This window comes from Kitasatospora sp. NPDC034035 (genome assembly GCF_055575755.1).
Genome location: NZ_JBVISA010000005.1, coordinates 1 through 113215, shown reverse-complemented (window position 1 = coordinate 113215; position 113215 = coordinate 1). Strand labels below are relative to the sequence as shown.

Genomic DNA, 113215 nt, shown 5'->3' with positions numbered 1-113215 from the left:
GCACCGAGCCGTGCGGGGCGCCCAGCTTGTCCTTGTACTCCAGCAGCAGCTTGGCCGCCTTCGCCTTGCCGATGCCCGGGACGGCGACCAGCGCCTTCTCGTCGCCGTTCGCGACCGCGGCCCGCAGCGCGTCCGGGCTGTGCACGCCGAGGATCGCCTGCGCCAGCTTGGGGCCGACGCCCGGCGCGGCCTGCAGGATCTCGAAGACCGCGCGCTCGTCGTCGTCCGCGAAGCCGAACAGGGTCAGCGAGTCCTCCCGGACCACCAGGGAGGTCGCCAGCCGGGCCGGCTCGCCCAGGCGCAGGCCGGCCAGCGTGTTCGGGGTGCACTGCACCGCCATGCCCACCCCGCCGACCTCGACCACCGCGAGCCCGGAGGAGATGGCCGCCACGGGCCCTTGCACGAAGGCGATCACCGGAAGGTTCCTTTCACGGGGGTGGAGCGCGTTGTGGCGCGGGCGGCCCGGACGGCGGCCTCCAGGCGGTTGGTCGCCCCGCCGCGCCAGATGTGGCAGATCGCGAGCGCCAGCGCGTCGGCGGCGTCCGCGGGCTTGGGCGGGGCGTCCAGCCGCAGCAGGCGCTGCACCATGGCCGTGACCTGGGCCTTGTCGGCCCGGCCGGAGCCGGTGACGGCCGCCTTGACCTCGCTGGGGGTGTGCAGGGTGACGGGGATGCCGCGGCGTGTGGCGCAGAGCATCGCGACCGCGCTGGCCTGGGCGGTGCCCATCACGGTGCGCACGTTGTGCTGGGCGAAGACCCGCTCGACCGCGACCAGATCGGGCCGGTGCTCGTCCAGCCAGGCCTCGATGCCCTCCTCGATCCGGAGCAGCCGCTGCCCGATCTCGGCCTCGGCGGGGGTGCGAACCACCCCGACCCCGACCATCCGCAGGGGCCGGCCCGGCGCGCCCTCGACCACGCCGACCCCGCACCTGGTCAGCCCCGGGTCCACACCCAGTACCCGCACCACTCGCCCCGCCTTCCGTCTCCGACCTGCGAAGGCTACCGTCCGGGTCCGACAACCCGACCGACGACACCGGCCCGGCGGTCCTGGGACCACCGGGCCGGGCAGTGAGAACGATCACTCAGCGAGGATCAGCCGCCGAGGATCACTCGGCGTCGAGCTCCGCACCGACCTCGTCGGAGATGTCGAAGTTGGCGAAGACGTTCTGCACGTCGTCGCTGTCCTCGAGGGCGTCGATCAGCTTGAGGATCTTGCGGGCGCCGTCGACGTCCAGCTCGACCTGCATGCTCGGGAGGAAGTTGGCCTCGGCCGAGTCGTAGTCGACGCCGGCGTCCACCAGCGCGGTGCGCACGGCGACCATCTTGGAGGCCTCGGAGACGATCTCGAACGAGTCGCCGAGGTCGTTGATCTCCTCGGGCTCCTGGTCGAGGACGACCTCGAACAGCTTGTCCTCGTCCACGCCGTCGGCCTTGGGGACGATGACGACACCCTTACGGGTGAACAGGTACGACACCGAGCCCGGGTCGGCCATCGAGCCGCCGTTGCGGGTCATCGCGACGCGCACGTCGGAGGCGGCGCGGTTGCGGTTGTCGGTGAGGCACTCGATCAGGACGGCGACACCGTTCGGGCCGTAGCCCTCGTACATGATGGTCTGGTAGTCGGCGCCGCCGGCCTCCAGACCGCCACCGCGCTTGACGGCGCGGTTGATGTTGTCGATCGGGACCGAGCTCTTCTTCGCCTTCTGGATGGCGTCGTAGAGGGTCGGGTTGCCCGCCGGGTCGGGTCCGCCGGTGCGCGCCGCCACCTCGATGTTCTTGATCATCTTGGCGAAGAGCTTGCCGCGCTTGGCGTCGATCACGGCCTTCTTGTGCTTGGTGGTAGCCCACTTAGAGTGGCCGGACATCGCCAGCTCCTTTACGTCGCCAAAGGGAAATGAACAGATGAGATCTTACCGGTGTCGTCACCGGTAAGGCGCACACGGTCAGCACGCTGTCAGGACGCGCTCAGCGCGCGGCCGCCGCGAGGTGCTCCTCGACCATCTTGACGAAGTACGCGTGCACCCGGTGATCACCGGTCAGCTCCGGGTGGAACGAGGTGGCCAGCAGGTTGCCCTGGCGCACGGCCACGATCCGGCTGTCCGGACCGTCCGCGGCGGGCAGTTCGGCCAGCACCTCGACGCCCGCGCCGACCGCCTCGACCCAGGGGGCGCGGATGAAGACGCCGTGCACCGGCGCGTCGTCCAGGCCCTTGAAGGCGATCCCGGACTCGAAGGACTCGTTCTGGCGGCCGAAGGCGTTGCGACGCACCGTCATGTCGATGCCGCCGACGCTCTCCTGGTCCTCGCGGCCGTCCAGGATCTTGTCCGCCAGCATGATCATGCCCGCGCAGGTGCCGTACACCGGCATGCCGGCGGCGACCCGCTCGCGCACCGGGTCCATCACGCCGAACAGCAGCGCCAGCTTGGACATGGTGGTGGACTCCCCGCCGGGGATCACCAGCGCGTCGACCTCGGCCAGTTCCTCCGCACGGCGCACCGGACGGGCGAGCGCGTCGGCCTCGGCCAGCGCCACCAGGTGCTCGCGGACGTCGCCCTGCAGGGCGAGGACACCGATGACTGGAGTGCTCACGGTCTTCAACCTCAATCGATCGTTACTACGGAAGTACGTGGCACGGCCCGCCGCAGCGCCGAAGCGCTGGGGCGGGCCCGGGCCCTCGGAACCTGCGGGGCGACTACCAGCCGCGGTTGGCGTAGCGCTCGGTCTCCGGCAGGGTGTCGCAGTTGATGCCGACCATGGCCTCGCCGAGGTTGCGGGAGGCGTCCGCGATGATCTTCGGGTCGTCGAAGAAGGTGGTGGCCTTCACGATGGCGGCGGCGCGCTTGGCCGGGTCGCCCGACTTGAAGATGCCGGAGCCGACGAAGACGCCCTCGGCGCCCAGCTGGCGCATCAGCGCGGCGTCGGCCGGGGTGGCCACGCCACCGGCGGAGAACAGCACGACCGGCAGCTTGCCGAGCTCGGCGACCTCCTTGACCAGCTCGTACGGGGCGCGCAGCTCCTTGGCGGCGGCGTACAGCTCGTTGTTGTCGAAGCCGCGCAGCTTGGCGATCTCGTTCTTGATCTGGCGCAGGTGGCGGACGGCCTCGACGACGTTGCCGGTGCCGGCCTCACCCTTCGAGCGGATCATGGCCGCGCCCTCGGCGATGCGGCGCAGGGCCTCGCCCAGGTTGGTGGCGCCGCAGACGAAGGGGGTGGTGAAGGCGAACTTGTCCGAGTGGTTGACCTCGTCGGCCGGGGTGAGCACCTCGGACTCGTCGATGTAGTCGACACCGAGCGACTGCAGGACCTGGGCCTCGACGAAGTGGCCGATGCGGGACTTGGCCATCACCGGGATGGAGACCGCGGCGATGATCTCCTCGATCATGTTCGGGTCGGACATGCGGGCCACGCCGCCGTCCTTGCGGATGTCGGCCGGAACCCGCTCGAGCGCCATGACGGCCACCGCGCCGGCGTCCTCGGCGATCTTGGCCTGCTCGGCGTTGACCACGTCCATGATCACACCGCCCTTGAGCTGCTCGGCCATGCCCCGCTTGACCCGGGCGGTGCCGATCTGGGGCTGGTCTGCGGTGGTGGGGGTGGTGGACACGTGAGACCTCACTCGAAGATGAACCAGTGCTATCGCCCTATGGTAGGCGGAACGGGTGGCCCCTCCATGCGCCACCGAGTCCAGCCAGGGCGAAGGGATACGACAAACGGGCCGTATCCGTGGACACCCTAAGCAGGCGCCCCTTCCGGCGTGAGAGCGGGCGGCGGGGCGTCGTCCATTTCGAACGCCATCGGGAACGGGGCCTTCCCGGCCAGCCGGAAGTACCGCACCAGCCGGTGCTCGCGCACCGCGCGCGCCGCCCGCACCGCGTCGTTGTGGAACCGGCGGGCCATCGGCACCCGGCGCACCGCGGCCGTCAGGTCACGAACCGCGTCATCGCCGCCCGGCTCGGCCACCAGCGCCGCCACCTGCTCCGGCTCCTCGAGCACCGCCCGCAGCGCCAGGCTCAGCTGGCTCTCCGCCACCTCGCGATGCTCGTCCTCGGCCTGCCGGGCCGCGTGCGCCGCGTCCAGCAGCAGCAGCGAGGCCGCCGGATCCAGCAGCGAGGACGTCGCCAGCTCGATGGCCACCGAGGCCCGGCGGACCAGCTGCGCGTCCAACGCCGCCCGCGCGGCGTCGATCCGGGCGTGCAGCCGGTCCAAGCGACCGGCCGTCCAACTCAGGTACATGCCGAAGAGCACCACGGCCACGGCGGCCCAGATCCAGGTAGTCACGGGCCGCTACGTTACCGGGTGTCACCGGCCGGCCCGACCGGCGTCAGCCGGCCACGACCGCGTTCCGGTAGCTCTCCCGCTCGATGTCCGCCAGGTTGACGGCGGTGAACAGCCGGGCGCCCGGCGCCGGCTTCACGTGCTCGGCCAGCAGCGCCAGGACACCCGCGCCCAGCGCCGCCTTCGCCTCCGGCGTGCGGCCCGGGAACATCTGGACCTCGACGTACACCTGGACGTCGGACGGGGTCCCGCTCGTGCCGACCACGAGCTCCTCGCTCTGCCGGAACAGCGTCTTGCAGGACTCCGGCTTCGCGTCGATCGTCTCCTCGGCGAGCCGGTTGATCGCCAGGCCCAGCGCCCGGCGGTCGAAGCCGCCGGCCAGGCCGGCCGAATAGTCGACGGAGATGTGCGGCATCGGTTTCCCCCATGCAGTGAAGCGATACGGTCGCCCGACCCTAACCCCACCCACACCGGGGCCGACCACGCCCCCGCCGCGGCCCCGGATCAGTCCCTGGCCAGCCCGAACCGGCCGCGCCGCCCGCTGCGCTCGTCCTCCTCGACCACCGCCGCGGCCCCCGCCGTCACCGTCTCGTACACCGACAGGATGTCCGCGCCCACGGTCGACCAGTCGAACCGCCGCACATGCCGCGACGCCGCCACCCGCAGCTCCTCCAGCCGCGCCGGATCGCCCAGCAGCCGCAGCGCCGTACGGGCCAGCGCCTCCGCGTTCTCCACCGGGAACAGCTCGCCGGCGTCCCCGCCGTCCAGCACCTGCTTGAACGCGTCCAGGTCGCTCGCCAGCACCGGGGCACCCGCCGACATCGCCTCGACCAGGATGATCCCGAAGCTCTCGCCACCGGTGTTCGGCGCCACGTACAGGTCCACGCTGCGCAGCAGCCGGGCCTTCTCCGCGTCGCTCACCATGCCGAGGAACTCCACCTGCCGACGCACCTCCGGCGCCAGGCCCGCCACGGCCTCCTCCTCGTCGCCCTTACCCGCCACCAGCAGCCGCACCCCCGGCCGCTGCGCCAGGATCCCCGGCAGCGCCGCCAGCAGCGTCGGCAGGCCCTTGCGCGGCTCGTTGATCCGGCCGATGAAGCCGATCGTGCCCGGCTCCCCCTTCGCCGCGTGGCCCATCCAGCGCTCGTCCGGCTCTGCGTCCGCGAAGAAGCCCACGTCCACGCCGTTCGGGATCACCACCGCGTCCCCGCCCAGGTGCTCCACCAGGGTCCGCCGGGCGTACTCCGACACCGCGATCCGGGCCCGCATCTTCTCCAGGCCCGGCTGCAGGATCGGCGAGGCCGCGATCATCGCCCGCGAGCGCGGGTTGGAGGTGTGGAACGTCCCCACCATCGGCCCGGTCGCCGACCAGGCCGCCAGCATCGACAGGCTCGGCGAGGCCGGCTCGTGCACGTGCAGGATGTCGAAACGCCCGTCGTGCAGCCACCGCCGCACCCGCGCCGCCGACAGGATCCCGAAACTCAGCCGCGCCACCGACCCGTTGTACGGCACCGCCACCGCCCGCCCGGCCGAGACCACGTACGGCGGCAGCGCCTCGTCGTCCTCGGCCGGCGCCAGCACCGACACTTCGTGCCCCAGGCCGATCAGGTGCTCGGCCAGGTCCCGGATGTGGAACTGCACCCCACCGGGGACGTCCCAGTCGTACGGGCAGACGATGCCGATCTTCACGGATTCCTCAAGCTCCTTCGGACAGTCGTACGGGCCGGACTCAGGACCCGGAGGCCTCGGCCGCGGGCTCGGGGGCCGCCTCCGCGCGCACCGCGGAGGGCTCCTTCACCGTCTCACGGACCGCAAGGTCGGCCAGCCAGAACTTCTGCAGCATGTGCCAGTCCTGCGGGTGCTCGCGGACGCCCTGCTCCCACACGGCCGCCATCGCCTGGGTCATCGCCCGCGTCCCCTCCTTGCGGTCGCCCTCCTCGGGCACCGCCACCTCGGGGTGGATCCGCGCCCGCAGCACCGGGCCGTCGTACCAGAGCGTCACCGGCAGCAGCGCCGCCCCGGTCCGCCGGCACAGCGCCGCCGGACCGGCCGGCATCCGGGTCGCCTCACCGAAGAACGACACCTCGATGCCCGCCTCCGACAGGTCCCGGTCCCCCACCAGGCACACCAGCCGGCCCTCGCGCAGCCGCCGCGCCAGCGTGCCGATCACGTTCACCGAACCGCCGGTCAACGCCAGGACCTCCATGCCCAGGCCCTCCCGGAACGCCACGAACCGGTCGAACAGCCGCTCCGGCTTCAACCGCTCCGCGACCGTGGTGAACGGATAGCCCTGCTGCGCCACCCAGGCGCCCGCCAGGTCCCAGTTGCCCATGTGCGGCAGCGTTATCACCGCGCCCCGACCGGCCTCCAGCGGCGCCCGCAGGTGCTCGAAGCCCTCCACCTGGACGTCCCGCGCCACCCGCTCCCGGCTCCACACCGGCAGCCGGAACGACTCCATCCAGTACCGCAGGTACGAGCGCATCCCGGCCCGCGACAACGACCGCAGCGCGGCCTCGTCCAGCCCCGGACGGACCCGGCGCAGGTTCGCCTCCAGCTGCCGCACCCGCTTGCCGCGCTTGCGCCACGCGTAGTCCGCCAGCCGGTCGAACAGCCCCCGCGCCCACGACTCCGGCAGGTGCTTCAGCAGCCCCCACCCCAGCGCGTACGCCCAGTACACCAATCGGTCGGTCACCTCAGGACGCCCCCCATCAGCTCCCGGCCGCCGCTCGGTCGGCCTCGAACGCCTCCCGGCGCACGGTCAGCATCCGCTGGAACACCGTCACCAGGCTGCCCACCGCCACCAGCCACAACGCCACCGGCAGCAGCCACTCCACGTACGGCACGCCGAACGTGTGCAGACCCGCGACCCCGGCCGCCACCAGGCTGGCCACCAGCCGCTCGGCCCGCTCCACCAGCCCCGACACGTCACACGGCAGGCCCTGGCTCTCCGCCCGCGCCTTGGTGTACGACACCACCAGACCGCTCGCCAGGCAGAAGATCGCCACCGCGCACAGCAGGTTGTCGTCCCCCTTGCCCGCGTACCACATCGCCAGGCCGCCGAAGATCGCCGCGTCCGCGACCCGGTCCAGCGTGGAGTCCAGGAACGCCCCCCACTTGCTGGTCCGGCCCAGCTGACGGGCCATGTTCCCGTCCACCAGGTCCGAGAAGATGAACAGCGTGATCGTGATGGTGCCCCAGAAGAACTCCCCACGCGGGAAGAACACCAGCGCACCGGCCACCGAACCGGCGGTACCGACCAGCGTCACGGCGTCCGGGCTCACGCCCAGCCGGATCAGGAACGCGGCGAACGGGGTCAGAACACGTGTGAAGAAGGCACGCGCGTATTTGTTGAGCATGGCCTTCCCAGCCGCTCCGATCTCCCAGATACCCGCCTGGCGCAACACACGCGGCAGACGGCCGAACGAATCAGCCCGTCCGGCGCACCCATCGTAGCCACGCCGACGACACGCTCCGCCGCACGCACCGCCGAACGACGCGCCCGCGACCGCACGCACACGTACGGTCACCGACCGGCCGTACGACACGCGCCACCGCGACACCCGACCCTAGACTGCGATGGACAGCCTCGGCGCCACGGGAGGAGACCCCGATGCCCGACCGCAGCACGGTACGAGCCGGCCAGGCACCCGCCGTCACCGGCCCCCGGGACCTGCGTAACGTCGTCCTCATCGGCCCCAGCGGTGTGGGCAAGACCACCCTCGCCGAATCCCTCGCCCACGCCGCCGGAGCCACCGGCCGGGCCGGCCGCGTCACCGACGGCACCACCGTCTCCGACCACGAGGACATCGAGCACCAGCAGCAGCGCTCCGTCCAGCTCTCCGTGCTGCCGCTCGAGTGGAAGGGCGTCAAGATCAACCTGATCGACCCGCCCGGCCACCCCGACTTCACCGCCGACCTGCGCGCCGCCCTGCACGCCGCCGACGCCGCCGTCTTCGTCGTCTCCGCCACCGACCCGGTCACCGCCCCCACCCGCGCCCTGTGGCGCGAATGCGCCGCCGAGGGCATCCCCCGCGCCATCGCCGTCGCCAAACTCGACGTCGCCCGCACCGGCTTCGACGACATCCTCACCGCCTGCCACGACGCCTTCGACCTGGGCCCGGACACCCTCCGCCCGCTCTTCCTGCCCGTCCTCCACGACGGCCGGCCCGACGGCAGCGTCGACCTGCTCACCGGCGACACCTACGGCGACGCCACCCCGCTCCCCGACACCGGCCCCGCCCACGACAGCCTCGTCGAGGCCATCTCCGGCCAGGACGACACCCTGATGGAGCGCTACCTCGCCGGCGACACCCTCGACGCCGACGCCCTCGAAGCCGGCCTGCGCCGCGAAGTCCTCGACTGCACCCTCCACCCCGCCGTCCCCACCAGCGAGAACGGCCTCGGCGCCGCCGAACTCCTCGACCTCATCGCGCACACCTTCCCCGACCCCACCGAACGCACCCGCCCCGGCCCGGCCTGCGACCCCGACGCCCCGCTCGCCGCCCAGGTCGTCCGCGTCACCGGCGACGCCTACGTCGGCCGGATCAGCCTGCTGCGCGTGTACGCCGGCACCCTGCGCCCCGACACCAAGATCCATCTCGTCGGCCCCGCCCACACCGCCGACCAGAACGGCGACGAACGCGTCACCGCCCTCACCAGCCCGTTCGGCAAACTCCAGCGCCCCGTCCCGCACGCCGTCGCCGGAGACCTCGTCTGCGCCGCCAAACTCACCACCGCCCGCGCCGGCGACACCGTCCACGACCCCGGCCACCCCGTCGAACTCGACGGCTGGACCCTCCCCGAACCCCTGCTCCCGATCGCCGTCGAAGCCCACAGCAAGGCCGACGACGACAAGCTCTCCCAGGCCCTCAACCGCCTCACCGCCGAGGACCCTGCCCTACGCCTCGAACAGAACCCGGACACCCACCAGCTCGTCCTCTGGTGCACCGGCGAGGCCCACGCCGAAGTCGTCCTCGACCGCCTGCGCAGCCGCCACAACGTCCACGTCGACACCGTCGAACCCAAGGTCGCCCTGCGCGAGACCTTCGGCACCGCCGCCGCCGGCCACGGCCGCCTCGTCAAGCAGTCCGGCGGCCACGGCCAGTACGCCATCTGCGACCTCGAAGTCGAACCCCTCCCGGCCGGCTCCGGCTTCGAGTTCCAGGAACACGTCGTCGGCGGCGCCGTCCCCAAGCACTTCATCCCCTCCGTCGAGAAGGGCGTCCGCGCCCAGCTCGCCAAGGGCGTCTCCACCGGATACCCGCTCATCGACGTCCGGGTCACCCTCACCGACGGCAAGGCCCACTCCGTCGACTCCTCCGACGCGGCCTTCCAGAACGCCGCCGCCCTCGCCCTGCGCGACGCCGCCGAGCACGCCGTCATCCGCCTGCTCGAACCCGTCGCCGCCGTCAGCATCCTGCTGCCCGACGACTACCTCGGCGCCGTCCTCGGCGACCTCTCCGCCCGCCGCGGCCGGGTCCTCGGCACCGAGACCGGCGGATCCGGCCTCACCCTGCTGCGCGCCGAGGTCCCCGAACTCGAACTCGTCCGCTACCCGGTCGACCTGCGCTCCCTCACCCACGGCACCGCCGAGTTCACCCGCGCCTACCTGCGCCACGAACCCATGCCGACCGCCCTCGCCGAGCGCCACACCGGCTGAACAGCCCTACCACCGGGCGGACTTACGGCCGACCGGGCTCACGGCCGGGAGGACCGACGGCCGGACGGACCTACGGCTGGACGGCCTTGCGGTTCGGCAGCGCGCACGCCGCCGTACCCCCCGGCATCCGGTGCCGGTTACGCGCCACCCACCGGTACGCCAGAGCCGCCACCGGCCGCACCGGCGGCGCCGTCAACACCGCGCCCAGGTACGCCCACACCCCACCGGAGCGCATCAGCAACCGCGCAACCGCCTGCGCGCCCCCGTACACCCGCCCGGTCGGCGTCACCCACAACACCTCGCGCTCCGCCCGCTCGGCCGACACCTCGCCCCGGCCGCCCGCGTGTTCGTCCCACGCCCCGAGGTCCGCGAACTGGAACGCCACCGCCTCCCAGCCCCCCGAGGCCAGTGTCTGCCGCAGGTAACGCTCCGCCCACCGCACGCAGGACGAACAGAACGCGCAGTCCCCATCGAAGACCAGCACCGGATCCTTCACAGCGGCTCCCCTTTCCTCGCTTCTCCCACCATCCTCCTCCGCCCCACCCCGGCCCGCTCCGCCGGGTATCGACCTGCCCGAACCTGGGCATCATGCCTCTCAGGACCGGTACGGCCGGATCGTGACGGTACTTCAGACGATCATCCGCGCCGGGGTGCCACGGCACGGTAACCTGCCGCTGACAAGGGGAGGAGGGGACGCCACCGTGACCACACTCGACATGACCCCGGGTGCGCAGATACCCCGGACCGACGCCGGCCCGCAGACCGCCGTCACCCAGGCGCTCTCCTCGGCCGCCTACCGCGACGGCGAGATCGGCGGCTTCGTCGCGGCCGTCACCGACGCCAAGGAGAAGAAGGGCCGCTTCGCCCTCTTCCGCCCCAACGTCGGCGAGGCCTTCAGCAAGGCGCTGGTCTCCCGCGCCCTCGGCGGCGACCGCAAACCCATCGTCCCGTCCTTCGGTGTCGACACCCGCCAGGTCGTCGAACACTGCCTGGCCGCCGAGGAACTGCGCACCACCCGTGACCGGCAGCTCACCACCGTCACCCTGATCACCGGCGGACTCTTCCTCCCCGGCACCCTGCTCTGGCTCGCCGCCTTCCAGGTGCGCGCCTGGCTCAAACGGGACAACCCGAAGAACGCCGCCGCCTACGGCGGCATCACCCTCGCCCTGGCCGCCGCCCTCGCCGTCTTCCTCGTGCTGCGCCCGCAGGCCGCCGGCCTCCTCGGCATCTACCTGCGCGTCACGATGCTGGCCCCGGTTCTCGGTTGGTACCTCGCCCGCCAGATCGTCGAGCGCTTCGCCAAGGACCTGCGCGGCCGCTGGCAGTCCCTGGTCGAGGGCTCCGCCGTCGCCGCCACCGTCGCCAAGGCCGTCCCCCGCGACGACCTCGACAAGAAGGCCACCGACCTGCGCGACAAGCTCGGCCGCCTGGACGCCGAGCAGGAGACCAACGTCCACCACTACGCCGGCCCCAAGGGCATCCTCGGCGCCGGCCGACGCTGGGGCGAGTGGCGCCTCGCCGACACCCTCCACCCCGCCGAGGGCCACGTCGACTTCCGCGCCTTCCACCCCTGGGACCTGGTCCGCCGGATCTCCTCCCACCTCAAGGGCCTCGGCATCAGCCACGTCGCCAACAGCGGCATGCCCAACGTCACCATCAAGCAGTGGGTGGTCTTCGACATCGGCGAGGGCGCCGACGAGATCAGCCGCCCCGGCAACGCCGACATGGACGGCGACCGGATGCGCGACTTCGCCGTGCAGACCATCGCCGACAAGCAGACCTTCTCCGGCGGCCCCCGGCACTACCTCGCCACCCAGTTCATCACCCACGACGGCAAGCTGGTCCTCACCTTCACCATCACGGTGACCCTGCTCGCCGACGTCCTGACCATCGCGGTGGCCGGCTACGCGCTCGGCCCCGTCAAGGGCGTCTTCTTCGACAAGCCCAAGGACAAGGAGAAGACGGTCGCCAAGACCGTGAAGTTCTGGGAGGAGCGCACCGTCAAGCTCCCCCTGATCGACAACGACGAGGTCGTCCGCCAGGCCGTCCGCGCCCCCTTCTACCGGATGCCCGGCCTGCTCGGCTGGCTCGGCGGCGGACTCGGCCTGCCCGAACCCTTCGGCCTGCGGCACGTCTGGGTCGGCCGCGCCTGGGACAACCGCTCCATGGTCGACAACGCGATGAACGCCTCCGTCCCGGTGCTCAACGCGGTCCACAGCGCCACCCTGGAGTTCCTGCGGGAGCACGACCTCGACGCCGACCGGTTCTTCAAGAACCGCACCTCGATCATCAAGTCCGAGGCGCAGAGCCCCCGGCCGTACGACGTCGACACGTTCAACGCCGGCTGAGCCGGCCGCGCACGACGAAGGGGCCCGCCACCGATCGCCTCGGTGTCGGGCCCCTTCTCGCGTCCGCTCCGGGTCAGCCCTGCGGCCAGACCTCGGCCAGCATCTTGCGGGTGTCCGCCAGCAACTGCGGCAGCACCTTGGTGTGGCCGACCACCGGCATGAAGTTCGTGTCCCCGCCCCAGCGCGGCACCACGTGCTGGTGCAGGTGCGCCGCGATCCCGGCACCGGCCGCCGCACCCTGGTTCATCCCGATGTTGAACCCGTGCGCCCCGGAGGCCGCCCGCAGCGCGGTCATCGCCTTCTTGGTGAAGTCCGCCAGCTCGGCCGTCTCCGCCTCGTCCAGGTCCGTGTAGTCGGCCACGTGCCGGTACGGGACCACCATCAGGTGCCCGCCGTTGTACGGGTACAGGTTCAGCACCGCGAACACGGCGTTCCCCCGGGCGACGACCAGCCCGTCCTCGTCGTTCAGCGACGGGATCGAGCAGAACGGACAACCGTCGTCCGGAGCCGGGCCGGTGGGCTTGTTCTCACCCTGGATGTACGCCATCCGATGGGGGGTCCACAGGCGGCGGAAGCCGTCCGGCTCCCCGACGCCCCGCTGCAGTTCCGGCTCAGTCGTCATGCTGATCAGCATATTCGCCCGACGGTGCTTGCAAAGCCGCGCGGGGCAGACTCGTTTCAGAGCCTGCCCCGCGCGTGACGGTACTGCTACCGGATCACACCTGGATGCGGTTCTTCACCGCGTCCACGATCTCGGCGACGGCGTCCGCCACCGGCACGCCGTTCTTCTGCTCGCCGTTGCGGTAGCGGAACGACACCGCGCCCGCCTCGACGTCGTCGTTGCCGGCGATCAGCATGAACGGCACCTTGGTCTTCTGGGCGTTCCTGATCTTCTTCTGCATGCGGTCGTCCGAGGTGTCCACCTCGACCCGGATCCCGTGCTTCTTGAGCTCGGCCGCGACCTCCAGCAGGTACGGCACGTGCTCGTCGGTGATCGGGATGCCGGTCACGGTGACCGGGGCCAGCCACGGCGGCATGGCGCCGGCGTAGTGCTCCAGCAACACCGCGAAGAACCGCTCGATCGAGCCGAACAGCGCGCGGTGGATCATGACCGGCCGCTGACGCGAGCCGTCCGCCGCGGTGTACTCGAGGTCGAAGCGCTCGGGCAGGTTGAAGTCCAGCTGGATGGTCGACATCTGCCAGGTACGACCGATGGCGTCCTTGGCCTGCACCGAGATCTTCGGGCCGTAGAAGGCCGCGCCACCCGGGTCCGGCACCAGCGGCAGGCCCTGCTTCTCGGCCACGGCCGCCAGGACGCGGGTGGCCTCCTCCCAGGTCTCGTCCGAACCGACGTACTTGACCGGGTCCTTGGTCGACAGCTCCAGGTAGAAGTCGGTCAGACCGTAGTCACGGAGGAGGTTGAGCACGAAGGTCAGCGTGGAGTCGAGCTCCTCCGCCATCTGCTCGCGGGTGCAGTAGATGTGGGCGTCGTCCTGCGTGAAGCCGCGGGCACGGGTCAGACCGTGCACCACACCCGACTTCTCGTACCGGTACACCGTCCCGAACTCGAAGAGGCGCAGCGGCAGTTCACGGTACGAGCGGCCGCGCGCGTCGAAGATCAGGTTGTGCATCGGGCAGTTCATCGGCTTGAGGTAGTAGTCCACGCCCTCGTCGAGCTGCATGGGCGGGTACATACCGTCCGCGTACCAGTCGAGGTGGCCGCTCTTCTCGAAGAGCTTCCCCTTGGTGGCGTGCGGGGTGTAGACGAACTCGTAGCCCTCTTCCTCGTGCCGCTTGCGCGAGTAGTCCTCCATCGCGCGGCGGATGATGCCGCCCTTGGGGTGGAAGACGGCGAGGCCGGAGCCGATCTCCTCGGGGATGGAGAAGAGGTCGAGCTCGTTGCCGAGCTTGCGGTGGTCGCGCTTCTCGGCCTCGACGAGGAAGTCCAGGTGGGCCTTGAGCTCGTCCTTGGTCGGCCAGGCGGTGCCGTAGATGCGCTGGAGCATCGGGTTGCGCTCGCTGCCGCGCCAGTAGGCGGCCGCGTTGCGCATCAGCTTGAACGCCGGGATGTGCCGGGTGCTGGGCAGGTGCGGGCCGCGGCAGAGGTCGCCCCAGCACTGCTCGCCGCTCTTGGCGTCCAGGTTGTCGTAGATGGTGAGTTCGCCGGCGCCGACCTCGACGTCGGCGCCCTCGCCGGCGGTGGCGGCGGAGCCCTTGAGGCCGATCAGCTCGAGCTTGTACGGCTCGGCGGCCAGCTCCTCGCGGGCGGACTCGTCGGTGACCACGCGGCGGGAGAACTTCTGCCCGCGCTTGATGATCTCCTGCATGCGCTTCTCGATGGCCTTGAGGTCATCGGGGTGGAAGGGCTTCTCGACGTCGAAGTCGTAGTAGAAGCCGTCCTTGACCGGCGGGCCGATGCCGAGCTTGGCCTCGGGGTAGAGCTGCTGCACGGCCTGGGCCATGACGTGCGCGGTGGAGTGGCGCAGGATGTCGAGGCCGTCCTTGCTGCCGATCGCGACCGGCTCGGCCTCGTCGCCGTCCTGGAGGACGTAGGCGAGGTCCTTGAGCTGGCCGCCGACGCGGGCGGCGATGATCGAGCGGTCGTCGGCGAAGAGCTCGGCGGCCGTAGTGCCCGTGGTCACCACGCGCTCTTCCCGATCGGGTTCGCGGTTGATGATTACCCGGACGTCCGTCACCGGTCTCTCCTGACGTGCTGGATTTCAGAGGACGCAACACTGCGCTGCGCGTGACGATGGTACCGAGAGCGCCGCCCCCGCCGTCCACCTACGTCCCTTCTCCCCCTTCCTCCGTCCCCTCTCCGAGCGACTTCAGCAGCCGCTCGCGGTCCTCTTCCTCCCAGCCGCACAGTTCCAGTCCGTGCGGGCGGGTCAGCCGGCGGAAGCCGCCGTGCCGCTCGAGCCGGCCGGAGATCCGGACCGGCAGCCCGGCGAGGTGGGCCTCGGCGGCGAGCCGGTAGTCGGGGTCGGGCAGTCGGAGCTTGAGTTCGCGGACCTCGGCGCCGCCGAGGACGCGCAGCCGTACCGAGCCCGGGCCGGCCGGGTCGGCGCGCTTGAGCCGGGTGACCACGCCGACCACGGTGACGGCGACGGCGGGCTCGATCCGTTCCAGCAGTTCGGCGGCCTCGGCCAGGGCGGGCAGGTCGCCGGGTGAGAAGTCGAGGACGACCCGGCGGTCCCCGAAGCCGCCCGGGGTGCCGGCGGCGGGCGACCAGGCGACGGTGAGCCGGGCCGCGGTCGCGCCGCGTACGAGTTCCTCGACGGATTGGACGAGTTCCCGGCTGACCCCGGCCTGGACGGCGTTCTCGAAGGCCTCGGGCCCGCCGCTGACCCGGCGGTAGTCGACCGCGTCGCGCAGCGCCTCCAGGGCGCGGACGAGGGTGGTGACGGCGGCGCGGCCTTCGGGGGCGGGGGTGTGGGCGGTGAGGGCGGTGCCTTGTTCGACCACCAGGACGCGGTCCAGGAAGTCCCCGGCGGGGCCGTCCAGCCGGGCTCCGAAGTAGGCGGCCCTGGTCCGGGCGGCCTTGGCTCCGGCGGCGAGCATCCCGCGTGCCGCCTGCCGGAGCCGCTCGGCGTCGTCCCAGGGGGTGGCCTCGGCGGAGCCGGGCGGTTCGCGGCGCCAGCGCAGTTCGTCGCCGGGGACGGCGAGGGCGAGCAGGATCGATCGGGCCGAGGGGGTGCGGGACCGGGAGAGCGCGGTGACGGCGTCGGCGAGGAGTTCGACGGCGTCGTCGAAGCCGTCTCCGGTGGGGACGAGGAGGCTGGTGCCGGGTTCGTCGTCGGGCGGGGTCCAGCGGCCGTAGCGGGCGGCCGGTCCGCCGCGGCGGACCCAGCCGTGCCGGGCGAGCAGGGTGGCCAGCACCGCGGGGTCGACGGTGGCCGGGTCGGGCAGGGCCTGGGCCGGCTCACCCGGTCCGTACGGCGGTGTCATGGGGTCGGCTCCTCGCTGCCGGGGCCGGGCGGTCACGGGCTGCCACCCGCGCCGACCCGGGCCATGATGTCGCAGAGCGCGCGGTCGTCGAAGACCTTGTCGGTGGGCACCCGGACGTTGGTGCGCCGCTGTCCGGTGACCGGGTGGCCGGCCAGGTTGACCCAGTAGCAGCAGTGCCGCAGCTCCAGGGCGTCCGGGCGGGCCCGCAGCCAGTGGTCGACCCGGCTCGGCAGCAGCATCACGACCAGGATCCGGGGCACGGCGACCCGGGCCCGGGCGAGTTTGCGCAGGTGGTCGTTGTCCAGCGTGAAGCTGAAGAACCGCCCGGCCGGGTCGGGCGCGATCTGCTGGGTGGCCTTGAGCTGGATCTTGATGGTGACCTCGTCGTCCACCTCGTGCGCCCGGGACCCGTGGTTGACCTGCCAGTCGATGCCGTTGTCCGGGAACGGCTGGGAGAGCGAGCAGCCGGCCGCGGCGGCGACCGCGTGCAGATAGCCGACCTGCAGCGTCTCCATGCAGGCGGTGACCGCGAGGTTCCCGCGCAGGACGGCCGCCGCTTCTTCGGGCTGCGGCTGTGTCAGTGCCATCGCCCGTGGCCTCCCCCGGCTCCGGGCCCGTCCGGATTCGAACGGGACAGTCGATTCGAACGGGACGGTCATGGGCAGGATCCCCGGTCCGGCCTGGGCCAAACGGGTTGAAGGGCCGTCAGTCCCGGGTATCAACCGGGCGCGGAACGCTTGCCTGAGGGGCAGTCATGCAGCAGCACTGGTACACCGGCCCACTCGCCTCCTTCGACACCGAGACCACCGGCGTGGACGTGGAGCACGATCGGATCGTCTCCGCCGCCCTGGTCGTCCAACTCGCCCCGGGCACACCGGTGCGGACCACCACCTGGCTCGCCGATCCGGGCGTTCCGATCCCGGACGGCGCCCGCGCGGTGCACGGCATCACCGACGAGCACGTCCGGTTGCACGGCCGGCCGGCCCGCTCGGTGGTGGCGGAGGTCACCCGCGCGCTGGCGGCCGAGGCCCGGGCCGGGCACCCGGTGGTGGTGATGAACGCGCCCTACGACCTGACGCTGCTGGACCGGGAGTTGCGCCGCCATCACGGGCTGACGCTGGTCGGCGGTCTGGCGGCGGCCGGGCTGCAGGTGCTGGATCCGCGGGTGCTGGACAAGCACGTGGACCGCTACCGCAAGGGCCGCCGGACCCTGACCGACCTGTGTGCCCACTACGGCGTGGAGCTGGCCGGGGCGCACGACGCGGGGGCGGACGCGACGGCGGCGCTGGCGCTGACCCGGCGAATAGGCGCCCGCTACCCGGCGGCGCTCGGCGGGCTGACGGCGGCTGAGCTGCACCTGCGACAGGGGGTCTGGCACGCGGCGCAGGCACGCGGGCTGCAGAGCTGGTTCGACCGCTCGGGGGTGGCGGAGCGGGTGGACCTCTCGTGGCCGCTGCGGCCGGCCCGGTGCGGCTGCGGGCGCCGGTTGGAACCGGAGCACGGCTGCGAGGCGGCGGCGTAGCGGGCGGCCCCGGAAGCTCGGGCCCGGAACGCGCCGCAGGCCCTGACCGGTTTCCTGGTCAGGGCCTGCGTGCTGTCCGGTGGGCGATACTGGGATCGAACCAGTGACCCCTTCGGTGTGAACGAAGTGCTCTCCCGCTGAGCTAATCGCCCGGGCAACGAGAAGAACTGTAGCACCATTCGGGGGGTGTCGTACAACTCGCCCGTTCCGGGGTACCGCCGACACATCCACAGAACTCGCGCTCCACGCGGAAGGTGACTGTGCTTCAGCCGATTACCGACGGCCCTTCAGGCGGATTCCGGAAATACATGTAAGGCCCAGCCGATAATCGGCCGGGCCTCACATATCACAATGCATTCCGGTGGGCGATACTGGGATCGAACCAGTGACCCCTTCGGTGTGAACGAAGTGCTCTCCCGCTGAGCTAATCGCCCGGGTGCAGGGAAAACATTACCGCATCCCGGAGGGTGGTCCGAACACCCTCCCTGGTCGCCGGCCCGGGCCCGGGCCGCTCAGCTCTCGTCCAGCCGCCAGGGGACGACCAGGCCGTAGCGGGCGAGGTACCAGGCCCCCACCGCGACGACGGCGGCCAGCCCGATCGCGGTGACCGTCAGGTTGCGGCGGCGCACCCGCGGGTCCAGGGCCCGCCGGGCGGCCTCGGCGACCTTGTGGCGGGTCCAGCGCAGGGCCAGCCGGGCCCAGACGAACTCGGTGGCCCAGATCCCCATGCCCAGGAAGATCACCACCCAGCCGGGGCCGGGCAGCGGCAGCATCACCACGCCGAGCCCGACCACGGCGAGGCCGACCAGGAAGACCGCCACCTGCCAGGCCCGGTGCAGAGCGCGGGAACGGCGCACGAAGGCCGGAGCCCGGGAGCCGACCGCCCGGGAGCCGCCGACCGCCGTGTCATCCGGCGTGACGGCTTCACCCGTTCTCGTGTTCCCGCCCGTCTTGTCGTTTCGCACAGTCATGCCAGGAAACTAACCAAGAAGTGGCTCGGTAATGCCCGGCCCGGCCGCTCCGCGACGATTCCGCAATGCGCCGTAAGGGGTACGACTCGCGCCCGAATCGGGACAGAGGGGTTTACATCGGTCTTGGGGGTGGGATGGTCCGTTCGCCGACGTGCGATTCCCCGAGCGCACACTGAGCGAAAGGCCATGGCGCTTATGAACACCACGGTCAGCTGCGAGCTGCACCTGCGCCTCATCGTGTCCAGCGAGTCCTCACTGCCCGTCCCCGCGGGCCTGCGCTACGACACTGCCGACCCCTACGCCGTGCACGCGACGTTCCACACGGGCGCCGACGAGACCGTGGAGTGGGTGTTCGCCCGAGATCTCCTCGCGGAGGGGCTGCATCGACCCACCGGTACCGGCGACGTCCGGGTGTGGCCGTCGCGCAGTCACGGGCAAGGGGTGGTCTGCATCGCGCTGAGCTCTCCGGAAGGAGAAGCCCTGCTGGAGGCCCCTGCCCGGGCGCTTGAGTCGTTCCTCAAGCGGACGGACGCCGCGGTGCCGCCCGGCACCGAACACCGCCACTTCGACCTCGACCGGGAGCTGTCCCACATCCTCGCCGAAAGCTGACCCCGACCGGAGGCGGTCACGCCCCGCCGACGGCGGAGCAGCACCCCCTGCCGTCATCGCAGCCGTCCTACTCGGGGGCACGGCAGCGGACTGAGCCGCGCACGACGCGGTCTCGGGGCCGGCGGATGGCCCGCTCCCACCGGAGCGGGCCCACAGCACCGCAGGCGCCCGGCACCGGAGCCGGCCATCCGAACGGGTGGCCGGCCTCGGTGCCGGGCGCCGACGTCTGTCCGGGGTCGCGCCCAGCCGCGGTCTCCGTACGCCGATCCGGGGGCGCAGCGGCGGGACGGCGCCCGGTTTCGGATGCTCTGACGGGATCCGTACACGCATTCGAAAGGACGCGCCGCCCTTCTGGCACAAGGCCCGGTATGGTCTGGGGGTAACCGTGGACGCGGGGTATCGGAGTCCCCCTGCGCGAGGAGCCCCCAACGTGCTGATCACCCATGACACCGAGTGCGCGCTGAGCATCCTCGTGGAGCTGCTCAACACCGCACCCGAGGTGTGCGGCGCCGAGCGGCTGCCGGACGTCGCCGCGCTCGACGCCTTCGTGGTCCGCCAGGAGATCAGCGAGATCGACTCGCTGACGGAGGGCGACCTGCGCCGGGTGCACGAGCTGCGCACCCGGCTGCGCGAGGTGTTCGGGACGGAATCCACCGCAGAGGCCGCCGAGCTGGTCAACGCGATCGTCGCGGCCGCCGGGACGACGCCCCGGCTGACCAACCATGACGACCACGACTGGCACATCCACTACTTCGCGCCGCACGCCGCGCTCGGCGACCACCTGGCGGCCGAGCTGGGCATGGCGCTGGCCTTCATCCTCATGGCGGGCGAGCGGGAGCGGCTGCGCCGGTGCGAGGCGCCGGACTGCGCGCGGGTCTTCGTGGACCTCTCCCGGAACCGCTCCCGGCGCTACTGCGACAGCCGCACCTGCGGCAACCGGCTGCACGTCGCCGCGTACCGGGCTCGCCAGCGCTCGGCCGAGGCCGTCCCCTCCGCCTGAGCGGGATCCCGCGTTCGGGATCCCGCCCTCGGATCGGCGGTCGGATGCGGCGGTCAGATCCCGCGCTTGCGGAGGATCTCCTCGATGTCGTCGAAGTCGCCGAGGCCGTCGTCGCGCTTGCCGCCACCCTGCTTCTTCGCCGCCTTGGGCGCCGGTGCCACCGCCGGGCGCTCGGGCGCCGGTCCGGCGGCCGCGGGGCGCTCCGGCGAGGCCTCGACGGCGCTGCGGCGGCCCACCCAGCGGGTGGTGACCAGCAGGACGGCGGAGACCCCGAGCAGCACGATGCCGGCCCACACCCGGGGGTCGAAGACCAGGTTCGCCGCCCAGTCGGCGAACGCCCGGCCGATCGTGCTCGCCAGCGGGAACAGCCCGGTCAGGTAGAGCCCGGCGGGCAGCAGGGCGACCGCGAACCAGCGGGTCGCCGACAGGAAGCGCCGCTTGTAGGCCCGCAGGCCCGCGACGGCCACCCCGCCCGCGGTGAGGATGAAGCTGATCGCCGCGCTCAGCACGGGGCCACCCCTTCGCGTCCGGTCGTCCTGGTCATCGGTGCCTCCCTGTCGGTCCGCCCTCGGGCGCACCACCGGCCGGAGCGGGCGCCCACTAGTGGAACACTGGGGGAATGATCGATGGTTCCCTCCCCCGCCTTGAGTTCTGGTGCGACCTGCAGTGCCCGGACTGCCGTACCGCGCTGGACGACGTCCGGGCGCTCCGCGCGCAGTACGGCGACGCGCTCCCCGTGGAGCTGCGGCACTTCCCGTTGGAGAAGCACAAGCACGCCTACGCCGCCGCGGAGGCGGCCGAGGAGGCGTTCGCCCAGGGGCTCGGCTGGCCGTTCGTGGAGGCGCTGCTGGCCCGGGTCGAGGAGCTGGACGCGCGGGGGCAGCAGGTGCTGCTGGACGTCGCCCGCGAGGTCGGAGTGGACGTCGAGGAGGTCGACACCGCGCTGATCGACGGCCGGCACATGCTGACCGTCGACTCCGACCAGGCCGAGGGGAAGGCGATCGGGGTCACAGGCACGCCGACGTACGTGATCGGCGGCGAGCGCCTGGACGGCGGGCAGAGCCAGGACGGTCTGCGGGAGCGGATCACGGCCGTCATCGAGGCGTCGAGGGCTTCCTGACGGCACGTCAGAGCGCCTTGCCGTAGAGGCGCTCGGTGGCCGAGTAGCCGAGCGAGTCGTAGAGCCGGATGGCGATCTCGTTGTCGGCAAAGACGTTGAGGCCGAGGTTGCGCACGCCGGCGGCGAGGCACTCCCGCTCGGCGAGCAGCATCAGGGCGCGGCCGTGTCCGCGGCCCCGGTGGGCCGGGAACACCTCCACCACCATCACCCAGGCGAGCGGTTCGCCGTCCGGCAGGTCGCGCAGGTGGAGGGCCACCCAGATCGAGCCGCACGGCTCCGGCCCGCCGGCGGCGTCGTACAGACTGCTCAGGACGGCGCCGGGGGTCTCGGCGCCCTGCGGGAGCAGGTTCCGCCGATCGCCGCCCGACTTGGCGCGCGCCTGCTCCTCGGTGAGGCCGGAGGCCACGAGCGAGTGGGCGAAGCGCTCCGCGCCCCCGTCGAGCCAGGCCTGAAGTGCCGCGGGGTCGATCGGGCGCGCGGTCAGTCCGGCGGGCAGGGCGGGGGCGTCGGTCAGGCGCTTGTTCAGGGTCCGCATCCGCTCGGTGTAGCCGAGGGTGGCGGCGAGGGCGCGGGCGATCGGCGCCGATTCGGGGATCCTGGCGTCCACCCGGACGCAGCCCCAGTGGCGCAGCACCTCCTCCGCGGCCAGCGCGCCGAACGTGCCGCGGCCCCGGCCGCGCCCTTCGGTGACTTCCAACTCCGATATATCACCCCAGAGTTGGCCGCCGTACGGGGTGGAGGTGGTGCGCAGTGTGCCGACCGGGTGGCCGTTCGACAGGATCCGCCAGCGTCTGGTGCGGCCACCGGCCGCGGTGGGTGTCTCCGGGCCCTCGGGGCGCAGCGTGGTGGTCATGTGGTGGTCCCTTCCCCTTGCTCGGGAGGTTATCCACGAGGCCGTCCACGCGGCCGGTTCCGTCTCCCGGAGGCGGGCATCACGGGTCGAGGTCGTCGCCGCTGCGCTCGGTGAAGACGGCCATGGCCTTCGCGGTCACGGGGCCGATGCCGGGCAGTTCGCGGTCGTCGACGCGGGTGACGGCCTGGACGTCGCGGGTGGTGGAGGTCAGGAAGACCTCCTCGGCGTCCTGGAGGGCGTCGAGCGGGAGGTCGGCCTCCTCGGCGCCGCACCAGTCGATGACGAGCCGCCGGGTGATGCCGGCCAGGCAGCCGGAGGCGAGGGCCGGGGTGAGCAGGCGGCCGCCGATGACCACGAAGACGTTGGAGCCGGTGCCCTCGCAGAGTCGGCCGGCGGTGTTGGCGAACAGGGCCTCGGAGGCGCCGGCGCGATGGGCGGCGGCCAGGGCGACGACGTTCTCGGCGTACGAGGTGGTCTTGAGGCCCGCGACGGCGCTGTGCTCGTTGCGGCGCCAGGGGACGACGGCGACGGCGGTCTCGTCGGGGCGGCGGTTGATGGCGCCGAGGGCGACGACGAGGGTGGGGCCGGTGGTGCCGCGCTCCGAGCCGAGCGGGGCCTGCCCGCCGGTGTAGGTCACGCGCAGGCGGCCGAGCGGCGCGGGGTTGGCGGCGAGGACCTGGGCGCAGGCCTCGCGGACCAGGTCGTGGTCGGGGTCGGGCAGGCCGAGGCCGCGGGCGGAGCGGGTGAGCCGGTCGAGGTGGCGGGTGACCGCGAAGGCCTTGCCGTCGACGGTCTTCATGGTCTCGAAGACGCCGTCGCCGGTGGTGAGGCCGTGGTCGAGGACCGAGACGGCGGCGTCGGCGGAGTCGACGAGGGTGCCGTTGACCCAGCTCGTGGTGCGGTTGTGCATCGAGGTCTGCTCCTCAGCGGTGGGCGCGGTGAGCGGTGCGGCTCATTCCCCGGTCTGGTCGGGTTCGCGGCCCGACGCTATCGCGACCAGTCGGGCGGCCTTCAGTTCGGTTTCCGCCCACTCGCGGTCGGGGTCGGAGCCCCAGGTGATGCCGGCGCCGGTGCCGAAGCGCAGGACGGGCGTGCCGGGGTCGGTCCGGTCGAGCCAGAAGGTGCGGATGCCGACGGCGAGTTCGCCCTCGCCGCGGTCGGCGTCGACCCAGCCGACGCCGCCGCAGTAGGGGCCGCGCGGGGCGGTCTCCAGGGCGTCGATGATCCGCAGCGCGCTGGATTTGGGGGCGCCGGTGACGGAGCCGGGCGGGAAGGTGGCGGTGAGGAGTCCGGGCCAGCCGACGTCCTCGCGCAGGGTGCCCTCGACGGTGGAGACCAGGTGGACCAGGCCGGGGTGCTTCTCGACGGCGCAGAGGTCGGGGACGGTGACGCTGCCGGTGTCGCAGACGCGGCCGAGGTCGTTGCGGACCAGGTCCACGATCATCACGTTCTCGGCGTGGTCCTTGTCGAGGAGGTCGTCCTCGGTGCGGCCGGTGCCCTTGATCGGGCCGGAGGAGACGGTGCGGCCGGTGCGGCGCAGGTAGAGCTCGGGTGAGGCAGTGGCGATCTCGACGCCGTGCCCGGGCAGTCGGATGGTGCCGGCGTAGGGGGCGGGGTTGCCGTGGGCGAGGAGGCCGGTGAGGGCGTCGATGTCGCTGAGGTCCGGGTCGGGCAGCGGCGCGGACAGCACCCGGCAGAGGTTGGCCTGGTAGACCTCGCCGGCGGCTATGTGCTCGCGGATGCGGCGTACGCCCGCGGTGTAGGCGGTGCGGTCCAGGGAGCTGTGCCAGCTGCCGGCGTCCGGGCCGCGCCAGCCGGCGCCGGAGGGCGGGGCGGGGGCGGGGCGGACCTCGTCGAAGCGGGCGCAGGTCAGTCGGCCCTCGAAGTCGTAGGCGACGGCCCAGTAGCCGGAGGAGTCGAGGGCGGCCGGGTCCGAGGTGACGTCGCGCAGTCCGGTGGCCAGGCGGCCGCCGAAGCGGGCGAGCGGGGTGCTGGGGTCGGGGTGGCCGGACACGGTTCTCCTGCGCGGTGTGCTGGGCGGCGGTGCCTGAAGTGTAGGTCGGGGGCACGGGCCCGGCCCTGGTGAGCCGCCGTGCGACGGCGCGCGAGCCGGGGCGTGAGCCTGGAGGTGGCCTCCGGCCCCTGGTGCGGGTCCGGAGACGGGCCCGCGGACGAGCGGCCTCGGGCGTCGCGCAGGTGTGCGTCGGGTGGCGTGCGGATGATCGTCCGGGAGCGCCGCAGGTAGCGGCCGTGGCCGCCCGTGAGGGCTGACGGAACGGCACGCGGGGGGCATCCCCTCGGCACGCTGCGGGAACGGATTTTTAGCTGGCCCAGGAATCCGCTAGAGTTCAACACGTCGCCAGGGAGCGCAGCCGAGAAAAACGGTGAAGATCCCGGGAGACAGGCGGACGTGGCTCAGTTGGTAGAGCATCACCTTGCCAAGGTGAGGGTCGCGAGTTCGAATCTCGTCGTCCGCTCGATGGAGAACAGTGTAAGATCGTTCTTCGTGTGTTGCCTGGTGGAGTGGCCGAGAGGCGAGGCAACGGCCTGCAAAGCCGTGTACACGGGTTCAAATCCCGTCTCCACCTCCAAGAGGTTCACCCGGTTCCACCGGGAGACCTCCCCGCGCGATTAGCTCAGCGGGAGAGCACTACCTTGACACGGTAGGGGTCACTGGTTCAATCCCAGTATCGCGCACGTCGGGCCCTTCGGGGTCTGCTGCAGGACCGCCACACCAGGCGCGATTAGCTCAGCGGGAGAGCACTACCTTGACACGGTAGGGGTCACTGGTTCAATCCCAGTATCGCGCACGTCGGATCCTTCGGGGTCTGCTGCAGGACCGCCACACCAGGCGCGATTAGCTCAGCGGGAGAGCACTACCTTGACACGGTAGGGGTCACTGGTTCAATCCCAGTATCGCGCACAGTAACGGCCGGGGTCGCAATCCGTAAGGGTTGCGGCCCCGGCCTTTTGCATGCACCGGTCGTGGTGAGGATCGGCCGGTCGTCATGAACCGGTCGTCATGAAGGAGAAGAGCCGCGTACGGACGCCCTCACCGACGTCCGTACGCGGCGTCTCCGCCTGCCGGGGCGCTCTGCGCACCGCTCACGCCCGTCCGCGTGTCAGCGCGGCCGCGGCCCTCCCCGGCGGCACCGCTCCCCGTCCCCAGGGGACCGGTGCCCGTTCTGTGGCCGCCCGCAGGGGGCGGCGTCCTTTCTCAGGTGGCGCCTGAGACCTCAGCGGCCGATCAGATCGGCGACTGCCTGGGCCTGGTTCGCCATCTGGTCCCATCCACCGAAGAGCAGGACCAGGAGCACGGCGCACGGCAGGGCCATGGCCAACGCCACCGCGGGGTGCCGGGTGGGCTGCTCCGTGGTGGACCGGGACTGGACGGAGGCCGGCCGACGGCGGCGGGGGGTTCCCGTGAGCTGCGGTGCCATGCCCTGACTCCTGATCCGGTCGAGTTGGCGCGGTGGACGGCTTACCTCGGGGGACGAGCTCCCCGTCCACCGCTGGGCACAACGCTATTGGTCAGGGGGCCCTGCGGACGTCATGCCGTCGTACTGTTCCTCGGACGTCCCGGAGGATGACGCCCGGACTTGAGGCCTACTACCGCAGGGGGAGGGAAGGCTGATCCGACCCCCGAGGGAACCCTGAGGGCCAACCCCGAGAGGCGATCCGGCACCCCTGTGACCTGCAGGTCAACGCAAGATCAGACAATCGCACGGCGGCTTCAGGTGTTGCGTATCAGCACACCGCAGCGGGCAGTCCGTAAGCTGTGCCAGGCAGGAACTGACGATGGCCCAACCGACGGGGCCTCACCCACAGGCTGACGGAGAACGGAACATGGCGATGATGCGGCTGAGGCGTGAGGACCCCCGCATCGTCGGGCCGTACCGCCTGCACCGGCGACTGGGCGCCGGCGGCATGGGTGTGGTCTACCTCGGGTCCGACCGCCGCGGGCAGCGCGTCGCGCTCAAGCTGATCCGCGCCGAACTCGCCGAGGACCAGGAGTTCCGCACCCGCTTCGCCCGCGAGATCGCCGCCGCCTCCCGGATCCGGGGCGGCTGCACCGCCCGCGTGGTCGGCTCGGACATCGAGGCCGACCGGCCCTGGCTGGCCACCGCCTACGTGCCCGGGCCCTCGCTGTACAAGCAGGTCGGCGACGAGGGGCCGATGAGCTGGCCCGAGGCGGCCCGGATCGGGGCCGCGCTCGCCGACGGGCTGGTCAAGGTGCACGAGGCCGGGGTGGTCCACCGCGACCTCAAACCCTCCAACATCCTGCTCTCACCGCGTGGCCCGCGGATCATCGACTTCGGCATCGCGTGGTCGCGCGGCGCCAGCACGCTCACCCACGTCGGCACGGCGGTCGGCTCCCCCGGCTTCCTCGCCCCCGAGCAGGTACGCGGGGTCGCCGTCACGCCCGCCACCGACGTCTTCGCCTTCGGGGCCACCCTCGCGTACGCGCTCACCGGGGACACCCCGTTCGGGTCGGGGGCGTCGTCCGAGGTGATGCTGTACCGGGTCGTCCACGAGGAACCCGACCTGTCCACGGTGCCGCCCCAGCTCGCTCCACTGATCCGGGCCTGCCTGGCCAAGGAACCCGCCGAACGGCCCGGCGCGGCCGCGCTGCACGAGCGGCTCAGCGAACTGGCGGCGCGCGCCACGGCGGCCGGGGCCTCCGGCGGCGGTGCGCGCGCGGCCCGGCCGGGACGGGCGGCGGCCGCACCCGCCCCGCACGACGGTGCCCGGCCGGGCGTTCCGGCGCCCGGACGCTCGCCCGAGCCGCCCGCCGCTGCGCGGGCCCGGGCGGCCGCGGGCCGTGCCGGTGCGCCGGTTTCCGGAACGGCGGGGCGCCGCCCGCACGGGGCGGCCGCGCCGCTCCCCCGGCCCGAGCCGACACCCGTGACCCGTCCGCTGCGCCGGCGTCCCGACCGTCCGCACACTCCGCCCCCGGACCGGCCCGGCCCCCGGGACCGCCAGCACACCCCCGCCCCCGGCGGGCGGCCCGGCACGGCACGGCAGCGGCTGCTGCGGCAGCGGCTCGTGGTCTTCGTCACCGTGACCATCGGGGTGGCGCTGGCCATCGCGGCGGCGCAGGGATGCGAGGACCGGGGCAACCAGGGTCTGAGGCCGCCCACCGGGGTGGTCGCGAGTGTGAGCGGCGGCGGTGCCAGTGGTGGCAGCGGCGGCGGCCAACTGGCGGTGCCGGGGACGTCCGTGGACGTCGCCCCGCAGCCCTCGGCCACGCCCCTCCCGGCAGCGGCGCGCGGCGGCGCGGCGGACGGCTCCCTGGCTGCCCCGCAGGCGCCGGTGCCGGCGGTCGACTGGCCGAACCGCAGCTACCCCGACGGCGCGGGCGGACCGGCCATCGCGCTGAAGGACGGGCACTCGGCCGGGGCCGGGCCGCAGGTCGCCCTGAGCGCGGTGCTGCCGGCCCGGTACAAGGGCCTGCCGGCCGCGGTCGTGGTCCTGCGGCGGGCGGAGGGCTCGGCGCCGGTCGACCTCGTCCAGCTCTACACCTTCGCCGGGGACACGCCTGTCGCCACCACCTCCCGCACCTCGGCGGCGGACCCGCAGGCGACGGCCGCCTGGCGACTGGACGGCAGCACGGTCGTCCGCGAGGAGCGCGTCGCCGCCACCGGCGCCGTCACCTCCACCCGCTACACCGTCCGCGCCGACGGCACCCTCGACGAGTCCTGGCCCGGCGCCCCCGGCGGCCCCACCCCGCCCCCCGCCGCCGCCCCAGCCGCCGCCCCGGCCCCGCCTACGGCCCCGAAGGGCTGACCCGACACGATTCGGCTGGGCGTCCGCGCGGGACGTCGGGCCCGCCGACTCCTGGCGCAAGGCCTGGCTCCGGCGTGGAGAAGGGGCAAGGGGCCCGGCATCCACGGAGGCCGGCACCAGAAGCCGGGCTCGCCGACTTCTGATGACGCGGTGACGGGTCCAGCCGTGACGGTCCCAGGAGCGGGCGAGGCGGCGGGCCCGGGGACGTCAGGGGGTGGTGACGGCGTAGAAGGCCACTGCTGCGGCGGCGCCCACGTTGAGCGAGTCGATGCCGTGCGCCATCGGGATGCGGACGGGGTGGTCGGCGGCGGCGATGGCGCGGGGGGTGAGGCCGTCGCCCTCGGCGCCGAGCAGGAGAGCGGCCTTGGGGAGGCGGTGCGGGGTGAGGCCGGCGAGGTCGACGGCGTTGTCCGCGGGGGTGAGGGCGAGGAGGGTGAAGCCGGCCGCGCGGACCGTGTCGAGGGCGGCGGGCCAGGGGTCCAGGCGGGCGTACGGGACCGCGAAGACGGCACCCATCGAGACCTTGACGGCGCGCCGGTAGAGCGGGTCGGCGCAGTCCGGCGAGAGCAGGACCGCGTCCATGCCGAGGGCGGCGGCGCTGCGGAAGATGGCGCCGAGGTTGGTGTGGTCGACCAGGCCCTCCAGGACGGCGACCCGGCGGGCCCCGGCGAGCAGGTCGGCGGCGTCCGGGAGGGGCTTGCGCTCCATCGAGGCGAGCGCGCCGCGGTGGACGTGGTAGCCGGTGACGGCTTCGGCGAGCGCGGGCTCGACCACGTGGACCGGGGCGTCGGCCTCGGCGATGACGTCGGCCATCACGTCCAGCCACTTGGCGGTGAGCAGCATCGACCGCATCCGGTAGCCGGCGGCGAGGGCGCGGCGGATGACCTTCTCCCCCTCGGCGATGAACAGGCCCTCGGCGGGTTCGCGGCGGCGGCGCAGTTCGACGTCGGTGAGGCCGGTGTAGTCGGCGAGGCGGGGGTCGGCCGGATCGGTGATGGTGCTGGGTTCGGACACCCTGTGATCTTGCCAAGCCGGGACGGGGAAGGCCAAACGGCCGAGGGGACGGGGTGGTCCCCGGCTAGTCGGAGTGCAAATATGACCGTATGGCCCGTTATCCGGGCCGATCCTGGGCTCCGTCGGCCTCTGGCGCCACTGGCTCCGCCGGCTCCTCCGGTGGGCGCCCACACGGTCGGCCACAGCTGCCGCGCGCGAAGCGGGCGTGGCCGGTGTGGCACCGGTCGGTGGCCGGGCAGGTGTTCGCGCTGCAGATCCTGATCGTCCTGCTGCTGGTGGCGGCCGCCGTGGTGGCACTGGTGGTGCAGTCGCACAAGGACGCCGACAACGAGGCCCGCAACCGGTCGGTGGCGGTCGCCCAGACCTTCGCCAACTCGCCGGGCATGGTGGCCGCCCTCCGCTCCCCCGACCCGACCGCGATCCTCCAGCCGAAGGCGCAGTCCGCGCGGATCGCCTCGGGCGTGGACTTCATCGTCGTCCTGAGCAACCAGGGCATCCGCTACACCCACCCGAACCCGGCCCGGATCGGCCAACCGTTCGTCGGCAACTACCAGCCCGCGCTGCACGGCCAGGTGGTGACCGAGCACATCACGGGCACGCTCGGCCCGCTGGTGCAGGCGGTGGTCCCGGTGTACGCACCGGACGGCCAGGTGGTCGGGCTGGTCTCGGCGGGCGTCACGCTGGCGAACGTCAGCACGGCGAGCGAGCGTCAGCTGCCGGTGGTGCTGGGCGCGGCGGCCGGCGCGATCGGGCTGGCCACGCTCGGAACGGCGCTGATCAGCCGTCGGCTGCGGCGGCAGACGCGCGGGCTGGGCCCGATCGAGATGACCCGGATGTACGAGCACCACGCGGCCGTCCTGCACGCGGTGCGCGAGGGCGTCATGATCGTCGGCGGGGACGGCCGGCTGCTGCTCTGCAACGACGAGGCTCGGCGGCTGCTGGACCTGCCGCCGGACGCCGAAGGCCGTCCGGTGGCCGGGCTGGGCCTCGAACAGGCGCCACTGGAGCTGCTGACCGCCAACCGCCAGGTGACCGACGAGGTGGTGCTGGCCGGGGAGCGGCTGCTGGCGGTGAACGTCCGGCTGACCGACCAGGCCCCCGGCGGCCCGCCCGGCTGCGTCGCCACGCTGCGTGACTCCACCGAGCTGCTGGCGCTGTCCGGCCGGGCCGAGCGCGCGCAGCGGCGGCTGCGGCTGCTGTACGACGCCGGGGTGACGGTGGGCAGCACGCTGGACGTGACGCGGACGGCGGAGGAGCTGGCGCAGGTCGCCGTGCCCCGGTTCGCGGACTTCGTGACGGTGGACGTCGCGGAGCAGGTGCTGGTGGGCGAGGAGCCGCCCCCGGGTTCCTCGCTGGGGCGGATGCGGCGGGCGGCGGTGACGGGCGTGCGGGACGACGCGCCGTTCTACCCGGTCGGCACGGTGCTGGACGTGGTGCCCGCGACCCCGCTGGCCGGGGCGCTGCACAGCGGAAAGCCGGGCCTGGAGCCGAACCTGGCGGAGGCCCGGCGGTGGCGCGATCAGGACCCGGAGCGGTCGGCGCAGGTGCTGGAGTACGGGGTGCACTCCCTGGTGCGGGTGCCGCTGCGGGCGCGCGGGGTGCTGCTGGGGGTGGCCCGGTTCTGGCGGGCGCAACGGGAGGAGCCGTTCGAGACGGACGACCTGGCGCTGGCCGAGGAGCTGGTGTCGCACGCGGCGGTGTGCATCGACAACGCCCGCCGCTACACCCGGGAGCACGCGATGGCGGTGACGCTGCAGCACAGCCTGCTGCCGCGCCGGCTGCCGGCCCAGAACGCGCTGGACGTGGCGCACCGCTACCTGCCGGCCCAGGCCGGGGTGGGCGGGGACTGGTTCGACGTGATCCCGCTGCCGGGCGCGCGGGTGGCCCTGGTGGTCGGGGACGTGGTGGGGCACGGGCTGCACGCGGCGGCGACGATGGGCCGGCTGCGCACCGCGATCCACAACTTCTCGACCCTGGACCTGCCGCCGGACGAGCTGCTGGGGCACCTGGACGAGCTGGTGAACCGGATCGACCAGGACGAGGCGGCGAGCGGCGAGAACGCCGGGCTGACCGGGGCGACCTGCTTGTACGCGATCTACGACCCGGTGTCGCGGCGCTGCACGCTGGCCACCGCCGGGCACCCGCCGCCGGCCGTGGTGGACCCGCAGGGCCGGGTGGTGTTCCCGGAGCTGCCGACCGGGCCGCCGCTCGGGCTGGCGGTGCTGCCGTTCGAGACCGCCGAGCTGGACCTGGCCGAGGGCAGTCGGCTGGTGCTCTACACGGACGGGCTGGTGGAGGACCGCGACCGGGACATCGACGAAGGGCTGGAGCTGCTGCGGACGGCGCTGACCGGCCCGCCGCGCACGCCCGAGCAGACCTGCGCGGACGTGCTCGGGGCGATGCTGCCAACGCACCCGCAGGACGACATCGCGCTGCTGGTGGCGCAGACCAGGGTGCTGGCGCCGGACCAGGTGGCGGAGTGGGAGGTGCCGTCCGACCCGGCGGCGGTGGGTGCCGTCCGGGCAGAGGTGGCGCGGCGGCTGGAGGCCTGGGGGCTGGACGAGGCCGCGTTCGTCACCGAGCTGATCCTGAGCGAGCTGGTGACCAACGCGATCCGGTACGGCTCCGGGCCGATCCGGGTGCGGCTGCTGCGGGACCGGGCGCTGATCTGCGAGGTGTCGGACGGCAGCAGCACCTCGCCGCACCTGCGGTACGCGGCGACCGAGGACGAGGGCGGGCGCGGGCTGTTCCTGGTCGCGCAGTTCGCGGACCGCTGGGGGACGCGCTACACGGCGACCGGGAAGGTCATCTGGGCGGAGCAACCGCTGGAGTAGGAAGTCGGCCGGGCCGACTTCCCACTCCGGGAGGGTCCAGTCCGGGAGGGCCCACTCTGGAAGGGTCCGCTCCGGGAAGGCCTACGGCCGGAAGGCGGCGGCCAGGACGTTGACGACGTCCCCGATGACGATGACCGCCGGAGGCTTGACGCCCTCGGCCTCGACCACCGCGGCGACAGTGCCCAGGGTGGCGTCCACCCGGCGCTGGGCGGCGGTGGTGCCCTCCTGGACGATCGCAACCGGCGTGGTCGCCGGGCGGCCGTACTCGACCAGTCGGGCGGCGATCGCGCCGATCTTGTCCACGGCCATCAGCAGCACCAGGGTGCCGCTCATCTTCGCGGCGGCCTCCCAGTTGGTCAGGGAGCGCTCGTCGTCCGGCCCGACGTGGCCGGAGATCACCGTGAACTCGTGCGTCATGCCCCGGTGGGTGACCGGGACGCCGGCCGAGGCCGGGACGCTGATCGAGCTGGAGATCCCGGGCACGACGGTGACCGGAAGACCCGCCTCGGCGCAGGCCAGCAGCTCCTCGCCGCCGCGCCCGAAGACGTACGGGTCGCCGCCCTTGAGCCGGACCACGAACTTGCCGGCCTTGGCGTGCTCGATCAGCGTGCGGTTGATCGCCTCCTGGGCCATGAACCGGCCGTACGGGATCTTGGAGGCGTCGATCACCTCGACGTGCTCGGGCAGCTCGGCGAGCAGCTCGCGCGGGGCGAGGCGGTCGGCGACCACCACGTCGGCGTCGGCGAGCAGGCGGCGGCCGCGCACGGTGATCAGGTCCGGGTCTCCGGGGCCGCCGCCGACCAGGGCGACGCCGGCACCGTGCGAGCGGTACTGGCGGGCGGCCAGCGAGCCGTCCCGCAAGCCGTCCACGATGGCGTCGCGCAGGGCGGCGGAGTGGCGCGGGTCGCCGGTGAGGACGGCGACGGTGGCGCCCGCGTCGCGGCCGCTGGCCGGGGTCCAGGCGGTGGCGGCGGAGGCGTCGTCGCTGCGGGAGCAGAACACCCGCCCGCGCTCGGCCTCGGCACTGACCGCCGCGTTGACGGCCGGGTCGTCGGTGGCGACCAAGGCGTACCAGGCGTCGGCCAGGTCGCCGTCCTGGTACGGACGGGCGTGCCAGGTGAGCTCGCCGGCGTCGGCCATCGCCTGGACGGCCGGGGTGGTGGCCGGGGATATCAGGTGCAGCTCGGCCCCGGCGGCGATCAGGGCGGGCAGCCGCCGCTGGGCGACCTGTCCGCCGCCGACCACGACGACACGGCGGCCTGCCAGCAGCAGGCCGACCGGGTAGGGGGTACGGCCCTCGGTGCTCGGGTGCGGGGTGGGCGCGGTCATCGACGGTGCTCCTGATCGGGGTGAGGGTGGGGGACGGTACGGCGAGACGCCGCTCCGCGGGCCGGCGCCCTCGGGCCGGTCCGCGGAGCGGTGCGAGGTGTGCGTCAGGCCTTCTCGGTGACCCCGGCGGAATCGAAGGTGGCTACATCGTGCATCGCCCGTGCCGCGCTCTGCACCAGCGGCAGGGCCAGCAGGGCACCGGTGCCCTCGCCGAGCCGCAGGTCCAGGTCGATCAGCGGACGCAGACCGAGCTTCGCCAGCGCGGCCTGGTGGCCGGGCTCGGCGGAGCGGTGGCCGGCGATGCAGGCGGCCAGCACCTCGGGGGCGATCGCCTTGGCGGCCAGTGCGGCCGAACCGGCGATGACACCGTCCAGCACCACCGGGGTGCGCAGCGAGGCGGCGCCCAGCAGGAAACCGGCGATGGCCGCGTGCTCCAGGCCGCCGACGGCGGCGAGGACGCCGACCGGGTCGCTCGGGTCGGGCTGGTGCAGGGCCAGCGCGGCGCGGATGACCTCGATCTTGCGGGCGTGGGTCTCGTCGTCGATGCCGGTGCCGCGACCGGTCACCTCGGCCGGGTCGAGACCGGTGAACACCGAGATCAGCGCGGCCGAGGCGGTGGTGTTGGCGATGCCCATGTCGCCGGTGACCAGTGCCTTGTTGCCCGCCGCGACCAGGTCGCGGGCGGTCTCGATGCCGACCTCGATGGCCTTGAGAACCTCCTCGCGGGTCATCGCCGGGCCCTGGGTCATGTCGGCCGTGCCGGGGCGGACCTTGCGCGGCAGCAGACCGGTGGCCCGGCCCTGCTGGACGGCGTCCGGCAGCTCGGCGGCCACACCGACGTCGACCACGCAGACCTCGGTGCCGATCTGCTTGGCGAAGGAGTTGATCACCGCTCCCCCGGCCAGGAAGTTGCCGACCATCTGGGCGGTCACCTCCTGCGGCCAGGGGCTGACGCCCTGGGCGTGCACGCCGTGGTCCGCGGCGAAGATCGCCACGCAGGCGGGCTCCGGGAGCGGCGGCGGGCACTTGCGGGACAGGCCGCACAGCTGGGCGGAGATGATCTCCAGCATGCCGAGCGAGCCGGCCGGCTTCGTCATCCGCTTCTGCCGGTCCCAGGCCTCGCCGAGCGCCTTGGCGTCCAGCGGGCGGATGCCGCGCAGGGTGTCGGCGAGCAGGCTCTGCGGCTCCTCACCGGGCAGCGCGCGGTTGCCGTACTGCTCCTCGTGGACGACCCAGGACAGCGGGCGCTTCTTGGCCCAGCCCTGCTGCTCCAGCTCGGGCTCGTCCGGGAAGGAGTCGACGTAACCGACACACAGGTAGGCGACGACCTCCAGGTGCTCCGGCAGGCCGAGCTCGCGGACCAGCTCCTCGTCGTCGAAGAAACTCACCCAGCCGACGCCCAGGCCCTCGGCGCGGGCGGCCAGCCAGAGGTTCTCGACGGCCAGGGCGGCCGAGTACGGGGCCATCTGCGGCTGGGTGTGCCGGCCCAGGGTGTGCCGGCCGCCGCGGGTGCGGTCGGCGGTCACCACGATGTTGACCGGGGTGTCGAGGATGGCCTCGATCTTGATTTCCTTGAACTGCTTGGCCCGGCCCTTGGGCAGCGAGTCCGCGTACGCCTCGCGCTGGCGCTCGGCCAGGGCGTGCATCCGCTTGCGGGTCTTGCCCGAGCGGATCACCACGAAGTCCCAGGGCTGCGAGTAGCCGACGCTGGGCGCGGTGTGGGCGGCCTCCAGGACGCGGATCAGCACCTCGTGCGGGATCGGGTCCGGGCGGAAGCCCTTGCGGATGTCGCGGCGCTCGCGGAGCACCTGGTGGACAGCCTCGCGGCCGGCCTCGTCGTAGCCGGGGGCGGCCGGGCCGCGCGGCTCGGCGGGCTCCTCGGGCTGCTGCTCCTCCAGCGGCTGCTCCTCGGCGGCCTGCGGGTCGGCGGCGGACACCTCGGTGACGGTCTCCTCGGCGGCCTGCCGGTCGGCGGTGGCCTGCTGGTCGGCGGGCTGCTCGGCCTGCGGCTCCTCGACGACGGGCGACTCGGGGGCCTGCCCGGCGGCCTCGGCGGCGGCAGCCTCGGCAGCGACGGCGACGGCGACGGCGTCGGCCTCGGCAGCGGCGGGAGCCTCGGCCGGGGCCTGGCCCTGCTCACCGACCGGCTCGGCGGCGGCCTCCGCCGGGGTCTCGGCCTCCGGGACGGCGGGCACCTGCTCGGCGACGGCCTCGGCACCACTCTGGGTACCGCTCTCACCGGCGTTCTCGGCAGGGACCTCGGCAGTAGCCTCGGCACCGCTCTCGGCGGGCGCGACGACCGCCTCGGCGACCTCGGCGGCGGGCTGCTGCTCCGCCTCCTGGGCGACGGCTTCGGCGGGCTGCACGGCCTCGGCCGCGACGGCGGGCTCGGCTGCGGGCTCGACCACCGGCTCGGTGACGGCGTCGGCGGGCGCCTCGGCCGGGGCCTGGGCCTGCTCGGCGACCGGCTCGGCAGGAGCCTCCGCCGGGGTCTCGGCCGGCGCAGCCTGCTGCGGCTGCTCGGGCTCGGCGGCGGGCTCGTTGACGGCCTGACCGGACGGCATCTCACCGGTGCCCGCGGCGGTCTCGGCGACCGGCGCGGCGACCGTCTCCGGCGCGACCGCAGCGGCCTCGACAGCCTCGGCGGCCGGGACGGGCTCGGTCGGCTCGGCAGCGGCTGCGGCCTGGACGGGCTCGCCGCCCTCGACGGCCTGCGGGGCGTCGGCGGCCGCTATGGGCGCGGGCTGCTGCGGCGCCGCCTCCTCGGCCGCCGGGGCCTGCCCGGTCGCCTCGACCTTGGGCAGGCCGTGCGGGGTGGGCGCGGCGAGGAAGGCGGAGATCCGGCGCGGCGGACCGGCCTGAGCGGCGGCCTCGGCGTGCTCGGCGGCACCGTCGACAACGACGGACTCCACTGCGACGGATTCGGCTGCGACGGATTCGCCGGCACCGTCGACGACGACGGGCGCGACGGCCACGGCCACAGGCGCGGCAGAAGCCTCGGCCGGGGCCTGCTCGGCGACCTGCTCGACCACGACGGCCTGCGGCGCGACGGCCACGGCCTCCGCGGCAACCTCGGGCGCCGTCATGGCCTGCGCGGCCTGGGCATCCTGGAGGGCCTGGTCACCCTGGACGGCCGGAGTGGCCTCCGGCGTCTCGACGACCTCGATCACCTCGATCGCCCCGACCGTCTCGACGGCGAACACGGCGTCGACCGGCGGCGAAGCCAGCGGCACCTGTACCGCCTGCTGCACGGCCTGGGCGAGCGGCACCTGCTGACCGTCCGCCACCGGAGTACCCGGGACCAGCGGAACGACCGGCGGCACCGGCGCCGTCGGAACGGCCTGCGGCGCGACGGCCGGAGCCGGGGCGGTGGCCTCGGCCATCGGCGGCCGGCCGACGACCGGGATGCCGTGCGCGGGCGTGCCGCCCTGCGACGGGCCGCGGTCGGCCAGCGAGCGGACCGGGACCTGGCCGGTCATCAGCGACGGGTCCGGGATCGGCGGGCCGGCGTGCAGCGGGCGGCGCGGCTGCTGAGCCTGCGTCATCTGCTGCTGCGCGTGCTGCTGCAGCTGGACGGGCTGCTGCTGGACGTGCTCGGCGCCGAGCACCGGCGGGTCCACCGGCGGCCAGGACGGCTCGACCGGGGTGCCGTCGTGCTGCGGTGCGAGTGGCATCTGCTCGGCGGGGACGGACGCCATCGGCTCGCCCCAGGAGCCCTGCGGGCCGGGCATCAGCAGGACGTCGTCCTCGTCGTCCAGGCCGTCCGGCGTGTCGGGCTGGTCGAGGAAGTGGAAGGCCGGGCGCGGGGCGCCCTGGTCGACGGCCCACCCCTCGCCGGGGAGACCGGGCGACGGCACGCCGGGGGCGGCGTAGCCGTGCTGGGCCTGCGGCGGGATGACGCCCGCACCCGGAGGCATGCCGCCAGGCATCCCACCGGGCATGCCGCCGACCGGGGTCGCCGGGTTCGGGATCATTCCGCCGTCCGTCGCGACGCCCTGCAGAGGTGCAACGCCCGCGACGCCCTCCGGTCCGCCGAGCGGGTCCGGCCCGGCGTTCAGGTGCTCCGGCATTCCCTCGCCCGGGACGTGGCCGCCATCGGTCATTGTCAAGCTCCTTCCAGGCCGCTGCCGCGCCCTTGGCGACACGATCACCGATCGCAGCGCCCATCCGCACGGGCCGGGCCTGCACCGACCCGCCCCTCAACCACACGCGGCCGCCGCGCCGTGGCGCTGCGGCCCAAGTCCTTCCGGCGCGCTGCGGCACCCCGGCCCTGCGCACCGCCCACACGGAGCGGCGCGTCGTCTGAAACAACGACAACCCGGAGCAACCGGCACGACCGCACCGGACCCTACGGCATTCTCCAGGTCCGGCACGAGGCTCGTCGAATTGCCCACACTCCGAGCGGAAGCGGGTTGCACCACGTCAAAAAGGTGACAAACCGACCGAATCGGGTGGGTCGCCGACCACTGCAGCCGCCCAGGACGTCACACTACCGGCCCGGCGCGGTCACCTCTCGAATCGGTGTCCGGATGCGACCTGGATCACCGTCCGGGCGGCGCGCGCGCCATGTCCGTGCCACCGCCCGCGCCACCGTACGGCCCCGGCGCGCGCCCGAGGCCTTCACACGATCTGCTCACCCCAGAGCACCAGCGCGCCGGTTGCGCCCGCCCCCAGCTCCAGCCCGCCGCCTTCCCCCGCGGACCGCAGCGGGGTCGACTGGAGCAGCGCGCCGTCCGCCCGGTAGCCGGCCTCGCCGATCGCCCGGCGGACCTCCTCCGCCTCGGCGAAGGTCCGGGCCAGCGCGACGAACCGCTCCGGCTTGCGGGCCAGCACCGCCCGCACCACATCCGGTCCGCCGGACTCCACCACCGCCGCGTCCGGCTCCGGCAGGCCGCCCAGCACCTCGGGGCCGCTCCCGTGGACGGCCTCCACCTCGACGCCGTACCGGCGGGCGTTGACGGTCAGCCGGGCGCAGGCCGAGCGGGAGGCCTCGACCGCGACCACGGCGGCGCCGAACCGGGCCGCCTCCACCGCGAGGGCGCCGCTGCCCGCGCCGACCGACCAGACCAGGTCCCCGGGACGTGCACCCAGACGGGCCAGCACCAGGGCGCGTACGTGCGCGGGAAGCGCGTCCGACGCGCCCGTCTCACCACCCGTGCGCCCGGCGCCCGCGTAGGCGTCACCGGGGAGCGCCCAGCCGCGCTCCGCGCCGGGGTAGCCGATCGGGCGCCCGGCCAGCCAGCCGGCCGCCTGGTCCACCGCGCCGGTCCGGGCGCCGCCGCCGATCACCAGCACCACGTTGGGGTCCCGCCACACGTGGTCGGCGATCCGGTCGGAGGTGAGGACGGTGACGTCCTCCTCCGGCGTGCCGAGAGCCTCGCAGACCACGAAGGTCCGGTGCACCCCGCGCAGCATCAGGGCGAGTTCGGCGGGCCCGGCACCCGGGGCGGTGAGCACCGCCACCTTGGGGTGGGCCCGGCAGATGTTGGCCGCGCGGCGCAGCCGGCCGCCGTGGGCGCTGACGACCTGGGCGTCCTCCCAGGGCATGCCGGCCCGGGCGAACGCGGTGGCGACGGAGGAGACGGCGGGCAGCACCTCGAGTTCGAGGCCGTACTCGGGACGGCGCAGGGTGCGCACCACGCCGAAGAAGCCCGGGTCGCCCTCGGCGACCACGACGGCGGCGCCGCGGTGCTCGGCGATCCGACGGGCGGCCTGCCGGATGTCGCCGAGGGCGATCCGCTCGGCGGCCTCCGGCACCGGGAGGGCGCTCAGTTGGTAGGGGGCTCCGGCCACCAGGGTCGCCGCGGCGAGGGCCGCACCGGCGGCCTCGGTCAGCGGCGTGCCGTCCCACCCGATGACCGTGATCCGGTCAGCCATCTGCGGCCGTTCTCCCTCGACTCGGTGCGCCACTCGCTGCGCCGTCCACGGCGCCGGTCAGAGGCTACCGGGTGTGATCCCCCAGGGGCCGACATCCCGTACACATGTCCGTGACGAGCGGGTGGCCGACGGAAGTGTCGTGCGGATCCGGTCGCGCGGCTTCAGTCCCGCGGGTCCGGACCCGCGGGTTCAGTCCCGCGCCGGTTCAGTCGCGCAGCACGTAGCGGTGGTCGCCTAGCCAGCCGTCCCGGTGCAGCTCGGGCGATTCCAGGTCCTCGGGGAGCAGGCTCCACAGGATGAGGTCGCTGCGGCTCTCCTCGACCACCTCGCCGGACTCGCCCCGCACTATCCAGGCGCTGCGCAGCACGCCCTCGCTGATACCACCGATCTTCTGGGTGACCTGCTGGGCGGCGGTGTTCCCGGCGGCGGTGCGCATCTCCAGACGCAGGAAGCCGCGGTCCTCGAACAGCCACTGGGCGACGCCGAGGACGGCCTCCGGGGCGTAGCCCTCGCCGCGCGCCCAGGCGGCGGTGACGTACGAGATCTCGGTGCTGCGCAGCCGCCAGTCGGTGTTGCGCAGCTCGACCAGGCCGACCAGGCGCTGGGTCAGGTGTTCGGTGACGGCGAGGACGATGCCGCGCCCGGCGGCCCGGTGGGCGGGGGCGAGGGTGCGGGCGAGCTCGGTCGCGTACGCCTCGCTGAAGGGGTGCGGGAGGTCCGTCCAGGCCAGGACGAGGTCGTCGGCCATCATCGCGGCCAGGCCGGGGGCGTCGTCATCCGCAAGGGGTCGCAGCAGCAGCCGTTCGGTGCTGATGGCGGTCTCGGGGAAGCTCGCTGCCATGCCGTCTCTCCTCGCCGGGTCGTGAACACAACACCGTACGCCTCCGTCGCACTCCGGGTACCACGTGGTGCGCCGCGCGCACGACGGTACGTCAGAACACCGTCGCCCGGGGCGTCCCTGGTGCATACTGCCCGACCGGGCCCCCGCCGAGGTGCGGCGGGGGCCCGGTCGGGCGGTGCGGCGTACGGCGGTACGACGGATCAGAAGGCCGGGATGACCGAGCCCTGGAAGGTGTCGTTGATGTACTTCTTGACCTCGTCGGAGTGCAGCAGCTCGGCGAGCTTCTTGACCCGCGGGTCGTTCTCCTTGCCCTTCTTGACGGCGAGGATGTTGGCGTACGGGTTGCCGTCGGCCTTCTCCAGCACCAGCGCGTCGGTGGCCGGCTTCAGGCCGGAGTCGAGGGCGTAGTTGCCGTTGATGACGGCGGCGTCGAGGTCGGCGATGGAGCGGGGCAGCTGGGCCGCCTCCAGCTCCTTCCACTTGAAGTGCTTCGGGTTGCCCGTGATGTCCGCCGGGGTGGCGGCGGTGCCGGCGCCGTCCTTGAGGGTGATCAGCTTGTTGTCGGCGAGCAGCTTGAGCGCGCGGCCCTCGTTGGTGGCGTCGTTCGGCAGGCCGATGGTGGCGCCGTCCGACAGGTCGGCGATCGCCTTGACCTTCTTGGAGTAGACGCCCAGCGGCTCCAGGTGCACCGCCTCGACGGAGACGATGTCGGTGCCGTTCTTCTTGTTGAAGTCCTCCAGGTACGGGACGTGCTGGAAGTAGTTGACGTCGGCCGAACCGTCCTGCACCGCCGTGTTGGGGGTCACGTAGTCGGTGACCTCCTTGATGTCGAGCTTGAGGCCGGCCTTGTCCGCGAGGTTGTCCTTGACGAACTTGAGGATCTGCCCGTGCGGGGTGGGGCTGGCGACGACCTTGAGCGGCGCGTTCGGGTCCGAGGAGGACGAGCCCGAGCTGCTGCAGGCGGCCAGCGACAGGGCGAGGCCGGCGGTGGCGAGGACGCTGGTGAACTTCAGAACGTTGCGCACGAAAAGTGCCTTTCTGCGTGATGCGGGGAGCCGCGTCCGGAGGTCGGACGAGGGAGGTCTAGGAGGCGACGAGGTCCTCGTCGGCGGTGGTGGCGGCACGCGGGCGGAGCAGGCGGGTGCGTCCGCCGCCGCGGCCCCGGTTCGCCAGGCGGCGCACGGCGTAGTCACCGGCCAGCTGGATGATCGTGACGATGATCGCGATCTCGGCCACGATGATCCACATGAAGGCGGTCTCGAAGCGCAGGTAGCCGTAGCGGTAGGCGAGGTCGCCGAGGCCGCCGCCGCCGACCGTGCCGGCCATCGCGGAGTAGCCGATCAACGCGATGACGGTGGTGGTGATCGAGGCGACGATGCCGGGAAGGGCCTCGGGCACCAGCGTCTTGCGGACGAGCGTCCAGGTGCTGCCGCCCATCGCCTGGACGGCCTCGATCAGGCCCCGGTCCACCTCGCGGACGGAGGTCTCGACCAGCCGGGCGAAGAACGGGATCGCTCCGACGGTCAGCGGCACGGTGGCCGCCTGCCAGCCGAGGGAGTTGCCGGTCAGCCATCGGGTGAAGGAGATCAGCGCGATCATCAGGATGATGAACGGCATCGAGCGCGCGAGGTTCACGACCGCGCCGAGCACCTTGTTCACCGGCTGGTTCTGCAGCGCTCCGCCCTTGGAGGTGAGCACCAGCAGGACACCGAGGGGCAGCCCGAGAAGGACGGTGCAGACGGTCGCGACCCCGACCATCTGGAAGGTCTCCTGGGTGGCGGGCCACATCAGCTCCTGCATCTGGTCCCAGGTCATGCCACCGCTCCGTTCGCCGCGCCGATGCCGTCCGAGCCGAGGAGGGCCACCTGCAGGCCCTGCTCGCGCAGGTAGCCGATCGGCACCACGTTGTCCTGGTGGTTGCCGGGCAGCTCGACCCGCATGCGCCCGACCATCCGGCCGGCGACGGTCTCCACGGCGGCGCCGAGGATGTTGATGTCGATCTGGTAGGTGCGGGCCAGCTGGGAGACGAACGGCTGCGCCGGGGTGTCGCCCTGGAAGGTGATCTCCAGCACGGTGGAGCCGGGGTGGCCGGTGCCGAACTCGCTGAGCGGGAACAGCTCGCGGGCCAGCTCGGAGCCGGGCTCGGCCAGCAGGTCGGTGAGCTCGCCGGACTCGACCACCTTGCCGCCGCGCATCAGGGCGGCGGAGTCGCAGACGGACTTGATGACGTCCATCTCGTGGGTGATCAGCAGGACGGTGAGGCCCAGCTGCTGGTTGAGGTCGCGCAGCAGCTTGAGGATCGAGCGGGTGGTCTCCGGGTCGAGCGCCGAGGTGGCCTCGTCGGAGAGCAGCACCTTGGGGTCGCCGGCCAGGGCGCGGGCGATGCCGACGCGCTGCTTCTGGCCGCCGGAGAGCTGGTTGGGGTAGCTGCGGGCCTTGTCGCCGAGGCCGACCAGGTCGAGCAGTTCGGCGGCCTTGCGACGGCGCTGGGTGCGGTCCAGGCCGACGATCTCCAGCGGGAGTTCGACGTTCTGCTGCACCGTCCGCGAGGAGAGCAGGTTGAAGTGCTGGAAGACCATGCCGATCCGGCGGCGCGCCTCGCGCAGGTCCCGTCCGGCGCGGTTCTCGCCGCCGGACAGCGCGGTGAGTTCGACCCCGTCCACGGTGACGGTGCCGGAGGTCGGGCGCTCCAGCATGTTCACGCAGCGGATGAGGGTGGACTTGCCGGCACCGCTGGTGCCGACGACGCCGTAGACCTCGCCCGGGCGGACGTGCAGGTCGACGCCGGCGAGGGCGGTCACCTCGCGGCCTCGGGAGCGGTAGACCTTCGTGAGGTCCGTGGTGGTGATCACAGCAGCTTCCGGGGGGTCGGGGGCGGGCGGCGTGGGTCGACCGCCCGACCGGGTTGCGGTCGACGGCTTCTTACGGCGCTTCGCCGGGGGGATCCGGACCTGCCACCCCTTGATCGTGGCCGCTGGGCGGCCGGGCCGCGCGACGGCGTGGCCCTTAGGAGTCACCGGCGCCCGCACGTGGGCGGGCATGGCGAAGGGAGGGGTCCGGGAGGATGGGCGCGCTCGGACAGGCGGGAGCGGCGCCGGAGTCTCGCTTCGGGGCGCGAGGAGAAGGCACCCGCGGAGGGGTGCCGGGGGCGATGGCCCTCAGCAGTGACACATTCGACGGCACATGGCACGCTCACCTGCCGGCAGCGTGCCGGTGGGGGTCCAGTTCGTCGTCGCAGTCATGTGAGCCAGTAAAACAGATGGTTCGAGGTACGCCCAATTGTTTGACGGCGCTGTCCGCAATGCGGACATCTAACGCTGTGACCAGCGGTGATACGACTCGGCGCCGCCACCGGATCGTCCGGATGGTGGCGGCGCCAAGCGGCGGGGCGAGGTGTGGGGTGCGGCCGTCGGGCTCAGGCCGTCGCGGCCAGCTCCGCGGCGGCGGGCTTCTCCAGGTGGACGAAGCTCAGCCGGGCGTTGACCTGCTCGACCCGGGTCTGCCGGTAGCCCTGGCGGGCGTACAGCCGCAGGTTGCCGAGGCTGCGGTGGCCGGTGAACAGGCGGTAGGCGGAAACCGGGCCCTCCTCGGCGAGCCGGCGCTCCAGCGCGTCCAGCAGGCGGCCGCCGAGGCCGTGGCGCTGCATCCGCGGGTGGACGACCAGACGCCCTATCCGGCCGACGCCGTCGGCCTCGACGCGGCCGCGGACGGTGCCGACCACCTCGTCGCCCAGCCGGGCGACCAGGAAGTGCTGCTCGGCCAGTTCGGCGCGCAGGCTCTCCAGACTCTGCGTCAGGGGCTCGATCGCCCAGTCGCCGTACAGCTCGGCCTCGGACTGGTAGCCGAGGTACTGGAGCTTGAGGATCTGCTCCGCGTCCTCGACCGCCGCGGCCGAGATGATCACGCTCATGCCCATGTGGAGGGGCCTCCCCAGTCGTCGTGCCCGGCGCGCAGAGGGTGGCGCGCTCACGCTCAGTATCCGAGTGATCGCGTCACCGTCAAGAGCTGCGTTCGCCAGCGCTCTACCCGGGTGTCAGCTTCCCTCAACCTTCGGGGGGACAGACGTGAGCAGGGTCACCCCGGTCGGGGAGGGGGTGGTGGAGCGGGGCGCACGGCGGAGAACGCGAGCCGGGGAGTACGGACGGACGCGCACGACGTCACCCCCGCGCCTCACGGGTACCGCTCCGCGTGGAGCAGCGTGCGCAGGCAGGCGAGGCAGCGGGAGCGGGTGGGGCCGATGGAGCCGCGGGGCATGCCGAGGCGCTCGGAGAGTTCGCGGTAGGTGGGCGGCGGGTCCTCGGCGAGGGCGGCGATCAGCTGCGGGCAGCGGCCGGGCAGGGCGGCGACGGTCTCGCGGACCACGCGGCGGCGGCGTTCGGCGAGGTAGACGTCCTCGGCGGAGGGGACGACGGGAAGGGTGGCGCACACACCGTGCATGACGCCCGGCGGCCGGACCGGTTACGCCCGGGCCGTGGCGCGGACGCCGGAGGGGCGCGCCGGTCGGACCGCCGCGCCCCCTGCCTGCCGACCTCCGGTCAGCCCTGGACCCACTCCTGCTGCCGCGCCAGGTCCGCCTTCACCTCGGCGAGCTGGACCGCGACCGCCGAGGGGGCGGTGCCGCCGCGCCCGTTCCGGGACGCGATGGCGCCGTGCACGCTGAGCACCGAGCGCACCTCCGGCGTCAGGTGCTCGGAGATCGCGGCGAACTGCTCGTCCGACAGGTCGGACAGCTCGATGCCTTGGGCCTCGCAGGCCTTGACACAGGCGCCGGCCACCTCGTGCGCGACCCGGAACGGCACGCCCTGCTTGACCAGCCACTCGGCGATGTCGGTGGCGAGCGAGAAGCCGGCCGGGGCGAGCTCCTCCAGCCGCTCCCGGTGCACGGTGAGGGTGGCCATCATCCCGGTGAACGCGGGCAGCAGCACCTCCAGCGTGTCGCAGGAGTCGAAGACCGGCTCCTTGTCCTCCTGCAGGTCCCGGTTGTAGGCCAGCGGCAGTGCCTTGAGGGTGGCCAGCAGGCCGGTCAGGTTGCCGATCAGGCGGCCGGACTTGCCCCGGGCGAGCTCGGCGATGTCCGGGTTCTTCTTCTGCGGCATGATCGAGGAGCCGGTGGAGAAGGCGTCGTGCAGCGTGATGAAGCCGAACTCCTTGGTGTTCCAGATGATCACCTCCTCCGCGATCCGGGAGAGGTTGATCCCGATCATCGCGGTCACGAAGGCGAACTCGGCGACGAAGTCGCGCGAGGCCGTGCCGTCGATGGAGTTGCCGACCGAGCCGCCCTCGAAGCCGAGGTCGGCGGCGACGGCCTGCGGGTCGAGGCCGAGCGAGGAGCCGGCCAGCGCCCCGGAGCCGTACGGCGAGACGGCGGTGCGGGTGTCCCACTGGCGCAGCCGCTCGGCGTCCCGGCCGAGGGCCTGCACGTGCGCGAGGACGTGGTGGGCGAAGAGCACGGGCTGGGCGTGCTGGAGGTGGGTGCGGCCCGGCATGGCGGTGTCCGGGTGCGCCTCGGCGAGGCCGACGAGGGCCTGCTGGAGGTCGAGCAGCAGGCCGCCGATGGTCTTCGCGTGGTCCCGCAGGTACATCCGGAACAGGGTGGCGATCTGGTCGTTGCGCGAGCGCCCGGCCCGCAGCTTGCCGCCGAGCTCGGCGCCGAGGCGCTCCAGCAGGCCGCGCTCCAGGGCGGTGTGGACGTCCTCGTCGGCGACGGTGCCCGTGAAGGTGCCCGCCTGGACGTCGGCGAGCAGCCGGTCGAGGCCGTCCAGCATGGCGGCCAGCTCGTCGTCGGAGAGCAGCCCGGCCTTGTGCAGGACCCGGGCGTGGGCCTTGGAGCCGGCGATGTCGTACGGCGCGAGGCGCCAGTCGAAGTGAACCGAGGCGGACAGCTTGGCCAGCGCCTCGGACGGGCCGTCGGCGAAGCGCGCGCCCCAGAGGCGGACGTCGGAGGACTGCTGGGCGGTCATCGCGTTGGCTCCTTCAGACATGTGCAGCGGATGGCATAAGTATGCACGACAGCGTATGAAACACAAAACCCCTGAAACGCAGAAACCCGGCCGGACGGGATCCGTCGGGCCGGGGTCGCGCCGGGAGTTGCGGCGGGCTTTGCCGGGGTCACGCCCGGGTTGCCGGAGTCCGGGCGCTACTGCGCCTTCGCCTGGGCGAGTTGCATGAGGTGGTCGGCGAGCGCCTGGCCGCCGGCCGGGTCACGACTGATCAGCAGGACGGTGTCGTCGCCGGCGATGGTGCCGATGATCTCGAACACCTCCGCCTGGTCGATCGCCGAGGCGAGGAACTGGGCGGCGCCCGGCGGGGTGCGCAGCACGACCAGGTTGCCGGAGGCCGTCGCGGAGACCATCAGCTCACCGGCCAGCCGGGCCATCCGGCCCTCGCTGGCCGACTCCCCCATCGGCGCGCGCGGCGTGCGGTCGCCGCCCTCGGCCGGGACGGCGTAGATCAGCGCGCCGTCCCGGTTGCGGATCTTGACCGCGCCCAGCTCGTCCAGGTCCCGGGAGAGGGTGGCCTGGGTGACCACGAGTCCGTCGTCGGCGAGCAGCTTGGCGAGCTGGCTCTGCGAACGCACGGGCTGGCGGGTGAGCAGGTCCACGATCCGCCGGTGGCGCGCGGTGCGGGTCTGCGGGACCTGCGGCGTCGGGCCGGTGGCGGAGGGGCCGGAGTGGGAAGCGGTCATGTGATTATTCTCCCGGACGACGGTCAACTCGCATCGGCCGGGGCGTTCTCGCGCACCGTCCGGAGGATGCCCGGCAGGGCCGCGAGGAAGGCGTCCGCCTCCTGCTCGGTCAGCACCAGCGGCGGGGCGAGTCGGACGGCGTCCGCGACGGCCGCGTTGACCAGGTAGCCGGCCTCCTGCGCGACGGCCTGGACCCGGGCCGAGACCGGCGCGGTGAGCACGATGCCGAGCAGCAGACCGGCCCCCCGCACGTGCGAGACCAGCGGGTCGCCGATCGCCTCGACACCGTGCCGCAGCCGCTCGCCGAGCTTGCGGACGTGCTCCAGCAGGCCCTCGGACTCGATGGTGTCCAGCACCGCGAGCCCGGCCGCGGCGGCCACCGGGTTGCCGCCGAAGGTGGTGCCGTGCTGGCCCGGGGTGAGCAGCTCGGCGGCCTCCCCGAAGGCGAGGGTGGCGCCCATCGGCAGGCCGCCGCCGAGCGCCTTGGCCAGGGTGACGACGTCCGGCTCGACGCCCTCGAAGGCCTGGTGGGCGTACCAGTGGCCGGTGCGGCCGACGCCGGTCTGGATCTCGTCCAGCACGAGCAGGGTGCCGGTGGCCCGGGTGATCTCGCGGGCCGCCCTGAGGTAGCCGTCCGGCAGCGGGATCGCGCCGTTCTCGCCCTGGATCGGCTCCAGGAAGACCGCGGCGGTGTCGGTGGTGACGGCCGCGCGCAGCGCCTCGACGTCGCCGAACGGGACGTGGGTGACGTCGCCGGGCAGCGGGCGGAACGGGTCCTGCTTGGCGGGCTGGCCGGTGAGCGCGAGGGCGCCCATGGTCCGGCCGTGGAAGGCGCCCTGGAGGGCGACCAGGTGGGTGCGGCCGGTCCGCCGGCTGATCTTGAACGCCGCCTCGTTGGCCTCGGCGCCGGAGTTGCAGAAGAACACCCGGCCGCCCGCCCGGCCGTCCAGCTGCAGCAGCCGCTCGGCGAGGGCGATGGTGGGCTCGGCCATGAAGAGGTTGGAGACGTGGCCGAGGGTGGCGATCTGCCGGCCGACCGCCTCGACGACGGCCGGGTGGGCGGTGCCGAGGGCGTTGACGGCGATGCCGCCGAGCAGGTCGGTGTACTCCTTGCCGTCGGCGTCCCAGAGCTTGCTGCCCGCGCCGCGCACCAGCGGGATCCGGGGGGTGCCGTAGTTGTCGGTGAAGGTGTGCTGCCACCGCTCGGTGAGCTGCTCGTTGTGCGTCATGCCAGTCCCCCGGTCACGGTCGGCTCGTCGTCCGGCACGACCATCGTGCCGATGCCCTCGTCGGTGAAGATCTCCAGCAGCAGGCTGTGCGGCACCCGGCCGTCCAGGACGCGGGCGGTGCCCACGCCGGAGCGGACGGCGCGCAGGCAGCCCTCCATCTTGGGGAGCATGCCGCTGGCCAGGTCGGGCAGCAGCTCCTCCAGCTCGCTCGCGTTGAGCTGGCTGATCACGTCGTCGGAGTTCGGCCAGTCCTTGTAGAGGCCCTCGACGTCGGTGAGGACGACGAGCATCTCGGCGCCGAGCGCGACCGCGAGGGCGGCGGCGGCGGTGTCGGCGTTGATGTTGTAGACGTGGCCGTCGGTGCCGCGCGCGATCGAGGAGATGACCGGGATCCGGCCGTCGGCGATCAGCGCCTTCACCGCGCCGGCCTCGATGTTGACGATGTCGCCGACCAGGCCGATGTCCACCTGCTCGCCGTCCACCACCGCGTAGCGCTTCACCGCCGTCATGGTGTGCGCGTCCTCGCCGGTCATGCCGACGGCGAACGGGCCGTGCCCGTTGAGCAGGCCGACCAGCTCGCGCTGCACCTGGCCGGCCAGCACCATCCGGACCACGTCCATGGTCTCCGGGGTGGTGACCCGCAGACCGTTGGTGAAGCTGGACTCCAGGCCGAGCTTGTCCAACTGGGCGCTGATCTGCGGGCCACCGCCGTGCACCACGACGGGGTGCAGCCCGGCGTAGCGGAGGAACACGACGTCCTGGGCGAACGCCGCCTTGAGCTCGTCGTCCACCATGGCGTTGCCGCCGAACTTGATCACGACGGTCTTGCCGTGGAAGCGCTCCAGCCATGGCAGCGCCTCGATCAGGGTCATGGCCTTGGGCAACGCGGTGTTGTTGCGGGCCTGTTCGCCCTTGGGTGCGATCTGCACGGGTTTCCCTCGTCGGAACGGATGTCGCGGATCAGGTGGAGTAGGCGCTGTTCTCGTGGACGTAGTCGGCCGTGAGGTCGTTGGTCCACACCGAGGCACCCGCGGTGCCGGCGTTGAGGTCCGCGGTGATGACGACCTCGCGGCCCTTCATGTCCACCAGGTCGCGGTCCTCGCCCACGCCGCCGTCCTTGCAGACCCAGACGCCGTTGATGGCGACGTCCAGCCGGTTCGGGTCGAAGGCGGCGGAGGTGGTGCCGATCGCGGCCAGCACCCGGCCCCAGTTGGGGTCCTCCCCGTGGATGGCGCACTTGAGCAGGTTGTTGCGGCTGATCGTCCGGGCGACCTCGACCGCCTCGTCCTCGGTGGCGGCGCCGGTGACGTCGATCCGGATGTCCTTGCTCGCGCCCTCGGCGTCGCCGATCAGCTGGCGGGCCAGATCGCCGCTGACCGTGCGGACGGCCGCGGCGAACTCGGCCTGGTCCGGGGTGATGCCGGTGGCGCCGGAGGCGAGCAGCAGCACGGTGTCGTTGGTCGACATGCAGCCGTCGGAGTCGATCCGGTCGAAGGTGGAGCGGGTGGCGCCGCGCAGGGCCGCGTCCAGGGCGGCGCTGTCGACGGCGGCGTCGGTGGTGAGCACCACCAGCATGGTGGCGAGGCTCGGGGCGAGCATGCCCGCGCCCTTGGCCATGCCGCCGACCGTCCAGCCGGCCGGGCTGGTGACCTGGGCGGTCTTGTGCACGGTGTCGGTGGTCTTGATGGCGATCGCGGCGGCCTCCCCGCCGGTCTCGCTGAGCGCCCCGGCCGCCAGGGCGACCCCGGGCAGCAGGATGTCCATCGGCAGCCGGACACCGATCAGGCCGGTGGAGGCGACCGCGACCTCGCCCGCGTTGAGCTTCAGCTCCTCCGCGACCTTCTCCGCGGTGGCATGGGTGTCCTGGAAGCCGAGCGGGCCGGTGCAGGCGTTGGCACCACCGGAGTTGAGGACGACGGCGGAGACCTGGCCACCCTTGAGGACCTGCTCGGACCAGAGCACCGGCGCGGCCTTGACCCGGTTCGCGGTGAAGACGCCGGCCGCGGCGAGCGAGGGGCCGTCGTTGACCACCAGGGCGAGGTCCGGGGTGCCGGAGGCCTTGATGCCGGCGGTCACCCCGGCGGCGCGGAAGCCCTTGGCGGCCGTCACGCCCACGTTGGTGCCGGGGCCCGGGTTGGCGCCGGGGCTGGCGTTGTTGCCGGTACTCACGTTGTTGCCGATGCTCACGGTGCGACTCCGTTCACGGGAAGGCCCAGCTCCTCGGGCAGGCCGAGGGCGATGTTCATGCTCTGCACCGCGCCGCCCGCGGTGCCCTTGACCAGGTTGTCGATCGCGCTGATCGCGATGATCCGCCCGGCAGCGGCGTCCAGGGCGACCTGGACCAGGGCGGTGTTGGCGCCGTAGACGCTGCTGGTCTGCGGCCACTGCCCCTCGGGCAGCAGGTGGACGAAGGCCTCGTCCGCGAACGCCTCGGTGTAGGCGGCGCGCAGGCTCCGGGCGGTCACACCCGGCTTGGCCTTCGCCGAGCAGGTGGCGAGGATGCCGCGCGGCATCGGGACGAGGGTGGGGGTGAAGGAGACGGTGACCGGCTCGCCGGCGAGCGGGCTGAGGTTCTGCATCATCTCGGGGGTGTGCCGGTGGACGCCGCCGACGCCGTACGGGCTGACGCTGCCCATCACCTCGCTGCCCAGCAGGTGCGGCTTGGCGGCCTTGCCCGCGCCGGAGGTACCGGAGGCGGCGACCACCACGGCCTCCGGCTCGGCGAGTCCGGCCGCGTACGCGGGGAACAGCGCGAGCGAGACGGCCGTCGGGTAGCAGCCGGGCACGGCGATCCGGTTGCTGCCCTTCAACGCGGCGCGGTGGCCGGGGAGTTCGGGCAGGCCGTAGGGCCAGGTGCCGGCGTGCGCGGAGCCGTAGAACTGCTCCCAGTCGGCGGCGGCCTTGAGCCGGAAGTCGGCGCCGCAGTCGACCACCAGCACGTTCTGGCCGAGGGCCTCGGCGACGGCGGCGGACTGGCCGTGCGGCAGCGCCAGGAACACCACGTCGTGGTCGGCCAGCACCTCGGGGGTGGTGGGCTCGAGGACGCGGTCGGCGAGCGGGATCAGGTGCGGCTGCAGCGCGCCCAGCCTGGTGCCCGCGTTCGAGCCGCCGGTCAGCGCCCCGATCTCCACCTCCGGGTGGCCGAGCAGCAGGCGCAGCACCTCGCCACCCGCGTACCCGCTCGCTCCGGCGACGGCGACTCGCAATGCCATGGCGTTCCTCCTTAGTCGTGGCATGAATATACGCGCGGGGGAAAATCCATGCAAGGAGTATGTGCCGGGGCCCGACGGGGCGGCCGCGGGCCGGTGAGTCCCCGGTCAGCCGCCGGTCAGCGCTTGACGGCGCGCAGCACCACGAACTTGGGGTTGCCCGCCACGAGTTGGCAGTTGCCGAAGAGACGGCGCAGCTTGACGTGGTAGCCGAGGTGACGGTTGCCGACCACCCAGAGTTCACCGCCCGGCCGCAGCGCCCGCTTGGCGCCGGTGAACATCCGCCACGCGGTGGCGTCGGTGGTGGCCTGGTGGGAGTGGAACGGCGGGTTGTTGAGCACCAGGTCCACCGAGCCGGGGGCGACCACGTCCGCCGCGAGCGCGTCGGCGGCGCGGAACTCGGCCGGGGCGTCCGGGCCCAGGTTGGTACGGAAGGTCTCCTCGGCGGAGGCCACCGCCTGGTGCGACTCGTCCACGAAGACCAGCTCCGCGCCGGGCCCGGCCAGCGCGGCGGCCGTCCCGACCACGCCGTTGCCGCAGCCGAGGTCCACCACCCGGGCGCCCGGGGCGGGGGTCGGCAGGTGGGCGAGGAGGAAACGGGTGCCGATGTCGAGCCGCTCGGCACAGAAGGTGCCGGCGTGGTTGACCACCGTACGGCCGGACGCGGGGCCGATGTCCGACGGCAGCGCGTAGCGGTGCGGCCACGGGTTGGGGCCGGGGTCGCGCGCCGGGTCGGGGGTGCAGAAGATCAGCCGGGCCTTGCGGACGGCGAGCGAGGTGCGGGTCGGGCCGAGGATCCGCTCGAAGAGCTGGAGGGTGGAGGTGTGGATCTCGGTGACCATGCCGGCGCCGATCACCACGGTGCCGGCGTGGATCGCGGGGGCGAGCCGGTGCAGCTGGTCCTCCAGCAGGGCCAGGCTCTTGGGGACGCGCACCAGCAGCACGTCGATCCGCTCCGGCGGGGTGTCCCGGGTGGTGAGCAGCCGGTCCTGGTCGACGGCGGCGCCGGCCCGGGCCAGGTTGGCCAGGGTGGCCTGCCGGCCGAGGTGGGAGTCGGAGATCTGGACCGGCCGGTGCTCGGCGAGCGCGGTGGTCAGCGCGCCCCAGCGGTCGCCGAGGACGGCGATCCGGCGGCCGGCCAGCTCGGTCGCGGCGCCGGACGCGCTGTCCGCCTCGCCCGCGAGGTGGCGCAGCAGGTACTCGTCGGCGGCGTCCCAGGCCCGGAGCCGCTCGCGCGGGTCCGCAGGGAAGCGGGTGAGGTCGAAGGTGCCCCACGGGGTGGAGAACGGGGTCGCGGCGGGCGTGGTCTGGGGATTCATCGTGTTCTCAGGCTATCGGACGGACACCGGGGAACTGTTTTGGAAGAACGCCGCCGGACGGATACTGGAAGAGCCCGACCGAGAGGGGTGAGGGCGATGGACTGGAAGCTCGAAGTCGTAGTGGTCCCGGTGTCCGACGTGGACCGCGCGAAGCTCTTCTACGAGGAGCAGGCCGGCTTCACGGTGGACCACGACACCCGCCTGCGGGACGGGGTCCGGGTGGTCCAGCTGACTCCCCCGGGCTCGCCGTGCTCCATCGTGGTGGGCCAGGGGGTGATCGACTCGCCGCCCGGCTCGGTCAAGGGCCTCCAACTGGTGGTGGCCGACATCGAGAAGGCCCACGCCGAACTGGCGGCGCGGGGCGTACCGGTCAGCCCGGTCCAGCACTTCGTGGCGGGAGCGCGGGTGAACGGGCACGGCGAGGCCTGGAACAACTTCGTGTTCTTCAACGACCCGGACGGCAACGGCTGGGCGGTGCAGGAAGCGCCGACCGCCGCGTAGGCCCCGACCGCCGCGTAAGCCCCCGGCCGCTGGTAGCCCCCGACCGGACCGGATCGCTTGGGTAGGCTCCGAGGATGGCTGAACACGAGGGAAGCGTGCGGGTGGACAGCTGGATCTGGTCGGTCCGGCTGGTCAAGACGCGGGCGCTGGCGGCGGCCGCCTGCCGGGCCGGGCACGTCCGGGTGAACGGTGAGCGGGCCAAGCCGGCCCAGGCGCTGAAGCCCGGGGACGAGATCCGGGTCCGCGAGGAGAACCACGAGCGGGTCGTCGAGGTGCGCAAGCTGATCCGCAAGCGGGTCGGCGCCGAGGTGGCGGCGGAGTGCCTGGTCGACAACAGCCCACCGCGGCCGCCGCGCGAGTTCGTCGCGGCGGCCGGGGAGCGGGACCGCGGGGCCGGGCGCCCGACCAAGCGGGAGCGCCGCGAACTGGACCAGCTGCGCGGGCAGTGAGAGCCCTTACGCGGCGCTCAACGCGGCCGACTGCGCGACGCTTCACCAGGCGGGCTACACGGCGGGCTACGCGGCGGTGTCGGTGAGCACCCTGGCGAGGAATGCGTCGAGGTTGCCCATCGTCCGGGCGACCTGGTCCTCCAGCGACAGCGACTCCTCGGGCCGGGTGACCAGGGCGGACTTCTTCAGCCCGCGCACGTAGAGCGAGCAGGCGAGGTCGGCGCAGATGTACGTCCCGACCGTGTTGCCCTCGCGCCCGGCCGCGCCGGCCCGCCGGCCGGCGAGCAGCGCGACGCCGCTGCCGGCGTGCGCGGTGATGCACAGCGAGCAGACGTTGGTCTTGGTCAGGCTGCGCCGGACCGTCGGCACCCGCAGCGTCACACCGACCAGCTCGCCGCCGTGCGGGGCCACCAGGTAGGCGCGGTCGGGCGCGCCCTGGTCCCGCCAGCCCAGGAAGTCCAGGTTCTCCCACGGCAGTTCGGCCAGGCCCCGGGGCAGGTTGAGCCGACGGGCCTCGCCCTTGGAACAGTTGACGAAGGACGCGCGGATCTCGTTCTCACTCAGGGCTTCCATGCCGCGGAAGCTAGCACCGCCCCGCACACCCTGTCGCGTCAATTTCGCCCGGTTCTCCCTGTTCGTACGGGGTGCTCGGCCTGAACGGCGAGCCGCCGCGGGCGTCGGCGACGGCGGTGGGGAGGGGTGGCAGGGCGGTGGTCACGGCGCAGGCCACCCGGGGCGGTGAGGGGTTGTCAGTGGCGGTGCGTAGGCTGCGGTGGCCCGGTCCCGGCGCAGGAGGGAGGCGCCGGGACGGGGCTGGGTCACGTCCGATCGCGAGCGCGGACTACTTCTTGAACGCGACGCCCGCGTACGCGGACACGTCCTGCCAGCCCTCGGGCAGTTCGGTGGTGGGAACGTGGCCGGCGGTGGGGCGCCAGAGCGGGAGCTGCACGAGCCCGGGGCCGACGAACTCGAAGTCGCCGAAGAAGGGTTCGACCCCGGCCCGGGGGCGCAGGACGAGCGGGGCGCTGGCGCTCCGGTAGATCCGGGTGCCCTCGGCGGCGCTCTCCCGGGAGGCGAAGTCCGGGCTGCCGTGCGAGAGGATCAGCGCGCTGCCGGGGGCGAGCGCGTCGCGCAGGGTGCGGACGATCTGCTGCGCGCCGTCCTCGTCGCGGATGAAGTGCAGGACGGCGACCAGCATCAGCGCGACGGGCTGGGAGAGGTCGACGGAGGCGGCCAGCCCGGGGTGGGCGAGGATCGCGGCCGGGTCGCGCAGGTCGGCCTCGATCACCGAGGTGTGCCCGGCGGGGTGGCTCGCCAGCAGGGCGCGGGCGTGGGTGGCGACGATCGGGTCGTTGTCCACGTACACCACGCGGGCGTCCGGGGCGACCCGCTGGGCGACCTCGTTGGTGGAGCCGACGGCCGGGATGCCGGTACCGATGTCGACGAACTGGCGGATGCCCCGGCCGGCCGCGAACTCCACGGCGCGGCCGAGGAACTGCCGGTTGGTGCGGGCCAGCAGCGGCAGCGCCGGGTAGGCGGCTATCGCGGCCTGGGCGGCCTTGCGGTCGGCCTCGAAGTTGTCCTTGCCGCCCAGGTAGTAGTCGTACATCCGGGCCGTGTGCGGGATGCCGGTGTCCAGCTCGCTCGGCGGCTGCCAGTGGTCCGCTCTGGCCCAGTGCCAGTCGGTGTCGGCCGCCCCGCCGGTCGCCGCGGTGTCCTTGTGCATCCTGTTCCGCCCCCAATGCGCCATGCCGGAATTGTGCGACCGCCCGTCAACAGGCGGTGCGCGGTGATCGTATCCAACGACACGCCGTGGAAACAGCGGGAGTTCAGGTTTACGCAACACCCGTAGACAGAGTGTGTGCACGTCAAGGACGGTCCGGACCCGGTCATACCGGATCGCCCGCCGGTGCCGCCCTCTCTATGCTGGCTGCCGATGACTGCCGACCGCCGCACCGTACTGCGCACCGCCGCCCAGCTGGCCGCCCTCACCGCCGCCGGTGGCCTCGTCACCGCCTGCGGCACCGGCGCACCCCGCCGGGCCGACCCCGGGGCGCTGGCCGCGCACCCCGGCACCGTCGACCCGCAGCACAACACCGACCCGGCCTGGAACGGCAGCGAGGGCCCGGCCTCCCCCGCGCCGACCGCCGCGGCGGAGCCCCAGCCCGCCACCGAGTCGACCCCGGCCGCCGCCCAGGCCTCCGCCCCGCCGACCCCGCCTCCGCTGCCGCCGCTCGCGCCCGGCACCCCGGTCGAGGTCGTGTACGGGCCGCGCACCGGCAAGAACGTGGCGCTCACCGTCCACGGCAGCGGGGACCCGAAGCTCGCCACCGCGCTGCTGGAGATCGCCGAGCAGCGCGGCGCCAAGCTGACCGTGATGGTCGTCGGCAGCTGGCTCGACCAGCAGCCGCAGATGGCCCGGCGGATCCTGGACGGCGGCCACGAGCTGGGCAACCACACCCAGAACCACCTCAACATCTCCGCCATGACGCCCGACCAGGCGCGCGCCGAGATCGCCCAGTGCGCCGACCGGCTGCAGAAGCTCACCGGCTCGATCGGCCGCTGGTTCCGGCCCTCCGCCGCGCAGTACGCCACCCCGATGGTGCGCGAGCAGGCCAAGGCCGTCGGCTACGAGCACGTGCTGTCCTTCGACGTCGACCCGCGCGACTACAACGACCCCTCGGCCGCCGAACTTCAGCGCCGGGTGCTGAACTCGGTGCGCGGCGGCTCGGTGGTGGCGCTGCACATGGGCCACCAGTGCACGGTGGACGCGCTGCCGGCCATCCTGGACGGCCTCGCCAAGGCCGGGCTCAAGCCGGTCACCGCCAGCCAGCTCTGCGCCTGAGCCCCCCACCGCACCGGATCGCACCGCGCCGGATCGCACCGCACCCAGCGAGGCCCGCACCCCGCGGGCCCGGTCAGACCATCGGGTCGTCGTCCTTGTACGGGCGCAGCCGCAGCGTGCGGGCGTCCGAGGCGCGGATCGCCTCGGCCCGGTCGACCAGCTCCGCCAGGTCGTCCCGCCCGGCGTGGATGAACCGCCCGTGCAGCGCGTCGAAGCGGCCGCGGGCGGCGTCCACGGTGACGGCGACCATGTACGGGATGGAGCCCCAGCTCGTCGTGGACCGGAACATCGGCATCCCGGCGGTCATGTCGGTGGCGACCGCGCCCGGACTGATGTCGAGGACGACGACGTCGTGCCGGGCGAGCGAGTCCGCCATGTTGTCGGAGAGCTGGAGCAGCGCGCCCTTGGACGTGGCGTACGCGGTGTAGTTGCCGTCCGGGCGCAGGGCGAAGCCGGAGTTGAGGTTGACCACCCGGCCGTGCCGTCGGGCGACCATGCCGGGCAGTACGCAGCGCAGCAGGTTGTAGGGGCCGCGCAGGTTGGTCTCGATCACCTGCCACCACTGGTTGGCGTCGGTCTCCCAGATCGGCACCTCGGCGCGGTCGACCTGGCCGGCGTTGTTGACCAGCAGGTCGATCGGGCCGAGGTCGCGTTCGACGAGCCGGACGGCCTCGCGCACCGATCCGGGGCGGGTGACGTCGGCGGTGACGGCGACGCCGCGGGAGCCGTGTTTGACGCACTCCTTGAGGGTGTCGGCCAGCGTCTCGTGGGTGCGGCCGACCAGGCCGACGGCCATTCCCTCGGCGGCCAGGCCGATGGCGATCTCCCGGCCGATGCCCCGGCCGGCGCCGGTGACCAGGGCGACCTGTCCTGCGAGCGATCCCGTCGACACCGTGTGTGCTCCCTTCCCGCCCCCGGCCTGTGCGCTGGTCCGTCCCCGGCCCCCACCTGCGGCATTCTGTCGGCCGCCGGGCGGCGGTGGCCCCGGGCGCACGGGCCGGAACCGCCGCGTCACCCGTTCGGGGGAATCGCCCGCGGTGGCACTCCTCCGGGGAGGGGGTGACCTACTGGCCGGTACGGAGTAGTAACGTCGTCGGGGCGGTGACCGGTGCACCCATTCCGGTACACCGACCCGCTGACCAGCAGCTCGCTGGGCCACCTGTCGCTGGGCGACCCCCAGCACCACCGAAGGGCAACTGAGTGAGTGACATCGCGCGCGTCGGAGTAGTCGGCTGTGGCCTGATGGGGTCGGGCATCGCCGAGGTCTTCGCCCGGGCCGGGCTGGATGTCCTGGTGTCGGAGGCCAGCGGTGAGGCACTGGAGTTCGGCCGCACCCGGCTGACCAACTCCCTGGACACGGCGGTCAAGCGCGGCAAGCTGACCCCCGAGCTGCGGGACGAGGCGATGTCCCGGCTGTCCTTCACCGTCGACCTGTCCGACTTCGCCGACCGCGACCTGGTGGTCGAGGCTGTCGCCGAGCGCGAGGACATCAAGGTCAAGATCTTCCAGACCCTGGACCAGGTCATCGAGCGCCGCGACGCGATCCTCGCCTCCAACACCTCGTCGATCCCGATCGTGAAGCTGGCCGCGGCCACCTCCCGCCCGGAGCAGGTCATCGGCCTGCACTTCTTCAACCCGGCGCCGGTGCAGAAGCTGGTCGAGGTCATCCCGACCCTGACCACCTCGGCGACCACCACCGAGCGGGTCGAGGCCTTCGCCTCCCAGGTGCTCGGCAAGGAGCCGATCCGCGCCCGCGACCGGGCCGGCTTCGTGGTCAACGCGCTGCTGGTGCCGTACCTGCTGTCCGCGGTGCGGATGTTCGAGTCGGGCGTGGCCACCGCCTCCGACATCGACAAGGGCATGGAGGCCGGCTGCGCCCACCCGATGGGCCCGCTGCGGCTGTGCGACCTGATCGGCCTGGACACCATCGTCTCGATCGCCGAGTCGATGTACGACGAGTACAAGGAGCCGCTGTACGCCGCTCCCCCGCTGCTCTCCCGGATGGTCGACGCGGGCCTGCTCGGCCGCAAGTCCGGCCGCGGCTTCTACGACTACACCGCGAGCGCCTGACTCCTCTGGGTGCCGCGAAGCGGGGCCCGGCGGCCGTGATCCGGCTGCCGGGCCCGCTTTTTGACGCTGCGTCGGTTGTTGGGCGTCGCGTCAGCTGTTGATGGCGTAGCTGTCGCCGTAGACCTTCCACTTCAGCGGCGGGTTGAGGTCGAAGTTCTTGGCGTTGAGGAAGACCAGCTGCTCGGTGTCGACCCGGCTGGTGTCGGAGTGGGCCTCCTCCTTCTTCATGACGACCTTGCGGGCGTCCAGGAAGGCCTTGAGGTAGGTGGCCTCGTCGCCGCCCTGGGCGGGGGTCTTGGCCTTCTTCATGGCGGCGGCGCGGATGCCGCCGAAGCTGTCCGAGCTGTTGCCCGGGCCGTGCATGACGATGGCGTCGTAGTAGGCGAACTGGCCGAGCCCGCGCAGGCCGTCGGCCTTGGCCTGCTTGACGGCGGGGTTGAAGTACACCCGGTCGCGCTCGTCGTTCTGGGCCTGCTGGAAGACGGTGTCCTTGGCGGCGGCGGCCCAGTCGCGCTCGAACGCGGAGCCGAGGCCGGCGTGCGAGTCGGTGCCGTTGACCTTCTTCAGCGCGGGCAGGTACTTCGCCAGGACGTTGCCGGGCTTGAGGTCGGTGTAGTGCTGGACCAGGTCCAGCATGTCGCCCGTGCCGGAGCAGAAGCCGATGATGCCGGCGGTGTAGCCCCGCCCGTCCTTGATGTCCTCGATGTACTTGTACTGGGCCTTCCAGTCCAGCGACGAGTTCTCCGCGCTGGACACCAGTTGCATCGCGATGTCCTTCTTGTGCGGGTCGTCCAGCCCGACCCCCTTGAGCTGGACGGTCGCGCTCGCGGCCGGGGCGGCCTGGGCCGCCGAGGTGGCCGCGACGGTGAGGGGCGCGGCCACCAGGGCGGCGGCGAGGGCTATGCGGAGGGCACGACGGGGCTGAGGGCGCATGGGACGCTCCGATTCCTCGTGGGGTTAGGAAACTTTCCTAACGAGAAGTAGGAAAGCCGTCCGGCCGCGCTCCCGCAAGGGTTTTGACGGAAACTCTTCAAGCGATCCACGGACCCGCAGGTCAGACCGCGCGGCGCCGCACCCACCAGACCGCCACCGCGCAGAGCACCGCGGCGAGCAGGGTCATCCAGCCGAACTCGATGGACTGGAACAGCCAGTAGCGGCCGTCCGGCTGGTAGGTCTCGTGCAGCGCGTAGCCGCCCTCGCTCAGCAGCTTCTGGGCGCCGAAGTAGTCGCCGCCCAGGTCGTAGAGCCGGCCGAGGCCGAGGCGGTTCCCCGCCGGGTCGGTGACCCAGAGGCCGCCTTCCCAGCGGTGGTCGAGCGAGGTCTGCGCGAGCGTGTGGACGGTGTCCTGGAGCGGGGCGCGGTAGTCGAACCGCAGGGACTCGGCGACCAGCACGGTCACGACCGAGGCGCCGACCCCGATCCCCACCGCCGCCACCGTCCGCCGCAGCACCGCGCCCGCGAGCGCCGACAACGCGAAGACCAGCAGCACCCGGCCGACCATCGCGAGCGGGGCGCTGGCGAACGCCAGCGGCGCGAACCGGCCCGCCTCCGCCGTCAGCGGCGCGATCCACCAGTGCAGCACCGCCGCCACCAGGGCCGTCGCGACGGCCAGCACACCGCCGACGACGACCAGCCCGCCGACCGTCCAGCGGGTGCGACCGGCTCCCTGGGTCCACGCGAAGCGCACCGTGCCGTGCTCGAACTCCCTGGCCAGCAGCGGAGCACCCACGAACGCGCCGAGGGCGCCACCCAGGAAGTAGGCCACGTTCCCGCCGACCGTCAACTCGGCGCCGTACTCACGCAGGAACTCCTTCCAGCGCTCGTTGCAGGACCGCAGCGCCATGTCGCAGCCGCCCGCACCGGAGCGGTCGAGCCCCGCGTGGAGGAAGTAGCCGGTGACGGCCAGCACGACGGCCAGCCCGGCGAGGACACCCAGCAGGGTCCGCAGCGCGGGCCGGTGGCGCAGCCCGGCCGCGCGCAGGACGGCGGAGCGGGGCGGCGCGAGGGTCAGGGAGCTCACGGCAGCAGTACCTTCTCGTTCGGTGAAACGGCCCCGCGCGGGCCGGGGAGGGCGGAGGCGGTCGGCTCGCGCAGGTAGGCGAGCACCAACTCCTCCAGGCCGACGCGCTGTTGGCGCCAGCCGTCGGAGAGCGGGGCGTCCACGCCGCCGGTGCGGACCAGCAGGTGGGACTGGGCGCCGGCCCGGCGGTCGCGGACCACCGGCAGCCGCCCGGCGACCCCGTCCGCCTCGGCGGTCGGGCCGGTGAGCATCCGGTGGCCGCCCAGCAGGTCGTCCACCTCCCCCGCCACCTGGACCCGGCCGCCGCCGAGCACCACCAGGTAGTCGCAGCTCTGCTGGAGCTCGTGGACGGCGTGCGAGGAGAACATCACCGACAGCCCGTCCTCGGCCACGGCGGTCAGCAGCACCGCCATGAAGTCGTGCCGGGCGAGCGGGTCGAGCGAGGCCAAGGGCTCGTCCAGCAGCAGGAGTTCGGGGCGCTTGGCGAGCGCGAGGGCGAGCGAGACCTGGGCTTGCTGACCGCCGGAGAGGCGGCCGTACTTGCGGTCCAGCGGGATGCCGAGGCCCTCCAGGTGGGTCCGGGCCCGGGCCTCGTCCCAGCGGCGGTTGAGGTGGCGGCCCATCGCGAGCAGGTCGCGTACGGGCAGGCCCGGGTAGAGCGAGGCGTTCTGGGCGACGAAGCCGATCCGGTCCAACGCCCGGGGTGAGCCGGGCAGTTGGTCGCCGAGGACGGTCAGCGCGCCCTCGCTGGGCAGGGTCAGTCCGGCGGCCAGGCTGAGCAGCGTGGTCTTGCCGGCGCCGTTCGGGCCGACCAGAGCCATCACGTGCCCGGCGGGGACGGCCAGTCGGCAGTCCCGCAGCGCCCAGGAGCGACGGTAGCGCTTGCCGAGTCCGGCGCAGTCGATCACCGTGTCCGCGGCCATCAGGCCACCACCCCGTCCCGGCCTTCGCGCAGGTCGCGCAGCGCGTCCTCGAACACGGCGGCCATCCCCTCCTCGTCCAGCCCGGCGGTCCGCGCCGAGCGCATCCAGTCCAGCAGCCCCCGCCGCAGCGCGGCCCGTTCGCGCAGCGGCACCACCCCGACGGGCAGCCCCCTGATGAAGGTGCCCTGGCCGCGGCGGCCGACCGCGAGGCCGCGGTGTTCCAGCTCGCGGTACGCCTTGAGCACGGTGTTCGGGTTGATCGCCAGCCCGGCCACCACCTCGCGCACCCGGGGCAGCCGATCCCCCTCGGTCAACCAGCCCATCCGCAGCGCCTGTTCGACCTGCTGCACGAGCTGCAGGTAGGTCGGGACACCGGAGGCCGGGTCCAGGCGGAACTCGATGGGCGACGGCTGGTCGTCTCCTTTATCTACTTCCATAGGTAAAGAGATAAAGGATTCACTGAGGAACCGTCAACCCCAGGCAGGGTCAAATCCGAGAAACGCGAAGGGCCCCGCCCCGGACCTCGTGGTCCGGGGCGGGGCCCCTGCTCGGGCGCTACGGCATCAGGCGCCGCGCAGCACCGCTCCCGTACGGGCGACGGCCTCGGCGACGGCCGCCTCACGGGCGGCGGTGGCCTCGTCCGCGGTCAGCGTGCGGTCGACGGCGCGGAAGCGCAGCGCGTACGCCAGCGACTTCTTGCCCTCGCCCACCTGCTCGCCGGTGAACACGTCGAACAGCCGGATGGCCTCCAGCAGTTCGCCGGCGCCGGTGCGCAGCGCGGCCTCGACGTCGGCGGCCGGAACCGCCTTGTCGACGATCAGCGCGACGTCCTGGGTGGCCACCGGGAAACCGGAGACGGTCGGACCGTTGACCCGCTCGGCGCCGTCGGCGGTGAGCAGGTCGACGTCGATCTCCATCGCGGCGGTACGGGCCGGCAGCCCGAGCGCCTTGACCACCCGCGGGTGCAGCTCGCCGGCGTGGCCGACCACCCGGTCGGTGCCGGTGACGAGCAGCTCGGCGCAGCGACCCGGGTGCCAGGGCGCCAGCTGCCCCTGGCGGACGGTCAGCTCGATGCCGGCCGCCCGGGCCACCGTGCGGGCCGCCTCGACGGCGTCCGCCCAGGAGGCCTGTTCGCCCTTGCCCCACCAGCCCGACGGCAGCCGCTCACCCGCGAGGGCGACGGCGATCCGGCGCGGCTGGTCCGGCAGCGCGGCGTCCAGCTCGGCCAGCTCCTCGTCGCTGGGCCGGTGGTCGACGGCCGGGCGCGGGGCCACGGACAGCTCGTCCTTGGGCAGGAAGACGGTGCCGGTCTCGTAGATCGCGAGGTCGGTGTTGCCCCGGCCGATGTTGCGGCGCAGCGCGCCGAGCAGGCCCGGCAGCAGCGTGGTGCGCAGCGCCGGCTCCTCGTCGTTCAGCGGGTTGACCAGCTTGACCGTCCGGCGGCGGCGGTCGTCCGCCTCCAGGCCGAGCGCGTCCCAGGCGGTCTCGCCGAGGAACGGGTAGTTGTTGACCTCGACGTAGCCGGCCCCGGCCAGCGCGACGCCGATCCGGCGGTTGATCCGCTGGGTCTCGGTCAGGCCCTTGCCCGGCGGCACGTTGGGCATCCGGGCGGGGACGTTGTCGTAGCCCTCCAGCCGGATGACCTCCTCCGCGAGGTCGTACGGGTCGGTGAGGTCGGGGCGCCAGGTCGGCGGGGTGACCTCCAGGACGTCGGCGCCGGCGACCGAGCAGCCGATCTCCTGCAGGCGCCGGGTGACGGTCTCGCGGCCGTACGCGGTGCCGGCCACCCGGTCGGGCAGGTCGGCGGCGATGGTGATGGTGCGCACCGGGTGCGGGGCGGCGATGTCGGTGACCCCGGCCTCGGCGGTGCCGCCGGCGATCAGGACCAGCAGGTCGACGGCGCGCTGCGCGGCGGCGCGGGCGGCCTCCGGGTCGACGCCGCGCTCGAAGCGCTTGGACGCCTCGGAGGGCAGCTTGTGGCGCTTGGCGGTGCGGGCGATGGCGACCGGGTCGAAGTGCGCCGCCTCGATGATCACCTCGGTGGTGCCCGGGCCTGCGGCCGGGTCGAGGATCTCGGTGGAGGCGCCGCCCATGACACCGGCCAGGCCGATCGGGCCGCTGTTGTCGCAGATCAGCAGGTCCTCGGCGGAGAGCTTGCGCTCGACGCCGTCGAGGGTGGTGAGGGTCTCGCCCTGCGCCGCCCGGCGGACCGTGATCGGGCCGTCCACGCGCTGCTTGTCGTAGGCGTGCAGCGGCTGGCCGACCTCGAGCATCACGTAGTTGGTGATGTCGACGGTCAGCGAGATCGGGCGGATGCCCGACTTCTGCAGGCGGCGCTGCAGCCACAGCGGGGACTTGGCGTCGGGGTCGACTCCGACGACCGTACGGGCCACGAAGCGGTCGCAGCCGGCCGGGTCGTTGACCTTGACCAGGTAGCCGAAGGAGTTGGCCGGCGGCACGTCGAGCAGCGCCGGGTCGGCCAGCGGCAGCCCGTACGCGGCGGCGGCCTCACGGGCCACGCCGCGCATGGACAGGCAGTAGCCGCGGTCCGGGGTGACGGCGATGTCGAGCACCTCGTCGACGAGCTGGAGCAGCTCGACGGCGTCGGTGCCGGGCTCGTACTCCGGCGGGAGCACGATGATGCCGTTGTGCTCGTCGCCCATGCCCAGCTCGCGGGCGGAGCAGATCATGCCGGCCGAGGTGTGGCCGTAGGTCTGGCGGGCCGCGATCGGGAAGGGGCCGGGCAGCACGGCGCCGGGGAGCACGACCACGACCTTGTCGCCGACGGCGAAGTTGGTCGCGCCGCAGACGATCTCCTGCGGCTCGCCGGTGCCGTTGGCGGCGCCGACGTTGACGAAGCAGTGCCGGATCGGCTTCTTGAAGCCGGTCAGCTCCTCGATGGAGAGCACCTCGCCGACCACCAGCGGACCCTTGAGGTCGGCGCCGATCTGCTCGACGGTCTCGACCTCCAGGCCGGCCCGGACCAGGCGCTCCGCGACGTCACGGCCGGTCGCGCCGGCCGGCAGGTCGACGTACTCGCGCAGCCAGGAAAGCGGGACGCGCATCAGATCTCCATCCCGAACGGGAGGGTGAAGCGCACGTCACCCTCGACCATGTCGCGCATGTCGGCGACGTTGTGACGATTCATCAGAATCCGCTCCAGGCCCAGGCCGAAGGCGAACCCGCTGTAGCGGTTGGGGTCGACACCGCAGGCGACGAGCACCCGCGGGTTGACCACGCCGCAGCCGCCGAGCTCGATCCAGCCCTCGGAGGAGCAGGTGCGGCACGGCCGGTCCGGGTTGCCGACGCTCTCGCCCAGGCACACGAAGCACTGCAGGTCGACCTCGGCCGACGGCTCGGTGAACGGGAAGTACGAGGGCCGCCAGCGCAGCTCCAGGTGGTCGCCGATCAGCTTCTCGACCATGACCTCGATGGTGCCCTTGAGGTCGGCGAAGGTGATGCCCTCGTCCACCGCGAGGCCTTCGACCTGGCGGAAGACCGGGGTGTGGGTGGCGTCCAGCTCGTCGGTCCGGTAGACCCGGCCCGGGCAGACCACGTAGATGGGGGGCTCGCGGTCGAGCATGGTGCGGGCCTGGACCGGGGAGGTCTGGGTGCGCAGCACCACGCCGGAGTCGGCGGAGCCGTCCGGGGCCTGGACGAAGAAGGTGTCCTGCATCGAGCGTGCCGGATGGTCCGGGCCCAGGTTGAGGGCGTCGAAGTTCAGCCACTCGGCCTCGACCTCGGGGCCCTCGGCGATCTGGTAGCCCATCGCGACGAAGGTGTCCTCGATGCGCTCGGCCATGGTGGTCAGCGGGTGCCGGGCGCCGCGCGGGATGCGGTCGAACGGCAGCGTGACGTCCACCGACTCCTCGACCAGCACGCGGGCGTCACGCTCCGCCTCCAGCTCGGCCTGCCGCTTGGCGAGGGCCTGGTTGACGGCCCCGCGGGCCTGGCCGATCAGCTTGCCGGCGGCCGCCTTGGCGTGCGGGGGCAGGGCGCCGATCTCGCGGTTGGCGAGCGACAGCGGGGACCGGTCGCCGGTGTGGGCGACCTTGGCCTGCTTCAGCTCGTCCAGGGTGGTGGCGGCGGCGAACGCGGCGACGGCCTCGTCCCGCGCCTGCTCCACCACCTCGGGCTTGAGGGCCTCGACCTCGACCGGGTCGTACGACTTGTTGGGTGCCGACATCTCTATCTTTCCCGTGCTCCTGCTCGTCCGTGCTCAGGTGTGTGGGCTCGCCTTCGCGTCACGCCCGGCGGGGCCGGGGCACGGGCAGCCGGTTCTCCGTTCACCGGAGGCTCACGGGAGTGGGTGTCCGCGGCTCAGCCGCGCGGGGCGTTGCGCGACGCCAAAGGTCGAGTGTAGTCGCAGCGCGTAGCGCCGCTGCCGCGAAGCCCGTCCGGCGGGACCCCGGTGCCCTCTCGGAGCAGTGCTCAGAGCATGAAGTCGGGTACGCCGGCGGGCAGGATAAATCGGAACCGGGCGCCGCCGCCGGGCGCGCGGTCGACGCGGATCGAGCCGCCGTGGGCTTCCACGATGCCCTTGACGATGTAGAGGCCCAGGCCCGTGCCGCCACGCTTGGAGCCGCGCCAGAAGCGGGTGAAGACGCGCGGCATCGACTCCTCGGGGATGCCGCTGCCTTCGTCGCTCACGGTGACCGCTGTGCCTTCCACGATGCGGGGCGGGGTGCCGGAGCGCTCCCAGACGGGTGCCTCGACGACCTCCTTGGCCGGTGCCACCTCGATCGTGACAGTTCCCTCACCGTGCCGCACCGCATTTTCCAGCAGGTTGGCGAGCACCTGGTCGACCTTGTCCGGGTCGGCCCACAGGACGGTCAGCGGCTCGCTGACCCGGATGTCGAAGCGGTCCTCGGCGATGCCGGTGGCGACCTTGCGCTCGACGTGCCGGCGCACCGCCGCGGCCAGGTCGACCACCTGCTTGCGCAGCTCCAGCCGGCCGGCGTCGATCCGGGAGATGTCCAGCAGCTCGGCGATCAGCCGGGTGACCCGGTCGGCGTCGGCGTCCACGGTCTCCAGCATCAGCCGCTTCTGCCCGTCGGTGAACCGCTCCCACTTGGCCAGCAGCGTCGCCGTGAAGCCCTTGACGCTGGTCAGCGGGGAGCGCAGCTCGTGCGCGACGGTGGCGATCAGCTCGGCGTGGCTGCGCTCGGTGCGGCGCCGGGCCTCGGTGCCGCGCAGGGCGATCACCAGGCGCTCCAGCGGCCCGCACGGCACCGTACGGACGTACCGGGCGGAGACCAGCACCTCACGGCCGCCGGGCAGCAGCAGGTTGCGCTCCGGCTGGCGGGTGCGGGTGGCCAGGCCGCCGTACGGGTTGGTCAGCTGCCACCAGCGGCGCCCGTCCAGGTCCTCCAGCGGGAGGGCGTCCTCCAGCACGCAGCCGAGCGCGGCCTCCGGGGGCACGCCGGTGAGCCGGGCCGCGGCCCGGTTGAAGCAGACCACCCGGCCCAGCCCGTCGGCGACCACCAGGCCGTCCGGCAGGTCGTCCGGGTCGAGCTCGGGCCCGCTGCCGACCATGGGTTGCCTCCCCGATTACCCACCGTGCCGTTCCCCCCACCGAGGCAGACCCTAGCGCCTCGCAGGCCCCCGCAGTAGGGCTTGCAACGGGGTGATCCCGGTGCGCCCCCGGGTGTGTCAGGTGTTCGAACGGCAGCCGCCGGGCGAACGCTGCGCCCGGGCCGAGGCGTAGAGGCAGACTGCCGCGGCGGTGGCCAGGTTGAGGCTCTCGGCGTGACCGTGGATCGGGACGCGCACGACCTCGTCGGTGAGCGCGCGGGTCTCCTCCGGAAGCCCCCACGCCTCGTTGCCGAACAGCCACGCGCCGGGCGCGCCCAGGGTGCCCTCGTCCAGCTCCTGGTCCAGGTCGCGCTCCCCCGCGCCGTCCGCGGCGAGCACCCGGATGCCGGCCTCGCGCAGCTTCCCGACGGCTTCCTCGACCGGCACGCCGACCGCCACCGGCAGGTGGAAGAGGCTGCCCACGGAGGCCCGCACGGCCTTCGGGTTGTAGAGGTCCACCGAGGCGTCGGTGAGCACCACGGCGTCCGCGCCGGCCGCGTCGGCGGTGCGCAGGACGGTGCCGGCGTTCCCGGGGTCGCGCACGTGGGCGAGGATCGCGACCAGCTTCGGACGGGCCTCGAGCACCTCGGCGAACGGGGTGTCGATGAAGCGGCAGAGCGCCACGATGCCCTGCGGGGTCACCGTGTCGCAGATCCCGGCGATCACCTCGTCGGTGGCGGTCAGCACGGGCAGCCCCTCGGCCCGGGCCTCCTCGACGATGCCGGCGTGCCGCTCGGCGGCCTCCGGGCTCACGTACACCTCGACCACGGCGTGCTCGGACGTGCCCGGCAGCCTGCCGAAGGCGACGGCCTCCCGGACGGCCTGCGGGCCCTCGGCCAGGAAGCGGCGCTCCTTGGTCCGCTGGTTGCGCTTGGCCAGCCGGCGGGCGGCGACGACGCGCGGCGAGCGCAGGGAGGTCAGCAGGGGGGTCTCGGTGCTCGGCATGGTCTCGTTCTCTGGAGGCGCTGACGGAGGGGGTAAAGCAGAACCGGACCCGCAGGCGAGCCTGCGGGTCCGGTCAGAGCTCAACCGATCTCGGAAGATCAGGCGGCGTCGGCGGCGGCCTTCGGGGCGTTCACGTCGGCCGGCAGCGCCTTCTGGGCGACCTCGACCAGGGAGGCGAACGCACCCGGGTCGTTGACGGCCAGGTCGGCCAGCATCTTGCGGTCGATCTCGATGCTGGCGGCCTTCAGGCCCTGCACGAAGCGGTTGTAGGTGATGCCGTTGGCACGGGCCGCAGCGTTGATGCGCTGGATCCACAGCTGACGGAAGTCGCCCTTGCGCTTCTTGCGGTCGTTGAAGTTGTAGACCAGCGAGTGGGTGACCTGCTCCTTGGCCTTGCGGTACAGGCGCGAGCGCTGGCCACGGTAGCCGCTGGCGCGCTCCAGGATGACCCGGCGCTTCTTGTGGGCGTTGACTGCCCGCTTGACGCGTGCCACTTGATTACTCCTTGGGTTGGACCACGGACTACTTCACGTGGTCCGTCATTCGAATGGGTCGGGAAGGATCAGCTGCCCCGCACACGGCTCTCGCCGGGCGGGAAGGCGATCACTTGCCGAGAAGCTTCTTGATCTTCTTGGCGTCAGCGGGGGCCAGCTCGACGGTCCCGGCCAGCTTGCGGGTCAGCGTCGAGGGCTTGTGCTCCAGGAGGTGGCGGCGGCCGGCGCGCTCGCGCAGCACCTTGCCAGAGCCACTGATCTTGAAGCGCTTGCTGGCGCCACTGTGCGTCTTCTGCTTCGGCATTTCGCCGTATCTCCTCGTCGGTCCCATTCACGCCCGCGCGGCGCTGCCACACGGGCGTGAACTGGATGGATCTGTGGTGACCGGGCGGGGCGCCCGTCACCCTTGGGGGCCGGTCTCCCGGGCCTCCTGGCCGGTGAAGGCTCAGGCGCCCTGGGAGGCGGCCGGCTGCTCGACCGGAGCGTCGGCCTCGGGGGCCGCGGCCTCGGCCGGGGCGTCCTGCGCCTCGGTCGCGGCGTCGTCGGTCGCCACGTCCTCGGTCGCCACGTCCTCGGTCACGACGTCGTCGGTCGCCAGGTCCTCGGCCACCTCGTCGTCGGCGAGGGCGGCGTCGGAGCCGGGGGTACGGCCCTGACGCTCGGCCTTGCGGGCGTCCGCGAGGGCGCGGGCCTCGGCCATCGCCTCGGTCTTCTTCTTGTGCGGGCCAAGAACCATGATCATGTTCCGGCCGTCCTGCTTGGGCGAGGACTCGACGAAGCCCAGCTCCTGGACGTCGTCGGCGAGCCGCTGCAGCAGGCGGAAGCCCAGCTCGGGGCGGGACTGCTCACGACCACGGAACATGATCGTGATCTTGACCTTGTCGCCCTGGTTGAGGAACCGGACGACATGACCCTTCTTGGTGTCATAGTCGTGCGGGTCGATCTTCGGCCGGAGCTTCATCTCCTTGATGACCGTGTGCGCCTGGTTCTTGCGCGCCTCACGGGCCTTCATGGCCGACTCGTACTTGAACTTGCCGTAGTCCATGAGCTTGCACACCGGCGGCCGGGCGGTCGCCGCGACCTCGACCAGGTCGAGGTCGTACTCCTGCGCAAGCTCCAGCGCCTTGGCAAGCGGCACGATGCCGACCTGCTCGCCGCTGGGACCGACGAGTCGCACCTCGGGGACGCGAATCCGGTCGTTGATGCGGGGCTCGGTGCTGATGGGGCCTCCTAGGTTGCACCTTCTGCGATGCGGCCGTCGGACGGCGGTCGCACGTAGTGGACTCGACCACTGGGCGGGGCTTCATTCGTACTGCGCTGCCCGGCACCTTCCGGCACCGACTGCACCCGCGACACGAAAAAAGCCCCGCTCGGTACAAGCGGGGCTCCACACAACCGGGGGCGACGCCCGGTGAGGGGCGCTGCGGCGACTCGGCGCCGAAGCGCCCGTCGCGGACCGGGACCCGTCGACCGCGAAGCCGATCGGGTGGGAGACTTTCGCGGTTGCCCTCTCGGGCCTCCTCAGTGGAGCCTCCACTTGCTGGCCAGGCGCCCATGCGGGATCCCGGCCGGTCAGTCTCGAAGCATACAGCGCCGGGAGGTCGAACGCTATTCCGCCCCGGCGCACTGCCTTCTCCGCGCCCCGAAGGGCCCTTGTACGCTCCACATGTACCCACACGGCACGACGGAACGAGCCCCCCTTGAGCAGCGAGCCCACCCAGACCCCCGGCACGGACGACGACGCGATCGGCTTCGACGACCTCACCCGCGACATCGCCGAGGTCCCGGCCGTCGAGGTGATCACCACCGTCGCCGTGCACCTGATGAGCGCGGCCGCCGTCAAGTGCGGTCTCGCCGAGGGCGGCGAGAAGGACAAGGACCTGGACGAGGCCCGCAAGCTGATCACCGCGCTCGCCGGACTGGTCACCGCCGGCGCCCCGGAGATCAGCAACTTCCACGCCGCCCCGCTGCGCGACGGCCTGCGCTCGCTGCAGCTCGCCTTCCGCGAGGCCTCCATCGTCCCGGACGCACCGGGCACGGGCCCGGGCGAGAAGTTCACCGGGCCGGTCTACGCCTGAGTGTCGTCCGTGCGACAGGGGGCGCGCCTCACCCGAGGTGCGCCCCCTGATCGTTTCTGCCGCCGATCGCCTTTACCGCCGGTACAGCGGCTCCCCTGGCAGCTCGGCGCTCGCCGGCAGCACCGCGAGGTCCAGCCCCCGGTCCAGCCGCACCCGCAGCACCGGGTCGGCGGCCACTGCCTGCCCGACCCGCTGCGCGGCCGCCTGCAGCCCGGGCTGGTCCAGCGCCGGGTCGAACACCACCGCGAGCACCCCGTCCGAGCCCTCGGAAGCCGCCAGCAGCCCGGTGACCACCTGCGGCTCGGCCGCCAGCAGCGCCCGGACCGCCTCGCGCACCTCCGGGTCCCGCGCCGGCGGCAGGAACGGACGGTTCTCCGCGAGCGCCCGCAGCCGGGCGCCGGCCAGCTGGAAGGGCACCGGACCGGCCGGGTCGACCAGGAGCGTGTCGGCACGCTCCGAGAAGGCCACCATGGCGGCCTGCGGGGCGGCCACCGGCGCCGGGCGGGCGTCGGCCCGCCAGCGGGCGAGCGTCTCGAGCGAGGTGAAGGCCGGCAGCGCGCGGCGCCCGTCCGGGGCCTCCAGCACCGGGACGGCCATGTCGCTGGACTTGTCGTGCCGGTGCCCGTGCTCGTCCACCTCGACCTCGCCGAGGATCGCGACGATCGGGACCATCAGCCGGGTGGGGGTCAGCGCCGCCAGCACCTCGGGCTCGGCCGCGCGGTCCTGCGACCAGCGGGCGAGGGCCTCGACGAGCGCCGCGTCGGCGGTACCGTCGTCGTCGCCGAAGCCGGGATTCGGGATGTTCTTGCCGACGAACGCCGGGTTGGAGAAGTCTTTGCGGTCCACCCGCCCGACCCTATGCCACCGCACCCGACCGGCCTCATTTCCCCGCACGCGCCCCCTACCCACCGGTAGCCCGCTGTGGCACCCTGCGCCCATGGTGATCCTCGACGCACCCGCGCCCGCCCCGGTCTCCGACCGCCTCCGGTACGACCGCGCCACCGCCCACCTGGACGGGCCGGTGGCCGTCGTGGACCTCGCCGCCTTCGACGCCAACGCCGCCGACCTGGTGCGCCGGGCCGGCGGCAAGCCGATCCGGGTCGCCAGCAAGTCCGTGCGCTGCCGCGCGCTGCTGGAGCGGGTGCTGGCCACCGACGGCTTCGCCGGGGTGATGAGCTTCACCCTCGACGAGTCGCTCTGGCTGGCCCGGACCGGCGTCCGCGACATCCTGCTCGCCTACCCCTCCGCCGACCGGGACGGATTCGCCGAGCTGACCGCCGACCCCGAAACCGCCCGGGAGATCACCGTCGTCCTGGACGACCCGGACCAGCTCGACCTGATCGACAAGGCCCGGACCGGCGACGCCGAGATCCGGGTCTGCCTGGAACTGGACACCGCCCTGCACCTGCTGGGCGGCCGGGTCCGGGTCGGCGCCCGACGCTCCCCGCTGCGCACCCCCGAGGACCTCGGCGCCTTCGCCGAACTCGTCCAGCACCGCCGGGGCTTCCGGGTCGTCGGCCTGATGGCGTACGAGGGACACGTCGCCGGGGTGGGCGACCGGATGCCCGGACGGCCGGTGCGCTCACAGCTGATCCGGCTGATGCAGGCCAAGGCCCGGGCCGAACTCGCCGAACGACGCGCGGCGGTGGTCCGGCGACTGCGCCAGGTGGCCGAGCTGGAGTTCGTCAACGGCGGCGGCACCGGCAGCGTGGAGTCCACCGTGGCCGAGCGCGCCGTCACCGAAGTGGCGGCCGGCTCCGGGCTGTACCAGCCGCAGCTGTTCGACAACTACCGCTCGTTCCGGGGCCGTCCGGCCGCCCTGTTCGGCCAGCCGGTGGTACGCCGCCCCGGCGTCGGCGTGGTGACGGTCCTCGGCGGCGGCTACCCGGCCTCCGGCGCGGCCGGCCCCGACCGCTCGCCGGTGCCGTACCTGCCGCAGGGCCTGCGCTACGACCCGATGGAGGGCGCCGGGGAGGTCCAGACCCCCCTGCTCGGCTCCGCCGCGGACGACCTGCTGATCGGCGACCGGGTCTGGTTCCGGCACGCCAAGGCGGGAGAGCTGTGCGAGCGCTTCGCCGAGCTGCACCTCATCGAGGGCGACCGGATCGTGCGGACCGTACCGACGTACCGGGGCGAGGGGAAGACATTCCTCTGACGCTTCGTCCGGCATTGCCCTACGGTGGTGGCGACCTGAAAGTACGACCCGGGAGGGGGCGCATGGACACCGAGCTCGTGCACGAGATGGTGAGGTCCGGTGCGACGTCGGTTGCCGGCCTGATGGCCACGGCGGCCTGGAACCAGGCCAGTTCGCGGATCGCCCGACTGTTCGGGCGCGGCGAGCGGGACGAGCAGGCGAGCGCGGAGCTGGAGGTCATCCGCGCCGAGGTGCTGGAGGCCGACGGCGACCAGGAGGTCCTGGACGACCAGGCCGCGGCGATCCGCAACCGGCTGCGCGCGCTGTTCCGGGAGAACCCGCAGGCGGCCGAGGAACTCTTTGAGATCCTCTCGGAGTTCGCTCCCGAGCGGTTCAGCAAGTCGGCCGGCGGAACGTACATCATCAACACGATCGACGGGAACTCGACCGTCAACAGCGATCTCGTGATCCAGGCCGGCATCATCCACGGCATCCAGCGCTGACCTTTCCGCAGCCTTAACCAGGCCCGATGGAACGGCTAACCACCGTCCTCCATCGGGCCTTTGTGCTGCTCTGCGGCCTACAGTCCGTCAACAAGTGCTCCACGCATGGCTATTGCCATCTGGTCCAGACCAATCCTACGCTCTGGCCGGGGGTCGCGCGCCGGGCCGGCGGCTCCCGAGCGGGCAGGCGTGTCCGTTCCCCCACACTCGCCCGGAACGACGGCCAAGGAGTCCCCACCCCATGTCCATCAAGCGAAGTGCCCTGTCCGTCGGCGTGGTCGGCGCCGCGGTCCTCGCGGTGGCCGCGACCACCGCCGGCACCGCCGGCGCGCACGGCACGATGACCAACCCCGTCAGCCGGGTCGCCGCGTGCTACGCGGAGGGCCCCGAGCACCCGGTGTCCCAGGTCTGCAAGGACCTCGTCGCCGCGAGCGGCACCCAGCCGCTGTACGACTGGAACGAGGTCAACATCGCCAACGCCGCCGGCAACCACCAGGCGCTGATCCCGGACGGCAAGCTCTGCTCGGCCAACCGCGACAAGTACAAGGCGCTGGACTGGCCGCGCACCGACTGGCCCGCGACCCCGGTCAAGGCCGGCGCGTTCACCTTCCAGTTCCGCACCACCGCGCCGCACATCGGCACCCAGACCGTCTACATCACCAAGCCGAGCTACGACCCCACCAAGCCGCTGAAGTGGTCGGACCTCGACCCGACACCGGTGGCCCAGGTGCAGGTCGACCGCACCGCCACGAACGGCTACTACACCTACTCCGGCACTCTGCCGCAGCGCACCGGCCGCCAGCTGCTGTACATGGTCTGGCAGCGCAGCGACAGCCCGGAGGCGTTCTACAGCTGCTCCGACGTCGACTTCGGCTCGAGCACCGCCGCTGCCGCCCCGGCACTCGCCGCGCAGGCCCCGGCCGCGCCGAGCGACGCCCAGATCGCGGCCGACGCGCCCAGGTCCACGGTCGCCCACCACGGCCACGGCGGGGACCCGAACGCCCCGGCCGGCCAGATCGTCCCGACCACCTCCGCCGCCGTGGCCGGCACCTCGGCCACCGGTCCGCTGCTGCTCGCCGGCGCCGCCGCGATCGGCGTCGGGTGGGCGGGCATGGTGCTCCGGCGCCGCCGCGTCGAGGCTGTTCGACGCGACGCCTGACGCCGGAGGCGGGGCCGGGCCGGTCACACCCCCGTCCGGCCCGGTTCCGTCACCGCATGACGGCGGCGGCCCACCCGGGGTTTCCCTCCCGGGTGGGCCGCCGCTGTGTGAGGAGCGCGGGGCTCAGGTGGTGGTGCCCCCGGTCCCGTCGGTGCCCCCGGTGCCACCGGGGCCGGAGCCCGCGCTGCCGCCCGGGCCGGTGCCGGGCATCCCGGGAATGCTCGGGATCTTGCCCTTGAAGTCGGTGATGCCCTTGACGATGGTGTCCATCACGGCGACGTCCGGCGCCTTGTCGGCGATGTCGAAGCCGAAGTGCACCGAGACCAGCGACTTGCCGTCGGCGGACGGGAAGACCACGGTCTCCACGTAGCCGTTGTTGCCCTTGGGCGCGTCCACCTTCCAACGGACCAGGTAGCCGTCCTGGCCGTTGACCTTGACCGCCTCGGACTTGAGCTCCTGGTGCCCGGTGATGTTGCCGTACGACTCCTTGGCGACCTTCGCGATGTCGGCCTTGGCCGCCGTCTGGGCGTCGGTGCCGCCACCGTCGATCCGGCCGGTGTTCACCCCGCCGAGGGTACAGTCGCCACTGCCGTCGGGGCAGGCGTAGGAGCCGACGGTGATCATGGCGTAGCCGTCGCCGGTGGTGCCGGCCTGCCAGCCGTTCGGGACCGGCAAGGTGAGGCGGTTCACCACGTCGATCGCCGTGTCGGCGCCGGGCCGGACCTTGCCGTTCCCGTTGCCCTTGCCGTTGCCCTTGCCGTCCCCGCTGCTCCCGTTGCCGCCACCGCCGTTGCCACCATTGCCGTTGCCACCATTGCCACCGCCCGGGTAGCCGTCCCACGGCCCATAGGCGCCTCGCGGGGTGTGCTGGGCGATCGGCTTGGGCTTGTCCCCGTGGCCGTCCATCGCGAGGTAGGTGATCCCCGAGCCCGCGCCCAGGCCGAGCAGGGCGGCGGCGACGGTCGCCACGACCAGCTTGGACGGCTTGCGCCGGGGCTTGCGCGGCGGCAGCGGTGAACCGAAGGCGGCGCCGAAGGGCGGCGGCTCCGGATAGCGGACGGTCGGGCCGCTGCCCAGGACTTCGCCCTCCAGCACCCGGGTCTGATCGGTCGCCCCCGGATCGCCGGCCTCCGGGGCCGCCGGGCCCTCCGGGGTGTCCGGGCCCTCCGGGGCGCCGGGTGCCGCAGCATCGGCCGCGGGAGCGGTCGAGTCCGGGGCGTCCGAGGGCGTGGGCCGGGTGTCGGCTGTCCAGCCCTTGCCGTCCCACCACCGCTGCGGCCTCGGGTCACCGGTGGGGTCCTTCGGATCCGGGTACCACCCGGCGGGAATCTGCTCGCTCACAGCAGAGAATCTAAAGGCAGCCGGATAAGCGCGAAATCAGCGCGGCACGGAATTCCCCCGGTTTTCGATGAAATTACGGTGAGAAGCAGCGCACCGGACTACAACGGGGTGACGTACGCCCCGGAGATCCCGCCGTCGACCAGGAACTCGCTCGCGGTGATGAACGAGGAGTCGTCGCTCGCCAGGAAGGCCACCGCGGCGGCGATCTCCTCGGCCCGGGCGAACCGACCGAGCGGAATGTGCACCAGCCGGCGGGCGGCCCGCTCCGGGTCCTCGGCGAACAGCTCGCGCAGCAGCGGGGTGTCCACCGGCCCCGGGGAGAGCGCGTTGACCCGGATCCCCTCACGGGCGAACTGCACGCCCAGCTCGCGGGACATCGCGAGCACCCCGCCCTTGGAGGCGGTGTAGGAGATCTGCGAGGTGGCCGCGCCCATCCGGGCCACGAAGCTGGCGGTGTTGATGATCGAGCCACGCCCGTGCCGGCGCATGTACGGCAACGCGGCCTTGCAGCACAGGTAGACGCTGGTCAGATTGACCTCCTGGACCCGCTTCCAGGCGTCCAGGCCGGTGGTCAGGATCGAGTCGTCCTCCGGCGGCGAGATGCCCGCGTTGTTGAAGGCGACGTCCACACTGCCGCAGGTCTCGTACGCCTCGTCGAACAGCGCCTCGACCATGTACGGGTCGGTGACATCGGTGTGCACGAACAGCCCGCTGACCTCCTTGGCGGCGGCCCGCCCGGTCTCCTCGTCGAGGTCGGCGCAGACCACCTTCGCCCCCTCCGAGGCGAGCCGGCGGGCGGCGGCCAGGCCGATGCCGCTGCCCGCGCCGGTGACCACGGCGGTGCGGCCGACCAGCCGGCGGCAGACCACCTCGTCCCGCGCGGCGTGCTTCTCGCTCATCGGGCTGTCACTCCTCGCTCTGGATGAAGACGTTCTTGGTCTCGGTGACGCGGCGCAGCACGTCCGGCCCCCGCTCGCGGCCCACCCCGGACTCGCCGAAGCCGCCCAAGGGTGTCCAGTCGGTCATGCGTCACGTCCGTCGGTCACGCGTCACATCCGTTCGAAGGATCGGTAGCGCTCCCAGTCGGTGACGGCGCCGTCGTAGGCGGCCTGCTCGACCCGGGCCATGTTCAGGTAGTGGTCGACCACGTCGTCGCCGAAGGCCTCCCGGGCCAGTTCGCTCTCCGCCCACAACGCGGCGGCCTCGCGCAGCGATCCGGGCACCCGGGCGTACTCCTCGACCGCGTAGGCGTTGCCCAGGCAGGGCGTGGGCAGCTCCAGCTTGCGCTGCAGCCCGTGCAGGCCGGCCGCGATCATCCCGGCCACGGCGAGGTACGGGTTGACGTCGCCGCCGGGCACCCGGTTCTCCATCCGCAGGCCGGGGCCGTGGCCGACCACCCGGTAGGCGCAGGTGCGGTTGTCCCGGCCCCAGGCGACGGCGGTCGGGGCGAAGGAACCCGGGCGGTAGCGCTTGTAGGAGTTGATGTTCGGGGCGTAGAGCACGCTGAACTCGCGCAGCGCCGTCAGCTGGCCGGCCAGGAAGTGCCGCATGGTGTCGGTCATCCGGCCGTCCCGGTCGGCGAAGGCGGGGGCGCCGACGGCGTCGCGCAGCGAGAGGTGGATGTGGCAGCTGTTGCCCTCGCGCTCGTCGTACTTGGCCATGAAGGTGAGCGCGCAGCCCAGTTGGGCGGCGATCTCCTTGGCCCCGGTCTTGTAGACGCTGTGCTGGTCGCAGGTGGTGAGGGCGTCGGTGTAGCGGAAGGCGATCTCGTGCTGGCCGAGGTTGCACTCGCCCTTGGCGGACTCCACGACCAGGCCGGCGCCGGCCATCTCGTTGCGGATCCGGGAGAGCAGCGGCTCGACCCGGGCGGTGCCCAGCATCGAGTAGTCCACGTTGTAGAGGTTCGCCGGGGTCAGGCCGCGGTAGCCGCCGAGCCAGGCCTGCTCGTAGGTGTCGCGGAAGACCAGGAACTCCAGTTCGGTGCCGATGTCGGCGGCCAGGCCGTACTCGGCGAGCCGGGCGATCTGGCGGCGCAGCAGTTGGCGCGGGGCGGCATCCACCGGGTGGCCGCCGTGCCGGGCCAGGTCGGCGGTGACCTGGGCGGTGCCGGGCTGCCAGGGGGTCAGCCGCAGGGTGCCCAGGTCGGGGCGCATCGCGAAGTCGCCGTAGCCGGTGGCCCAGGACGAGAAGGCGTAGCCGTCCACGGTGTTCATGTCGACGTCGACGGCCAGCAGGTAGTCGCAGGCCTCGGCGCCGTGCTCGGCGACTTCGTCGAGGAAGAACCGGGCGGCGAAGCGCTTGCCCTGCAGCCGGCCCTGCATGTCGGTGAAGGCGAGTGCCACGGTGTGCACCTTGCCGGCGTCCACCAGGGTGCGCAGCTCGTCCAGGGTCAGCGGCGGCCGGGGCGGCGGCCCCGCGGCGGCGTTCCCGGGTGCGGCGTTCTCGGACATGACGGAACCCTCCTTCCTCGTGTCCTGGGTGGTCTCGATGGTCTAGGTGGTCTGGTGGCCCGGATGGCCGTGACGACCTCGAACCCGTCGATCACTCTTCGAGATCAAGCAGTCACAGCGAACCGTACGGCCTGCGACTCGCGGGGCGGAAGAGGGCAGGCGTGTGTGGCGCGCCGATATGCGTGGTTGACGGGGTATCGGGCGGTTCGGGAGGAGAATGCGCGCCATGGATCGCAGGCCTTTGATCGGCGTCAGCACCTACCTGGTGGACGCGAGTTGGAGCCACTGGCGGAGCCGTCGGGTCGCTCTCGTCCCCGAGCGGTACACCGCGTACGTCCGGGACTCCGGCGGGGTCGCCGTCCTGCTGCCGCCCGACGCCCCGGAGCGCGCGCCGGAGGTGCTGGCCCGGCTGGACGCGCTGGTCATCGCGGGCGGGCCGGACATCGACCCGGCGTACTACGGGGAGCCGGCCCATCCGGCGACCGAGGTGGACTCGCCGGAGCGGGACGTCTGGGAGGTCGCGCTGCTGCGGGCCGCGCTGGCGGCGGGGATGCCGCTGCTGGCCGTCTGCCGCGGGATGCAGGTCCTGAACGTGGTGTGCGGGGGCACGCTGGTGCAGCACCTGCCGGACGTGGTGCCGGTGGACGTGCACGGCGGCTCGCCGGGGAAGTACGGCTCGCACCCGGTGCGGCCGGTGCCGGGGACGCTGCTGGGCGGGCTGCTGCCGGAGTGCGAGCTGGAGGTACCGACCTTCCACCACCAGGCCGTCGACCGGGTCGGGACGGGCCTGCGGGTGAGCGCCCACGCGCCGGACGGCACGGTGGAGGCGCTGGAGGGGCCCGGCTTCACGCTCGGGGTGCAGTGGCATCCGGAACAGGGGGACGACCTGCGGCTGATGCGGGCCCTGGTTCGGGCGGCCACCGCCGCGGCCCTGGACGCGGTGGCGCTGGACCCGGCCTTGGACATGGCGGCGCTGGGATAGCTCAACTGGGCGCGGGCGCAGGGGATTTCTGCTGGTCGGACGGCTGCGGCGTGCGCCGGGTAAAGCCACCCGAACGGCAACGACAACGGTCACCAGTACAGCCTTTGGATCTTTGTCGATTCTGCGGTTCACTTCGGTTGCAGGGCGGTCGCGCCGCGCCCCTGTTCCCATCCGTGCGCCCAGAGAGGACTTCCATGGCCAGGCCCGAGCATTCGCACGATGATCATGCGCATGACCACCAGCCGTCGAACGGGGACGGGCACGCGCACGGTCACGGCGGACACGGCAGCCATGGCGGGCACGGCGGCCACGGTGGGCACGGCGGGCACGGCGGCCACGGTGGGCACTCGCACGGCGTCTCCGCCGACGCGGACCGCCGCTGGCTGCTCAGCGCCCTCGCCCTGATCGTCGTCTTCATGGCCGGCGAGGTCGTGGTCGGCTTCGCCGCCAAGTCCCTCGCGCTGATCTCCGACGCGGCCCACATGCTCACCGACGCCGCCTCGATCGTGCTCGCCCTGATCGCGATGCGGCTCGCCGCCCGCCCGGCCCGCGGCGGCTACACCTACGGCCTCAAGCGCGCCGAGATCCTCTCCGCGCAGGCCAACGGCGTCACCCTGCTGGTGCTCTCGGCCTGGCTGGGCTACGAGGCGGTCACCCGGCTGATCTCGCCGCCCGCGGTCACCGGCTCGCTGGTGCTGGTCACCGCGCTGATCGGGATCGTGGTCAACCTCGCGGCCACCTGGTGCATGTCCAAGGCCAACCGCACCTCGCTCAACGTCGAGGGCGCCTTCCAGCACGTCCTCACCGACCTGTACGCCTTCATCGCCACCGCCGTCGCCGGTCTGATCATCCTGACCACCGGCTTCGCCCGCGCCGACGCGATCGCCTCGCTGATCGTCGTCGCGCTGATGCTCAAGGCCGGCGTCGCACTGGTCCGGGAGTCCGGGCGGATCTTCCTGGAAGCCGCCCCGGCCGGGATCGACCCGGACGCGGTGGCCGACCGGATGGTCACCGAGCCGCTGGTCGAAGAGATCCACGACCTGCACATCTGGGAGATCACCTCCGGCCAGCCGGCGCTGTCCGCGCACATCCTGGTCACCCCCGGCGGCGACTGCCACGCCGTCCGGCGCCAGCTCCAACGCCGGCTCGCCGACGAGTACGGGATCACCCACAGCACCCTCCAGGTCGACCACGTCGGCGAGGACGAGGCGGGCGCACTGCTGCAGATCGCGGCCCCGGGCGACACGGCCGCCGAGCACTGTGCCGACGCCCACGGCCCGGTCCACCGCTCCGGGCCGCACGAGCACTGACGGCGCACGAGCGCTGACGGCACACGAACGCCGACGCCGCACGGGCACGGGCAGTGGCGCCGCACGGGCACCGAGGCCCTCCGATGTCACCCTCGTACGGCATGATCGGAGGCGTGACCGCACCGCGACTGATGCTGCTCGACTCCGCCAGCCTGTACTTCCGGGCCTACTACGGCGTACCGGACACCCTGCGCTCGCCGCAGGGCGAGCCGGTCAACGCCGTCCGCGGCCTGCTGGACTTCATCGCCCGGCTGGTCCACGACCACCGCCCCGACGAACTGGTCGCCTGCATGGACGCCGACTGGCGCCCCCAGTGGCGCGTCGACCTCGTCCCCTCGTACAAGACCCACCGGGTCGCCGAGGCCGCCGAGGACGGCGAGGAGGAGGTGCCCGACACGCTGGCCCCGCAGGTCCCGGTGATCGAGCAGGTGCTGGACGCGCTCGGCATCGCCCGGGTCGGCTCCCCCGGCTACGAGGCCGACGACGTGATCGGCACCCTCACGGCCCGCGCCAAGGGGCCGGTGCAGATCGTCACCGGGGACCGCGACCTCTTCCAGCTGGTCGACGACGCCCGCGGGATCACCGTGCTCTACCCCGTCAAGGGCATGGGCAACCTCCAGGTCACCGACGACGCCCTGCTGCTCGAGAAGTACGGCGTGCGCGGCGCCCGGTACGCCGACATGGCCGCCCTGCGCGGAGACCCGTCGGACGGCCTGCCCGGCGTCAAGGGCATCGGCGAGAAGACCGCCACCCAGCTGATCAACGAGTACGGGGACCTCGCCGGCATCCGCGCCGCCGCCCTCGACCTCGCCTCCAAGCTCACCCCCGCCCGCCGCCGCAACATCGTCGAGGGCTCCGCCTACCTCGACGTCGCCCCGAAGGTGGTCCGGGTCGCCGACGACGCTCCCCTGCCCGCCTTCGACCCGGCCCTCCCCCGCGAACCCCTCGACCCGATGACCCTCGAGGAACTCGCCACCCGCTGGGGCCTCGGCACCTCCCTCGACCGCGTCCTGGAAGCCCTGGCGACGCGCTGAGCAGCCCGACACGAAGGGCCCGCCGCACTCGGTGCGGCGGGCCCTTTCGGTCGGACGGGGGCGTCCGGGATGTTGGCGTCACGCGGTCAGGCGGTGACCCGTTCGGCCTGCTCCGCCTGGAGACCGGCGGGCTGCTCGGCGCCGGCGGAGGTGTTCTCCCGCGGCGTGGGAAGCACGGCCATGATCACGCCGGAGATCACGATGGTCGCCGCCCAGGCGAGCCCGTACTTGCCGACGAAAGTGCCGGAGAACGGGCCGGCGAACCAGTCGCACTTGGTGAAGGCGAGCCCGATCAGCAGCGCGAGCACCCAGGACACCATCGCCTGCCAGCAGAAGCCGCCCACGTACCAGTACCGGCTGCTCCGGCCGGTGTCCATCAGCGCGGCGGCGTCGTAGCGCACCGCGCGCGAGCGGCGCCGGAACATGTCCACCGCGTAGACGCCGATCCAGGCCGAGAAGGAGACGGCCAGCAGGATCAGGAAGGTGATGAAGGAGCCCAGGAAGCTCTTGGCGACCAGCATCAGCAGCAGGCCGCCGACCAGCGAGATCACGGCGTTGATGCTGACGGCCATGGCGCGCGGCAGCTTGACGCCCATGGTCTGCGCGGTGAAGCCGGCCGAGTACATGGAGAGGCTGTTGATCAGCAGCATGCCGACGATCGCGGTCAGCAGGTAGGGCACGGCCAGCCAGGTCGGCAGCAGGTCGCCGAGGAAGGAGACCGGGTCCGCGGCCTCGGCCAGGCCCGGCGAGGCCACCGCCATCACGGCACCCATCAGCACCATCGGCACCATCACCAGGCCGGCGCCGGAGACCGTCACGCCGACGATCTTCCGGCCGGAGGCGGCGTGCGGCAGGTAGCGGGCGAAGTCCGGGCCGGTGGGGACCCAGCTGATGCCACCGGCGGCGATGGTCCCGATGCCGGCGATCATCATCGCGGTGGTGCCCGCGGGCTTGGCGAAGACCTCGCTCCAGTGCATGGTCGCGACCAGGTAGCCCAGCACCAGGACACTGAAGATGCCGAAGAGGTACGTCGACCAGGTGTTGCAGACGTTCAGCGCCTTCCGGCCCATGCCGGAGACCAGGAAGGTGCAGGCGACGAAGACGAAGAGCGTGACGACGATCAGCACGGTGTTGCTCTTGACGCCGAAGAGCAGGTCAAGGACGGTCAGCACGGCGTAGGCACCGGTGACGGCGTTGATCGTCTCCCAGCCGAACCGGGCGATCCAGAGGATCGCGCCGGGGAACAGGTTGCCGCGCACACCGAAGGTCGCCCGGGAGAGCGTGGCACCCGGGGCTCCGCCCCACTTGCCGGAGACGGACAGCAGGCCGACCATGCCGAAGGAGGCGAGCGCGGCGCACGCGGCGACGATCAGGACCTGCCAGAAGTTCAACTGGTTGAACACCACCAGGGCCGCGCCCATGGTGAGGAGCAGGACGCTGATGTTCGCCGCGACCCAGGTCGGGAAGAGCTCGCGGACTCTGCCCCGGCGCTCGTGGTCCGGGACGGGTTCGATACCGCGGGTCTCTATCGCGCCGTCGGTGTCGGCGGTGGACAGCTTGTCCATGAGGGTGGCTCCGTGCGTGTGAAGCGGGAGATAAATCGGGCAAATGGAACATTGATGGAACTCTTCGCGCGTAGCGCGGGAGTTGAGTCATCCTACTTTGTCCACTTCGACCCGAGCGCCGTCGGCCGCACTGCGCAACGCCAAGGGGCCCGCACGTTCGCGTCGTCGAACGTGCGGGCCCCTTGGCGTTGCGCAGCCCGCGGCCACCCGCCGCATTCGGCCTCGGTCAGGCAGCGGTCCCGGACGCGCTCGTCAGCCTTCGGACCTCTGCATCCTTGAAAGCCCTCACCTCTTCCACGATCCCGCTCCTCCGCAACTCGGGCACAGGAACGCAGAGGTCCATCCGCTGGATACAGACGCCCACCATGTACTCCCCTTGATCAGTGAGGTACAGGCGGATGCCGTAGTAGCCCTCCTCACAGTCCGTGTCATTGTTCAATCGACACGACGCGCACGTACCGGGAAGCCGTACGGGCAGCAATCGCTTGACATAGACCGCCCGGCTGCCGAGCGCCCGGTAGAGGGTGCGCTCATCGGAAGTCCCAGCGGTGAACGTCCGGAGCACCGGTTCCGCGCCGACACGGGCGAGCACTTCGGAGATGGCCGCGGTCGACTCCGCTCCGTCCTGGATGCTGGTGAGCATCCGCACGTCCGCGAACTGACCGTACGACTCCACCAGGTTGACGATGCGGTCGACGTGGGTCATACCGGGGACGACGATGTTCACGGAGACCTTCACGCCGTTGGAAACGGCAGCCCGGATGGTCTGCTCCGCGGCGCGGATCTTCGTCCCGGCCAGACCCGCCGACCTGAAGCGCTCGGACTGAACGGCTCGGAGTTCTTCGGGGGTCGTGCCGAAGACGGAGACATTGACCCGGTTGAGGCCGGCCGCCGAGCAATCCCGCATGACCTGCCGGCCGCGCTCCCCGTTGCTGGTCATTCCGACGCTCAGCCCCATTCCGGTGAGCGCCGAGACCAGCGAGGACACTTCCGTGTGGAGCGTGGGTTCCCCGCCCGTGAGGTGAACCTCGTCGGCGTCGAACGCCCTCGCCACGGTTCGCACCGCACGTCGGAAAGACATGTCCGGGGCCATCCTGGCGGCAAGGAAGCCGACCCCGTTCGTCTCGCTGTAGATCGATACGCGGCCGGTCCTGCCCGGACCGGCTGCGAAGGGCAGTTCGGTGCGGCCTCGGTGGTCGGCGGTGACGGGCGTTCCCTCGTTGTGGCAGAACGTGCAGGCCAATCCGCAGTCGTCGATCACCTTGATGCGGACAGTCCTGTCGCGGACGACCCTGACCGCCGGACGGTTGGTTGCCGACAAGGTTCGTCTCCTGTCACTCGAACGTGAGCCGGGGGATCGCCTCGATGTCGATCCCGTACCGGCGGTAGACCTTGGTCGTGTTCTCGCTGGTCAGCTCCCCCAAGGGGAGCTTCAGCGAGAGCGCGGTCGTGTGGACGTGTTCGGCGCTGTCGCCCTCGATCTCCAGGTACGGGGGGATCAGCGGCCAGTGGTCGATCTCGATGGCCGCGCCGCCCAGCGTCCAGGAGGACCGGCGGTTCTCCTGGTACGCCTTCGGCTGGTAGCCGAGCTTGCCGAGGAGCGTGTTCATGGCGTCGAAGTCGCCGACGCTCGTCTCCGTCTCGGTGACGCCGTCGATCGCGTCGGAGTGGATCTCCTTGACGCACAGGGTGACGTCGGAACCGGTGTCACGCAGCCGGACCCACGCACCCGGCCGACCGGGGATGTCGTAGACATAGCGGCGCTGGAACCGGTCACGCAGGTGCTCGGCGCCGGCTTCCGCCAGCAGGGCGCGCATCGTCTCCGGCTCGATGTTGAGGACCTTCGCCTCGAACTCAATCGCGGTCATGGGAAGTTGCCTTCCTCGATGCGGTACGGGCATGCGCGCGCACGATATCGGCGATGCCCCTCGCCACCTCCTCGGGCGTACGGCCGGTGCCGTCCACCGGCACCAGACCGAACTCCCGGTACACGCGGGAGCTTTCCGCCACGTTCGGCTCTTCCCGCTGGTGCCAGTACGTCAGCGTCCCTCGCTCGGAGCGTCGATTGAGCCGCTCTTGGCGTACGCGTTCGTCCACTCCCAGGAGGATCGGCACGTCCGGCACGAGGGCATCGCTCGGGTACTCCGGCACGCAGTCCTGCCCCATCGCCCTGTGAGTGGCGATGGTGCGCGGGAAGTAGGACTCGACCACCACCGTTCGGCCGACCTCCACGAGCGCCCGCGCGGTCTCGGACTTGATGTGGTTGGCCATCATCCACCAGTGGAACCGCGCCGACAGAACGCCGGCGGCGTCGACTTCCGCCCGCATGCGGGGGAACGTCGGCAATGCCCCGTCCGTGAGGTGAACGCCGTTGACGAACGCGGCGACCAGCGGGGCGACGGTGGTCTTCCCGCTCGCACTGAGACCGTCGAGGGTGACGAAGACCCCTTGGGTCACGTCCAATGTGAACTCCGTTTCCTTGCTCGGTTCTTCGCGGCCCCCAGGTCCAGGGGCCCCGGGGGCTCCCCGCAGGCACGCGACTCGGTGGGCGGCCTGCCGGCGGGTGTGGGGCGTCGAGGTGAGTGCGGCGCACCGTCTCCATCAGCTCGGTGAGCATGACGAGGTCACGCACCACCCGGTAACCGGATCGGGCAGGTCGATCTCGGACCAGATCTCCTTGCCACCCTCGGGAAGGTTCTCGACACCGAACCGGGACACGACCCCCATGACCAACCTCAGGCCGCGCCCACAGGTCGCCTCGTCGCTCACCGACCGGCACTCGGGCCTGCCGCCGCCCGGGTCGGCCACGGACACTCGCAGCACACCCGGGGCGGACGTCAGAGAGGCGGTCAGTTTCAGATCCGGCTGGTCGCCGCCGCAGCCGTGCTGCACGGCGTTGGTGCCGAGTTCGGACAGGACGAGTTCCACGTCGCCCAGCACGTCACCGCGCTGCCGGTCGTCCAAGCCGAGACCAAGCAGCGGCACAGCCATCCGGGCCCAGCGGCGGAGCTCACCGATCCGCTCCCGTTCAGCGGTAAACCTCGTCGTGATGATGTGTGATCCGGGCTCCATGAGGGCGCCTCACTCACTCGGGGCCGGGCTTTCGGGAAAACGTCCCTGCTGCTGGCCGAACGTGACGGAACATTCGCAGTGCAACCTGTGACTGCCTTGCACGAACAGCAAACCGCCCAAGTTCGCTGGGAGTAAGGTGTCGGCTACCTTCCGCTGTTAAACCGGTTAAACGGCACCGCCAGGAGACCCCCATGGGGCGTACCCGCCAGCCCAATGAACGGCTGGGACAGCTCATCCGGGAAACAGGCCGACCGAACGAAGCCCTCGCCCGGGCCTTGTGCGCCGTCGCGGCCGGTCACAACGATCCGGCACGGCCGAGCCGGGCATCCGTCACGCAATGGGTCCGCCAGGGCGTGATGCCCTCCGGGAACATCCCTCAGTACCTCACGCAGGTGCTCACCACCTGGCTGAACCGTGACGTCACCCTGTGTGCGATGGGGTTCGGAGACGAGCAATCGGATCTACGTGACTGGGGTTTGGATACGCTGAAAGCCCTGGCGGCTCTTGGACGGATCGACGTTGACGTGGAACGCAGACAGCTCCTCCGCACGCTCACGTACTCTCTCGGAGCGCTGAGTATCCCCCCCGACAGTTGGTGGGAGCACATGGCCCGAACGGAGAGTCGCGGCATCACACAACACCGCTCCGGCCAGGCCGATGTGGACGCCGTCCGCGAGATGGCGGGGCTGTTCTCCCAGCTCGACCAGCGCCGTGGCGGCGGGCACGGCCGCACGGCGGTCGCGCAGTACCTCCTCACGGACGTCGGAGAGTTCCTCCAGGGCACCTTCTCCTCCGACCGGATTCGGCGGGACATGTTCTCCGCAGCATCCGAACTCGCCTACCTGGCAGGGTGGACGGCGTTCGACAACGGCGAGCACCCCACCGCCCAGCACTACTACACCGTCGCCGTGAAGCTGGCGGCCGAGGCCGACGACGCCGCGATGGCCGGCCACGTACTGCGCGCCATGGCCCACCAGGCGGTCGACCTCCGGAAGCCGGACCATGCCGTCAGGGTCGCCGAGGCATCCATGGCCGGCGACCGGTACGGGCTCGCCAGCCCTCGCGAGCGGTCCCTGCTCGGCGTCGTCCACGCACGTGCTCTCGCTGCTGCCGGGCGCACCGCGGAGGCGAACGCCGCGCTCCTTCAGGCTGAGCGGGATCTGTCCGCGGCCTCGCCCGGCGACGACGAACCGGCCCGGGTGTTCTTCTTCGGCGAGGCCTCCTTGGCGCACGAAACGGCGTCGGCGCTACGCGACCTCGGCGACTTGGAAGGTGCGGCGAAGGAGTTCGAACGCAGCGTTGCAACGCGGAAGGTCGCTTCCTTCACCAGGACCCACGCGGTGACCCTCGGTCACCTGGGCCTCGTGAAGGCCCGGCAACACTCGATCGAGGAAGCCTGCACAATCTGGTCCCGGTCGCTCGACGCCATGCAGGCGGTCCGCTCCGCCCGTACCCGCGATGTCGCCCTGGGCATCCGCAGTGCTCTGTCGCCCTATCGCGGACGGAAGGTGCAGGCCATCGACACCATCGACAGGCTCGCCGCCGAGTACCTGGCGGCCACCATCTGACCCGCCGTCCTGGCGGGTCCGTTCAGAGGAGGGGAAGCACGTGGGTGAAGTCTTCAGCGTGGAGGCGCTCGGGCATGTTGTGGGAGGCCGAACGGAACCGACCGACGACTACTGGGGAGGGACACGTGCCATCATCCGACTGGACGGCGACAGGTTTCCGCTCGACGCGACGAAGGGGCTGGAGGAGTTCTCCCACCTCGATGTGATCTTCCGGTTCCACAAGACCGACCCGGCCGATCTGAACTTCGGCGCACGCCGTCCCCGGGACAACCCGGACTGGCCCGAGGTCGGCGTGTTCGGCCACCGGAACATGCGGCGCATCAACTGGCTGGGGTCCTCCCGTTGCCGGCTCGTCAAGGTCGACGGCCTGGACCTGCACGTCGAGGACCTGGACGCCATCGACGGCACCCCGGTCCTCGAAGTGAAGCCCTGGTTCGAGGAGTTCGGCCCGCGCGGAGAGGTGCGCCAGCCCGCGTGGACGACGGAGATGCTCCGCGACTACTTCGCCCCGGTGGACCCTGCTCACTGAACGTCTCGCCTGGGATCACCTTGCTTCTGCCCATCCCTCTGCCCGCGCCCCAGTTCCCTGGGGAGCGGGTCGTCCAACTCCCTACGTCCCCGTCAGCGCGGGCCTCGGAGTTTGGAAACAACGCCGCCGCTTCGGCTGAGCCGAAGCGGCGGCGGGCAGGCGGGTGGGGGTGGGAGCGCCAAGGGGCCCGCACGTTCGACGACGCGAACGTGCGGGCCCCTTGGCGTTGCGCGGTCAGCTCACGGAGGAGTAGGCGATGATGCCGCGGCGGAGGCTGTCGACGGCCTTGCGGGCGGTCTTGCGGAGGTCGGCGTCCTCGCCGGCGGCGTCCTGGATCTGGCCGAGGACGTCGATCAGCTGCTTGGTCCAGCGGACGAAGTCGCCGGCGGGCATGTCGGCGTCGCGCAGGACCTGGTCGAGGTTGTGGCCGAGCGCCCAGCGGTAGGCGACCCAGGCGAAGCCCAGGTCGGGTTCGCGCTGGCCGACGCCCTCGGCGGTGTTGATCCGGTGCTGCTCCTCCAGGGCGTCCAGGTGGCCCCAGATCCGGACCATCTTGCCGAGCGCCTCCTTGGCCGCGCCCTCCGGCACCCGGGGGGCTCCGGCGTCGTCAGCCTGGCGGGCCTCGTACACCAGCGCCGAGGCGCAGGCGGCGAGTTCGGCGGCGGCGAGGCCGCTCCAGACCCCTTCGCGGATGCATTCGGAGGCGAGCAGGTCGAGTTCGCCGTAGAGCCGGCCGAGCCGCTTGCCGTCGTCGGTGACGGTGTCGCCGCGGAGGTAGCCGAGGTCGGTGAGCAGGGCGCAGACCCGGTCGAAGGTGCGGGCGATGGTGTGGGTGCGCGAGCGCATCCGGCGTTCCAGCATTTCGGTGTCGCGGTGCAGCCGGTGGTAGCGCTCGGACCAACGGGCGTGGTCCTCGCGGTCGGAGCAGCCGTGGCAGGGGTGCTGGCGCAGTTCGGCCCGCAGTCGGGTGATCTCCGGGTCGTCGGCGGCGGCGGCGCGGCCCTTGCGGAACCGTTCGGGTTCGAGGTGGCCGGCCTTGGTGCGCAGCGCGGAGGCGAGGTCGCGGCGGGACTGCGGGCTCCGCGGGTTGAAGGACTTGGGGATGCGGACGCGCTCGATCGCGGCGACCGGGTACGGGAAGTCGATCATGGCGAGCCGCTTGACCTGGCGTTCGGCGGTGAGGACCACCGGGCGCGGGCCGTCCTGGAAGTCGGGGTGGCGCCGGTCGCCCCGGCCGGAGCGGTCGACCGGGGGCAGGCCGGGGTCGAGGACCAGGGCGAGGCCGGCGAACTTGCCGGTGGGGACGTGGATGACGTCGCCCGGCTTGAGGTGCTCGATGGACTCGACGGCGGCCGCGCGGCGCTGGCTGGTGCCTTCGCGGGCCATCTCGTTCTCGCGGTCCTTGAGCCGGCGGCGCAGCTCCATGTACTCGTCGAAGTCGCCGAGGTGGCAGGTCATCGACTCGCGGTAGCCGTCCAGCCCTTCCTCGTTGCGCTGCACCTGGCGGGCGATGCCGACGACCGAGCGGTCCGCCTGGAACTGGGCGAAGGAGGTCTCCAGCAGTTCGCGCGAGCGGTGCCGGCCGAACTGGGAGACCAGGTTGACGGCCATGTTGTAGGAGGGCCGGAACGAGGACTTGAGCGGGTAGGTACGGGTGCCGGCCAGGCCGGCCAGCGCCTCCGGGTCGAGGCCGCGCTGCCAGAGCACCACGGCGTGGCCCTCGACGTCGATGCCGCGTCGACCGGCCCGGCCGGTGAGCTGGGTGTACTCGCCGGGGGTGATGTCGGCGTGGGTCTCGCCGTTCCACTTGACCAGCTTCTCCATGACCACCGAGCGGGCGGGCATGTTGATGCCGAGCGCGAGGGTCTCGGTCGCGAAGACGGCCTTGACCAGGCCCTTCACGAAGAGCTCTTCGACGACTTCCTTGAACCGGGGCAGCATCCCGGCGTGGTGGGCGGCGATGCCGCGCTCCAGGCCGTCCAGCCACTCGAAGTAGCCGAGGACGTGCAGGTCCTCGTCGGGGATGTCGGCGCAGCGTTCCTCGACGAGGGCCCGGACCTGGGCGCGGTCGGAGTCCTTGTTGAGCCGCAGCCCGGAGCTGAGGCACTGCTGGACGGCGGCCTCGCAGCCGGCCCGGCTGAAGATGAAGGTGATCGCGGGCAGCAGGCCTTCGGCGTCGAGCCGGTCGATGACGTCCACCCGGCCCGGTGTCCAGACCCGGCCGGGACGGCCGTTGGGCATCGAGCGGCCCCGGCCGCGGCCGAAGCGGTCGCGGGGGTTGCGGTCGACCTCGGAGCGGGCGAGCCGGACCAGTTCGGGGTTGACGGCCTTGCCGGGGTTCTTCAGGTTGTTCTTGGGGCGGCCGTCCCGGTCGGGGTTGGCGAACAGGTCGTACATCCGGTTGCCGGCCATCACGTGCTGCCACAGCGGCACCGGGCGGGTCTCGGAGACGATCACCTTGGTGCCGCCGCGCACGGTGTCCAGCCAGTCGCCGAATTCCTCGGCGTTGGAGACGGTCGCGGAGAGCGAGACGAGGGTGACCGACTCGGGAAGGTGGATGATGACCTCCTCCCAGACGGCGCCGCGGATGCGGTCGGCGAGGTAGTGCACCTCGTCCATGACGACGTAGCCGAGGCCGTTGAGGGTGCTGGAGCCGGCGTAGAGCATGTTGCGCAGCACCTCGGTGGTCATGACCACCACGGGGGCGTCGCCGTTGACGGTGTTGTCGCCGGTGAGCAGGCCGACCTTGGCGGCGCCGTAGCGCTTGACCAGGTCACCGTACTTCTGGTTGGACAGGGCCTTGATGGGCGTGGTGTAGAAGCACTTGCGCCCGGCGGCCAGGGCCAGGTGCACGGCGAACTCGCCGACGATGGTCTTCCCGGAGCCGGTGGGGGCGGCGACCAGGACACCCGAGCCGGATTCCAGCGTCTCGCAGGCCTCCAGCTGGAAGTCGTCCAGCGGGAAGTCGTACAGCTGCTGGAAGCCGTACAGGGCGGTGGCCTGTTCCTTGGCCCGGCGACGACTGGCCGCGTACGCCTCGGCGGGGCTGAGCTCCTGGTCGACCTGGGGCTCTGGATCGGGGGTGTTCATCGCCGTCCGGGTGTGGTTGGTGTGATCTCGCATCTCAGCGAGAGGTTACCCGGGAGGACTGACATCGATAGCACCGTTTTTTCGCGCTACGGATCAGTTCCCGCACAGCTCCATAGTTGCAAATGTCTTCAAGCGATCGCGATGCGTCCGAGTTCGGACATCTCCGGTCATTCCCGGTGGACCGGGCCGCAGGCTTCCTACCGTCGTCGTCACAGCCACCACACGGCCACCAAGCGGCCCGCACACGGCCGCCGACGCACGGGAGGACAGCCACGATGGCGAACCTGGAGACGTCCCTCAAGGACGCCATGTCGATCGACGGCGCGATCGGCGTCGCCCTGGTCGACTACGGCAGCGGCATGGCGCTCGGCAGCCTCGGCGACGGCGGCGAGCTGGACCTCAACGTCGCCGCGGCGGGGAACACCGACGTGGTCCGCGCCAAGATGCGGGCGATGGAGATGCTCAACCTGCACGACAACGAGATCGAGGACATCCTGATCAGCCTGACCAACCAGTACCACATGGTCCGGCCGATCACGACGCCCACCGGGCGCGGCCTGTTCCTCTTCCTGGCGCTCAACCGCAGCCGCTCCAACCTCGCGATGGCCCGCCACCAGCTCAAGCGGATCGAACTATCGCTGGAGATCTGAACCCGGACCGACACCAGGAAGGGGGGCCTCGTGACGGTGGCGCTCTACCAGGCCAAGGCCGAGTTCTTCCGGATGCTCGGCCATCCCGTCCGGATCCGGGTGCTGGAACTGCTCCAGGCCGGGCCGACGCCCGTCCGCTGCCTGCTCGCCGAGCTGGAGGTCGAACCCTCCAGTCTCTCCCAGCAGCTCGCGGTGCTGCGCCGGTCCGGCATCGTCACCGCCACCCGGGAGGGCAGCACGGTGGTCTACGCGCTGGCCGGCGGGGACGTGGCCGACCTGCTGCGGGCGGCCCGGCGGATCCTCACCGGGCTGCTCGCCGACCGGAACCTGCTGCTCGCGGAGCTGCGCGGGGACGCGAGCCCGCGCGGGGACACGAGCCCGCGCGGGGACACGGGACTGCGCGGGGACGCGAACCTGCGCGGGGACGCGAGCCTCGGACGCTAGCCCTCCAGCTCCTTGAGCACCCCCGCCAGCCCGTCCGCCAGCCGCTCGTACTCCTCCGGCCGGTTGTACAGCTGGGCGCTGATCCGCAGCACCCCGCCGCCGGCCCAGGGGCGGACGGCGATGCGGGTGCGCAGCCGCTGCCACACCTCGGCCATCAGCGCCCGTACCTGCGGCTCGGTCTCGCCGTGGCCGGCCGGCAGCCGGACCGTGCGCATCCACACCCCGGGCGTCGCGGGCAGCGGTTCCAGCCCCGCGCGTTCGACCAGCGCCTGCCGGCCGTACGCGGCGAGCGCGGTGTTGTGGGCGGCCACCGCCGCCGGGCCGAGCGTGCGCAGCAGGTCGAAGCCGGCCGGGGCGGCCAGCCAGGGCGTGTAGTCGCAGGTGCCGCGCCATTCGACGTTGCCCGGGAAGCCCTTGTCGTGTTCCCAGGACAGCGCCAGCGGGCGTACCCGGCCGGTCCACTCGGGGCGGACGGCGAGGACGCCGGTGGCGCGCGGGGCGAAGGCCCACTTGTGCAGGTTGCCGAACCAGAAGTCGGCGTTCGGGTCGGCCGGGGCGGGCAGCATGCCGGGCGCGTGGGCGCCGTCGACGACGGTGGTCACGCCGCGTTCGCGCAGGTCGGCGAGCAGGGCCGGGCCGGCCACCAGGCGGGCGGTGGGCGAGGTGAGCTGGTCCAGGACGGCGACGGTGGTGCGTGCGTCCACGGCGGCGAGCACGGCCTCCCGGACGGCGTGCTCGTCCGGGGCGTCCAGCGGGATCCGAGCGACGACCAGTTCGGCTCCGGTCTCGGCGGCTTTGCGGGCGACGGCCTGGGTCACCGCGCCGTAGCCGTGGTCGGTGACCAGGATCCGGTCGCCGGGGGCGAGCGGGAGGGTGTCCAGGGCGATCGCGACCGCCTCGGTGACGTTGGCGACCAGGGCGAGCCGGTCGGGGTCGGTGCCCAGTTCGGCGGCGATGAGGGCCCGGGCGGCGGCGATCCTGGCCGGGAGGTCGGCGAAGAAGCCGTCCGGGTCGAGCTCGTGTTCGGTCCGCAGCCGTTCCTGCGCGCGCTGCACCGGGAGGGGCACGGCGCCGTACGACCCGTGGTTCAGGTGCGCCGCGTCCGTCGACACGCTGAACAGGCCGTCGGCGGCGGGCAGCGGGGCCGGGGGCTCGGCGGTCTTCAGGTCCTCGGTCACGGTTTCCTCCGCTCGTCCGGCCTTCCATGGCCTCGTATGGCGTCATATGGCGTCGCGCGGCGTCGTATGGCGCACATCACGTGGTGTGTGACATTTCACATGACAGACTACTGGTCGGGGCACGCACCGCGCGACCACGATCGGGCCGTGACCATCACCGACGCCTTCCTTGCCCTCAGCGCCCGTACCGGCCGGTTCACCTTCGGCGCACCGCGCGCGTACACCCTCGCCGAGGACGGTACCCGGCTGCTGCTGCTCCGCTCGAACGGTCCCGAGGATCCGGTCGACCGCCTCCACCTGCTCGACACCGCCACCGGCGAGGAGCGGACGGTCGCCGACCCGGCCGCACTGCTGCCCGGCCGCACCGGCCGCCGCGACGACCTGCCGACCGTCGAGCGCCGGCTGCGCGAGCGCACCCGGCTGGTCGCCGCCGGGATCGGCTCGTACGCGGCCACCGCCGACCTCGCGATCGCCGTCTTCACCCTCGACGGCCGGCTGTTCCGCACCGACACCGCCGCCGCCACCAGCGACGAACTCCCGGTCGCCGGGCCCGCGTTCGACCCCCGGCCGGACGCCACCGGCCAGCGCGTCGCCTACGTCGCCGACGACGCCCTGTACGTCACCCCCGGCCTCGAACCGCTCTCCCCCGCTGACGGCGCCCGCTGGGGCGTGGCCGAGTTCGCCGCCGCCGAGGAGCTCGGCCGTGCCCGGGGCCACTGGTGGCGCCCGGACGGTGGCGCGCTGCTGGCCGCCCGGGTGGACGAATCCGCCCTCCCCCGGCGCTACTTCGCCGACCCGGCCCGCCCCGCCGAGGCCCCCGAGGACTTCGCCTACCCGCAGGCCGGCGGCCCCAACGCGGACGTCCAGCTCTGGGTCCTCGGCCTCGACGGCGGCCGGGTCCGGCTGCGCTGGGACACCGACGGGTTCCCGTACCTCTGCGCCGCCTCCTGGGCCTCCGACCACGAGGTGCTGCTCACCGTCGCCGACCGGCTGCAGCAGAACGTGCTGCTCCTCAGCGCCGACCCGGCCACCGGCGCGACCCGCGAACTCTCCCGCACCACCGACGAGTTCTGGGTCGACGACCTGCCCGGAACCCCCGGCCGACTGGCCGACGGCCGACTGCTCACCGTCCACGACACCCCGCAGGCCCGCGGCCTCGCCCTGGACGGCAAGCCGCTGGACACCACCGGGCTGCAGATCCGCCGGGTGGTCGGACTGCTGCGCGGCCGACTGCTCTGCGAGACCGGCCAGGGCGACCCCGCAGACCAGTACGTCCACCTGATCGACCCGGACGGCGGCGCGCCCGAGCCCCTCACCACCGGCCCCGGCACGCACTCCGCCCTTGCCGCCGCCGACACCCTGGTCCTCACCTCGGCCACCGCCGACGGGATCCGCCGCCGCGTCCTGCGCGACGGCGGCGAGCGGGCGCTCACCGACCTCAGCGCCGGGCTGCCGCTCACCGACCTCAGCGCCGCGCTGCCGTACCGGGTCAGCCCGCGGCTCGCCCGGGTCACCGAACGCGGCCTGCCGACCGCCGTCGTCTACCCGCGCGAGCACGGCCCCGGCCGCCGGCTGCCCGTCCTGCTGGACATCTACGGCGGGCCCGGCTACCAGGCCGTGGCCGCCGAGCCGCGCCGCTGGCAGCTCCGCCAGTGGTGGGCCGACCAGGGCTTCGCCGTGGTCACCACCGACAACCGCGGCACCCCGTTCGTCTCCCCGGACTTCACCCGGGCGATCTTCCGCCGCTTCTCCCAGGCCGCCCTGGACGACCAGGTCGACGCCCTGCACGCGCTCGCCGCGCACCACCCGGACCTCGACCTCGGCCGGGTCGCCGTGCGCGGCTGGTCGTACGGCGGCTACTTCGCCGCGCTCGCGGTGCTGCGCCGCCCGGACGTCTTCCACGCCGCCTGCGCGGGCGCCCCGCCCACCGACTTCCGGCAGTACGACACCGCGTACACCGAGCGCTACCTCGGCCTGCCGCAGGACAACCCCGAGGGCTACGCCGGCGACTGCCTGCTCGCCGACGCGCCCGCGCTGACCAGGCCGCTGCTGCTGATCCACGGGCTGGCCGACGACAACGTCCACCCCTCGCACACCCTGCTGCTCTCCCAGGCCCTCACCAAGGCCGGCCGCCCGCACACGGTGCTGCCGCTGCCGGGCGTCACCCACATGACTCCGGACGGGATGAACGAGCAGCTGACCCGGGCCGAACTCTCCTTCCTCCGGGCCTCCTTGGGGTGACCCGTTCGGGTCTGTCCATTGCGCCGCCCGGGCCGGACTGCGACACTCCGCGTGGTCGCCGCCCGGCCCGGGCGGAGCAGTGGAACGGGGAGAGCGCGAAATGAAGATCGACAGACCCGGCCCGGTCGGACAGCGGCAGTGGACCCCGCTGACCGCCGGCAACGCCGGCCTCGCCTTCGGGCTGGAGCTCGCCATGCTGGCGGCGCTCTGCTACTGGGGCTTCAAGACCGGGTCCGACCTGGGCACCCGGCTTCTGCTGGGGCTCGGCGCACCGGCCCTGGCCGCCCTCGTCTGGGGCCTGTTCCTGGCCGCGGGCGGGCCGAAGTACCGGCTCCCGCTGCCCGCCGAGATCGTCCTCAAGCTGCTGACGCTCGGCACGGCCGCGCTCGCGCTGTACGCCACCGGGCGGACCACCCTCGCGGTGGTGTACGGCGTGCTGGTGGTGGTCAGCGTGACCGTCGAGTACAGCACCCGCTGACGGCAACGCCGTTGACGGACCGGCAGGTGGGAGGCATCGGACCGGCAGCCGCGGGAGGATCCGTTGAGTTCGCCCGACCGGGCTGGGACACTCCGCTGGAGCAGCCCTCCGCCTGTCCGCCGTCCGGTCCCGGCGGCGGCCCCGGCGGCGGACGGCGCGAGGATCGAGGCGGGGATCGGGGCCGGGATCGAGGCCGGGACCGAGGCGGGGAGAGCGCGCGGATGACGATCGACGGACCCGGCCCGACGGAGCGGCGGCTGCGCAGGTCGCTGGCCAGGGCCGGCACCGAACTCGGCTTCGGGGTGCAGCTCGCGAGCCTGGCGGCGCTCTGTTACTGGGGGTTCAGGACCGGCGACAGCCTGGGCCTGTGGCTGCTGCTGGGGCTCGGCATCCCGGCCGCGGCCCGGGCGGTCTGGGACGTGTTCCTGGCCGAGCGCCGGGCGAAGGTCGAACTGCCGCTCGCCGCCCGGCTGGTGCTGAAACTGGTCCTGCTCGGCGTGGCCGTGGTGGCACTGTCCGCCGCCGGGCCGGCCACCCTGGCGGCGGTGTTCGCGGCACTGGTGGCGTTCAGCCTGGCGCTGGACTTCGGCAACGGCTAGACAGGACGTCACGGAAAGGGGCGTCGCACCTGCGGGTGCGGCGCCCCTTTCGCTTGCCCCGGACCCCTTCCACGTGACCCGTGACATGTGAAATATTACCTGCGCTTCATCGACCGATGATCCGAAGCACCCCATCCCCCGGAAAGGACCGGTCAGTTGCGCAGACTGTCCGCGGCCCTCGCAGCAGCGCTCACCACGAGCGCGATAGCGGCCACCCTGCTGGGCACCCCCGCCCAAGCCGCTCCCCCGACCCCCCTCACCGTCACCGCCGCCGCGGCCTCCGACGCCGCCGCACAGGGCGCCGAGGCCCCGCCCGCACCGCTCGTCCCCCAGGAGCGCGAGCGCCAGGCGCTCCGCAGCAAGGCCCTGGAGCAGCTCAACAAGGGCGCCGTCGCCAAGACCGCCGACAAGCGGGCCCCGGCGAAGGTGAAGGTCGGCAACGACTACGTCCAACTGGCGCACCAGCGCACGGACAAGGTCTTCGTGATCCTCGCCCAGTTCGGCGACGAGGTGGACAACTCCACCCAGTGGAACGGCCAGCCCCGCTACGGCGGCACCCCCGGCCCGCGCCACGACCAGATCCCCAAGCCGGGCAAGGACGACAACCACACCCTGTGGTCGCCGGACTTCGACCGCACGTACTACCAGAAGATGTTCTTCGACGACGCGCCCGGCGCCGTGTCGATGCGCAACTACTACCGCACCCAGTCCTCCGGCCGGTACGACGTCGAGGGCACGGTCAGCGACTGGGTCACCGTCCCGTACAACGAGGCCCGCTACGGCAGCAACAAGGGCCCGCAGGGCTCCGGCGCCTGGACCGAGGCCCAGGAGTTCGTCCGGGACGCCGTGAAGGCCTGGTTCGACGGCGAGGTCGCCAAGGGCCGCTCGTCCGCCGACATCAAGGCGCAGCTCGCCCAGTACGACGTCTACGACCGCTACGACCACGACAAGGACGGCGAGTTCAACCGGCCCGACGGCTACCTGGACAACGTCATCGTCGTGCACGCCGGCGTGGACGAGACCTGGGGCGGCGGCGCACAGGGCACCGACGCGCTGTGGGCACACCGCAGTTGGGCCTTCCCGGACGCGACCGGGCAGACCGGCCCGGACGGCGACAAGATCGGCGGCGCGCCCGTCGGCGACACCGGCCTCTACGTCTACGACTACGTCCAGGGCGGCGAGAACAGCGGCGTCGGCCTGTTCGCCCACGAGTACGGCCACAACCTCGGCCTGCCCGACCTGTACAGCACCACCGGCGGCGACAACAGCGTCAACTTCTGGTCGCTGATGTCCTCCGGCTCGTACCTGGGCAAGGGCCCCAACACCACCGGCGGCTACCCGGGCGACCTCGACGCCTGGAGCAAGCTGCAGTTCGGCTGGCTCAACTACGACGAGGCGCAGGCCGCCACCCGCTCCAGCCACGCCCTCGGGGTGAGCAGCTACAACACCGACCAGGCGCAGGCGGTCCTGGTCCACCTGCCGGACGGCACCACCAGCACCGACCTCGCCGACCCGTACGAGGGCTCCAAGCAGTGGTGGAGCGACACCGGCGACAACCTCGACAACTCCCTCGCCCGGGACGTCGACCTGCGCACCGCCACCGGACCGGCCGCGCTGGACGCCGCGGCCTGGTACGACACCGAGCAGGACTACGACTTCCTGACCGTCGAGGCCTCCACCGACCAGGGCAAGCACTGGACCGCCCTGGGCGGCACCGTGGACGGCGCCCCGATCGGCAACACCAGCGCCAACACCCCCGGGCTGAGCGGCAGTTCCGGCACGTACCGGAAGCTGCACATCCCGCTGGACGGCTACCTCGGCCAGCAGGTCCGGCTGCGCTTCCACGCCACCTCGGACGGCAACACCCACGGCAGGGGCGTCCTGGTGGACGCCGTGAAGGCCACCGCCGGGGGCACCGAGCTGTTCGCCGACGGCGCCGAGAACGGGGCCGGCGGCTGGACGGCCAGCGGCTTCACGGCCATCACCGGCCGCACCGCCGTCAAGCAGCACCCGCGCGCCTACATCGCCGAGAACCGCCGCTACACCGGCTACGGGGCGTTCCTGAAGACCGGCCCGTACAACTTCGGCTACACCGGCGTCACCGGCAAGGCCAACGTCGTCGACAACTACCCGTACCAGGAAGGCGTCCTGCTCTGGCTCTGGGACACCTCGTACGGCGACAACAACACCAAGGACCACCCCGGCGGCGGGCTGATCCTGCCGATCGACGCCCACCCGGCGCCGATCCGCTTCGCCGACGGGACCCTGGTCAACGGGCGGGCGCAGACCTTCGACGCCACCTTCTCCCTCAGGCCGACCACCCCGTTCACCCTGCACAAGGGCGGAGTCGCGGTGCGGATCCCGGCCGAGCCGGCCGTCCCGGTGTTCAACGACCACACCGGGGTGTACGCCGACCCGGCCACGCCGCAGCTGACGGTGAAGGTGCCGGACACCGACACGAAGATCGAGGTCGTCCGGGAGTCCCAGGGCGGGCGGATCACCACCGTCCGGGTGGGCCCGGCCTCCTGAGCCTCGACCTCCCGAACGGCAACATCCCGAACGGCAACATCCCGAACCGCGGCCTCCAGCGCCGCGCATGACGAAGGCCCCGGATCCCCCGACAAAGGGATCCGGGGCCGGTCCGCGTCCGATCACCGCCCGAGGCGGCGGGCGGTGGGCGCGGCGGTGGCCGTGGCCGTGGCCGTGGCCGTGGCTACGCCGAGCACGGTGATCGCGGCGATCCCGAAGGTCATGTACCGGGCCGAGCCGACCGGGCTGTCCGCGCGCAGGATGACCAGGCCGCCGCCCGGCAGCACGGCGGGAGAAGAGTTCGCGCCACCCGCCGGAGGCCCCGTCGGACGGCGACTCCGTTGGGTAACTGTGCGGCTGGGCAACGGTTGTACCGTTCCTCACGGCAGATGATTCGGCCACGTCCGGTACGCTGAGACTTCAAGAGAACTTGAAGTCAAGGAGTCGCCATGACCACCGCGGAGGAGACATGACCACCGCGCCCGTCGACCTGCTGAGCGTCGGCGAGGTGGCCCGGCGGGCCGGGATCGCCACCTCGGCGGTGCGCTTCTACGAGGAGCAGGGACTGATCTCCTCCGAGCGGTCGGCCGGAAACCAGCGCCGCTACCGCCGGCACGTGCTGCGCCGGATCTCGCTCATCCTGGTCGCCAAGCGGCTCGGCATCCCGCTCAGCGAGGTCGCCGAGGTCTTCACCGGCCTCCCGGAGGACCGGATGCCCGGCAAACACGACTGGGAGCGCATCTCGCTCCGCTGGGCCGAGCAGCTCCGCGCCCGCCGGATCGAACTGGAGCGGCTGGAGGGCGAGCTGACCGGCTGCATCGGCTGCGGCTGCGTGTCGCTGCGCCGCTGCCGGGTGCTCAACCCCGGCGACGAGCTGGCCGCCGAGGGCCCCGGCCCGCGCCTCCTGCTGCCCGAGGAGTGAGAGCCGGGGATCGGTTGGAACCCGGTCGGACGCGGCCCTCGTAAGGTTCCCCGCCGCGTCCGACCGGGGGTCTGGATGCCCGGATCACATCTCCGGGAAGTCCCGGCTCACACCTCCGGGAAATGGCAGGCCGCCTGCCGGGTGCCCGGGCCGGCGATCTGCAGCAGCGGCCGCTCCGTCCGGCACAGGTCCTGCGCCTTGGGGCAGCGCGGGTGGAAGGTGCACCCGGGCGGCGGGTCGGCCGGGCTCGGCGGGTCGCCGAGCAGCACGATCCGTTCCCGGGTCCGCTCGGCCTCCGGGTCCGGCAGCGGTACGGCGGACAGCAGCGCCCTGGTGTACGGGTGCGCGGGGCTGCCGTACACCTCGGCCTTGTCGCCGATCTCGACGATCCGGCCCAGGTACATCACGGCGACCCGGTCGCAGACCCGCTTGACCACCGACAGGTCGTGCGCGATGAACACGTACGCCAGTCCGAGCTCCCGCTGGAGCCGCTCCATCAGGTTGACCACCTGGGCCTGGATGGACACGTCCAGCGCGGAGACCGGCTCGTCGGCGATCACCAGCCGCGGCGAGGTGGCCAGCGAGCGGGCGATGCCGATGCGCTGCGCCTGGCCGCCGGAGAACTCGTGCGGGTAGCGGTCCAGGTGCTCGGGGATCAGCCCGACCAGTTCCATCAGTTCGGCGGCCCGCTTGCGCGCGGCCGTCGCGCTCTCGCCCTGGACCAGCAACGGCTCGGAGATGATCCGGGACACCGTCTGCCGGGGGTTGAGCGAGGAGTACGGGTCCTGGAAGACCATCTGCAGGTCCCGCCGGTGCGGGCGCAGCCGGGCCTGGGAGAGCCCGCCGATCTCGGTGCCGTCGAAGGTGACGGTGCCCGAGGTCGGGTCGAGCAGGCGGACGATCATCCGGCCGGTGGTGGACTTGCCGCAGCCGGACTCGCCGACCAGGCCGAGCGTCTCCCCCGCGCCGACGTCGAAGCTGACCCCGTCCACGGCCCGGACCGGCGCACCGGGCCGCCCGGTGCGGCTGCGCCGGCCGGGGAAGGTCTTCACCAGGTCCCGTACGGACAGCAGCGGACCGGTCGGCACGGCATCGGCCGTCGCAGGATCGGTCATCGCAGGATCGGTCATCGCGGCATCGGCCATCACAGCACCCCTTCCGGCACCAGCGGCAGGTGGCAGGCGGCCTGGTGGCCGGGAGTGAGCGGGCCGAACACGGGTCGATCGGCCAGGCAGCGGGCGTGTTCCTCGGCGGACGCGGCGGTGGTGCGGGCGCAGCGCGGGGCGAAGGAGCAGCCGGTGGCGGGGGCGATCAGCGACGGCGGGCTGCCGGGGATGGCCCGCAGCGGGGCGTCGTCGGTGTCGTCCAGGCGGGGCAGCGAGTCCAGCAGGCCGCGGGTGTACGGGTGTGCGGGTTGCGCGAACAGCCGGTCCACCGGGGCCTGTTCGGCCGCCCGTCCGCCGTACATGACCAGGACCTCGTGGGCGACCCGGGCGACCACGCCGAGGTCGTGGGTGATCATCACGACGCCGAGGCCGCGCTCCTGCTGGATCCGGGCGATCAGGTCGAGGATCTGCGCCTGGACGGTGACGTCGAGCGCCGTGGTGGGCTCGTCGGCGATCAGCAGCTCGGGCTCGCAGGCGAGCGCCATGGCGATCATGACACGTTGGCGCATGCCGCCGGAGAACTGGTGCGGGTACTCGTCGACCCGGCGGGCCGGCTCGGGGATGCCGACCTCGGTGAGCATCTCCACCGCGCGGGCCCGGCCCGCCTTGCGGTTGGCCTTGAAGTGCACCCGGTAGTGCTCGGCGATCTGCTCGCCGACGGTGTAGAAGGGGTGCAGGCTGGACAGCGGGTCCTGGAAGATCATCGCGATCCGGCGGCCCCGGACGGTGCCCAGTTCCTTCTCCCCGAGCCCGTTCAGCTCCTGCCCGTGCAGCCGGATCGAGCCGGTGACGGCGGCGCCGCGGTGCAGGCCCATGACGGCGAGCGAGGTGACGGACTTGCCGCTGCCGGACTCGCCGACCAGGCCGAGGGTGCGGCCGGCCTCGACGGCGAAGGAGATGCCGTCCACCGCCCGCACGGTGCCGCGCGGGGTGTCGAAGGCGACCCTGAGGTCGTCGACCTCCAACAGGCTGGTCATCAGTACCTCACTCTCGGGTCGACGAACGCGTAGAGCAGGTCGACCAGCAGGTTCGCCGCGACGATGAAGAACGCCGCGAGCAGGGTGACGCCGAGGATGACGGGCTGGTCGGAGCGGCCCAGGCCGTCGTAGAACAGCCGGCCGACGCCGGGCAGGCCGAAGATGGACTCGGTGATGACGGCGCCGGCCAGCAGGCCGCCGAGGTCCATGCCGAAGATGGTGAGGATCGGCGTCATCGCGGAGCGCAGCCCGTGCTTGACCGTGACCGTCCGCGGCGGCAGCCCCTTGGCCCGGGCGGTGCGGATGTACGGCTCGGCCATCGCCTCGATCATCGAGTTGCGGCTCTGCCGGGCGTACATCGCCGCGTACAGCAGGGCCAGGGCGGTCCACGGCAGCAGCAGGTTGGAGGCCCACGCGAGGGGGTTCTCGGTGAACTGGTGGTAGGCCGGGTAGGGCAGCAGCCCGGCCGTCCTGACGACGCCCCAGATCAGCATGATCGAGGTGAAGTAGACCGGCAGCGAGGCGGTGCCGACCGAGAACACCATCAGTGTCCGGTCGAGCGGCCTGCCCTTGTGCAGCGCCGAGGTGATGCCCGCGCCGAGGCCGAGGACCAGCCAGAGCACGGCCGCGCCGAGGGCCAGCGAGATGGAGACCGGCAGCCGGTCGGTCAGCAGGTCCCACACCGGCAGCCCGTACTCGTAGGAGTAGCCGAGGCACGGGAAGCCGCAGTGCACGGTGCTGGGCCCGGAGCCGTAGTCGCGGCCGGCGAAGATGCCGCCGAGGTAGGCGAGGAACTGGTCCCAGATCGGCTTGTCCAGGCCCATCGCCGCCTTGACGTCGGCGAGCCGCTCGGGGCTGCAGGTCTTGCCGCAGGCCGCCGCGGCCGGGTCGTTGGGCAGCAGGTAGAAGATGGTGAAGGTGATGGCGCAGATGGCGAGCAGGATGCCCACCACGCCGAGCAGTCGGCGGCCGAGGTAGAGGATCACGACCGGCCTCCCCGGGGGTCGAGGATGTCGCGCAGCGTGTCCCCGAGGAGGGTGAAGGCGAGCACGGCGAGGAACAGGAAGGCGGTCGGGATCAGGAAGTAGGTCGGGTCGGTCTCGTAGTGGACGATGCTCTCGGCGATCATCTGGCCCCAGGACGGGGTCGGCGGGCGGACGCCCACGCCGAGGTAGCTGAGCGCGGCCTCGGTGGCGATCATGCCGGGGATGAGCAGCGTGGTGTAGGCGATGATCGGGCCGGAGACGTTGGGCAGGATCTCCCGGGTGAGGATCCGCCAGGACCGGGCGCCGCCGACCTTGGCGGCCTCGACGTACTCGCGGTGCTTGAGCGACAGGGTCTGGCCGCGGACCACGCGGGCGATGCCGGGCCAGGTGAACAGCCCGATCACCAGGGTGATCAGCAGGATCCGGTTGACGTCCTTGGCCACCGACATCATCGCGATCATGAAGATCAGCGAGGGGAAGGACATCGTGAGGTCCATCAGCCGGGACAGCAGCGTGTCGGTGCGGCCGCCGAAGTAGCCGGCCGCGATGCCGGCCAGGGTGCCGGCGATCACGACGACGGCGGTCGCGGTGAAGGCGATCAGCAGGGACACCTGCCCGCCGTGCAGCACCCGGGCGAACAGGTCGCGCCCGGTGATCGGCTCGACGCCCAGCCAGTGCCGGCTGCTGATGCCGCCGAAGTCGCCCCGGGGCAGGCCGCCCAGGTACGGGTCGATGGCGCGCTTGTCGAACTCCTCGGGGGTCCAGCCGCCGAGCGAGCTCAGCGGACCGGCCAGCGCGGCGGCCAGGATCAGCACGCCGACCGTGATCAGCCCGAACCGGGCCGAGCCCTTGGCCCACAGCTGGTCCCAGACCAGCCGCCAGGGCCCGCGCCCGGCGGTCTTCGCGGCGCCCGCCGCCGTGGCACCGGCCACGGCGGCGGGCTCTGCAACACTTCGCTCGGCTCCGGCCGCTCCTGATCCGGCGTCGACGCTCCGCGCTCCGGCACTGGCTGCGCTCGCCTGTCGCTCGTCACCGTCGACACCCGCGCGGCCTTCGGCTCCCGAAGGGGTGGTGGTACTCATCGGTGCCGGCCCCTCAGCCCTTGCCCTTGGCGGGGTCCTTGAGGCCGACCACGGCGAGGTCGATCATGCCGGCGTAGCCGGAGTTGCCGAACGCGCCGGCCACGTTGGTGCCCACCAGCAGGGGGCGGCGCTGCCACATCAGCGGGACGGCCGGGGCCTTAGCCATCAGGTCCTGGTCCAGCTGCTGCCAGGCCTTGTTGGCCTCGCTGACGTCCGTCATGGCCGCGATCTGGTCCATCCGGTCCATCGTGGCCTGGTCCTTGAACTGGCTGTAGTTGCCCTGGTTGCCCTTCTCCTTGAGGGTCCGTCCGTCGAACAGGAACGGGAAGAAGGTCGCGGCGGACGGGTAGTCGGGACACCAGCCGTTGATGGTCAGCTCGGGGGCGTTCTTGAGGTCGCCGATGGTGTCGGCGAAGGCGGACGGGTCCACGGTGTTGACGGTGACCTGGACGCCGACCTTGGCCAGCGACTGCTGGATCGCCTCGGCCCGGGTCTTGTCGCCGAGCGAGACGGTGATCGCGACCTTGAGGTCGGTCTTGCCCGCCGCCTTCAGCAGGTCCTTGGCCTTCTCCGGGTCACCGGCCACCGGGACCTTCAGCGGGTCGGCCTTGACTCCGCCGGTCAGCGACGGCGGCAGGTAGGAGGTCGCCACGTCGGTCACCGCCGGGCCGCCGAACGCCGTCACCTGCGCCTCGCGGTCGACCGCCCACATCATCGCCTCGCGCACCTTCGGGTCGTCGAAGGGGGCCTTGGCGGTGTTCATGTACAGCATGTCGGTGCAGCCGGTCTGCTCCGCCACCATGCGGGACTTGACGTCCGCCTTGGGCAGCACCTTGGCGACGCTCTCGTGCTGCATCCAGGGCATGTCGATGGCGTTGGCGTCGGCGCCGTCACTGGCGATGATCCGGTCGTCGGCCTGGCCGCCCTTGATGCCCTGCGTGACCACGATCTTGTCCGGGTACGCCTTGCGGACGGTGTCGGTGCCCTGCTCCCAGTTGGTGTTGCGGACCAGGACCAGCTGCTTGCCGCGGTCGTAGGTCTCGATCTTGTACGGGCCGGAGGAGAACGGCCGCGAGTCGTACTGGGTGCCCTTCTCCTGGGACTGCGGCACCGGGGAGAAGGTCGGCAGGGTGACGGTGTCCGAGAACTCGGCGACCGGGCGCTTCAGGTGGAAGACGATCGTCCTGTCGTCCGGCGTCTCGATGCTCGCCAGGTGCTCGCCGTTCAGCGGGCCCTTGTAGTTCTCGCCGCCCGCCAGGTACTGGATCGCGTAGTCGGGGCCGCCGGTGAGGTCCGGCGAGAAGGAGCGCTCGACGTTGTACTTGATGTCGGCGGACTTGATCGGGCTGCCGTCCTCGTACTTGAGGCCGTCCTTCAGGGTGAAGGTCCACACCTTGCCGCCCTCGGCGGACTTGCCCAGGTCGGTGGCGAGGTCCGGGACGATCTCGCTGCCCGCGGCGCCCGGCTCGGACTTGAAGGTGGTAAGCGTGCGGTAGATCAGCCGGGTGCCGAAGTCCATGTGCGGCACCACCCAGTTGCGGGCCTGATCGAGGTGGGCGAAGTCCTGGTTGGTGAGGACGGTGAGGGTGCCCCCCTTGGCCGGGGTGCCGCCGACGATCGAACCGGACGCCGCGCCCGGGCCCTGACTGTTCGAAGGCCCGGCCGCGTCACCGCCACTGTCGCTCTTGTCGTTCTTGCAGGCCCCGAGGCCGAGGGTGAGGGTCGCCGCGAGGGCCGCCGCGAGGGCGGCGTGGGTGCGCCTGGTCATGTTGCAACTCCGCTGTGGGGGGCCTGATCCGGCCGCTCCGCTGTGTGACCCGTAACATAGTAATGTGAAATTGCACTGCACAAGAGGTGACGCCACCCGTTACCGAGCTGTGTCCGTGCGCGCCCCCTGCCGCACATCTCCCCAGTCCAGCCAAGGAGTTCACCGGTGACCCTCCCCCGGACCGGCCTCAACACCGGGAGCCACGACCTCCCGGTCTCCCCCGCCCTCGCCGCCTTCATGGGCACCCGCTGGGCCCCCACCCCGCTCCCCACCGACCGCCGCGTCCCCGGCCACGACCGCTTCCCCGGCCGCCGCGCCCGCCTCTGTGCCGCCTTCCCCGGCGAACGGCTCATCATCCCGGCCGGCCGGCTCAAGGTGCGCTGCAACGACCTCGACCACCGCTTCCGCCCGCACAGCGCGTACGTCTGGCTCACCGGACTCACCGGCGAGGACCAGGCCGACCACGTCCTCGTCCTCGAACCCGCCGGCCCCGAAGGCCACGAGCCGATCCTCTACCTGCGCCCCCGCTCCCCGCGCGACGGCGGCGAGTTCTACCGCGACCGCCGCTACGGCGAGTTCTGGGTCGGCCCCCGACCCGACCTCGCCGAAGCCGCCCGGCTCACCGGGATACGCACCGAACACCTCGACGACCTCGGCAAACTGCTCTCCGGCCCCCAGCCGCCCACCCGGGTCCTGGCGGGCACCGACGCCCTGGTCGACGAGACCACCGGGCGGCGCACGGCCTCCCACGAGGACGGCGAACTCGCCGCTGTCCTCTCCGAGTTGCGCCTGGTCAAGGACGAGTGGGAAATCGGGCAGCTGCAACTCGCCGTCGACCACACCGTCACCGGCTTCGAAGACGTCGTCCGCGCCCTGCCCACCGCGCTGCGCCACCACCGCGGCGAACGCTGGATCGAAGGCGTCTTCGACCTGCGCGCCCGCGCCGAAGGCAACGGCACCGCCTACACCACCATCGCCGCCTCCGGCGCCCACGCCTGCGTCCTGCACTGGATCCGCAACGACGGCGCCCTCGACCCGAACGCCCTGCTCCTGCTGGACGCCGGCGTCGAAACCGACACCCTCTACGCCGCCGACATCACCCGCACCCTCCCGCTCAGCGGCACCTTCACCCCCGCCCAACGCCAGGCCTACGAACTCGTCCTCGCCGCCCAGAGCGCCGGCATCGCCGCCCTACGCCCCGGCGCCCGCTTCCGCGACTTCCACCGCGCCGCCATGCGCGTCATCGCCGAAGGCCTCGCCGACTGGGGCATCCTGCGCATCCCCGCCGACCAGGCCCTCGCCGAGGACAACGGCCTCTACCGCCGCTACACCCTCTGCGGCAGCGGCCACATGCTCGGCCTCGACTACCACGACTGCGCCAAGTCCCGCGCCGACCGCTACCTCGACGGCACCCTCGAAGAGGGCATGGTCATCACCGTCGAACCCGGCCTCTACCTCCAACCCGACGACGAAACCCTCCCCCTCGAACTCCGCGGCCTCGGCATCCGCATCGAGGACGACCTGGTGATCACCCCGGACGGCGCCCACCTGATGTCGAACGCCCTCCCGAGGACGGTCAAGGACATCGAGTCATGGATGGCGGCCCTCCTGAGCTGACCACCTACGGCCAGGGCGGACGATCAAGCCACCTTGATCGTCCGCTCCCCCTGCCGAACGGTGACCTCCACCTCGCCGCCGATGGCAGCGGCATACGCCCGCAGATTGTCCAGGCTGTCCACCTGCCCGTGCTCGATCTGCGACACCCGCGCCTGGCTCACCCCGAGCAGTTCAGCCACGTGCTTCTGCGTGAGTCCGGCCTTGCGCCGCATCTCCGCAAGCTCATACCCCCGAACCTGAGCAAGCATCTCCTGGCGAACCTGCACCCGCCTCGCCTCCGCCTCCGGCGTCGCCAGCTCGGGAAACCGCTTCATGACCTCGGCTCGCACCTCGGTCCAACTACGCCCCTTCATCGGCGCGCTCCGTTCCGTTGCTCCTCGACGTAGCCCGCGTAACGCTTCTCCGCCAGAGGAATCGACTCGTCGTACGGGCGTGATCTCCCACATGCGGCCACATTGAGTTGTGTCTTATGCGCTACCGCGTACTTTCCCTCCTAATCCACCCCGGCGAGGGACAACACGCCCCGTCCGGCGCGCGCTGGGCGCGCTACCCCTGCGCGCCCTGCCACAGCTGCGCCACGATCTGCTCCGCCGGGCCGGAGCGGGCCAGGTGGTGGGCCGTGCCGGCCCAGAGGTGCATGGCCGTGGTGTCGGCGCGGCGGGTGGCGGCGGTGCGGAGCGGGGCGGTGAGGTGGTGGACCTCGGGGTAGGCGGGCGGGGCGTACCGGCCGTGGCGGTCGATGAAGGCGTTGCGCAGGCCGCGAGCGGGACGGCCGGTGAAGGCGCGGGTGACGGTCGTCTCCGGGAGTTCGGTGAGCGCCGCCCGGTGCGCGGCCGAGGCGCCGGACTCGTCGGAGCGCAGCAGGGCCGTCCCCAGCTGCACCGCGACCGCCCCGGCCCGCAGTGCCGCCGCGATCGCCGCGCCGTCGCCGAGCCCGCCGGCGGCGATCAGCGGCAGCGCCGTCACCTCCCCTACGGCGGGCAGCAGTTCGAGCAGCGGCGTCTCCCCCGGCACGTCCGCGATCCGGTGGGTGCCCCGGTGCCCGCCCGCTTCCGGGCCCTGCACGCACAGCGCGTCCATGCCGGCCGCCTCCGCCGCCCGCGCCTCCTCCGGCGTGGTGACGGTGCCGACCTGCAGTGTCCCGGCGGCCCGCAGTGCGGCGGCCTCCTCCGCCGTCGGCAGCCCGAAGGTATACGAGACCACCGGCACCGGGTCGGCGAGCAGCGCGGCGAGCTTGGCCTCCCAGTCGTCCCGGTCCGGCCCGACCTCCTCCGGCAGTGCCACCCCCCACCGCTCGGCTTCGGGCCGCAGCCGCTCGCGGTAGGCGGCGACGGCCGCCGGATCCCCGGGCGGTGCCGGGACGAAGAGGTTCACCCCGTACGGCCGGTCGCTCGACTTGCGTACCAGCGCGATCTGTTCGCACATCGCCGCGGCGCTCTTGTACCCCGCGGCGAGGAACCCGAGCCCGCCGGCCCGGTTCACCGCGGCCACCAGCTCCGGGGTGGAGGCCCCGCCCGCCATCGGCGCGGCGATCACCGGTACGGCAAGCTCGTCGAGACGCACGGCCATCGGGGCTCCTCACACTGCTGCGGGCACGGACCGTTTCCCACCCTACGCTCGGCGGACCGGCCGCCGCGGTCCCTATCGGATCAGCCCGCGCCCCCGCGCCTCCCGCACCGCCGCCGTGCGCGAGTCGACCCCCAACTTGGTGTAGATGTGCACCAGGTGCGACTTCACCGTGGCCTGGCTCAGGTGCAGCCGCTGGCTGATCTGCTGGTTGGTCAGCCCGTCGGCGACCAGCCCCAGCACTTCGGTCTCCCGCGCGCTGAGCGCCGCCGCGGGTGTCCGCATCCGTTCCAGCAGCCGGTCCGCGACGCTGGGCGCCAGTGCGGAGCGTCCGGCGGCGGCCGCCCGTACGGCCTGGGCCAGTTCCTCGGGCGGCGCGTCCTTCAGCAGGTACCCGGTGGCGCCCGCTTCCAGGGCGGGCAGGGTGTCGGCGTCGGTGTCGTACGTGGTGACGACCAGGACGCGTGGCGCGCCCGCGCGGGCGGTGATCGCCGCGGTGGCCTGTGCGCCGTTCATCGCCGAGCCGGGCCCGAACTGCAGGTCCATCAGCACCACGTCGACGCCGGCTTTCGCGGCGAGTTCGACGGCCCGTTCGGCGGTCGCCGCCTCCGCGACGATCGCGAAGTCCGGTTCGCTCTCCAGTACCGCCCGTAGCCCGGCGCGCACGACGGGGTGGTCGTCGGCGATCAGCAGCCGGATCACGTCGCCTCCTCCGCTCCGGGAACGACCGGCCCGACGGGCAGTTGCACGGCCACCGCCGTCCCCTCTCCGGGCGCCGACTCCACCGTGAAGGTGCCGCCGAGCGTCCGCGCCCGGGCCCGCATCGAGGGCAGCCCGAATCCGCCGTCCGCGCCGGTGCGGCCCGCGACCGCCGCCGGGTCGAATCCGGCCCCGTCGTCGAACACGTCGAGCGCCACCTCGCCCTCCATGTAGCTGAGTGTCACTTCGGCCCGCGAGGCCTTCGCGTGCCGGACGGTGTTGCCGAGCGCCGACTGTGCGATCCGCAGCAGCGCGACCTCCTGCGCGGCCGGCAGCCGGACCGGGTCGCCGGAGACGTGCAGGTGGACGGGCAGCGCACCGTGCGCCGTCGTCGTCGCGCACAGCCGTTCCAGCGCGACCGGCAGCGGGTCGCTGTCCAGTGCGGGCGGGGTGAGCGCGCGGACGAAGCGCCGGGCCTCGTCCAGGTTGTCCTGAGCGGCCTGCCGCGCCTGCTCGACGTATCCGGCGGCGGCTTCGGTGCGCTCGGGCAGGGCCCGTTGGGCGGCCCGCAGCAGCAGTTGGATGGAGCTGAGGCTCTGCGCGAGGGTGTCGTGGATCTCGCGGGCGAGGCGTTCGCGTTCGGCCAGCACGCCGGCGGTGTGGTGGGCGGCGGCGAGGTCGGCGCGGGCGGCGGTGAGTTCGTCGATCAGCCGGCGCCGTTCTTCGCTCTCCCGGTAGAGCGCCTGGTAGCCGAGCACGGTGGCGGTGGCGACGGCCGCGCCGAGGGCGGGCCCGATGGCGGCGGCGAGGCTGAAGCTGTGCTGGTGCCAGGACCATGCGGCGATCGCCGCGACGGCGGTCAGCCCGACGGCCACGGGCCCGCCGCGCCGCCCGAGCAGGTGCAGTTCCAGGAAGTACAGCGGGAACGCCAGCCAGACCCCGTCCTGGGTGGCGACCAGCACGCCCGCCCAGGTGACGCCGAGCAGTGCCAGCCAGAGCGCGGCCGCCCGGCGCGAGCGGCGGACGGCGGCCAGCTGCGGTCCGACGGCGTAGACGGCGCCCATCGCGGTGGCCGCGGCGGCGACGGCGGCCGGGTCGCCGCCGTGGTCGGCGCCGTGGCCGGTGAAGGCGGACCGGGCGACGGCGAGCGCGAGGAGGCCCGCTACGAGCAGGTGCAGGCAGACCTGGAGGACGCGGGCGACGGGGGTGGTTCTGGATCGTTCGGTCGCCATCCGTCCAGCCTAAGTTCCGTTCGCGGGGCTCGGCATCAATCAAAAGGTTGAACTCCGCTTCTGCCCTTTGATGCCCAGGATGCAATCCCCGGCGCGATGCCGGGGGGCCGTGCCGTCCACGACGGTGGGAACGTCGGAAAACACCTGCGCAGAGGAAGGCCCACCGTGTTCGTCGCCTGGAGGGACCTGAGGTTCGCCAAGGGGCGGTTCGCCCTGATGGGGACCGTCATCGTCCTGATCACCGTCCTGGTCGGCCTGCTGTCCGGTCTGACCGCCGGCCTCGGCCGCCAGAACATCTCCGCGATCACCGGCCTGCCCGCCGATCACCTGGTGTTCTCCAAGCCCGCCGACGGACAGCAGCTGTCCTTCACCGACTCCCAGGTCACCCCCGAGCAGTGGCAGGCCTGGTCCCGCGAGCCGGGCGTCACCTCCGCCCAGCCCATCGGCATCACCACCACCAAGGCCGCCGCCGGCACCCGCACCGCCGCGCTCTCCGCCTTCGGCGTCCCGGACGGCTCCGGGCTCGCCCCGCAGGGCACCCTGATCGCCCCCGGCCGGGCGGTGCTGTCGAAGACCGCCGCCGAGAACCTGGGCGGCCTCACCGCCGGCGCCGACTTCACCCTGGCCGGGCACCCGCTGCGGGTCGCGGCCGTAGACGGCGACGCCGCGTACAGCCACACCCCGGTGATCTGGACCAGCCTCACCGACTGGCAGCGGTTCGCCCCCGGCGGCACCGGCCACGCCACCGTCATCGCGCTCACCACCGCGAAGGGCGCCGACCTCGCCGCCGCCGACACCCACCAGGGCACCGTGACCCGCACCCGCGACGACGCCCTCGCCGCGATCGGCTCCTACACCTCGGAGAACGGCTCCCTCCAGCTGATGCGCGGCTTCCTGTTCGCCATCTCGGCGCTGGTGATCGGCGCGTTCTTCACCGTCTGGACGATCCAGCGCAGCGGCGACATCGCCGTCCTCAAGGCCCTCGGCGCCTCCACCCGCTACCTGCTGCGCGACGCGCTGGGCCAGGCCGTCCTGCTGCTCGTGCTCGGCACCCTGCTGGGCACGGCGATCGCGGCGGGCCTGGGGGCGCTGGTCGGCTCCGCCGTCCCCTTCGTCCTGGACGCCCCGACCGTCCTGCTGCCCGCCACCGTCATGATCGCCCTCGGCGCGGTCGGCGCGGCCCTGTCCATCCGCCGGATCACCTCCGTCGACCCGCTGACCGCCCTGGGGAGCGCCCGATGAGTCTCCTGCTCGACCGCATCACCCTCACCTACCCGGACGGCGACGGCCGGCTCACCGCCCTCGACGACGTCTCGCTGACCGTCCCCAAGGGCACCATCACCGCCGTCGTCGGCCCGTCCGGCTCCGGCAAGTCCAGCCTGCTGGCGGTGGCCGCCACCCTGATCACCCCGGACTCCGGGCAGGTCGTCATCGACGGCACCGACACCACGGGCCTCAGCCGGGCCGACCTCACCGCGCTGCGCCGCACCAGGATCGGCGTCGTCTTCCAGCAGGCCAACCTGCTTCCCTCGCTCACCGCCACCGAACAACTCCAGGTGATGGCCCACCTCGACGGCCGCCCGCCGCGCGAAGCCCTCCCCCGCGCCCTGGACCTGCTGGACGCCGTCGGCCTGCGCGACCAGGCCGCCCGCCGCCCGCACCAGCTCTCCGGCGGCCAGCGCCAGCGCGTCAACATCGCCCGCGCCCTGATGAACGACCCCACGGTCCTGCTGGTGGACGAACCCACCAGTGCCCTCGACCACGAACGCGGCGCCGCCGTCCTGGACTTGATCACGGAACTCACCCACCGAAGGGCCACCGCCACCGTCCTGGTCACCCACGACCGCACCCACCTCACGGCCGTCGACCAGATCGCCGAAGTCCACGACGGGAGGCTGACCCTGCCGACGGCGGTGGGTTAGCCTCGATATTTCGTGACGGTCCGTCGGTCTATCCGGCGGGCCGTTTCGGCTTGTTCGGGCGATGTGGGGCAGGCTGGTGGCCCGGCTGTCGCGTC

At 72.6% G+C, this 113215-nt stretch carries 103 protein-coding genes, 7 tRNA genes and 1 pseudogene (1 of these 111 cut by a window edge); 36 read left to right on the top strand and 75 right to left on the bottom strand.

Annotated features, from left to right (window positions below):
• The 10 genes from ruvA to pgsA all read right to left on the bottom strand — a co-directional run.
• Positions 1 to 415, bottom strand: partial view of a Holliday junction branch migration protein RuvA gene (gene ruvA / locus ACZ52J_RS09155; RefSeq protein WP_465617050.1) — the 5' portion only. The gene continues 197 nt to the left of window position 1, outside the view; the window shows 415 of its 612 coding nt (coding positions 1–415); it begins with the start codon at positions 413 to 415; its stop codon lies beyond the left edge, outside the window.
• A complete protein-coding gene (gene ruvC / locus ACZ52J_RS09150; protein WP_465617421.1) occupies positions 412 to 963 on the bottom strand; it encodes a crossover junction endodeoxyribonuclease RuvC in 552 nt (183 codons plus the stop codon). Before ruvC ends, ruvA begins: the two co-directional genes overlap by 4 nt.
• Positions 964 to 1105: 142 nt before the next feature.
• Positions 1106 to 1864: a YebC/PmpR family DNA-binding transcriptional regulator gene (locus ACZ52J_RS09145; RefSeq protein WP_350521269.1), complete on the bottom strand. Its 759-nt coding sequence runs from the start codon at positions 1862 to 1864 to the stop codon at positions 1106 to 1108.
• Between the two features lie 100 nt (positions 1865 to 1964).
• A complete protein-coding gene (gene pdxT, locus ACZ52J_RS09140; RefSeq protein ID WP_360498461.1) occupies positions 1965 to 2588 on the bottom strand; it encodes a pyridoxal 5'-phosphate synthase glutaminase subunit PdxT in 624 nt (207 codons plus the stop codon).
• A gap of 103 nt (positions 2589 to 2691) precedes the next feature.
• Positions 2692 to 3603, bottom strand: coding sequence for a pyridoxal 5'-phosphate synthase lyase subunit PdxS (gene pdxS / locus ACZ52J_RS09135; RefSeq protein ID WP_030300161.1), 912 nt, complete (start codon positions 3601 to 3603; stop codon positions 2692 to 2694).
• A gap of 128 nt (positions 3604 to 3731) precedes the next feature.
• Positions 3732 to 4232 carry a hypothetical protein gene (locus tag ACZ52J_RS09130; protein ID WP_360498543.1) on the bottom strand — a complete coding sequence of 167 codons (501 nt, stop codon included), beginning with the start codon at positions 4230 to 4232 and terminating at the stop codon, positions 3732 to 3734.
• Positions 4233 to 4320: 88 nt separating this feature from the next.
• A complete protein-coding gene (locus tag ACZ52J_RS09125; RefSeq protein ID WP_360498459.1) occupies positions 4321 to 4689 on the bottom strand; it encodes a 5-carboxymethyl-2-hydroxymuconate Delta-isomerase in 369 nt (122 codons plus the stop codon).
• Between the two features lie 89 nt (positions 4690 to 4778).
• Complete coding sequence (locus tag ACZ52J_RS09120) at positions 4779 to 5963, bottom strand: glycosyltransferase family 4 protein (RefSeq protein WP_465617047.1); 1185 nt, start codon at positions 5961 to 5963, stop codon at positions 4779 to 4781.
• A 40-nt stretch (positions 5964 to 6003) separates the two neighbouring features.
• Positions 6004 to 6966 carry a phosphatidylinositol mannoside acyltransferase gene (locus tag ACZ52J_RS09115; RefSeq protein WP_465617045.1) on the bottom strand — a complete coding sequence of 321 codons (963 nt, stop codon included), beginning with the start codon at positions 6964 to 6966 and terminating at the stop codon, positions 6004 to 6006.
• A 16-nt stretch (positions 6967 to 6982) separates the two neighbouring features.
• Positions 6983 to 7630: a phosphatidylinositol phosphate synthase gene (gene pgsA, locus ACZ52J_RS09110; protein WP_360498541.1), complete on the bottom strand. Its 648-nt coding sequence runs from the start codon at positions 7628 to 7630 to the stop codon at positions 6983 to 6985.
• Between the two features lie 254 nt (positions 7631 to 7884).
• On the opposite strand from pgsA, the gene ACZ52J_RS09105 reads away from it, so the two are divergent.
• Entirely contained in the window at positions 7885 to 9933 is a 2049-nt protein-coding gene (locus tag ACZ52J_RS09105; RefSeq protein ID WP_465617042.1) for an elongation factor G-like protein EF-G2, read from the top strand.
• A gap of 70 nt (positions 9934 to 10003) precedes the next feature.
• Here the strand turns inward: ACZ52J_RS09105 and ACZ52J_RS09100 are convergent, their stop codons facing one another.
• The gene (locus ACZ52J_RS09100) at positions 10004 to 10429 is read right to left on the bottom strand and encodes a thiol-disulfide oxidoreductase DCC family protein (protein ID WP_465617040.1); all 426 of its coding nucleotides are present in this window, start codon (positions 10427 to 10429) and stop codon (positions 10004 to 10006) included.
• Positions 10430 to 10634: 205 nt separating this feature from the next.
• Between ACZ52J_RS09100 and ACZ52J_RS09095 the strand changes: the two genes are divergently transcribed.
• Entirely contained in the window at positions 10635 to 12281 is a 1647-nt protein-coding gene (locus tag ACZ52J_RS09095) for a hypothetical protein (RefSeq protein ID WP_465617038.1), read from the top strand.
• Between the two features lie 73 nt (positions 12282 to 12354).
• Here the strand turns inward: ACZ52J_RS09095 and ACZ52J_RS09090 are convergent, their stop codons facing one another.
• The 4 genes from ACZ52J_RS09090 to ACZ52J_RS09075 all read right to left on the bottom strand — a co-directional run bounded on the left by ACZ52J_RS09090 (position 12355) and on the right by ACZ52J_RS09075 (position 16816).
• A complete protein-coding gene (locus ACZ52J_RS09090) occupies positions 12355 to 12915 on the bottom strand; it encodes an HIT family protein (protein ID WP_465617036.1) in 561 nt (186 codons plus the stop codon).
• Positions 12916 to 12997: 82 nt separating this feature from the next.
• The gene (gene thrS, locus ACZ52J_RS09085) at positions 12998 to 14977 is read right to left on the bottom strand and encodes a threonine--tRNA ligase (protein ID WP_360498445.1); all 1980 of its coding nucleotides are present in this window, start codon (positions 14975 to 14977) and stop codon (positions 12998 to 13000) included.
• An 88-nt stretch (positions 14978 to 15065) separates the two neighbouring features.
• Positions 15066 to 16229 carry a hypothetical protein gene (locus ACZ52J_RS09080; protein WP_465617032.1) on the bottom strand — a complete coding sequence of 388 codons (1164 nt, stop codon included), beginning with the start codon at positions 16227 to 16229 and terminating at the stop codon, positions 15066 to 15068.
• A 32-nt stretch (positions 16230 to 16261) separates the two neighbouring features.
• Positions 16262 to 16816 (bottom strand): DUF4365 domain-containing protein, encoded by a 555-nt coding sequence (locus ACZ52J_RS09075; protein WP_465617030.1) that lies wholly within the window; start codon positions 16814 to 16816, stop codon positions 16262 to 16264.
• A gap of 167 nt (positions 16817 to 16983) precedes the next feature.
• On the opposite strand from ACZ52J_RS09075, the gene ACZ52J_RS09070 reads away from it, so the two are divergent.
• Positions 16984 to 17751 (top strand): exonuclease domain-containing protein, encoded by a 768-nt coding sequence (locus ACZ52J_RS09070; RefSeq protein ID WP_465617028.1) that lies wholly within the window; start codon positions 16984 to 16986, stop codon positions 17749 to 17751.
• An 80-nt stretch (positions 17752 to 17831) separates the two neighbouring features.
• Here ACZ52J_RS09070 and ACZ52J_RS09065 read toward each other — a convergent pair.
• The 3 genes from ACZ52J_RS09065 to ACZ52J_RS09055 all read right to left on the bottom strand — a co-directional run bounded on the left by ACZ52J_RS09065 (position 17832) and on the right by ACZ52J_RS09055 (position 18722).
• A tRNA-Val gene (locus ACZ52J_RS09065) sits at positions 17832 to 17903 on the bottom strand.
• A gap of 210 nt (positions 17904 to 18113) precedes the next feature.
• Positions 18114 to 18185: transfer RNA gene (locus tag ACZ52J_RS09060), tRNA-Val, on the bottom strand.
• Positions 18186 to 18263: 78 nt separating this feature from the next.
• On the bottom strand, positions 18264 to 18722 hold the full coding sequence (locus tag ACZ52J_RS09055) for a TIGR02611 family protein (RefSeq protein ID WP_465617026.1): 459 nt from the start codon (positions 18720 to 18722) through the stop codon (positions 18264 to 18266).
• Between the two features lie 195 nt (positions 18723 to 18917).
• Between ACZ52J_RS09055 and ACZ52J_RS09050 the strand changes: the two genes are divergently transcribed.
• Positions 18918 to 19331 (top strand): SsgA family sporulation/cell division regulator, encoded by a 414-nt coding sequence (locus ACZ52J_RS09050; protein ID WP_030056266.1) that lies wholly within the window; start codon positions 18918 to 18920, stop codon positions 19329 to 19331.
• 430 nt (positions 19332 to 19761) lie between these two features.
• A complete protein-coding gene (locus tag ACZ52J_RS09045) occupies positions 19762 to 20331 on the top strand; it encodes a CGNR zinc finger domain-containing protein (protein ID WP_465617024.1) in 570 nt (189 codons plus the stop codon).
• Positions 20332 to 20384: 53 nt separating this feature from the next.
• Here ACZ52J_RS09045 and ACZ52J_RS09040 read toward each other — a convergent pair whose 3' ends face one another.
• Positions 20385 to 20840: a hypothetical protein gene (locus ACZ52J_RS09040; RefSeq protein ID WP_465617023.1), complete on the bottom strand. Its 456-nt coding sequence runs from the start codon at positions 20838 to 20840 to the stop codon at positions 20385 to 20387.
• A gap of 110 nt (positions 20841 to 20950) precedes the next feature.
• On the opposite strand from ACZ52J_RS09040, the gene ACZ52J_RS09035 reads away from it, so the two are divergent.
• Entirely contained in the window at positions 20951 to 21451 is a 501-nt protein-coding gene (locus ACZ52J_RS09035) for a DsbA family protein (RefSeq protein ID WP_360498431.1), read from the top strand.
• A gap of 7 nt (positions 21452 to 21458) precedes the next feature.
• On the opposite strand, the gene ACZ52J_RS09030 is transcribed toward ACZ52J_RS09035, so the two are convergent.
• The 3 genes from ACZ52J_RS09030 to ACZ52J_RS09020 all read right to left on the bottom strand — a co-directional run bounded on the left by ACZ52J_RS09030 (position 21459) and on the right by ACZ52J_RS09020 (position 24318).
• Positions 21459 to 22304, bottom strand: a complete 846-nt coding sequence (locus ACZ52J_RS09030; RefSeq protein ID WP_465617021.1) for a GNAT family N-acetyltransferase — start codon at positions 22302 to 22304, stop codon at positions 21459 to 21461.
• 79 nt (positions 22305 to 22383) lie between these two features.
• Complete coding sequence (locus ACZ52J_RS09025; RefSeq protein ID WP_360498427.1) at positions 22384 to 23214, bottom strand: aminotransferase class IV; 831 nt, start codon at positions 23212 to 23214, stop codon at positions 22384 to 22386.
• A gap of 42 nt (positions 23215 to 23256) precedes the next feature.
• Positions 23257 to 24318, bottom strand: coding sequence for a chorismate-binding protein (locus tag ACZ52J_RS09020; protein WP_465617018.1), 1062 nt, complete (start codon positions 24316 to 24318; stop codon positions 23257 to 23259).
• A 390-nt stretch (positions 24319 to 24708) separates the two neighbouring features.
• Between ACZ52J_RS09020 and ACZ52J_RS09015 the strand changes: the two genes are divergently transcribed.
• The 5 genes from ACZ52J_RS09015 to ACZ52J_RS08995 all read left to right on the top strand — a co-directional run bounded on the left by ACZ52J_RS09015 (position 24709) and on the right by ACZ52J_RS08995 (position 25227).
• Positions 24709 to 24781, top strand: a tRNA-Gly gene (locus ACZ52J_RS09015).
• A 40-nt stretch (positions 24782 to 24821) separates the two neighbouring features.
• Positions 24822 to 24895 (top strand) — tRNA-Cys (locus tag ACZ52J_RS09010).
• A 34-nt stretch (positions 24896 to 24929) separates the two neighbouring features.
• Positions 24930 to 25001: transfer RNA gene (locus ACZ52J_RS09005), tRNA-Val, on the top strand.
• A gap of 41 nt (positions 25002 to 25042) precedes the next feature.
• A tRNA-Val gene (locus tag ACZ52J_RS09000) sits at positions 25043 to 25114 on the top strand.
• Positions 25115 to 25155: 41 nt separating this feature from the next.
• A tRNA-Val gene (locus ACZ52J_RS08995) sits at positions 25156 to 25227 on the top strand.
• Between the two features lie 313 nt (positions 25228 to 25540).
• Here ACZ52J_RS08995 and ACZ52J_RS08990 read toward each other — a convergent pair.
• Positions 25541 to 25744 carry a hypothetical protein gene (locus tag ACZ52J_RS08990; RefSeq protein ID WP_360498423.1) on the bottom strand — a complete coding sequence of 68 codons (204 nt, stop codon included), beginning with the start codon at positions 25742 to 25744 and terminating at the stop codon, positions 25541 to 25543.
• Between the two features lie 406 nt (positions 25745 to 26150).
• Here ACZ52J_RS08990 and ACZ52J_RS08985 point away from each other — a divergent pair.
• Positions 26151 to 27413 (top strand): annotated as a pseudogene (locus ACZ52J_RS08985) (serine/threonine-protein kinase); the annotation flags it as partial.
• Positions 27414 to 28298: 885 nt separating this feature from the next.
• On the opposite strand, the gene ACZ52J_RS08980 reads toward ACZ52J_RS08985, so the two are convergent.
• Entirely contained in the window at positions 28299 to 29105 is an 807-nt protein-coding gene (locus tag ACZ52J_RS08980) for a TrmH family RNA methyltransferase (RefSeq protein WP_465617016.1), read from the bottom strand.
• An 89-nt stretch (positions 29106 to 29194) separates the two neighbouring features.
• Here ACZ52J_RS08980 and ACZ52J_RS08975 point away from each other — a divergent pair, with 89 nt between their 5' ends.
• Positions 29195 to 31939 carry a SpoIIE family protein phosphatase gene (locus tag ACZ52J_RS08975; protein ID WP_465617014.1) on the top strand — a complete coding sequence of 915 codons (2745 nt, stop codon included), beginning with the start codon at positions 29195 to 29197 and terminating at the stop codon, positions 31937 to 31939.
• 81 nt (positions 31940 to 32020) lie between these two features.
• Here ACZ52J_RS08975 and cobA read toward each other — a convergent pair whose 3' ends face one another.
• The 16 genes from cobA to ACZ52J_RS08895 form a co-directional block, all read right to left on the bottom strand.
• Positions 32021 to 33268: a uroporphyrinogen-III C-methyltransferase gene (cobA, locus tag ACZ52J_RS08970; protein WP_360498417.1), complete on the bottom strand. Its 1248-nt coding sequence runs from the start codon at positions 33266 to 33268 to the stop codon at positions 32021 to 32023.
• Positions 33269 to 33372: 104 nt separating this feature from the next.
• Positions 33373 to 37371, bottom strand: coding sequence for a nicotinate-nucleotide--dimethylbenzimidazole phosphoribosyltransferase (gene cobT, locus ACZ52J_RS08965; RefSeq protein WP_465617011.1), 3999 nt, complete (start codon positions 37369 to 37371; stop codon positions 33373 to 33375).
• Between the two features lie 517 nt (positions 37372 to 37888).
• Positions 37889 to 39145: a precorrin-6y C5,15-methyltransferase (decarboxylating) subunit CbiE gene (gene cbiE / locus ACZ52J_RS08960; protein ID WP_465617009.1), complete on the bottom strand. Its 1257-nt coding sequence runs from the start codon at positions 39143 to 39145 to the stop codon at positions 37889 to 37891.
• Positions 39146 to 39350: 205 nt separating this feature from the next.
• Positions 39351 to 39986, bottom strand: a complete 636-nt coding sequence (locus ACZ52J_RS08955; RefSeq protein WP_465617007.1) for a GNAT family N-acetyltransferase — start codon at positions 39984 to 39986, stop codon at positions 39351 to 39353.
• A gap of 200 nt (positions 39987 to 40186) precedes the next feature.
• On the bottom strand, positions 40187 to 41011 hold the full coding sequence (locus ACZ52J_RS08950; RefSeq protein ID WP_465617005.1) for a MetQ/NlpA family ABC transporter substrate-binding protein: 825 nt from the start codon (positions 41009 to 41011) through the stop codon (positions 40187 to 40189).
• A 58-nt stretch (positions 41012 to 41069) separates the two neighbouring features.
• Entirely contained in the window at positions 41070 to 41801 is a 732-nt protein-coding gene (locus tag ACZ52J_RS08945; RefSeq protein WP_465617003.1) for a methionine ABC transporter permease, read from the bottom strand.
• Entirely contained in the window at positions 41798 to 42838 is a 1041-nt protein-coding gene (locus ACZ52J_RS08940; RefSeq protein WP_465617001.1) for a methionine ABC transporter ATP-binding protein, read from the bottom strand. Before ACZ52J_RS08940 ends, ACZ52J_RS08945 begins: the two co-directional genes overlap by 4 nt.
• Positions 42839 to 43401: 563 nt before the next feature.
• The gene (locus ACZ52J_RS08935; RefSeq protein WP_465616999.1) at positions 43402 to 43902 is read right to left on the bottom strand and encodes a GNAT family N-acetyltransferase; all 501 of its coding nucleotides are present in this window, start codon (positions 43900 to 43902) and stop codon (positions 43402 to 43404) included.
• Positions 43903 to 44156: 254 nt separating this feature from the next.
• Positions 44157 to 44414 carry a hypothetical protein gene (locus tag ACZ52J_RS08930; protein WP_465616997.1) on the bottom strand — a complete coding sequence of 86 codons (258 nt, stop codon included), beginning with the start codon at positions 44412 to 44414 and terminating at the stop codon, positions 44157 to 44159.
• Between the two features lie 107 nt (positions 44415 to 44521).
• Positions 44522 to 45946: an argininosuccinate lyase gene (argH, locus tag ACZ52J_RS08925; protein ID WP_465616995.1), complete on the bottom strand. Its 1425-nt coding sequence runs from the start codon at positions 45944 to 45946 to the stop codon at positions 44522 to 44524.
• Between the two features lie 176 nt (positions 45947 to 46122).
• Positions 46123 to 46671 carry an arginine repressor gene (locus tag ACZ52J_RS08920; RefSeq protein ID WP_360343103.1) on the bottom strand — a complete coding sequence of 183 codons (549 nt, stop codon included), beginning with the start codon at positions 46669 to 46671 and terminating at the stop codon, positions 46123 to 46125.
• A gap of 23 nt (positions 46672 to 46694) precedes the next feature.
• Entirely contained in the window at positions 46695 to 47900 is a 1206-nt protein-coding gene (locus tag ACZ52J_RS08915; RefSeq protein WP_465616993.1) for an acetylornithine transaminase, read from the bottom strand.
• Positions 47897 to 48772 (bottom strand): acetylglutamate kinase, encoded by an 876-nt coding sequence (gene argB, locus ACZ52J_RS08910; RefSeq protein WP_360498539.1) that lies wholly within the window; start codon positions 48770 to 48772, stop codon positions 47897 to 47899. The genes ACZ52J_RS08915 and argB overlap by 4 nt, the downstream gene beginning before the upstream one ends.
• 88 nt (positions 48773 to 48860) lie before the next feature.
• On the bottom strand, positions 48861 to 50015 hold the full coding sequence (argJ, locus tag ACZ52J_RS08905) for a bifunctional glutamate N-acetyltransferase/amino-acid acetyltransferase ArgJ (protein WP_465617418.1): 1155 nt from the start codon (positions 50013 to 50015) through the stop codon (positions 48861 to 48863).
• Positions 50016 to 50083: 68 nt separating this feature from the next.
• Entirely contained in the window at positions 50084 to 51112 is a 1029-nt protein-coding gene (gene argC, locus ACZ52J_RS08900; protein ID WP_465616991.1) for an N-acetyl-gamma-glutamyl-phosphate reductase, read from the bottom strand.
• Between the two features lie 116 nt (positions 51113 to 51228).
• On the bottom strand, positions 51229 to 52428 hold the full coding sequence (locus ACZ52J_RS08895; protein WP_465616989.1) for a methyltransferase: 1200 nt from the start codon (positions 52426 to 52428) through the stop codon (positions 51229 to 51231).
• A gap of 96 nt (positions 52429 to 52524) precedes the next feature.
• Between ACZ52J_RS08895 and ACZ52J_RS08890 the strand changes: the two genes are divergently transcribed.
• Entirely contained in the window at positions 52525 to 52929 is a 405-nt protein-coding gene (locus ACZ52J_RS08890) for a VOC family protein (RefSeq protein ID WP_360498391.1), read from the top strand.
• A 74-nt stretch (positions 52930 to 53003) separates the two neighbouring features.
• Positions 53004 to 53378 (top strand): RNA-binding S4 domain-containing protein, encoded by a 375-nt coding sequence (locus tag ACZ52J_RS08885; protein WP_465616987.1) that lies wholly within the window; start codon positions 53004 to 53006, stop codon positions 53376 to 53378.
• Between the two features lie 66 nt (positions 53379 to 53444).
• On the opposite strand, the gene ACZ52J_RS08880 is transcribed toward ACZ52J_RS08885, so the two are convergent.
• Complete coding sequence (locus tag ACZ52J_RS08880; RefSeq protein ID WP_465616985.1) at positions 53445 to 53951, bottom strand: FBP domain-containing protein; 507 nt, start codon at positions 53949 to 53951, stop codon at positions 53445 to 53447.
• Positions 53952 to 54219: 268 nt separating this feature from the next.
• Positions 54220 to 55104, bottom strand: coding sequence for an SAM-dependent methyltransferase (locus ACZ52J_RS08875; RefSeq protein ID WP_360498385.1), 885 nt, complete (start codon positions 55102 to 55104; stop codon positions 54220 to 54222).
• A 210-nt stretch (positions 55105 to 55314) separates the two neighbouring features.
• Between ACZ52J_RS08875 and ACZ52J_RS08870 the strand changes: the two genes are divergently transcribed.
• Entirely contained in the window at positions 55315 to 56223 is a 909-nt protein-coding gene (locus ACZ52J_RS08870) for a polysaccharide deacetylase family protein (RefSeq protein ID WP_465616983.1), read from the top strand.
• A gap of 73 nt (positions 56224 to 56296) precedes the next feature.
• On the opposite strand, the gene ACZ52J_RS08865 is transcribed toward ACZ52J_RS08870, so the two are convergent.
• Positions 56297 to 57115 carry an SDR family NAD(P)-dependent oxidoreductase gene (locus ACZ52J_RS08865; protein WP_465616981.1) on the bottom strand — a complete coding sequence of 273 codons (819 nt, stop codon included), beginning with the start codon at positions 57113 to 57115 and terminating at the stop codon, positions 56297 to 56299.
• Between the two features lie 308 nt (positions 57116 to 57423).
• Here ACZ52J_RS08865 and ACZ52J_RS08860 point away from each other — a divergent pair, with 308 nt between their 5' ends.
• Positions 57424 to 58293 carry a 3-hydroxybutyryl-CoA dehydrogenase gene (locus tag ACZ52J_RS08860; RefSeq protein ID WP_360498379.1) on the top strand — a complete coding sequence of 290 codons (870 nt, stop codon included), beginning with the start codon at positions 57424 to 57426 and terminating at the stop codon, positions 58291 to 58293.
• A 90-nt stretch (positions 58294 to 58383) separates the two neighbouring features.
• On the opposite strand, the gene ACZ52J_RS08855 is transcribed toward ACZ52J_RS08860, so the two are convergent.
• From ACZ52J_RS08855 to infC, 11 genes are all read right to left on the bottom strand, one after another.
• A complete protein-coding gene (locus tag ACZ52J_RS08855; protein ID WP_360498377.1) occupies positions 58384 to 59226 on the bottom strand; it encodes a chitosanase in 843 nt (280 codons plus the stop codon).
• 121 nt (positions 59227 to 59347) lie between these two features.
• On the bottom strand, positions 59348 to 60313 hold the full coding sequence (locus ACZ52J_RS08850; RefSeq protein WP_465616978.1) for a hypothetical protein: 966 nt from the start codon (positions 60311 to 60313) through the stop codon (positions 59348 to 59350).
• Positions 60310 to 61236 (bottom strand): ATP-binding cassette domain-containing protein, encoded by a 927-nt coding sequence (locus ACZ52J_RS08845; RefSeq protein ID WP_465616976.1) that lies wholly within the window; start codon positions 61234 to 61236, stop codon positions 60310 to 60312. Before ACZ52J_RS08845 ends, ACZ52J_RS08850 begins: the two co-directional genes overlap by 4 nt.
• Positions 61236 to 61673, bottom strand: coding sequence for a GntR family transcriptional regulator (locus ACZ52J_RS08840; RefSeq protein WP_465616974.1), 438 nt, complete (start codon positions 61671 to 61673; stop codon positions 61236 to 61238). Before ACZ52J_RS08840 ends, ACZ52J_RS08845 begins: the two co-directional genes overlap by 1 nt.
• Positions 61674 to 61799: 126 nt before the next feature.
• Positions 61800 to 64301: a phenylalanine--tRNA ligase subunit beta gene (pheT, locus tag ACZ52J_RS08835; RefSeq protein WP_465616972.1), complete on the bottom strand. Its 2502-nt coding sequence runs from the start codon at positions 64299 to 64301 to the stop codon at positions 61800 to 61802.
• A complete protein-coding gene (pheS, locus tag ACZ52J_RS08830) occupies positions 64301 to 65422 on the bottom strand; it encodes a phenylalanine--tRNA ligase subunit alpha (RefSeq protein WP_360498367.1) in 1122 nt (373 codons plus the stop codon). The genes pheT and pheS overlap by 1 nt, the downstream gene beginning before the upstream one ends.
• A 245-nt stretch (positions 65423 to 65667) precedes the next feature.
• Positions 65668 to 66771: a sensor histidine kinase gene (locus tag ACZ52J_RS08825; RefSeq protein ID WP_465616970.1), complete on the bottom strand. Its 1104-nt coding sequence runs from the start codon at positions 66769 to 66771 to the stop codon at positions 65668 to 65670.
• Between the two features lie 117 nt (positions 66772 to 66888).
• Positions 66889 to 67755: a TrmH family RNA methyltransferase gene (locus ACZ52J_RS08820; RefSeq protein ID WP_360498363.1), complete on the bottom strand. Its 867-nt coding sequence runs from the start codon at positions 67753 to 67755 to the stop codon at positions 66889 to 66891.
• Between the two features lie 98 nt (positions 67756 to 67853).
• On the bottom strand, positions 67854 to 68249 hold the full coding sequence (gene rplT, locus ACZ52J_RS08815) for a 50S ribosomal protein L20 (protein WP_360498361.1): 396 nt from the start codon (positions 68247 to 68249) through the stop codon (positions 67854 to 67856).
• A gap of 109 nt (positions 68250 to 68358) precedes the next feature.
• Positions 68359 to 68553: a 50S ribosomal protein L35 gene (gene rpmI / locus ACZ52J_RS08810; RefSeq protein WP_030055648.1), complete on the bottom strand. Its 195-nt coding sequence runs from the start codon at positions 68551 to 68553 to the stop codon at positions 68359 to 68361.
• A 141-nt stretch (positions 68554 to 68694) separates the two neighbouring features.
• The gene (infC, locus tag ACZ52J_RS08805; RefSeq protein ID WP_360498535.1) at positions 68695 to 69471 is read right to left on the bottom strand and encodes a translation initiation factor IF-3; all 777 of its coding nucleotides are present in this window, start codon (positions 69469 to 69471) and stop codon (positions 68695 to 68697) included.
• Positions 69472 to 69949: 478 nt separating this feature from the next.
• Here infC and ACZ52J_RS08800 point away from each other — a divergent pair, with 478 nt between their 5' ends.
• Positions 69950 to 70327 carry a DUF1844 domain-containing protein gene (locus ACZ52J_RS08800; RefSeq protein WP_360498359.1) on the top strand — a complete coding sequence of 126 codons (378 nt, stop codon included), beginning with the start codon at positions 69950 to 69952 and terminating at the stop codon, positions 70325 to 70327.
• Between the two features lie 72 nt (positions 70328 to 70399).
• Here ACZ52J_RS08800 and ACZ52J_RS08795 read toward each other — a convergent pair whose 3' ends face one another.
• On the bottom strand, positions 70400 to 71173 hold the full coding sequence (locus tag ACZ52J_RS08795) for an SseB family protein (RefSeq protein ID WP_360498357.1): 774 nt from the start codon (positions 71171 to 71173) through the stop codon (positions 70400 to 70402).
• 91 nt (positions 71174 to 71264) lie between these two features.
• On the opposite strand from ACZ52J_RS08795, the gene ACZ52J_RS08790 reads away from it, so the two are divergent.
• The 3 genes from ACZ52J_RS08790 (at position 71265) to ACZ52J_RS08780 (ending at position 74123) form a co-directional block, all read left to right on the top strand.
• Positions 71265 to 72482, top strand: a complete 1218-nt coding sequence (locus ACZ52J_RS08790; protein WP_465616968.1) for an amino acid deaminase/aldolase — start codon at positions 71265 to 71267, stop codon at positions 72480 to 72482.
• 62 nt (positions 72483 to 72544) lie between these two features.
• The gene (locus ACZ52J_RS08785; RefSeq protein ID WP_465616966.1) at positions 72545 to 72964 is read left to right on the top strand and encodes a hypothetical protein; all 420 of its coding nucleotides are present in this window, start codon (positions 72545 to 72547) and stop codon (positions 72962 to 72964) included.
• 241 nt (positions 72965 to 73205) lie between these two features.
• A complete protein-coding gene (locus ACZ52J_RS08780; protein ID WP_465616964.1) occupies positions 73206 to 74123 on the top strand; it encodes a lytic polysaccharide monooxygenase auxiliary activity family 9 protein in 918 nt (305 codons plus the stop codon).
• 123 nt (positions 74124 to 74246) lie between these two features.
• Here the strand turns inward: ACZ52J_RS08780 and ACZ52J_RS08775 are convergent, their stop codons facing one another.
• From ACZ52J_RS08775 to ACZ52J_RS08765, 3 genes are all read right to left on the bottom strand, one after another.
• The gene (locus ACZ52J_RS08775) at positions 74247 to 75464 is read right to left on the bottom strand and encodes a DUF2510 domain-containing protein (protein WP_465616962.1); all 1218 of its coding nucleotides are present in this window, start codon (positions 75462 to 75464) and stop codon (positions 74247 to 74249) included.
• Between the two features lie 98 nt (positions 75465 to 75562).
• Positions 75563 to 76363 carry a 3-oxoacyl-ACP reductase gene (locus ACZ52J_RS08770; RefSeq protein WP_465616960.1) on the bottom strand — a complete coding sequence of 267 codons (801 nt, stop codon included), beginning with the start codon at positions 76361 to 76363 and terminating at the stop codon, positions 75563 to 75565.
• Between the two features lie 150 nt (positions 76364 to 76513).
• Positions 76514 to 77914, bottom strand: a complete 1401-nt coding sequence (locus tag ACZ52J_RS08765; protein ID WP_465616958.1) for a glutamine synthetase family protein — start codon at positions 77912 to 77914, stop codon at positions 76514 to 76516.
• 226 nt (positions 77915 to 78140) lie between these two features.
• On the opposite strand from ACZ52J_RS08765, the gene ACZ52J_RS08760 reads away from it, so the two are divergent.
• The 3 genes from ACZ52J_RS08760 to ACZ52J_RS08750 all read left to right on the top strand — a co-directional run bounded on the left by ACZ52J_RS08760 (position 78141) and on the right by ACZ52J_RS08750 (position 81240).
• Entirely contained in the window at positions 78141 to 78896 is a 756-nt protein-coding gene (locus ACZ52J_RS08760) for a gamma-glutamyl-gamma-aminobutyrate hydrolase family protein (RefSeq protein WP_465616956.1), read from the top strand.
• 194 nt (positions 78897 to 79090) lie between these two features.
• Positions 79091 to 80206, top strand: coding sequence for a cation diffusion facilitator family transporter (locus ACZ52J_RS08755; RefSeq protein ID WP_465616954.1), 1116 nt, complete (start codon positions 79091 to 79093; stop codon positions 80204 to 80206).
• A 131-nt stretch (positions 80207 to 80337) separates the two neighbouring features.
• The gene (locus ACZ52J_RS08750; protein WP_360498533.1) at positions 80338 to 81240 is read left to right on the top strand and encodes a 5'-3' exonuclease; all 903 of its coding nucleotides are present in this window, start codon (positions 80338 to 80340) and stop codon (positions 81238 to 81240) included.
• An 86-nt stretch (positions 81241 to 81326) separates the two neighbouring features.
• Here the strand turns inward: ACZ52J_RS08750 and ACZ52J_RS08745 are convergent, their stop codons facing one another.
• The 5 genes from ACZ52J_RS08745 to ACZ52J_RS08725 form a co-directional block, all read right to left on the bottom strand.
• Positions 81327 to 82805 carry a purine-cytosine permease family protein gene (locus ACZ52J_RS08745; protein WP_465616952.1) on the bottom strand — a complete coding sequence of 493 codons (1479 nt, stop codon included), beginning with the start codon at positions 82803 to 82805 and terminating at the stop codon, positions 81327 to 81329.
• A 226-nt stretch (positions 82806 to 83031) separates the two neighbouring features.
• Positions 83032 to 84126: a radical SAM protein gene (locus tag ACZ52J_RS08740; RefSeq protein WP_465616950.1), complete on the bottom strand. Its 1095-nt coding sequence runs from the start codon at positions 84124 to 84126 to the stop codon at positions 83032 to 83034.
• 13 nt (positions 84127 to 84139) lie between these two features.
• Positions 84140 to 84673 carry a class IV adenylate cyclase gene (locus ACZ52J_RS08735; protein WP_465616948.1) on the bottom strand — a complete coding sequence of 178 codons (534 nt, stop codon included), beginning with the start codon at positions 84671 to 84673 and terminating at the stop codon, positions 84140 to 84142.
• Positions 84660 to 85268 (bottom strand): hypothetical protein, encoded by a 609-nt coding sequence (locus ACZ52J_RS08730; protein WP_465616946.1) that lies wholly within the window; start codon positions 85266 to 85268, stop codon positions 84660 to 84662. Before ACZ52J_RS08730 ends, ACZ52J_RS08735 begins: the two co-directional genes overlap by 14 nt.
• Positions 85269 to 85406: 138 nt before the next feature.
• Positions 85407 to 85877 carry an ATP-binding protein gene (locus ACZ52J_RS08725; RefSeq protein ID WP_465616944.1) on the bottom strand — a complete coding sequence of 157 codons (471 nt, stop codon included), beginning with the start codon at positions 85875 to 85877 and terminating at the stop codon, positions 85407 to 85409.
• A 191-nt stretch (positions 85878 to 86068) separates the two neighbouring features.
• On the opposite strand from ACZ52J_RS08725, the gene ACZ52J_RS08720 reads away from it, so the two are divergent.
• A complete protein-coding gene (locus ACZ52J_RS08720) occupies positions 86069 to 87445 on the top strand; it encodes a Tat pathway signal protein (protein WP_465616942.1) in 1377 nt (458 codons plus the stop codon).
• A 40-nt stretch (positions 87446 to 87485) separates the two neighbouring features.
• Positions 87486 to 87974 (top strand): SAM-dependent methyltransferase, encoded by a 489-nt coding sequence (locus ACZ52J_RS08715; protein WP_465616940.1) that lies wholly within the window; start codon positions 87486 to 87488, stop codon positions 87972 to 87974.
• Positions 87975 to 88208: 234 nt separating this feature from the next.
• Here ACZ52J_RS08715 and ACZ52J_RS08710 read toward each other — a convergent pair whose 3' ends face one another.
• Positions 88209 to 91064, bottom strand: a complete 2856-nt coding sequence (locus tag ACZ52J_RS08710; protein WP_465617415.1) for a DEAD/DEAH box helicase — start codon at positions 91062 to 91064, stop codon at positions 88209 to 88211.
• 275 nt (positions 91065 to 91339) lie between these two features.
• On the opposite strand from ACZ52J_RS08710, the gene ACZ52J_RS08705 reads away from it, so the two are divergent.
• The gene (locus tag ACZ52J_RS08705) at positions 91340 to 91714 is read left to right on the top strand and encodes a hypothetical protein (RefSeq protein WP_360498337.1); all 375 of its coding nucleotides are present in this window, start codon (positions 91340 to 91342) and stop codon (positions 91712 to 91714) included.
• A 30-nt stretch (positions 91715 to 91744) separates the two neighbouring features.
• The gene (locus ACZ52J_RS08700) at positions 91745 to 92158 is read left to right on the top strand and encodes an ArsR/SmtB family transcription factor (protein WP_465616938.1); all 414 of its coding nucleotides are present in this window, start codon (positions 91745 to 91747) and stop codon (positions 92156 to 92158) included.
• Here the strand turns inward: ACZ52J_RS08700 and ACZ52J_RS08695 are convergent.
• Positions 92155 to 93336, bottom strand: a complete 1182-nt coding sequence (locus tag ACZ52J_RS08695; protein ID WP_465616936.1) for an aminotransferase class V-fold PLP-dependent enzyme — start codon at positions 93334 to 93336, stop codon at positions 92155 to 92157. The two genes, ACZ52J_RS08700 and ACZ52J_RS08695, sit on opposite strands and share 4 nt — an antisense overlap.
• A gap of 147 nt (positions 93337 to 93483) precedes the next feature.
• Between ACZ52J_RS08695 and ACZ52J_RS08690 the strand changes: the two genes are divergently transcribed.
• The 4 genes from ACZ52J_RS08690 to ACZ52J_RS08675 all read left to right on the top strand — a co-directional run bounded on the left by ACZ52J_RS08690 (position 93484) and on the right by ACZ52J_RS08675 (position 99183).
• The gene (locus ACZ52J_RS08690; RefSeq protein ID WP_465616934.1) at positions 93484 to 95577 is read left to right on the top strand and encodes a S9 family peptidase; all 2094 of its coding nucleotides are present in this window, start codon (positions 93484 to 93486) and stop codon (positions 95575 to 95577) included.
• 100 nt (positions 95578 to 95677) lie between these two features.
• Positions 95678 to 96055 carry a YrdB family protein gene (locus tag ACZ52J_RS08685; RefSeq protein ID WP_465616932.1) on the top strand — a complete coding sequence of 126 codons (378 nt, stop codon included), beginning with the start codon at positions 95678 to 95680 and terminating at the stop codon, positions 96053 to 96055.
• Positions 96056 to 96276: 221 nt separating this feature from the next.
• Positions 96277 to 96654, top strand: a complete 378-nt coding sequence (locus ACZ52J_RS08680) for a DUF2568 domain-containing protein (RefSeq protein WP_465616930.1) — start codon at positions 96277 to 96279, stop codon at positions 96652 to 96654.
• Between the two features lie 156 nt (positions 96655 to 96810).
• Entirely contained in the window at positions 96811 to 99183 is a 2373-nt protein-coding gene (locus ACZ52J_RS08675) for an immune inhibitor A domain-containing protein (protein WP_465616928.1), read from the top strand.
• A 122-nt stretch (positions 99184 to 99305) separates the two neighbouring features.
• Here the strand turns inward: ACZ52J_RS08675 and ACZ52J_RS08670 are convergent, their stop codons facing one another.
• Positions 99306 to 99470, bottom strand: a complete 165-nt coding sequence (locus tag ACZ52J_RS08670; protein WP_465616926.1) for a hypothetical protein — start codon at positions 99468 to 99470, stop codon at positions 99306 to 99308.
• Between the two features lie 182 nt (positions 99471 to 99652).
• Between ACZ52J_RS08670 and soxR the strand changes: the two genes are divergently transcribed.
• Positions 99653 to 100105: a redox-sensitive transcriptional activator SoxR gene (gene soxR, locus ACZ52J_RS08665; protein WP_360498321.1), complete on the top strand. Its 453-nt coding sequence runs from the start codon at positions 99653 to 99655 to the stop codon at positions 100103 to 100105.
• Positions 100106 to 100212: 107 nt separating this feature from the next.
• Here the strand turns inward: soxR and ACZ52J_RS08660 are convergent, their stop codons facing one another.
• From ACZ52J_RS08660 to ACZ52J_RS08640, 5 genes are all read right to left on the bottom strand, one after another.
• Positions 100213 to 101235, bottom strand: a complete 1023-nt coding sequence (locus ACZ52J_RS08660) for an ABC transporter ATP-binding protein (RefSeq protein WP_465617413.1) — start codon at positions 101233 to 101235, stop codon at positions 100213 to 100215.
• A 14-nt stretch (positions 101236 to 101249) separates the two neighbouring features.
• Positions 101250 to 102248: an ABC transporter ATP-binding protein gene (locus ACZ52J_RS08655; protein ID WP_465616924.1), complete on the bottom strand. Its 999-nt coding sequence runs from the start codon at positions 102246 to 102248 to the stop codon at positions 101250 to 101252.
• Entirely contained in the window at positions 102248 to 103234 is a 987-nt protein-coding gene (locus ACZ52J_RS08650) for an ABC transporter permease (RefSeq protein ID WP_360498317.1), read from the bottom strand. The genes ACZ52J_RS08655 and ACZ52J_RS08650 overlap by 1 nt, the downstream gene beginning before the upstream one ends.
• Positions 103231 to 104166, bottom strand: coding sequence for an ABC transporter permease (locus tag ACZ52J_RS08645; RefSeq protein ID WP_465616922.1), 936 nt, complete (start codon positions 104164 to 104166; stop codon positions 103231 to 103233). Before ACZ52J_RS08645 ends, ACZ52J_RS08650 begins: the two co-directional genes overlap by 4 nt.
• Positions 104167 to 104329: 163 nt before the next feature.
• Positions 104330 to 106084 (bottom strand): ABC transporter substrate-binding protein, encoded by a 1755-nt coding sequence (locus tag ACZ52J_RS08640; RefSeq protein WP_465616920.1) that lies wholly within the window; start codon positions 106082 to 106084, stop codon positions 104330 to 104332.
• Between the two features lie 165 nt (positions 106085 to 106249).
• On the opposite strand from ACZ52J_RS08640, the gene ACZ52J_RS08635 reads away from it, so the two are divergent.
• A complete protein-coding gene (locus tag ACZ52J_RS08635; RefSeq protein ID WP_465616918.1) occupies positions 106250 to 107701 on the top strand; it encodes an aminopeptidase P family protein in 1452 nt (483 codons plus the stop codon).
• Positions 107702 to 107724: 23 nt separating this feature from the next.
• Here ACZ52J_RS08635 and ACZ52J_RS08630 read toward each other — a convergent pair whose 3' ends face one another.
• The 4 genes from ACZ52J_RS08630 to ACZ52J_RS08615 form a co-directional block, all read right to left on the bottom strand.
• Positions 107725 to 108054, bottom strand: a complete 330-nt coding sequence (locus tag ACZ52J_RS08630; protein ID WP_360498312.1) for an XRE family transcriptional regulator — start codon at positions 108052 to 108054, stop codon at positions 107725 to 107727.
• A 193-nt stretch (positions 108055 to 108247) separates the two neighbouring features.
• Positions 108248 to 109270, bottom strand: coding sequence for a nitronate monooxygenase (locus tag ACZ52J_RS08625; protein ID WP_465616916.1), 1023 nt, complete (start codon positions 109268 to 109270; stop codon positions 108248 to 108250).
• 72 nt (positions 109271 to 109342) lie between these two features.
• Positions 109343 to 109969 carry a response regulator transcription factor gene (locus tag ACZ52J_RS08620; protein ID WP_465616914.1) on the bottom strand — a complete coding sequence of 209 codons (627 nt, stop codon included), beginning with the start codon at positions 109967 to 109969 and terminating at the stop codon, positions 109343 to 109345.
• Entirely contained in the window at positions 109966 to 111198 is a 1233-nt protein-coding gene (locus tag ACZ52J_RS08615; RefSeq protein WP_465616912.1) for a sensor histidine kinase, read from the bottom strand. The genes ACZ52J_RS08620 and ACZ52J_RS08615 overlap by 4 nt, the downstream gene beginning before the upstream one ends.
• 165 nt (positions 111199 to 111363) lie before the next feature.
• Between ACZ52J_RS08615 and ACZ52J_RS08610 the strand changes: the two genes are divergently transcribed.
• Together ACZ52J_RS08610 and ACZ52J_RS08605 are read left to right on the top strand one after the other, a co-directional pair.
• On the top strand, positions 111364 to 112440 hold the full coding sequence (locus ACZ52J_RS08610; protein WP_465616911.1) for an ABC transporter permease: 1077 nt from the start codon (positions 111364 to 111366) through the stop codon (positions 112438 to 112440).
• Positions 112437 to 113120 carry an ABC transporter ATP-binding protein gene (locus ACZ52J_RS08605; RefSeq protein WP_465616909.1) on the top strand — a complete coding sequence of 228 codons (684 nt, stop codon included), beginning with the start codon at positions 112437 to 112439 and terminating at the stop codon, positions 113118 to 113120. Before ACZ52J_RS08610 ends, ACZ52J_RS08605 begins: the two co-directional genes overlap by 4 nt.
• Positions 113121 to 113215: the final 95 nt, after the last annotated feature.

Coding starts and splice junctions, on each gene's coding strand:
- ACZ52J_RS09145 (WP_350521269.1), bottom strand. CDS start 1,864: ATGTCCGGCCACTCTAAGTGGGCTACCACCAAGCACAAGAAGGCCGTG.
- ACZ52J_RS09130 (WP_360498543.1), bottom strand. CDS start 4,232: ATGTACCTGAGTTGGACGGCCGGTCGCTTGGACCGGCTGCACGCCCGG.
- ACZ52J_RS09125 (WP_360498459.1), bottom strand. CDS start 4,689: ATGCCGCACATCTCCGTCGACTATTCGGCCGGCCTGGCCGGCGGCTTC.
- pgsA (WP_360498541.1), bottom strand. CDS start 7,630: ATGCTCAACAAATACGCGCGTGCCTTCTTCACACGTGTTCTGACCCCG.
- ACZ52J_RS09105 (WP_465617042.1), top strand. CDS start 7,885: ATGCCCGACCGCAGCACGGTACGAGCCGGCCAGGCACCCGCCGTCACC.
- ACZ52J_RS09090 (WP_465617036.1), bottom strand. CDS start 12,915: ATGCTGATCAGCATGACGACTGAGCCGGAACTGCAGCGGGGCGTCGGG.
- ACZ52J_RS09080 (WP_465617032.1), bottom strand. CDS start 16,229: ATGACACCGCCGTACGGACCGGGTGAGCCGGCCCAGGCCCTGCCCGAC.
- ACZ52J_RS09075 (WP_465617030.1), bottom strand. CDS start 16,816: ATGGCACTGACACAGCCGCAGCCCGAAGAAGCGGCGGCCGTCCTGCGC.
- ACZ52J_RS09070 (WP_465617028.1), top strand. CDS start 16,984: ATGCAGCAGCACTGGTACACCGGCCCACTCGCCTCCTTCGACACCGAG.
- ACZ52J_RS09055 (WP_465617026.1), bottom strand. CDS start 18,722: ATGACTGTGCGAAACGACAAGACGGGCGGGAACACGAGAACGGGTGAA.
- ACZ52J_RS09050 (WP_030056266.1), top strand. CDS start 18,918: ATGAACACCACGGTCAGCTGCGAGCTGCACCTGCGCCTCATCGTGTCC.
- ACZ52J_RS09035 (WP_360498431.1), top strand. CDS start 20,951: ATGATCGATGGTTCCCTCCCCCGCCTTGAGTTCTGGTGCGACCTGCAG.
- ACZ52J_RS09030 (WP_465617021.1), bottom strand. CDS start 22,304: ATGACCACCACGCTGCGCCCCGAGGGCCCGGAGACACCCACCGCGGCC.
- ACZ52J_RS09025 (WP_360498427.1), bottom strand. CDS start 23,214: ATGCACAACCGCACCACGAGCTGGGTCAACGGCACCCTCGTCGACTCC.
- ACZ52J_RS08990 (WP_360498423.1), bottom strand. CDS start 25,744: ATGGCACCGCAGCTCACGGGAACCCCCCGCCGCCGTCGGCCGGCCTCC.
- ACZ52J_RS08975 (WP_465617014.1), top strand. CDS start 29,195: ATGGCCCGTTATCCGGGCCGATCCTGGGCTCCGTCGGCCTCTGGCGCC.
- cobA (WP_360498417.1), bottom strand. CDS start 33,268: ATGACCGCGCCCACCCCGCACCCGAGCACCGAGGGCCGTACCCCCTAC.
- cobT (WP_465617011.1), bottom strand. CDS start 37,371: ATGACCGATGGCGGCCACGTCCCGGGCGAGGGAATGCCGGAGCACCTG.
- cbiE (WP_465617009.1), bottom strand. CDS start 39,145: ATGGCTGACCGGATCACGGTCATCGGGTGGGACGGCACGCCGCTGACC.
- ACZ52J_RS08955 (WP_465617007.1), bottom strand. CDS start 39,986: ATGGCAGCGAGCTTCCCCGAGACCGCCATCAGCACCGAACGGCTGCTG.
- ACZ52J_RS08945 (WP_465617003.1), bottom strand. CDS start 41,801: ATGACCTGGGACCAGATGCAGGAGCTGATGTGGCCCGCCACCCAGGAG.
- ACZ52J_RS08935 (WP_465616999.1), bottom strand. CDS start 43,902: ATGGGCATGAGCGTGATCATCTCGGCCGCGGCGGTCGAGGACGCGGAG.
- argH (WP_465616995.1), bottom strand. CDS start 45,946: ATGACCGCCCAGCAGTCCTCCGACGTCCGCCTCTGGGGCGCGCGCTTC.
- ACZ52J_RS08920 (WP_360343103.1), bottom strand. CDS start 46,671: ATGACCGCTTCCCACTCCGGCCCCTCCGCCACCGGCCCGACGCCGCAG.
- ACZ52J_RS08915 (WP_465616993.1), bottom strand. CDS start 47,900: ATGACGCACAACGAGCAGCTCACCGAGCGGTGGCAGCACACCTTCACC.
- argB (WP_360498539.1), bottom strand. CDS start 48,772: ATGACCCTGATCGAGGCGCTGCCATGGCTGGAGCGCTTCCACGGCAAG.
- argC (WP_465616991.1), bottom strand. CDS start 51,112: ATGGCATTGCGAGTCGCCGTCGCCGGAGCGAGCGGGTACGCGGGTGGC.
- ACZ52J_RS08895 (WP_465616989.1), bottom strand. CDS start 52,428: ATGAATCCCCAGACCACGCCCGCCGCGACCCCGTTCTCCACCCCGTGG.
- ACZ52J_RS08890 (WP_360498391.1), top strand. CDS start 52,525: ATGGACTGGAAGCTCGAAGTCGTAGTGGTCCCGGTGTCCGACGTGGAC.
- ACZ52J_RS08885 (WP_465616987.1), top strand. CDS start 53,004: ATGGCTGAACACGAGGGAAGCGTGCGGGTGGACAGCTGGATCTGGTCG.
- ACZ52J_RS08880 (WP_465616985.1), bottom strand. CDS start 53,951: ATGGAAGCCCTGAGTGAGAACGAGATCCGCGCGTCCTTCGTCAACTGT.
- ACZ52J_RS08875 (WP_360498385.1), bottom strand. CDS start 55,104: ATGCACAAGGACACCGCGGCGACCGGCGGGGCGGCCGACACCGACTGG.
- ACZ52J_RS08870 (WP_465616983.1), top strand. CDS start 55,315: ATGACTGCCGACCGCCGCACCGTACTGCGCACCGCCGCCCAGCTGGCC.
- ACZ52J_RS08855 (WP_360498377.1), bottom strand. CDS start 59,226: ATGCGCCCTCAGCCCCGTCGTGCCCTCCGCATAGCCCTCGCCGCCGCC.
- ACZ52J_RS08845 (WP_465616976.1), bottom strand. CDS start 61,236: ATGGCCGCGGACACGGTGATCGACTGCGCCGGACTCGGCAAGCGCTAC.
- ACZ52J_RS08840 (WP_465616974.1), bottom strand. CDS start 61,673: ATGGAAGTAGATAAAGGAGACGACCAGCCGTCGCCCATCGAGTTCCGC.
- pheT (WP_465616972.1), bottom strand. CDS start 64,301: ATGCGCGTCCCGCTTTCCTGGCTGCGCGAGTACGTCGACCTGCCGGCC.
- pheS (WP_360498367.1), bottom strand. CDS start 65,422: ATGTCGGCACCCAACAAGTCGTACGACCCGGTCGAGGTCGAGGCCCTC.
- ACZ52J_RS08825 (WP_465616970.1), bottom strand. CDS start 66,771: ATGGTCGGCAGCGGGCCCGAGCTCGACCCGGACGACCTGCCGGACGGC.
- ACZ52J_RS08820 (WP_360498363.1), bottom strand. CDS start 67,755: ATGCCGAGCACCGAGACCCCCCTGCTGACCTCCCTGCGCTCGCCGCGC.
- rpmI (WP_030055648.1), bottom strand. CDS start 68,553: ATGCCGAAGCAGAAGACGCACAGTGGCGCCAGCAAGCGCTTCAAGATC.
- ACZ52J_RS08790 (WP_465616968.1), top strand. CDS start 71,265: ATGGTGATCCTCGACGCACCCGCGCCCGCCCCGGTCTCCGACCGCCTC.
- ACZ52J_RS08785 (WP_465616966.1), top strand. CDS start 72,545: ATGGACACCGAGCTCGTGCACGAGATGGTGAGGTCCGGTGCGACGTCG.
- ACZ52J_RS08780 (WP_465616964.1), top strand. CDS start 73,206: ATGTCCATCAAGCGAAGTGCCCTGTCCGTCGGCGTGGTCGGCGCCGCG.
- ACZ52J_RS08770 (WP_465616960.1), bottom strand. CDS start 76,363: ATGAGCGAGAAGCACGCCGCGCGGGACGAGGTGGTCTGCCGCCGGCTG.
- ACZ52J_RS08765 (WP_465616958.1), bottom strand. CDS start 77,914: ATGTCCGAGAACGCCGCACCCGGGAACGCCGCCGCGGGGCCGCCGCCC.
- ACZ52J_RS08760 (WP_465616956.1), top strand. CDS start 78,141: ATGGATCGCAGGCCTTTGATCGGCGTCAGCACCTACCTGGTGGACGCG.
- ACZ52J_RS08755 (WP_465616954.1), top strand. CDS start 79,091: ATGGCCAGGCCCGAGCATTCGCACGATGATCATGCGCATGACCACCAG.
- ACZ52J_RS08750 (WP_360498533.1), top strand. CDS start 80,338: ATGCTGCTCGACTCCGCCAGCCTGTACTTCCGGGCCTACTACGGCGTA.
- ACZ52J_RS08745 (WP_465616952.1), bottom strand. CDS start 82,805: ATGGACAAGCTGTCCACCGCCGACACCGACGGCGCGATAGAGACCCGC.
- ACZ52J_RS08735 (WP_465616948.1), bottom strand. CDS start 84,673: ATGACCGCGATTGAGTTCGAGGCGAAGGTCCTCAACATCGAGCCGGAG.
- ACZ52J_RS08725 (WP_465616944.1), bottom strand. CDS start 85,877: ATGGAGCCCGGATCACACATCATCACGACGAGGTTTACCGCTGAACGG.
- ACZ52J_RS08720 (WP_465616942.1), top strand. CDS start 86,069: ATGGGGCGTACCCGCCAGCCCAATGAACGGCTGGGACAGCTCATCCGG.
- ACZ52J_RS08710 (WP_465617415.1), bottom strand. CDS start 91,064: ATGAACACCCCCGATCCAGAGCCCCAGGTCGACCAGGAGCTCAGCCCC.
- ACZ52J_RS08705 (WP_360498337.1), top strand. CDS start 91,340: ATGGCGAACCTGGAGACGTCCCTCAAGGACGCCATGTCGATCGACGGC.
- ACZ52J_RS08685 (WP_465616932.1), top strand. CDS start 95,678: ATGAAGATCGACAGACCCGGCCCGGTCGGACAGCGGCAGTGGACCCCG.
- ACZ52J_RS08680 (WP_465616930.1), top strand. CDS start 96,277: ATGACGATCGACGGACCCGGCCCGACGGAGCGGCGGCTGCGCAGGTCG.
- soxR (WP_360498321.1), top strand. CDS start 99,653: ATGACCACCGCGCCCGTCGACCTGCTGAGCGTCGGCGAGGTGGCCCGG.
- ACZ52J_RS08660 (WP_465617413.1), bottom strand. CDS start 101,235: ATGACCGATCCTGCGATGACCGATCCTGCGACGGCCGATGCCGTGCCG.
- ACZ52J_RS08655 (WP_465616924.1), bottom strand. CDS start 102,248: ATGACCAGCCTGTTGGAGGTCGACGACCTCAGGGTCGCCTTCGACACC.
- ACZ52J_RS08640 (WP_465616920.1), bottom strand. CDS start 106,084: ATGACCAGGCGCACCCACGCCGCCCTCGCGGCGGCCCTCGCGGCGACC.
- ACZ52J_RS08630 (WP_360498312.1), bottom strand. CDS start 108,054: ATGAAGGGGCGTAGTTGGACCGAGGTGCGAGCCGAGGTCATGAAGCGG.
- ACZ52J_RS08625 (WP_465616916.1), bottom strand. CDS start 109,270: ATGGCCGTGCGTCTCGACGAGCTTGCCGTACCGGTGATCGCCGCGCCG.
- ACZ52J_RS08615 (WP_465616912.1), bottom strand. CDS start 111,198: ATGGCGACCGAACGATCCAGAACCACCCCCGTCGCCCGCGTCCTCCAG.
- ACZ52J_RS08605 (WP_465616909.1), top strand. CDS start 112,437: ATGAGTCTCCTGCTCGACCGCATCACCCTCACCTACCCGGACGGCGAC.